The organism is Marinobacter sp. X15-166B, from assembly GCF_001752365.1.
Taxonomy (GTDB): domain Bacteria; phylum Pseudomonadota; class Gammaproteobacteria; order Pseudomonadales; family Oleiphilaceae; genus Marinobacter.
Genome location: NZ_MEIY01000001.1, coordinates 2,038,473 through 2,153,815, shown reverse-complemented (window position 1 = coordinate 2,153,815; position 115,343 = coordinate 2,038,473). Strand labels below are relative to the sequence as shown.

Annotated in this window: 108 protein-coding genes, 1 tRNA gene and 1 other RNA gene (1 of these 110 only partly in view); 24 read left to right on the top strand and 86 right to left on the bottom strand. The window is 59.7% G+C overall.

What is annotated here, in order from left to right; all coding sequences use genetic code 11:
• Positions 1-712, bottom strand: partial view of a 23S rRNA (guanosine(2251)-2'-O)-methyltransferase RlmB gene (rlmB, locus tag BG841_RS10090; protein ID WP_070057539.1) — the 5' portion only. The gene continues 26 nt to the left of window position 1, outside the view; only the first 712 of its 738 coding nucleotides appear in the window; it begins with the start codon at positions 710-712; its stop codon lies beyond the left edge, outside the window.
• Between the two features lie 3 nt (positions 713-715).
• Entirely contained in the window at positions 716-3,259 is a 2,544-nt protein-coding gene (gene rnr, locus BG841_RS10085) for a ribonuclease R (RefSeq protein WP_070057538.1), read from the bottom strand.
• A 263-nt stretch (positions 3,260-3,522) separates the two neighbouring features.
• Between rnr and BG841_RS10080 the strand changes: the two genes are divergently transcribed.
• Positions 3,523-3,609: transfer RNA gene (locus BG841_RS10080), tRNA-Leu, on the top strand.
• A 228-nt stretch (positions 3,610-3,837) separates the two neighbouring features.
• Here the strand turns inward: BG841_RS10080 and BG841_RS10075 are convergent.
• The 19 genes from BG841_RS10075 to BG841_RS16870 all read right to left on the bottom strand — a co-directional run bounded on the left by BG841_RS10075 (position 3,838) and on the right by BG841_RS16870 (position 27,656).
• Entirely contained in the window at positions 3,838-4,149 is a 312-nt protein-coding gene (locus BG841_RS10075; protein WP_070057537.1) for a carboxymuconolactone decarboxylase family protein, read from the bottom strand.
• A gap of 274 nt (positions 4,150-4,423) precedes the next feature.
• Positions 4,424-5,242 (bottom strand): hypothetical protein, encoded by an 819-nt coding sequence (locus BG841_RS10070; protein ID WP_070057536.1) that lies wholly within the window; start codon positions 5,240-5,242, stop codon positions 4,424-4,426.
• A gap of 65 nt (positions 5,243-5,307) precedes the next feature.
• Complete coding sequence (locus tag BG841_RS10065; protein WP_070057535.1) at positions 5,308-6,705, bottom strand: DUF6519 domain-containing protein; 1,398 nt, start codon at positions 6,703-6,705, stop codon at positions 5,308-5,310.
• Between the two features lie 9 nt (positions 6,706-6,714).
• Positions 6,715-9,012: a hypothetical protein gene (locus BG841_RS10060; RefSeq protein WP_070057534.1), complete on the bottom strand. Its 2,298-nt coding sequence runs from the start codon at positions 9,010-9,012 to the stop codon at positions 6,715-6,717.
• Between the two features lie 7 nt (positions 9,013-9,019).
• Positions 9,020-12,115: a putative baseplate assembly protein gene (locus BG841_RS10055; protein WP_070057533.1), complete on the bottom strand. Its 3,096-nt coding sequence runs from the start codon at positions 12,113-12,115 to the stop codon at positions 9,020-9,022.
• Entirely contained in the window at positions 12,112-14,688 is a 2,577-nt protein-coding gene (locus tag BG841_RS10050; RefSeq protein WP_070057532.1) for a putative baseplate assembly protein, read from the bottom strand. The genes BG841_RS10055 and BG841_RS10050 overlap by 4 nt, the downstream gene beginning before the upstream one ends.
• Complete coding sequence (locus tag BG841_RS10045; protein ID WP_070057531.1) at positions 14,685-15,047, bottom strand: GPW/gp25 family protein; 363 nt, start codon at positions 15,045-15,047, stop codon at positions 14,685-14,687. Before BG841_RS10045 ends, BG841_RS10050 begins: the two co-directional genes overlap by 4 nt.
• Before the next feature lie 7 nt (positions 15,048-15,054).
• Positions 15,055-15,378, bottom strand: a complete 324-nt coding sequence (locus tag BG841_RS10040) for a hypothetical protein (protein ID WP_070057530.1) — start codon at positions 15,376-15,378, stop codon at positions 15,055-15,057.
• A 20-nt stretch (positions 15,379-15,398) separates the two neighbouring features.
• The gene (locus BG841_RS10035; protein WP_070057529.1) at positions 15,399-15,935 is read right to left on the bottom strand and encodes a phage baseplate assembly protein V; all 537 of its coding nucleotides are present in this window, start codon (positions 15,933-15,935) and stop codon (positions 15,399-15,401) included.
• Positions 15,932-17,062 carry a hypothetical protein gene (locus BG841_RS10030; RefSeq protein WP_070057528.1) on the bottom strand — a complete coding sequence of 377 codons (1,131 nt, stop codon included), beginning with the start codon at positions 17,060-17,062 and terminating at the stop codon, positions 15,932-15,934. The genes BG841_RS10035 and BG841_RS10030 overlap by 4 nt, the downstream gene beginning before the upstream one ends.
• The gene (locus BG841_RS10025) at positions 17,049-17,387 is read right to left on the bottom strand and encodes a hypothetical protein (RefSeq protein ID WP_198929180.1); all 339 of its coding nucleotides are present in this window, start codon (positions 17,385-17,387) and stop codon (positions 17,049-17,051) included. Before BG841_RS10025 ends, BG841_RS10030 begins: the two co-directional genes overlap by 14 nt.
• Positions 17,384-18,031: a hypothetical protein gene (locus BG841_RS10020; RefSeq protein WP_070057527.1), complete on the bottom strand. Its 648-nt coding sequence runs from the start codon at positions 18,029-18,031 to the stop codon at positions 17,384-17,386. The genes BG841_RS10025 and BG841_RS10020 overlap by 4 nt, the downstream gene beginning before the upstream one ends.
• Before the next feature lie 110 nt (positions 18,032-18,141).
• Positions 18,142-19,704 carry a DUF4157 domain-containing protein gene (locus BG841_RS10015; protein ID WP_198929179.1) on the bottom strand — a complete coding sequence of 521 codons (1,563 nt, stop codon included), beginning with the start codon at positions 19,702-19,704 and terminating at the stop codon, positions 18,142-18,144.
• A 39-nt stretch (positions 19,705-19,743) separates the two neighbouring features.
• Positions 19,744-21,609, bottom strand: a complete 1,866-nt coding sequence (locus BG841_RS16515) for an eCIS core domain-containing protein (protein WP_141737080.1) — start codon at positions 21,607-21,609, stop codon at positions 19,744-19,746.
• A 78-nt stretch (positions 21,610-21,687) separates the two neighbouring features.
• Entirely contained in the window at positions 21,688-23,544 is a 1,857-nt protein-coding gene (locus tag BG841_RS17060; protein ID WP_198929178.1) for an OmpA family protein, read from the bottom strand.
• A gap of 140 nt (positions 23,545-23,684) precedes the next feature.
• Complete coding sequence (locus BG841_RS10000) at positions 23,685-23,942, bottom strand: hypothetical protein (protein WP_070057523.1); 258 nt, start codon at positions 23,940-23,942, stop codon at positions 23,685-23,687.
• Positions 23,939-26,014: an ATP-binding protein gene (locus BG841_RS09995; RefSeq protein ID WP_070057522.1), complete on the bottom strand. Its 2,076-nt coding sequence runs from the start codon at positions 26,012-26,014 to the stop codon at positions 23,939-23,941. Before BG841_RS09995 ends, BG841_RS10000 begins: the two co-directional genes overlap by 4 nt.
• Positions 26,011-27,240: a DUF4255 domain-containing protein gene (locus BG841_RS09990; protein ID WP_070057521.1), complete on the bottom strand. Its 1,230-nt coding sequence runs from the start codon at positions 27,238-27,240 to the stop codon at positions 26,011-26,013. The genes BG841_RS09995 and BG841_RS09990 overlap by 4 nt, the downstream gene beginning before the upstream one ends.
• Positions 27,237-27,656 carry a hypothetical protein gene (locus BG841_RS16870; RefSeq protein WP_141737079.1) on the bottom strand — a complete coding sequence of 140 codons (420 nt, stop codon included), beginning with the start codon at positions 27,654-27,656 and terminating at the stop codon, positions 27,237-27,239. The genes BG841_RS09990 and BG841_RS16870 overlap by 4 nt, the downstream gene beginning before the upstream one ends.
• A gap of 3 nt (positions 27,657-27,659) precedes the next feature.
• Between BG841_RS16870 and BG841_RS17055 the strand changes: the two genes are divergently transcribed.
• The gene (locus BG841_RS17055; RefSeq protein WP_158007605.1) at positions 27,660-27,815 is read left to right on the top strand and encodes a hypothetical protein; all 156 of its coding nucleotides are present in this window, start codon (positions 27,660-27,662) and stop codon (positions 27,813-27,815) included.
• A gap of 548 nt (positions 27,816-28,363) precedes the next feature.
• On the opposite strand, the gene BG841_RS09980 is transcribed toward BG841_RS17055, so the two are convergent.
• Genes BG841_RS09980 through BG841_RS09965 form a run of 4 tightly spaced genes read right to left on the bottom strand, consistent with a single transcriptional unit; the run spans position 28,364 to position 31,520 of the window.
• Positions 28,364-29,104, bottom strand: coding sequence for a hypothetical protein (locus BG841_RS09980; protein ID WP_070057519.1), 741 nt, complete (start codon positions 29,102-29,104; stop codon positions 28,364-28,366).
• A 6-nt stretch (positions 29,105-29,110) separates the two neighbouring features.
• Positions 29,111-29,638 (bottom strand): phage tail protein, encoded by a 528-nt coding sequence (locus tag BG841_RS09975; RefSeq protein WP_070057518.1) that lies wholly within the window; start codon positions 29,636-29,638, stop codon positions 29,111-29,113.
• A gap of 11 nt (positions 29,639-29,649) precedes the next feature.
• Complete coding sequence (locus BG841_RS09970; protein ID WP_070057517.1) at positions 29,650-31,221, bottom strand: phage tail sheath family protein; 1,572 nt, start codon at positions 31,219-31,221, stop codon at positions 29,650-29,652.
• 32 nt (positions 31,222-31,253) lie between these two features.
• Positions 31,254-31,520 (bottom strand): hypothetical protein, encoded by a 267-nt coding sequence (locus BG841_RS09965; RefSeq protein ID WP_070057516.1) that lies wholly within the window; start codon positions 31,518-31,520, stop codon positions 31,254-31,256.
• A gap of 62 nt (positions 31,521-31,582) precedes the next feature.
• Between BG841_RS09965 and BG841_RS09960 the strand changes: the two genes are divergently transcribed.
• Together BG841_RS09960 and BG841_RS09955 are read left to right on the top strand one after the other, a co-directional pair.
• Positions 31,583-31,786, top strand: coding sequence for a hypothetical protein (locus tag BG841_RS09960; protein WP_070057515.1), 204 nt, complete (start codon positions 31,583-31,585; stop codon positions 31,784-31,786).
• Between the two features lie 149 nt (positions 31,787-31,935).
• Positions 31,936-32,244 (top strand): hypothetical protein, encoded by a 309-nt coding sequence (locus tag BG841_RS09955; protein WP_070057514.1) that lies wholly within the window; start codon positions 31,936-31,938, stop codon positions 32,242-32,244.
• A gap of 20 nt (positions 32,245-32,264) precedes the next feature.
• Here the strand turns inward: BG841_RS09955 and BG841_RS09950 are convergent, their stop codons facing one another.
• The 5 genes from BG841_RS09950 to mpl all read right to left on the bottom strand — a co-directional run bounded on the left by BG841_RS09950 (position 32,265) and on the right by mpl (position 38,674).
• Positions 32,265-33,830: a M6 family metalloprotease domain-containing protein gene (locus BG841_RS09950; protein WP_070057513.1), complete on the bottom strand. Its 1,566-nt coding sequence runs from the start codon at positions 33,828-33,830 to the stop codon at positions 32,265-32,267.
• A 468-nt stretch (positions 33,831-34,298) separates the two neighbouring features.
• Positions 34,299-34,517 carry a hypothetical protein gene (locus BG841_RS09940; RefSeq protein WP_070057511.1) on the bottom strand — a complete coding sequence of 73 codons (219 nt, stop codon included), beginning with the start codon at positions 34,515-34,517 and terminating at the stop codon, positions 34,299-34,301.
• Positions 34,518-34,876: 359 nt separating this feature from the next.
• Positions 34,877-36,250, bottom strand: coding sequence for a sigma 54-interacting transcriptional regulator (locus tag BG841_RS09935; protein WP_198929177.1), 1,374 nt, complete (start codon positions 36,248-36,250; stop codon positions 34,877-34,879).
• A gap of 371 nt (positions 36,251-36,621) precedes the next feature.
• Positions 36,622-37,272 carry a flavin prenyltransferase UbiX gene (locus BG841_RS09930; protein ID WP_070057510.1) on the bottom strand — a complete coding sequence of 217 codons (651 nt, stop codon included), beginning with the start codon at positions 37,270-37,272 and terminating at the stop codon, positions 36,622-36,624.
• A 25-nt stretch (positions 37,273-37,297) separates the two neighbouring features.
• The gene (gene mpl / locus BG841_RS09925; RefSeq protein ID WP_070057509.1) at positions 37,298-38,674 is read right to left on the bottom strand and encodes a UDP-N-acetylmuramate:L-alanyl-gamma-D-glutamyl-meso-diaminopimelate ligase; all 1,377 of its coding nucleotides are present in this window, start codon (positions 38,672-38,674) and stop codon (positions 37,298-37,300) included.
• Positions 38,675-38,837: 163 nt separating this feature from the next.
• Between mpl and BG841_RS09920 the strand changes: the two genes are divergently transcribed.
• A complete protein-coding gene (locus tag BG841_RS09920; RefSeq protein ID WP_070057508.1) occupies positions 38,838-40,100 on the top strand; it encodes a 6-phosphofructokinase in 1,263 nt (420 codons plus the stop codon).
• Between the two features lie 79 nt (positions 40,101-40,179).
• Here BG841_RS09920 and BG841_RS09915 read toward each other — a convergent pair whose 3' ends face one another.
• Positions 40,180-40,434, bottom strand: a complete 255-nt coding sequence (locus tag BG841_RS09915; RefSeq protein ID WP_070057507.1) for a GrxA family glutaredoxin — start codon at positions 40,432-40,434, stop codon at positions 40,180-40,182.
• A gap of 247 nt (positions 40,435-40,681) precedes the next feature.
• Here BG841_RS09915 and BG841_RS09910 point away from each other — a divergent pair, with 247 nt between their 5' ends.
• Positions 40,682-41,128 carry a YqaA family protein gene (locus BG841_RS09910; protein WP_070058777.1) on the top strand — a complete coding sequence of 149 codons (447 nt, stop codon included), beginning with the start codon at positions 40,682-40,684 and terminating at the stop codon, positions 41,126-41,128.
• On the opposite strand, the gene BG841_RS09905 is transcribed toward BG841_RS09910, so the two are convergent.
• From BG841_RS09905 to BG841_RS09855, 11 genes are all read right to left on the bottom strand, one after another.
• Entirely contained in the window at positions 41,102-42,529 is a 1,428-nt protein-coding gene (locus BG841_RS09905; RefSeq protein ID WP_070057506.1) for an ABC1 kinase family protein, read from the bottom strand. The genes BG841_RS09910 and BG841_RS09905 overlap by 27 nt on opposite strands.
• A 98-nt stretch (positions 42,530-42,627) precedes the next feature.
• The gene (lipB, locus tag BG841_RS09900) at positions 42,628-43,269 is read right to left on the bottom strand and encodes a lipoyl(octanoyl) transferase LipB (RefSeq protein ID WP_070057505.1); all 642 of its coding nucleotides are present in this window, start codon (positions 43,267-43,269) and stop codon (positions 42,628-42,630) included.
• 4 nt (positions 43,270-43,273) lie between these two features.
• The gene (locus BG841_RS09895; RefSeq protein ID WP_070057504.1) at positions 43,274-43,543 is read right to left on the bottom strand and encodes a YbeD family protein; all 270 of its coding nucleotides are present in this window, start codon (positions 43,541-43,543) and stop codon (positions 43,274-43,276) included.
• A 31-nt stretch (positions 43,544-43,574) separates the two neighbouring features.
• Positions 43,575-44,741, bottom strand: a complete 1,167-nt coding sequence (locus tag BG841_RS09890; RefSeq protein ID WP_070057503.1) for a D-alanyl-D-alanine carboxypeptidase family protein — start codon at positions 44,739-44,741, stop codon at positions 43,575-43,577.
• A gap of 80 nt (positions 44,742-44,821) precedes the next feature.
• Positions 44,822-45,712, bottom strand: a complete 891-nt coding sequence (locus BG841_RS09885) for a septal ring lytic transglycosylase RlpA family protein (RefSeq protein WP_228141637.1) — start codon at positions 45,710-45,712, stop codon at positions 44,822-44,824.
• A gap of 157 nt (positions 45,713-45,869) precedes the next feature.
• Entirely contained in the window at positions 45,870-46,985 is a 1,116-nt protein-coding gene (rodA, locus tag BG841_RS09880; RefSeq protein ID WP_070057502.1) for a rod shape-determining protein RodA, read from the bottom strand.
• Positions 46,982-48,883, bottom strand: a complete 1,902-nt coding sequence (gene mrdA / locus BG841_RS09875; RefSeq protein ID WP_070057501.1) for a penicillin-binding protein 2 — start codon at positions 48,881-48,883, stop codon at positions 46,982-46,984. Before mrdA ends, rodA begins: the two co-directional genes overlap by 4 nt.
• Before the next feature lie 10 nt (positions 48,884-48,893).
• Positions 48,894-49,364 carry a 23S rRNA (pseudouridine(1915)-N(3))-methyltransferase RlmH gene (rlmH, locus tag BG841_RS09870; protein ID WP_070057500.1) on the bottom strand — a complete coding sequence of 157 codons (471 nt, stop codon included), beginning with the start codon at positions 49,362-49,364 and terminating at the stop codon, positions 48,894-48,896.
• 2 nt (positions 49,365-49,366) lie between these two features.
• Positions 49,367-49,720 (bottom strand): ribosome silencing factor, encoded by a 354-nt coding sequence (gene rsfS, locus BG841_RS09865; RefSeq protein ID WP_070057499.1) that lies wholly within the window; start codon positions 49,718-49,720, stop codon positions 49,367-49,369.
• Positions 49,721-49,790: 70 nt separating this feature from the next.
• Positions 49,791-50,450, bottom strand: a complete 660-nt coding sequence (nadD, locus tag BG841_RS09860) for a nicotinate-nucleotide adenylyltransferase (protein ID WP_070057498.1) — start codon at positions 50,448-50,450, stop codon at positions 49,791-49,793.
• A gap of 6 nt (positions 50,451-50,456) precedes the next feature.
• Positions 50,457-51,713 (bottom strand): glutamate-5-semialdehyde dehydrogenase, encoded by a 1,257-nt coding sequence (locus tag BG841_RS09855; RefSeq protein WP_070057497.1) that lies wholly within the window; start codon positions 51,711-51,713, stop codon positions 50,457-50,459.
• A 157-nt stretch (positions 51,714-51,870) separates the two neighbouring features.
• Here BG841_RS09855 and BG841_RS09850 point away from each other — a divergent pair, with 157 nt between their 5' ends.
• Positions 51,871-52,884: a GGDEF domain-containing protein gene (locus BG841_RS09850; protein ID WP_070057496.1), complete on the top strand. Its 1,014-nt coding sequence runs from the start codon at positions 51,871-51,873 to the stop codon at positions 52,882-52,884.
• The gene (locus tag BG841_RS09845) at positions 52,881-53,879 is read left to right on the top strand and encodes a GGDEF domain-containing protein (RefSeq protein ID WP_070057495.1); all 999 of its coding nucleotides are present in this window, start codon (positions 52,881-52,883) and stop codon (positions 53,877-53,879) included. Before BG841_RS09850 ends, BG841_RS09845 begins: the two co-directional genes overlap by 4 nt.
• A gap of 11 nt (positions 53,880-53,890) precedes the next feature.
• On the opposite strand, the gene BG841_RS17610 is transcribed toward BG841_RS09845, so the two are convergent.
• Positions 53,891-54,148, bottom strand: coding sequence for a hypothetical protein (locus BG841_RS17610; RefSeq protein WP_322853370.1), 258 nt, complete (start codon positions 54,146-54,148; stop codon positions 53,891-53,893).
• A gap of 31 nt (positions 54,149-54,179) precedes the next feature.
• Between BG841_RS17610 and BG841_RS09840 the strand changes: the two genes are divergently transcribed.
• Positions 54,180-55,325, top strand: coding sequence for a bifunctional DedA family/phosphatase PAP2 family protein (locus BG841_RS09840; protein WP_322853369.1), 1,146 nt, complete (start codon positions 54,180-54,182; stop codon positions 55,323-55,325).
• A gap of 30 nt (positions 55,326-55,355) precedes the next feature.
• Here BG841_RS09840 and BG841_RS09835 read toward each other — a convergent pair whose 3' ends face one another.
• Together BG841_RS09835 and BG841_RS09830 are read right to left on the bottom strand one after the other, a co-directional pair.
• Positions 55,356-55,928: an LON peptidase substrate-binding domain-containing protein gene (locus BG841_RS09835; RefSeq protein ID WP_070057494.1), complete on the bottom strand. Its 573-nt coding sequence runs from the start codon at positions 55,926-55,928 to the stop codon at positions 55,356-55,358.
• A gap of 63 nt (positions 55,929-55,991) precedes the next feature.
• Positions 55,992-57,248 carry an HDOD domain-containing protein gene (locus BG841_RS09830; RefSeq protein WP_070057493.1) on the bottom strand — a complete coding sequence of 419 codons (1,257 nt, stop codon included), beginning with the start codon at positions 57,246-57,248 and terminating at the stop codon, positions 55,992-55,994.
• 193 nt (positions 57,249-57,441) lie between these two features.
• Here BG841_RS09830 and ilvD point away from each other — a divergent pair, with 193 nt between their 5' ends.
• On the top strand, positions 57,442-59,277 hold the full coding sequence (ilvD, locus tag BG841_RS09825; protein ID WP_070057492.1) for a dihydroxy-acid dehydratase: 1,836 nt from the start codon (positions 57,442-57,444) through the stop codon (positions 59,275-59,277).
• A gap of 80 nt (positions 59,278-59,357) precedes the next feature.
• Here ilvD and BG841_RS09820 read toward each other — a convergent pair whose 3' ends face one another.
• Positions 59,358-60,446, bottom strand: a complete 1,089-nt coding sequence (locus BG841_RS09820; RefSeq protein ID WP_070057491.1) for an AI-2E family transporter — start codon at positions 60,444-60,446, stop codon at positions 59,358-59,360.
• Between the two features lie 151 nt (positions 60,447-60,597).
• Here BG841_RS09820 and BG841_RS09815 point away from each other — a divergent pair, with 151 nt between their 5' ends.
• The 3 genes from BG841_RS09815 to BG841_RS09805 all read left to right on the top strand — a co-directional run bounded on the left by BG841_RS09815 (position 60,598) and on the right by BG841_RS09805 (position 63,618).
• Positions 60,598-60,954: a hypothetical protein gene (locus BG841_RS09815; protein WP_070057490.1), complete on the top strand. Its 357-nt coding sequence runs from the start codon at positions 60,598-60,600 to the stop codon at positions 60,952-60,954.
• Positions 60,955-61,092: 138 nt separating this feature from the next.
• Positions 61,093-62,025, top strand: coding sequence for a haloalkane dehalogenase (locus BG841_RS09810; RefSeq protein WP_070057489.1), 933 nt, complete (start codon positions 61,093-61,095; stop codon positions 62,023-62,025).
• Between the two features lie 99 nt (positions 62,026-62,124).
• Positions 62,125-63,618: a DEAD/DEAH box helicase gene (locus BG841_RS09805; RefSeq protein WP_070057488.1), complete on the top strand. Its 1,494-nt coding sequence runs from the start codon at positions 62,125-62,127 to the stop codon at positions 63,616-63,618.
• On the opposite strand, the gene BG841_RS09800 is transcribed toward BG841_RS09805, so the two are convergent.
• Positions 63,597-64,088, bottom strand: a complete 492-nt coding sequence (locus BG841_RS09800) for a dihydrofolate reductase (RefSeq protein ID WP_070057487.1) — start codon at positions 64,086-64,088, stop codon at positions 63,597-63,599. The genes BG841_RS09805 and BG841_RS09800 overlap by 22 nt on opposite strands.
• Positions 64,089-64,217: 129 nt before the next feature.
• Here BG841_RS09800 and BG841_RS09795 point away from each other — a divergent pair, with 129 nt between their 5' ends.
• Entirely contained in the window at positions 64,218-65,069 is an 852-nt protein-coding gene (locus BG841_RS09795) for a thymidylate synthase (RefSeq protein WP_070057486.1), read from the top strand.
• Between the two features lie 33 nt (positions 65,070-65,102).
• On the opposite strand, the gene lgt is transcribed toward BG841_RS09795, so the two are convergent.
• Positions 65,103-65,891: a prolipoprotein diacylglyceryl transferase gene (gene lgt / locus BG841_RS09790; protein ID WP_070057485.1), complete on the bottom strand. Its 789-nt coding sequence runs from the start codon at positions 65,889-65,891 to the stop codon at positions 65,103-65,105.
• Positions 65,892-65,906: 15 nt separating this feature from the next.
• Positions 65,907-66,701: a sulfite exporter TauE/SafE family protein gene (locus tag BG841_RS09785; protein WP_070057484.1), complete on the bottom strand. Its 795-nt coding sequence runs from the start codon at positions 66,699-66,701 to the stop codon at positions 65,907-65,909.
• Positions 66,702-66,787: 86 nt separating this feature from the next.
• Here BG841_RS09785 and BG841_RS09780 point away from each other — a divergent pair, with 86 nt between their 5' ends.
• The 4 genes from BG841_RS09780 (at position 66,788) to dxs (ending at position 70,741) form a co-directional block, all read left to right on the top strand.
• Positions 66,788-67,567 carry an NRDE family protein gene (locus BG841_RS09780; protein WP_070057483.1) on the top strand — a complete coding sequence of 260 codons (780 nt, stop codon included), beginning with the start codon at positions 66,788-66,790 and terminating at the stop codon, positions 67,565-67,567.
• Between the two features lie 38 nt (positions 67,568-67,605).
• On the top strand, positions 67,606-67,866 hold the full coding sequence (locus BG841_RS09775; RefSeq protein WP_070057482.1) for an exodeoxyribonuclease VII small subunit: 261 nt from the start codon (positions 67,606-67,608) through the stop codon (positions 67,864-67,866).
• On the top strand, positions 67,859-68,755 hold the full coding sequence (locus BG841_RS09770) for a polyprenyl synthetase family protein (RefSeq protein ID WP_070057481.1): 897 nt from the start codon (positions 67,859-67,861) through the stop codon (positions 68,753-68,755). The genes BG841_RS09775 and BG841_RS09770 overlap by 8 nt, the downstream gene beginning before the upstream one ends.
• A gap of 63 nt (positions 68,756-68,818) precedes the next feature.
• The gene (gene dxs / locus BG841_RS09765) at positions 68,819-70,741 is read left to right on the top strand and encodes a 1-deoxy-D-xylulose-5-phosphate synthase (RefSeq protein ID WP_070057480.1); all 1,923 of its coding nucleotides are present in this window, start codon (positions 68,819-68,821) and stop codon (positions 70,739-70,741) included.
• A 57-nt stretch (positions 70,742-70,798) separates the two neighbouring features.
• Here the strand turns inward: dxs and ribA are convergent, their stop codons facing one another.
• The 6 genes from ribA to BG841_RS09735 all read right to left on the bottom strand — a co-directional run bounded on the left by ribA (position 70,799) and on the right by BG841_RS09735 (position 78,270).
• Positions 70,799-71,410 carry a GTP cyclohydrolase II gene (ribA, locus tag BG841_RS09760; protein WP_070057479.1) on the bottom strand — a complete coding sequence of 204 codons (612 nt, stop codon included), beginning with the start codon at positions 71,408-71,410 and terminating at the stop codon, positions 70,799-70,801.
• A gap of 269 nt (positions 71,411-71,679) precedes the next feature.
• Positions 71,680-72,162, bottom strand: coding sequence for a cyclic pyranopterin monophosphate synthase MoaC (gene moaC / locus BG841_RS09755; protein ID WP_070057478.1), 483 nt, complete (start codon positions 72,160-72,162; stop codon positions 71,680-71,682).
• Positions 72,163-72,222: 60 nt separating this feature from the next.
• Entirely contained in the window at positions 72,223-73,161 is a 939-nt protein-coding gene (locus BG841_RS09750; protein ID WP_141737077.1) for a Nudix family hydrolase, read from the bottom strand.
• Position 73,162: 1 nt separating this feature from the next.
• On the bottom strand, positions 73,163-74,380 hold the full coding sequence (gene argJ / locus BG841_RS09745) for a bifunctional glutamate N-acetyltransferase/amino-acid acetyltransferase ArgJ (protein WP_070057476.1): 1,218 nt from the start codon (positions 74,378-74,380) through the stop codon (positions 73,163-73,165).
• A gap of 98 nt (positions 74,381-74,478) precedes the next feature.
• The gene (gene secA / locus BG841_RS09740; protein ID WP_070057475.1) at positions 74,479-77,208 is read right to left on the bottom strand and encodes a preprotein translocase subunit SecA; all 2,730 of its coding nucleotides are present in this window, start codon (positions 77,206-77,208) and stop codon (positions 74,479-74,481) included.
• 123 nt (positions 77,209-77,331) lie between these two features.
• Positions 77,332-78,270, bottom strand: a complete 939-nt coding sequence (locus tag BG841_RS09735; RefSeq protein WP_228141636.1) for a M23 family metallopeptidase — start codon at positions 78,268-78,270, stop codon at positions 77,332-77,334.
• A gap of 280 nt (positions 78,271-78,550) precedes the next feature.
• Between BG841_RS09735 and BG841_RS09730 the strand changes: the two genes are divergently transcribed.
• Positions 78,551-78,997 carry a DciA family protein gene (locus tag BG841_RS09730; RefSeq protein ID WP_070057473.1) on the top strand — a complete coding sequence of 149 codons (447 nt, stop codon included), beginning with the start codon at positions 78,551-78,553 and terminating at the stop codon, positions 78,995-78,997.
• Positions 78,998-79,008: 11 nt separating this feature from the next.
• Here BG841_RS09730 and lpxC read toward each other — a convergent pair whose 3' ends face one another.
• The 18 genes from lpxC to rsmI all read right to left on the bottom strand — a co-directional run bounded on the left by lpxC (position 79,009) and on the right by rsmI (position 98,692).
• A complete protein-coding gene (gene lpxC / locus BG841_RS09725) occupies positions 79,009-79,926 on the bottom strand; it encodes a UDP-3-O-acyl-N-acetylglucosamine deacetylase (RefSeq protein ID WP_070057472.1) in 918 nt (305 codons plus the stop codon).
• A gap of 202 nt (positions 79,927-80,128) precedes the next feature.
• A complete protein-coding gene (gene ftsZ / locus BG841_RS09720; RefSeq protein WP_070057471.1) occupies positions 80,129-81,286 on the bottom strand; it encodes a cell division protein FtsZ in 1,158 nt (385 codons plus the stop codon).
• Positions 81,287-81,405: 119 nt separating this feature from the next.
• The gene (ftsA, locus tag BG841_RS09715) at positions 81,406-82,641 is read right to left on the bottom strand and encodes a cell division protein FtsA (RefSeq protein ID WP_070058775.1); all 1,236 of its coding nucleotides are present in this window, start codon (positions 82,639-82,641) and stop codon (positions 81,406-81,408) included.
• A gap of 35 nt (positions 82,642-82,676) precedes the next feature.
• Complete coding sequence (locus BG841_RS09710) at positions 82,677-83,516, bottom strand: cell division protein FtsQ/DivIB (RefSeq protein ID WP_070057470.1); 840 nt, start codon at positions 83,514-83,516, stop codon at positions 82,677-82,679.
• Entirely contained in the window at positions 83,509-84,474 is a 966-nt protein-coding gene (locus BG841_RS09705) for a D-alanine--D-alanine ligase (protein WP_070057469.1), read from the bottom strand. The genes BG841_RS09710 and BG841_RS09705 overlap by 8 nt, the downstream gene beginning before the upstream one ends.
• Positions 84,467-85,912, bottom strand: a complete 1,446-nt coding sequence (murC, locus tag BG841_RS09700; protein WP_070057468.1) for a UDP-N-acetylmuramate--L-alanine ligase — start codon at positions 85,910-85,912, stop codon at positions 84,467-84,469. The genes BG841_RS09705 and murC overlap by 8 nt, the downstream gene beginning before the upstream one ends.
• Complete coding sequence (gene murG / locus BG841_RS09695; protein WP_074454330.1) at positions 85,905-86,987, bottom strand: undecaprenyldiphospho-muramoylpentapeptide beta-N-acetylglucosaminyltransferase; 1,083 nt, start codon at positions 86,985-86,987, stop codon at positions 85,905-85,907. Before murG ends, murC begins: the two co-directional genes overlap by 8 nt.
• Entirely contained in the window at positions 86,984-88,150 is a 1,167-nt protein-coding gene (gene ftsW / locus BG841_RS09690) for a putative lipid II flippase FtsW (protein WP_070057467.1), read from the bottom strand. The genes murG and ftsW overlap by 4 nt, the downstream gene beginning before the upstream one ends.
• Complete coding sequence (gene murD / locus BG841_RS09685; protein WP_070057466.1) at positions 88,147-89,490, bottom strand: UDP-N-acetylmuramoyl-L-alanine--D-glutamate ligase; 1,344 nt, start codon at positions 89,488-89,490, stop codon at positions 88,147-88,149. The genes ftsW and murD overlap by 4 nt, the downstream gene beginning before the upstream one ends.
• A gap of 15 nt (positions 89,491-89,505) precedes the next feature.
• Positions 89,506-90,591: a phospho-N-acetylmuramoyl-pentapeptide-transferase gene (gene mraY, locus BG841_RS09680; RefSeq protein ID WP_070057465.1), complete on the bottom strand. Its 1,086-nt coding sequence runs from the start codon at positions 90,589-90,591 to the stop codon at positions 89,506-89,508.
• The gene (locus BG841_RS09675) at positions 90,576-91,985 is read right to left on the bottom strand and encodes a UDP-N-acetylmuramoyl-tripeptide--D-alanyl-D-alanine ligase (protein ID WP_070057464.1); all 1,410 of its coding nucleotides are present in this window, start codon (positions 91,983-91,985) and stop codon (positions 90,576-90,578) included. The genes mraY and BG841_RS09675 overlap by 16 nt, the downstream gene beginning before the upstream one ends.
• Positions 91,982-93,478, bottom strand: a complete 1,497-nt coding sequence (locus BG841_RS09670; protein WP_070057463.1) for a UDP-N-acetylmuramoyl-L-alanyl-D-glutamate--2,6-diaminopimelate ligase — start codon at positions 93,476-93,478, stop codon at positions 91,982-91,984. The genes BG841_RS09675 and BG841_RS09670 overlap by 4 nt, the downstream gene beginning before the upstream one ends.
• A 4-nt stretch (positions 93,479-93,482) precedes the next feature.
• Entirely contained in the window at positions 93,483-95,177 is a 1,695-nt protein-coding gene (locus BG841_RS09665; RefSeq protein ID WP_070057462.1) for a peptidoglycan D,D-transpeptidase FtsI family protein, read from the bottom strand.
• A 50-nt stretch (positions 95,178-95,227) separates the two neighbouring features.
• On the bottom strand, positions 95,228-95,629 hold the full coding sequence (gene ftsL / locus BG841_RS09660) for a cell division protein FtsL (RefSeq protein WP_070057461.1): 402 nt from the start codon (positions 95,627-95,629) through the stop codon (positions 95,228-95,230).
• A 2-nt stretch (positions 95,630-95,631) separates the two neighbouring features.
• Positions 95,632-96,609: a 16S rRNA (cytosine(1402)-N(4))-methyltransferase RsmH gene (rsmH, locus tag BG841_RS09655; RefSeq protein WP_070057460.1), complete on the bottom strand. Its 978-nt coding sequence runs from the start codon at positions 96,607-96,609 to the stop codon at positions 95,632-95,634.
• Positions 96,606-97,067 carry a division/cell wall cluster transcriptional repressor MraZ gene (mraZ, locus tag BG841_RS09650; protein ID WP_070057459.1) on the bottom strand — a complete coding sequence of 154 codons (462 nt, stop codon included), beginning with the start codon at positions 97,065-97,067 and terminating at the stop codon, positions 96,606-96,608. The genes rsmH and mraZ overlap by 4 nt, the downstream gene beginning before the upstream one ends.
• Before the next feature lie 358 nt (positions 97,068-97,425).
• Positions 97,426-97,775: RNase P RNA component class A (gene rnpB / locus BG841_RS09645), an RNA gene on the bottom strand.
• A 47-nt stretch (positions 97,776-97,822) separates the two neighbouring features.
• Complete coding sequence (rsmI, locus tag BG841_RS09640; RefSeq protein ID WP_070057458.1) at positions 97,823-98,692, bottom strand: 16S rRNA (cytidine(1402)-2'-O)-methyltransferase; 870 nt, start codon at positions 98,690-98,692, stop codon at positions 97,823-97,825.
• A 171-nt stretch (positions 98,693-98,863) separates the two neighbouring features.
• Between rsmI and BG841_RS09635 the strand changes: the two genes are divergently transcribed.
• From BG841_RS09635 to BG841_RS09625, 3 genes are read left to right on the top strand one after another with little or no spacing between them, the layout of a single operon-like run.
• Entirely contained in the window at positions 98,864-100,693 is a 1,830-nt protein-coding gene (locus tag BG841_RS09635) for a penicillin-binding protein activator (RefSeq protein ID WP_158007604.1), read from the top strand.
• Positions 100,694-100,726: 33 nt separating this feature from the next.
• Entirely contained in the window at positions 100,727-101,089 is a 363-nt protein-coding gene (locus BG841_RS09630; RefSeq protein ID WP_070057457.1) for a YraN family protein, read from the top strand.
• A gap of 2 nt (positions 101,090-101,091) precedes the next feature.
• Complete coding sequence (locus tag BG841_RS09625) at positions 101,092-101,682, top strand: D-sedoheptulose-7-phosphate isomerase (RefSeq protein ID WP_070057456.1); 591 nt, start codon at positions 101,092-101,094, stop codon at positions 101,680-101,682.
• Between the two features lie 68 nt (positions 101,683-101,750).
• Here BG841_RS09625 and BG841_RS09620 read toward each other — a convergent pair whose 3' ends face one another.
• From BG841_RS09620 to BG841_RS09575, 10 genes are all read right to left on the bottom strand, one after another.
• Positions 101,751-102,158, bottom strand: a complete 408-nt coding sequence (locus BG841_RS09620) for a ClpXP protease specificity-enhancing factor (protein ID WP_416202628.1) — start codon at positions 102,156-102,158, stop codon at positions 101,751-101,753.
• Between the two features lie 56 nt (positions 102,159-102,214).
• Positions 102,215-102,844: a glutathione S-transferase N-terminal domain-containing protein gene (locus tag BG841_RS09615; RefSeq protein WP_070057454.1), complete on the bottom strand. Its 630-nt coding sequence runs from the start codon at positions 102,842-102,844 to the stop codon at positions 102,215-102,217.
• 108 nt (positions 102,845-102,952) lie between these two features.
• Complete coding sequence (locus BG841_RS09610; protein WP_070057453.1) at positions 102,953-103,708, bottom strand: cytochrome c1; 756 nt, start codon at positions 103,706-103,708, stop codon at positions 102,953-102,955.
• On the bottom strand, positions 103,708-104,940 hold the full coding sequence (locus tag BG841_RS09605) for a cytochrome b (protein WP_070057452.1): 1,233 nt from the start codon (positions 104,938-104,940) through the stop codon (positions 103,708-103,710). Before BG841_RS09605 ends, BG841_RS09610 begins: the two co-directional genes overlap by 1 nt.
• Positions 104,940-105,536 carry a ubiquinol-cytochrome c reductase iron-sulfur subunit gene (gene petA / locus BG841_RS09600; RefSeq protein ID WP_070057451.1) on the bottom strand — a complete coding sequence of 199 codons (597 nt, stop codon included), beginning with the start codon at positions 105,534-105,536 and terminating at the stop codon, positions 104,940-104,942. Before petA ends, BG841_RS09605 begins: the two co-directional genes overlap by 1 nt.
• A gap of 238 nt (positions 105,537-105,774) precedes the next feature.
• Entirely contained in the window at positions 105,775-106,167 is a 393-nt protein-coding gene (gene rpsI / locus BG841_RS09595; protein ID WP_070057450.1) for a 30S ribosomal protein S9, read from the bottom strand.
• 12 nt (positions 106,168-106,179) lie between these two features.
• Positions 106,180-106,608 carry a 50S ribosomal protein L13 gene (rplM, locus tag BG841_RS09590; RefSeq protein WP_070057449.1) on the bottom strand — a complete coding sequence of 143 codons (429 nt, stop codon included), beginning with the start codon at positions 106,606-106,608 and terminating at the stop codon, positions 106,180-106,182.
• Positions 106,609-106,814: 206 nt separating this feature from the next.
• Positions 106,815-107,582, bottom strand: a complete 768-nt coding sequence (locus BG841_RS09585) for a TatD family hydrolase (protein ID WP_070057448.1) — start codon at positions 107,580-107,582, stop codon at positions 106,815-106,817.
• A 13-nt stretch (positions 107,583-107,595) separates the two neighbouring features.
• A complete protein-coding gene (prfC, locus tag BG841_RS09580) occupies positions 107,596-109,179 on the bottom strand; it encodes a peptide chain release factor 3 (protein WP_070057447.1) in 1,584 nt (527 codons plus the stop codon).
• 95 nt (positions 109,180-109,274) lie between these two features.
• Positions 109,275-110,153: a LysR substrate-binding domain-containing protein gene (locus tag BG841_RS09575; RefSeq protein ID WP_070057446.1), complete on the bottom strand. Its 879-nt coding sequence runs from the start codon at positions 110,151-110,153 to the stop codon at positions 109,275-109,277.
• Between the two features lie 178 nt (positions 110,154-110,331).
• Here BG841_RS09575 and BG841_RS09570 point away from each other — a divergent pair, with 178 nt between their 5' ends.
• Together BG841_RS09570 and fghA are read left to right on the top strand one after the other, a co-directional pair.
• Positions 110,332-111,462 (top strand): S-(hydroxymethyl)glutathione dehydrogenase/class III alcohol dehydrogenase, encoded by a 1,131-nt coding sequence (locus BG841_RS09570; RefSeq protein WP_070057445.1) that lies wholly within the window; start codon positions 110,332-110,334, stop codon positions 111,460-111,462.
• A gap of 24 nt (positions 111,463-111,486) precedes the next feature.
• A complete protein-coding gene (fghA, locus tag BG841_RS09565) occupies positions 111,487-112,335 on the top strand; it encodes an S-formylglutathione hydrolase (RefSeq protein ID WP_070057444.1) in 849 nt (282 codons plus the stop codon).
• Here fghA and rimI read toward each other — a convergent pair.
• From rimI to BG841_RS09550, 3 genes are read right to left on the bottom strand one after another with little or no spacing between them, the layout of a single operon-like run.
• A complete protein-coding gene (gene rimI / locus BG841_RS09560; protein ID WP_070057443.1) occupies positions 112,321-112,788 on the bottom strand; it encodes a ribosomal protein S18-alanine N-acetyltransferase in 468 nt (155 codons plus the stop codon). The two genes, fghA and rimI, sit on opposite strands and share 15 nt — an antisense overlap.
• Complete coding sequence (locus BG841_RS09555; protein ID WP_070057442.1) at positions 112,788-113,627, bottom strand: hypothetical protein; 840 nt, start codon at positions 113,625-113,627, stop codon at positions 112,788-112,790. The genes rimI and BG841_RS09555 overlap by 1 nt, the downstream gene beginning before the upstream one ends.
• Entirely contained in the window at positions 113,620-115,170 is a 1,551-nt protein-coding gene (locus BG841_RS09550) for a 2-isopropylmalate synthase (protein WP_070057441.1), read from the bottom strand. Before BG841_RS09550 ends, BG841_RS09555 begins: the two co-directional genes overlap by 8 nt.
• Positions 115,171-115,343: the final 173 nt, after the last annotated feature.

Here is a 115,343-nt window from a genome sequence, read left to right as displayed (position 1 = left end):
CGTAAAGACACACCCCGGTGGCCACGGACACATTGAGGCTGTCGACATGCCCCTGCATGGGGATATTGATCAACGTATCGCAATGATCCCGGGTTAACCGGCGCATGCCTTTGCCCTCGGCCCCCATCACCAGCCCGACCGGGCCGGTAAAATCGGCCTGATACAGAGTGGCACCGGCCTCCCCGGCAGTGCCGATCAGCCAGACGCCGTGATCCTGCAAGGCACGCATGGTGCGCGCCAGATTGGTCACCCGCACCAGGGGAACGGTTTCTGCCGCGCCACAGGCCACCTTGCGCACGGTCGGCGACAACGAAGCCGACTTGTCTTTTGGCACGATAACCGCCTGAATACCGGTGGCATCGGCGGTACGCAAACACGCCCCCAGATTGTGGGGGTCGGTGACGCCATCCAGAATCAGCAGAAACGGCGGCTGGCCGGATTTCTCCAGCATTGCCATCAAGTCGCCTTCCAGCCACTCCCGGCTTTCGCCAACCTGCGCAACAACGCCCTGATGCACCCCCCCCACACGCCGGTCGAGCTCGCGGCGATGCACCTCCTGCCAGGGCACACCCAAACTGTCGAGCTCATCGGTTATCGTTTTCACCCGCCGGTCCTGCCGACCGGTCTGTATCCACACTTGCTGCAAACGCGCCGGTTCTTGCTTGAGAACCGCTTCTACCGCATGCCAACCAAAAATAAACTCGTCACTCACGGGTTACTTTCCTGATTTGCGTGATTTGGCCGGCGCCTTGCGTTTGCCGCCCTTGTCGGCGGCGGCTTTGGCGGCGTCTTTAACCAGCTTCTCCTTCGCGGACTTGGGCGCCTTCGCCTTGCCTGCCGCCTTGCTCTTCACCGGCCGTTTGATTTTGGCCTTGCCCTTTCCTTTCGGACCGGAACTTTTTTTGGAATCCTCACCACGGCGCTTGCGGTTTACACTCAGGGCATCGCGGTCGGCTTTGCGGCGTCGCGGCGTACTCAACAGCTCCAGGTCGATTTTCCGGTCTTCCAGCCCCACACGCGCCACCTGCACCCGCACCTCATCCCCCAAACGGAAGCTGATAGCAGTCCGCTCACCAATCAGCCGGTGCTTGGCGGCGTCGTGCTGGAAGTAATCCCCGCTCAGGGTGGACACATGCACCAGGCCTTCAATGTAGATATCGCTCAGCTCGACAAAGAAACCAAACGGTACCACCGCCGAAATCACCCCGTCGAATTCTTGCCCGACGTGGTCGCTGAGGTACTCACACTTGAGCCAGGCCATCACATCACGGGTGGCATCATCGGCGCGACGCTCGGTCATCGACACATGCTCGCCCATTTGCTCCATGCGCGCATAGTCATAAGGGTACCTGGCCAGCTCCGGGTCCTTGTGTTTCGGCTGCACCACGCCGGCCCCGCGGCCGCCGCCCTGAAAGGCGGACCTGACGGACTTGACCGCGCGATTGACCACCGAACCACTGTCACCGTGAATGATCGACTTGATCGCCCGATGCACAATCAGATCCGGATAACGCCGGATGGGGGAAGTAAAGTGGGCGTAACTGGGGAAGCCCAGACCGAAGTGGCCCCCCTCCTCCGGGCTGTAGACCGCCTGACTCAGCGAACGCAACATCACGGTCTGGATCACCTGGGCGTCCGGACGATCCCCGATCTGCTGCAACAGCGCCTGATAATCCGCCGAACTGGGCTTGTCACCGCCCCCCAACTGCAACCCCAGTTCTCCGAGGAACAACCGTACCGACCCCAGCCGCTCTTCCGACGGTCCGTCGTGCACCCGGTACAGGGCGGGCACCTTGTATTTCTTGAGGAACCGGGCGGCCGCCACGTTGGCGCACAGCATGCATTCCTCGATAATCTTGTGGGCGTCGTTGCGGTGCACCGGCACAATTTCTTCGATCTTGCGGGCCACGTCGAAAATGATACGGGTCTCCGTCGTTTCGAAATCGATGGCGCCACGCTCCATGCGCGCCCCGCGCAAAGCCTTGTACAGGTCGTACAGGTCATGGAGGTGGGGCAACACGTGGGCGTACTGTTCACTGTACCGGTAGCCCGGCTCGGTATCCGGGTGCTCCAGCATGGCACTGACCTTGTTGTAGGTCAGCCGGGCATGGCTGTGGATCACCGCCTGATAGAAGGTGTACCCGGTCAGTTTGCCTGCGGCGCTGACCGACATATCCGCGACCATGCACAGACGGTCCACTTCCGGGTTCAGCGAGCACAGACCGTTAGACAGCTTTTCCGGCAGCATGGGCACCACGTGGTCGGGAAAATACACCGAGTTGCCACGGGCGTAGGCCTCTTCATCCAGAGGTGTGCCCGCCCGGACGTAGTGGGACACGTCGGCAATGGCCACGACGAGCCGGAACCCGCCACGGGGCTTGCGCTCACAATAGACCGCATCGTCGAAATCCCGGGCATCTTCGCCATCGATAGTAACCAGCGGCATGCTGCGCAAATCCACCCGGTCCTGCAAATCGGCGTCGCTGACCGAATCGGGAATCGCCGCGGTTTGCTCGCCCACCGCCTGGGACCAGCTATGGGGTATATCGTAGGAGCGGATCGCCACATCGATTTCCATGCCCGGCGCCATATGCTCCCCCAACACCTCGGCAATGCGCCCGGTGGGTTTCGAGCGTCTGGTCGGTTGCCGCACCACATCGGCCACCACATACTGGCCATGCAGCCCACCGCCACACAACTCCTCCGGGATCATCACCTCGTGGTTGATGCGGGCGTTCTCGGGCACCACATAGGAAATACCGCTTTCACGAAACAGCCGACCGACAATCTGCTGGGTATTGTGCTCCAGCACCTCGACAATCACGCCCTCGCGACGGCCACGATCATCCACACTGTCGACCCGTGCCGCCACCCGGTCGCCGTGAAACACCTGCCTCATCTGCCGGGCGCTGAGGAACAGATCGCTGCCCTCGCCCTCCACTGCCAGAAACCCGAAACCGTCCCGGTGCCCAATGACCCGTCCGGTCACCAGATCCGCTTCTTCCAGCGGCAGATACCCCCCGCGACGGTTACAGATCAGCTGACCGTCGCGGCACATCGCGATCAACCGCCGCCGCAATGCCTCGATACCGGCCTCGTCGGTCAGTCCCAGCTCACCGCATAACGTTTCATGAGTGGCCGGCGAGCCGCGTTGGCGCAGGTGCTCAATAATGAATTCGCGACTCTGGATGGGGTTGTCGTAGTTACTGGCCTCACGCTTGGCGTAAGGATCTTGGGATACTTTTTTTCTGGAAGTCATTAGGAACCTTGTCCTGACACCACCCTTATCAAGCGTGGGTGGCCTATGTATATGTAACCCGGAGTATAACGCCCGAAACCATCCCTGCCTAACCGACAGCGGCAGAATTTTGAAACTAGTTTAAAAAAGTATTTGACAGCCCCAGAGTGAGCCAGTAAAGTACGCGCCATCAACCAAGCAGACACATACTTGGTTTAGCAGATTAGTCCAGATATCAACGAAGTAAAGCTTCCGGATATCCACTGGACAGCTGCGAATCACCTGCCGAGGTGGTGAAATTGGTAGACACGCTAGCTTCAGGTGCTAGTGGGGGCAACCCCGTGGAGGTTCAAGTCCTCTCCTCGGCACCATTACTTCCCTCAAGTAATGGTCGAATCAATACCTTACAAGCTTCGCTAATGGTCTTAACAGCCCGGTGTTTGGGTTAGAAACGCCCGACTTTATTCCGCCTGGCCCGCTGATTCCTGCCCTCGGTTTCAAGCAAACTCTGCGCGTTTCTCCCGCATGGCCCAACAGCTCCTGCTCGTTAAGGGCACCTCCCTGTCAGCGATAGTCGCTCATGCCTGCTGGATAACCGTTTACTTGTCCTCGCCGTCGAGGGCATCCAATGCCAGGTGCGAATGCGCTACAGCACCGCCGGCGCGCATTTCCGCCGCCACCCAGATGGCTTCCATGATCTCAGCCTCCGTGGCACCCGCCCGTTTCGCCAAGGGCGCATGACCCTGAATGCAATACGGGCACTGGGTAACGTGCGCCACCGCCACTGCGATCAACTGCTTGGTTTTGACATCCAGCGCGCCCTCTGCGAACACTGCTTTGCTGAACTGTTTCCAGCTGGCGTCAATATCCGGGGCCAGTTCCTTTCGCCGTTGTCCAGCACTTTGAGCCATGACGATCTCCTGTTGTCATTACCCTGTTTCGTTGATGCTTGCTCTACCTATAGTCCATAAACGCAGCCCCGTGAACTGGTCAGGCATTCGCGCGTGGACCTATGACACCTCCAAGCGGATTAACTGCAAAGGATACTGTGTCCGGCGGGATCGTCACCACGGTCGTCGGCGTTTTCCGCGTAACGGCGCTCCGTTAAGTGAGGGTGTGCAACCCCCCTGCGCACACCACGACAAGGTTTTATTACCCTGCCAGAGCCGCCCGCTCACGGGATCCTTACGGCCCGGCGGGGCTTGCATCGGTACCCTCCAGCCGCCTGACCACCTCAAGAATCATACTGGCGGTCAGCTGGGAGCGCTCTATGGTACCGATGAAGACGCCTTCGCTGTTAATACAAGGCAGACTGTCCACCTTGAGCTTGTCCATCTGCTCCAGCACTTCCCACTTGCTCCTGGACCAGGCCACGGCCTGATCCGCGCCAACAAAGCCGGGCAGATTAACCAGTGACTGCTGCGCTTGGGTGTCGGCCTCATTCAGCCAACTGGCAAATTGCTCATAGGCACGAGACCCTTGGCTTCGAAAATACACATTCAAATCCAGCACGTTATAGATACCAAACAGTGTACTGTCGCTGTTTTTGATGATCAGATATTGGAGGTAGGAACTGGCGTATAGCGCGTCAAAGTATTGTTCAATAGCGGGACCGTAATAACCGCCATGCCCCAAACGGAAGGCTAGCGCTTCCGTTTTGTTTTCGATCAGCCGGGGGATGTCGCCGACACCGCGCTTGGACGCCACCTCAAGCATATTGACAACGTCTTCCACCCCCGGAGAGCTTTTGCTGGCAATCTGGCTTTCGATGGTCTTCTCGGCGGCATCCGCAAACAGCTCGGAGAGGTCGGCCCTGATGCCAAAGGCATCGAACACCGTCAGCTTGCCGCTCACCAGCAGCACTAACAACAGGGGCAAAACAATCAGGACCAGATCAATAACTTTGAGTTCGTATTTTTCCCCATATCGAGTTCGAAGAAAGACCGCAAACACCAACAGGCCCAGCCCTGCCAGCAGTAACAAAATGACGTGCATCCTGTCCATTCTCTCGTCTCCTTGACTACCGAGGCGCTACCCCGGTCGAGCATTTCGCGAGACCTTTCAACCGACTAAACCTTCCACATCTTGATAAATTTACGCCGGAGATCTTCGACGTCGTCAACATCGCCATTGGAGACCTTGATTCGCGCGAGGGGCGCGTAGTGATGATCGACCCCTTGGGGTGGCAAGGCTTTTGGGTCGTCCACCGGCCCGGGCCACTCCACATCCCCGGTCGCCGTGCGCGCCGGGATCAGCCAGTAATCACCGGTCCGATACACGTATGCGGGCTCGTTGTTCTCCGCTGCACCCGCGGGAAACTGTATTTCCACGCCGTCCTCAAGGGCAATCCAAGCGGTGTCCTCCGCGCCTGCCTTAACGGGTACGCCGTCTGCGTCACCCTCGGTCTGGTCCCAGCGGCGCAGATACGGATGTTTGCCCGGATCCGTGGCCACCGGTGATTGCGGCGCGCCCGTCAGGATCACCTGGGAGTTCGCGGTGTCAACTTCCTTGATTTGCAACAACGGCGCTGCCTGGTTTTGCAGAATGTAATCGTCGTCGACCAGTTCCACCCAGTCGTTCGGTTGCAACCCAAAGCGGCAGTCACGGCCCAGATGTTCGAGGGTCATCACCTCGCCACCGCTGAATTCGGTTATCGGGAAAATAACCGCGCCGTTCTCACGGGACCACTTGAAGCTGGGGCCGTTTGCGTCTTCACTGCTGTGGTGTATTTCGACCCGGTAGAGTTGATTCTCGGCACCGCGATAACTCGCTTCCGGAGCGGTCAGACACGGGTCGTTGTTGTCCTCCGGACTCGTCCTGGCCCGAGCCTTTAGCCGTCCCGTGCCGGGTTTGATGTCGTCGGCCAATAGCATCAGAAAGTCGTCGTAGGGCGTTTGTTTTTCTATTTCCACTTCCGCCCTGACTTTAACCTGCCATACCACCTGTGCCCGGGCGGCGGTGTCTGGCCCGCCCAGGGCCTTTTCGCGCATGTAATCGTCTTCGACGTAACTCAGGTGACGTTCCCAGACATCGAGGTAGACCAGATGGCCACCATCGGGCAGTCCTGTTTCTTTCTCTTCGGCGGTGAGCGGATTATCCGGTTGCTCGCTGTAAAGCAGGCCGTCACCGGATGCATCCTCCTGGCGATCATTCTGGCAAAGAACGCCGCCGACATAATAATGGCCCTGATGAATGCGAAACGACTTTCCATCCGCGGATATTTTGAAGCCCTCCCCGGTGGCACCGTCGTTTTGTCGAGGCGCCCCGTGGGGCCCGACCAGATCGGCGGTCAGGGTCCGTAAATAATGGGTGATGATGGACACCTGCTCGTTCCAGTCCGAGTCCATTTGCACCCGCCCCTGCTGCATCAATACCCGGCTGAACTGCCGGGAGGGATCGAAGGTATCCCGGGTAAAATCCCCCCTGAACTGGCCACGTGCACCTTTGGTGAAGTCGTCGTCGTGCATGTCATCCTCCTAGCTCGATACGATGATGCCAACGTCCATTCGAGCGGGTAAGTATTCGTCCAGGCGAACGGTTAAATTAGCCATTCGTTGCGGTTGATACAGGTTGTGAAACACCCCCATTTCGGACTCATCATCGGCGCCGGCTTTGATCTCCTGTGCACAGCACCCGGATAACTGGCAGTAGGCGGGGGTGCCATAGCGCACGCTGTTGAACTGCGGGCGAACACGCAAGCGTTCTATGAGCTGTTTCGCCTGCAGAGTTGCGGTATCGAGACCGGGGTCCTTTTCTTGTACGGTCTGTTCGACGAGGTCCGGTTGGCAGCGATAGCGGCGTGGGGTGCGGGAACCCGGTGTTACATAGCTAAAGCGCAAACACCCTTGCTGCCGCCGGGCAACGGTGACGCGACCCTCAAATATGCAGTTTTCACCCAGTTCCATGGCGTGGACCTGAAGCTGCCCGAACACGGTGCTGCGCACAATGTTCAGGCAGGCGTGGGCGACGGCGCAACCGGGCTCACCGATGGCTTCCCGCTGCGGATCGCTGGCATCCACAATGCTGTCGCTGATGCAGATCCGGATGGGGTCAAGACGGCCCCCCGGCACCTGCCCCTGGCATCGGGCCAGGGCCCGTTCATCGTCCGTCGCTGCCTGGTCGTCCAGCTCATCCGGCGTTTGCTCCGCGTCCTCCTCTGGCTCGGGAATCAGCGGGTTGATCTGAATGGACCCCAAAATGCTGTGCTCGATCCTGACGCAGACAGCAGGGCTGAAAATTTCCAGACTGGGTTCGGTGCCATGCACTGGCTCGCAGTCTTCGTCCAGCGTCCAGCCGGGAACCAGGGTGGTGTGGCGCAGCGTCAGCTCGCTCAAATCACCGGCTGCCTGCACCCCACGACCGGAAATCAGCAGGCCGTCCAGGGTGAAGTAACTGCCCGCCTCACCGGTGACCGCGAGTGCATCGGGCTGGTCAACTTGCCAGTCCAGCAAGCGGATCAGCGGCCGCTGACGGTTGGCGGCGCGCAATTGCAGGCTGGTGTGACCGGTTTTGAATTCGATACAGATGGGCTCAACGTAAACGCCGCTGTCGGTGATTTCGATGACGGCGTGCTCGGGACGCTGCTCGTCCCAGGCTTGCAGTGCGGCGTTAATAGTCGGGTAGGTTGCCCCTTTACCCACCGTATAAATCCCGGCTGCTCCGGGCTGTATCAGGGGGCGTTCGTACTCGCCACCGCCCAGATCCATGCTGAACCCGTAGTGATAACTGACCCACACGCCGTGCTTGGGGAAGTGGCGCACCGGGAAGGCAATGCGCCCCAGCCTGGGATCCACCGCCACCTTGCCGCGGCGCGGTGCGTAGCGCCAATCCGTCAGGTCTGCGGCGACTATTTGCTCCCCCGGTACCGGTTGCCTGATGATGTCGTTGCCGCGCTTTTTGCCGGTCCAGATCTGCAGGCTGTTGCCGGCGCCGTAGAGCCGGGGAAGGCTTCCCGCCGAAGCATCACCGGTTACGTCTGCCTGCAACCAACGGCGCCTGATGGGCACCGGTAAATTTATCTCTTCGGCTATATGAGTTGGGTCGGATTCCGCTTGCGCTCGGGTATAGAGGGGACTGTCATTGCCCAGCGCACTGAAGGTAAAGCAATGCTGGCCGCTGGATTCGTGCCGATACGCCGGCGTCCCGGTCACGCCATAGACTTTCAGTCGCCACACAAATACCGCCACACTCGCAATATTGTGCCGTCCGTGGGTATGCCGGGAGTTGATGCGACGCACATCGACGTTGTGGGCAAAGCTATCAAACGGGCTGCCCAGACCATCCAGCGCGGCGCCCTTACGGATATCCACGGTGCGCCCGCGCTCGAGCTGCAGGTGATTGAGGGCTTGCGTCCAGCCCAGCAGCGCATAAAACTCAACCGCCCGTGCCGGCCAACCGGCACTGTCCTGGCTTAACAGCTCCAGCAAGGCGAGTGCGCCCTTGCGCCGCCGGTAGCGAAGGGTATTGGCGACTTCGCGGCGCGGAATCAGAACATTGTTACGTTGCTGCCCCTGTGCGGTTTGAAGACTGGCAGGCTCCCCGGCTTCGTGCACGGGCTCGTAGCCCACCAGGTCACCGAGGTAGGGCACCACCCAATCTTCACAGGTTTCGATAAACCAGTTTTCATAGAGTTGCGCGATATCGTCTTCCACCAGATTGGCCTGTTCCGCGATCACCTTTAGCAGCGCCTTCAGCGGCTCGCCCTGCTCGGCATCGCGCATCCGATAGACCACCGGTAACAACTCATACAAACGATCTGCTCTGGTGTTGGTCATGACGACCTCACTCGATACGGTTGAGAATTAACGTTTCCGGGGCATCCGGCGCCAGGAAGGCCAGCTGGGCCGGCCGGATCATGCCCCCCGTCCGGGCCGCCAGATTCACTCTGACAACCTGTTGGGGGCGGTTGTGTTCCGCGCTCTCGCCGACCACCTGTTGCACGGTTTCAGCAATCTCGCGCGGGGTGAGCAAGCGACGCTCGAACCCCTGGCTGGCATCCCCTGGGGGCCGGTTCGCCTTCTCGGGAATGCCACCCAAGACGTCGACATCCACATAGGCCACACCGGGGACTGCCTGCATCACACTGATCACTTCACTGAGCAGCACCGCCTGGCCCAATGCCCGGCGCTCGAAACTGAAAGCGTCCAGCAAGGCCGTACGCACTGCGCTGACCACGGGCTCCCATTGATAGTCTGGCAGCAGACGAATTCGGGCACTGACAATCAGCAGCAACAATTCGCGGACCGCCAGCTCAATCGCCTGGTGCGGGTCGCCAAAGTCCTGCAGGGCCCGGCGCAGGTTCTGGAACAGATCCGAGTGCTCATCAATGGGAAGGTCGTCGGCACCGGCAATGGTCACGTGCACCAGCTGGCGGCGGCCGTCGCTGAGTTCGACGGCCCTCGCCTTGCCGACGCCGGCGAAAGTGCGGGAAAAATCCTGGTAGTCGCGCACCGAGACCAGCCGGTCCAGTGCCTGTATCGCCAGCGGTGCATTGCGGCGCGCCTGGTCGCGCCCTTCCCGGTTGGCGCCCCCGCTGGCCCGCAGCGGGTTGGTCACCGCTTTCACTCCCAGGGGTTTGGATTGCAACAGGGAAATCTGTTCCGCTTGTACATTACCCGGCCTGCCAATGCCCGAGCGGTAGTGCGCCTCGACGTTTTCGACCCCGCTGGGCAAGCGTGCACCTTTTTCGCCATTGCCGAACACCAGGGTGACTTTGTCGTCATCATCGGTCCGGGCGATGAAGGTGCGATCGGCAGGCTGGCGATCCGCCAGGGTGTCCACCTGGTGCCAGCGGAGTCCGTTAACGAATACTTCCAGGGTGCTGTCCACACCGGAGGGATTGGCGGCCGACACAAACGTCAGTGGTTTTTGCTTGAGCTCAAACGATTGCAGCGCCTTGCTGCCATCGCCGCTACCAAGCGTTTCCTGGCGGGTTTCGCCGTGAGTCGCTTTGGCCACATTACCGTGCAGGACAACGGTAGCGCGCCTGAAGCAATAAGCGAGGGGTTCCGCCAATTTGATGAAGGTATGGATTGTTTCACCGGATCGAGGCTCATCGCTGCCTGTGTCGGTGTCGATATGGGTGACCCCCTGAGTCACCGAGCCCAACATCGCCAGTTCGCTAAAACGAACCCCGCTCGTACCGGCCAGTTCGCGCTCACCGGACACAATGACCCAACGGCCGGAGTCCAGCCCTTCGTAAAAGCCATCCAGTTCGATCAGATCGTCCGTGCCACCGCATACCGGTGCGTCGATGGGTTCTTCGGCAAGCTCCAGCTGTTCACTGTGGCCGTGGAATGTGGCGGTGCGCAAGAGGGTGTTGGCCGCGTCGGCATCCCGCCAGGGCGCATCCAATTGCATGATGGTGGTTTTGATTCTTGCAGCCTCACCGACGGATACGCCCTGATTGGACGTCACCGTGACCGCAGGGCAGGTAGAAAAAAAGCTCAAATTTCCCGGTAACATTCCGCCTAGCGTTGCCGACGCCACGCGGGCAATCCTGACAACACGAACCTCGGTCCCCAGGTCAACAGCTGCCCAGGTGTCTTGTTTGAGTTCTTTATATTCAGTGTCCAACGCCAGCAATGTGGCTGGGTCAGCGTTGTCATCCAGTTCGATTGCCAGCGCACTGGGGTTCATAAACGCCGCGCCGAGCGTACCCAAAATGGACGATGACACACCACCTGCGTCCAGCCCTGCGGGTAAACAACAGGAGAGGTCCGGAGTATCCAGATTGTCAGGGCAGTGCGGCAGTGCCAGATGGTGGCCAAACAGGGGCGTTTTGATACGTAACGCATACACCTTCAGGTTGCTGCGTGCGGTCGCGGTGGCATTACCGAACGCAGCGGCCAGGGTCGACCTCAGCGCGGGTGTGATCGCCGCAGCCACCCCATACCCCGCATTGGCGCCTTTGCCAAATTGTTCACCGAGATCACGTTGCAGTTGTAAGCCGTTGCGCCGTTGGGTTGAAGGACGCTGTGTCAGGTCCTTGATTAACCGGGCATCATCCAGTGTTGCCGTGAGTGCCGACGACTCCAGCCGTTCGCCGGCAACGCCGCCCAGCGTTAAAGTCACCAGAGTGCGATCGGCCTCTGCATCCGGGTACACCGCAATGACCCGGCTGAATTCGGGGGCACCCTTGCCGTCACCAAAATCGATCAGCAACGGGTCGTTGGGTTTAAGATTGGTGGTGATGCCTTTTAAATAGAGCCTTGGCCCCTGGACGGTCGTTACCGTATCGCCCTCTTCGGCCTGGGGGTCGCCATCGCTTTGCGGTGCATTGAGAATGCTTGTACGGGTCTGCGGCTGGCTCAGCCGGGGCTGCAGATTATTCCAGGCCGCCCGTGCGCTTATAGCTTCGCTGGTCTCGAACAGTTGCGGCAATTCATCCGGCCCGGGAATACTCTGCGCCTTGCTGCCCCGTGGAATGGTGACTTCTGCTGCGGTATTTTCATCGATCGTGTAAGCCAGAAAGGCACTCGCGGATACACCCGGGCGCAAGGTGTAACCCACCAGATTGGCCAGTTCCAGTACCGACCGCCTTTCGGTGGCGGTGCGCAAGTAGCCCTCATTGGCGATGCGCTCCTGGTAAAAGGTGAGCACATCGGCAACGGTGGCCCACGCGTCCAGCAGCGCCAGCGATGCATCCCTCGCATCGCGGCTGGTCAGCCCGGCCAAGGCCGGGGAATCCGTGCCGGATAACCGTGCCGTCATGGTTTCCATAAAACTGGCGTGACGGCCAATACGATACGCCAGCGCGGTCAATCCCGGACGATTGTAGGTGGACAGCGGTGTGACAATTTCAATGCCTTCGCAGCACCCACAGGCCTCCGGGTCGGTGCGTTCGGGATGACAACAATCACGGCATCTTGTTTTCATCTTCCACCTCGCATATCCAGCGTGAGCAGCCCGTTTTCCGGAAAGCCGGGATCGTTATCCAGACGGGCGATCTCAACAGCTTCGAGGGCCAAGACGCCCTGCTCAATCTCATGATTGGCTGGCTCATGCAGCCGTTGCAGCCTGCGGATCTGGACACTCTCCACCCCCTCAACCCCTTGGGCCACCGCCACCAGTTTGCTTAAGTAAACGCCCTCGCCAAAGCTGAGATTATCGGGATGAAAAAAGCCCGGGCGACCATCGACCAGGGTGCGATTACTGAGCAGGTCCAGCAAGGTGGCTTTGACGTGACCGCGCAGATAGTTCGGCAACACGCATATCAGCATCTCAATATCCAGCGGCACCCGGCGGGCGGACTTGACCACCAGGTCATGGCCCATACGGCGGTAACGATGTAAACGTTTGCTTATCGCTGCAAGCAATTCAGCATCGGCTTGTTCCTGGCCATACGGATCGACCGCCACCAGCACTTCGTACCAGCTGCCGTTCCAGCGCAGTTTTGCTGCGGCGCGTTGCACCTGAGCGCTGAATTCACGCTCTACGAGAGCGACATAGTCGTCGGCGGTAATGGCCCGCTGCAGGTCTGTTCGAAACGCCCTCGGCGCAAACAGCTTCACCTCGGAGATGGGCTCGGGGGCGGTGCCGCCCTGTGCGGGCATCGGGTTGCGCAGGGTCAGGGTGACACCACTCAGCTGGCCATTGCGCAACACCAGATGACGGATGGTGCCCGCACCCACATTGCCCGCCAGGCCATTGCCCACGCGATAGTGACTGTGAAAGCTCAGACCCGCATCGGGCTGCTCGCCGCAGGTGTCATCGCCAAATCGCAGGTGCGCACGGCCGTGGTCATCCAGCTCGGTGACAAAGTGCTGGTCATCGGGGCCGCTGCCCAGCAGGTCAGATTGCGCTGTCCAGAAGGAAGGCTCGGCCTCAGCGCGGACAGAGGTGAGCGCAACCTGGGGTAACGCCTGGCGCACCTCCTGCTGCAAGATTTTCGAAGCCGGTGTATCTGGCGCCAACGGCTGGCTGAAGGTCAACGGTGCTGCGTCCAGCCGGGGGCGAAAGAGTCCGGGAATGAGCGTCTGGTCCGCCAGCACACCTTCAGATGTGCAGCATTCGAGCGCGTCCTTTACCGGCACCGTACCCAGGTCTTGCTCACGGCTATGGCCGTGGTCCACCAGAATAACATTGCCGCAGGCGATGCTGACCTCATCAATGACGGTGCACTCCGGCGGAGGGCCAAGCACCGAAAGACACAGCGGAAATGGCAAGGCATCGTCCCCGGCCCATTCAATGTGAACCACCGGCGTATTGTCATTAAGGGGGTCAACACCGGCCTCAACGGAGGTTAATCGTACCGCATGACGATGGCTGGGATTGGCATCGCCCGGATGCCCCGTTTCCGGGCCGATCACTTCTTCAAACAGCAGCACATCGCCCGTTTGCAGATGGAGCTGAGGTGTCGTGCTTTCAGCCGCTTCAACATCCGTGTCTGACGTCTTGTCCGGGTTGTTGTCCCACTCACAGTCAGGCGGTTGCGGCGGTGCTTGCGAAACCAGTTCGCCTTTCAGGGTGGCACGGGTGCTGCCTTTGGGCAGGCAACATTCCCTATCGCCCCAGCTATAGAAGGTTATCCGGCTGTTGTCCGGATAAAGTTGGATGGGTTGCTGTCCCATGGGCTCGAAGACTTCGTAGCTGCCGGCGTCCATCTGAGCCAGATCGGACTCAGGCAATACGCGGTCTGCAGCGGCGGCCCCCTCGTTGATGCCGGTGATGAAGTAAATCTGTTGTGGGTCGAGAGTCAATTTGCTGTCGGTGGCGACACACAGCCAAGCTCTGGCATTGCAGCCCTCATGCAGATGGTAGTCCACCAGGCGGGCGTGCCGGCGTACCGAAATGCGTTGGCGGGCCGTCGCCAGATAGGCTTCCGTGGCCACCGCGTCCTGATAATAACTGAGGTGATCGCCCACATAGGCCAGCACCTCGACCAGGGCGATGCCGATGTCGGGGACATGGCGTTCTTGCCAGTCCGGCATCACCAGTGCCAGGCGGTCCAGCATCAGCTGGCGAAAACTGCCGTAGTCCTTGGCCAGATAATTGATTTCCGGCTCCACCACGGGCTCCGGCGGGCAAACAAGCGGTTGCTTGCAGTCGAGATCACTGGGGCAATCGGTTTTGAAACTGAATTCAACGCGGTCATACCGTGGGTCAAAGGCGGAATGCGGCTGCCATTGCCCCTGCGCATCGCGCTCTGCTATTCGCAAGGTGTAGGTCGAGAAATCGCCCGTCTGATCAACGGTCACCTGCATAAAGTCATCGAGTTCAGCACTGTCAAAATGGTGCACTTTTACTTGCTCAACACCAATATCGCGAATGCGGCGTCCGCCCTCTATGAGCACCTGGGCCGGCTCAAGCTCAACGGGTGCCTTGCCCAGAAAATAAACCGTCAGGCGGCGTTGATCCGCCTCCACTTCGAGGTAGTCCAGTCCATTTAACTGCTGGTGCTGACGAACGCCTTCCCGACGTTGCTCGTTTTGACACAGGATGCGTTTCATTGCCCTGCCCCCTGAGTAAAGGTCGCGGTGCGCACTTCCCGGGTGCGCCGCACCAGATACCGGAGTTCCAGCCGCAGTACCGCGTCTGCGCTGGTCACCTCCAAGGCTTGCACTTCAACCAGATCACCCAGCCACTGCTGCAGGCCGGCCTGAACCGTAAATTGCAGCGTCGAAGCCAGCTCGGGACTGTTGGGCGCAAACATCAGTTGCAACAAACCGCTGCCAAAATCGGGGCGGTTAACCCGCTCGCCCGCATTGGTGAACAGAAACTGTTCGATCATGTCGCGGATATGATCGTTATCGTCGGTGGTCGCCGTGCGGCCACGGCGGTCGAAATGGAAGGGGAAGTCAATATTCATAAGCCCCTCACAACGCGCTCACGCGGGTTTGGCTGGCAGCGATCAGCAGCGGCGTACCGGTCGGAGCACAGATCGCCTGGCTGCTCTGCACCAGCAGCGGTTGACCATTGGACACTACCCGGGTGGTGCCGCTCAGCCATTGGGCGCTGATGCACGGCCCGTTGGCCGCCGTGGGTGGCGGCAAGGTGCACCCGGCCACCACATAAGGCACCGTCATCAATACCGTCGGCTGGCCGCTCACCGTCACCCGTGGATTGGGCGTGGTCGGTGTCGCCTGCCCCCCGTGGGCACACAACACCTGCGCCCCTGCGTGCAGTAAAAATCCGGGCATAGTGCCTCCCTGACCCTCGGTCAGATAATGACTAATGCGCCATTGTTGATGGTGACCGTCGGCCCGGTCATCACCAGGCTGGCGCCCTTGCCATTCTGGATATAAATGCCGGTGTCATTAACGATCAGCGTTGCCCCCGTGGCGCTCTTCAACATCAGCCCGCCGGTCGGGCCCGGCAAGTCACTGATCACCAGACTGTTCTGCCCTGCCGTCTGGAACACGATGTTGGGTGACACCGGCAGCCCCGCGTGCGCCAGCGGTGGTATATCGGACGACCCGCCCCAGCGACAACCGACCCATATGGGGTAATCGGGATCACCATGCTCAAACTCCACCCACACCCCGGCACCGATGGGCGGCACCATATAAACCCCCATGGCCGGACCGGTGGGCCCCGCCAGCGGTGTGCAGGGCTCGGCCCAGGTTGACGGCACCAGCCCCAGTACATCGGGTATGCTCAGCATCAGGCGGCCGCGCAGCTCGGGATCGATGTTGTTCAACACCGTGGCGCGGTATTTGCCCCAAAATCCCTGTGTTGCATTGGCATCATCGGTCATGGCATCACCACTGGTGTGTTGGAGATCAACCCGTCCCGGGACAGACTGAAATTCTGTTTGTACTCACCCTTTTTGATTTTGTGGGTGACACTGTCGACGTAATAGAGGCCGTCGTAGCTGATGCCCGCACCGCGCACGCCCACCAGGGTCCGGGCACGCAACAACTGCCCGTAGTGCACGACATCCAGGGAGCCACTGCCGCTGATCGCCGTGGAGCTGTTCATCAGGCTGCTGAGAATGTCCCGGGCCGCTTCCTCCGGTTGTAATTGCGCGCCTTTGTTGTGCAGCTCTATCTTTGCCGGTGGCGTTGGCCGCACCCCTAAAGGCGGCTTGGAGATGCTGACATTGGGTACCGGCACAGGGATGGGTATTTTTTTGGTGACCGGATCCAGCACGGTGAAGATTGAAATCTTTTTCGCCAGGCCATCCAGTGAGAAACTCAGCGACTCCACATTGGTGTGGGCGTCCATGTTCACACTCAGGGCCTGTTGTGGCACCGGCACGCTGATGTCCGGGCCGAAATAAGCCGTGTTCTGACCGGGCAAGGGCCCCGGCTCCAGGTAAAATACATAACCGTTCCTGCTGGCCAGACTTTTCAGGAACGCCAGATCGGTGATGCTGGCCTGACTCTCAATCTTGTTGGCCGGGTTTTGAGTAATCAAGGCGATGGGCGGAACGATGTTCGGCACAATCCCAAGGGCAGCATAAGGTGCCAACACCAGCGCCACTTTGGCGCCATCGGACATCCCCGGATAAGGCACCACCTTGTCAACAATATCCATGGCCACAGTCAAATCTTCCCCGGTCACCGTGAGTGTCGATTGACCCGGCTCGTTACTGGGTTGCAACTCCTGTCGGGTGACCAGGCCGTCCATAATCACACTGGGGATGCCGTTAAGCGTCACCATAATGATCACCCGGGTGACGATCGGGTCCAGATAACCCGCTGGCAATAACGCCAGCTGTAACGCCGATTTTTTACCCACGGCAAAGGTCAGCTGAAAGCCGCTGCGCTCCCGGGCGCTGGTCACCTGCACACTTTGCAGCGCCTCGATAACCGGCAGCGGTGCCGGTACCGGCACCGCGGGCCCGATCATCAGGGTGAGAATGGCGTTACTCAACCGCATTGGGCACCTCCGGAATGCCGTCGGGCAAGGTGATGCGCAAGCGCCGGCCAATGACGGCGGTTAACTCCACCGGGTTCATGGCGTTGTTGGCGTCACACACCCGCCAGAACTGCAGCGGGTCACCCAGATACAACGCGGTGATGTTGTCGAGTCGATCGCCTTCCACCACCGGGTGCTCCTGCAACAGCGTGAACCGGTCCGACGCGGGAACAAAGCGGCGTTTTAGATAGACCCGCTCTGTGCCGGAGGCGGTTTCATAGCGCGCCGTCTCGAGATTGTGATAACGACTGGTGGGCGGAAACAACAAGCTCAGTGACGTGTTCATAGTTGTAACCCCGACACAATATTCTCGGCGCTGTTCACCACATTCAGGGTGGCCATCACTTCCTTGGCCAGCTGATGGGCGAGGAACAGACTGTGCCCCGGATGCAGCACGCTGAAATCCTGATAACTCAGCACCGTCAACGACAATTCGACTTTGGCCAGAATCGGGTTTAACAGTGGATCGTAGGCTTCTTCGGTGATGCTGAAACTGCTGATCCGCACCGGCAGAACCCGGTTCGCGCCCCAGGCGAAGAGTACGAAGGGGCCTTCTACGGGCAAGATTTCGATGCTGCCAATGAGCGACAGCACGGTGTTGGCAATTACCGCGGCCGACTTGGGGTACAGCATCATTTCCAGGGCGGACAGGCTGGGGTAAATGCCCATCCCGGTGGCCAGGGGGTTGGCCTCTGCCAGTTGATCGGCGGCGTCTATTTCGACGCTGAGGGTGATGGTTTCCTTAGGCGGTCCGGTCAGGCGCGTGGCCTCGCCCGGGTCGCCGTCACCACCCGCGGCGCGTGCTTCCAGACGGCGGGTCATGGTGCCGGGGTTGTATTGAAACACCACCACGCTGGCCAGTGGATTGACGATATCCACCCCTACCAGAGCGCCTTTGATCAGGCGCGGGGATCCTGGAAAAGTTGTCATGGTGTTCCCCCCTGGCGGTCAGGCCGTTGTTACAGGTTTCCCACTCCAGCAGTTCTGTACCTGCTACTCTCCTTCTATCAATCGAGCCTCACTTCATCGGCGTTGTGGATTTACCGATAATTCCCGTGGTCAAAAAAATCCTGTAAATTTTGATTGCGCCGTATTTGAGCGCTGTTAAGAAGCCATTCCCGGTAGGCCTCTGCAAAGAATTCAACCAGGTTCGCAACGCAATTTTGCAGCGGGCACGTACCGATAGCGTTGATGAACCCCGCGTCCCTTAGCTGTCGGTTATCGTCAATTAATCTCTGGAATCGGACGAGGGCATCGGGATCAATGCAGCTCACCGCGTGCCCGACTTCATGCAATATCACGCCAACATTTCCATTACCCAACACACCCTGAGTAATGTCCATTCGGGAGTTGGCTGCTGCCGGATCGCAAAAATGCTCTGCCCCCGTGACCGTGTCATGGTCGCCCCCTGCAATGGTCAAAAGCTTACGCACCCCCATACCAGACAAAGCATCGTGATCCCTTGCAGGTACGTGTTCCAAAGCATTTCTGAGTACGGCGAGCTCATCAACGGTCCATTCCTCATTGAATATTTCGCTGATAATAGGCCCCAAATTGAAATCAGTTTGCAGGTTTTGTGCGAGCGTCTCGGCTGTATCGGCTGGAGTCTCTGCTGGACCGGATGACGGCGTCGCTGCATCCGACTCTTCGAGGGCGTCCTTTTCATCAATGCTCGTGGGTTGTGCCCCGGCAACGCTGACAAACCGGGCCAGTTGTGCCAGAAACCCGTCCTCCAACTCCGCTTTCAGATCCGGACTTTGTGAGGCAAGCAGGACAACGCGGCGCGCTCGCCTGACTCTAAGTCGACGTAGCGCCAGTATCTTTCCTTCGTCGAGACGCGTGATCCAGCGCATCACCGCCCCACTCCGTTTGAGCCTCAGGGCCCAGCGTTTGAGAATGCCCTCAAAGCGGGAGGCCTTGGCCAACGCCTCACCGCGTTCATCATCGGGAGCCTCTGCGACTCTCTGAATCGTCTCTCGCGACAATCCGACGGACGCTGAGCCCTGCTGTACAGTATGCACCAGCTCATGTGCCAACAACCTTCTCCCGGCAGTTGAACCGGGGTTGTATGATCCGGATTGAAAAACAACATCCTGCCCAACTGTGTAGGCTGTCGCATTCACGGCGTTTGCTGACTCTCCTGCTCTCCAATCGTCGTGAATCCTTACCTGACTGAAATCATGACCAAAGCGCGGCTCCATGTATGCTCTTGTCGCCGAGTCCAGGGCGCGCCCCGAAGAAGCCAGCACTTCTTGCACAATCGCTGGCACGTCAGTTGCTGAGCCCTCGCTTTGGGCGCTGCGCCGTTGCATGACAGGCCTGGCTTGAAGATAGGTATTCCTTTCGCAAGCAACCGGTTGCTGCATACTGACTACCTCATCTGCAACACGATCAGCTTCTGATTCATAGTTGTCATTGGCTGCACCGATGTGCAGTTTGGTCTGCAGCGGTTGCCTGGGCTTTTCATGATTCACACAGGCCGCGCACTCGCCACCGCCCGAGGTATGCTCGCCGCAGGCACACTTGCGTTGCAGTATGCGACCTGCCATCGGAGGCGCTTCGTGCATCCTGCTGCGCATATGGGCAATGCCTTTCTGCGTCATCTCCTGGTCCTCTATTCCAACCAATAGACGTCGACTCCTTTACGGATTGGCGGCATCAGCTTCGGCTTTCCGCACCCTCTCAGTTATGGACCCACAACCAGCCATGATCGTCGCAGCGGTGTGAGGAAGAGTGGCTCCACTGAGGTGGTGCCCTGCTTCATGGGAAAGGGATAGGTTACATGTACTATCTTCAAGTAACGTGTCGCCCGCGGCTGTTCCTCCACCAACCGCATCGACTCCCGCCGAAGCGACCAATTCGAACTCCCACACGAGGAAAACATTCCAGTCTCCGCCCGTACCAAATGCAACTACCTGCTTCCACTCCGGTGCGGCAGTGTTGGCCCCAACAATCTGTGCACCGAGGTTACCGGGTATTTTCGGGGAGTCGATCGTTCCGGTCGTGAACTGAACGTTAGCCTGTCGTTGCCAGACCCTGTTCAATTCCGCTGTCATGGCAGGTACTGATCCCACCGCCCGTGTAGTTGCGTGACTTGGGCTTGCTGGGATGAGCAAGAAAGCCGGACGAGCTGTATCGCTCATAAAATGGTAGTCAACCGTAATGGATCTTTGGTCTTTTACTTCGATTCGTAATGTATCTAGCACCGTAGCGCCTTGCCTGGCTTCAACGGTTGTGTTTCCGTCCGCAACACCCGTCGTTTCTATGCCAGTAGCCGTTGGGCTAACGGTGGCAATTGCTGAGTTTTTTGATACGAATGTGGCTATTGCACCCGCAGGGGTTGTCGTTACATCCGCGATTCTGCGTTCACCCACGGGCACCACCTGAAAATTGGGTGTAACGGAATCGTCGTAGCCGGCAAATCGTTGTGCGGGGGACTCCGAAAAAACGGCGCCAGTCGCTGGTACTGGAGGCGGAGGTGCAGCGAGGAGCGTTACCTTCGTCACTCTATTTGGGCCCAAGCCTGTTGAAAACTGGTCGGTTTCTCCATTAGCGAAAATATCAATAAAAGCAGCATCAATCCCTTGCAACGCTGGATTAGATGGATGTATTAACTCATGAGCAACCGCAAGAGCTCGTTTGCAAGAAAGCGGCCAGTTAGTGCTGGGGGAGCCATCACAACTGGCAAATCCATCTACTCGCACAGCATCAGTACCGCCAGCAAGGTGCCAGTTTTGAACTAAATTCTGTAGAGCAGCTACATCACTTCCACTTAAAGAATCATCTCCAACAGTAAACAGGACATCAAGGGTGGGGCCAAGAGGGGTCGAAGTCGCTATATCACACCCTATCGCAGGAGCTGTGGCAGGATCATTCTCGCAAACATGCGCCCTTTGTATCGCATTTGAATGGCCGTTCCTTTGTTGAACTACGTGCGTTAGTTCGTGTGCAATTAACCGCCGTCCCTCATACGTGCCCGGTGAAAACCTGCCTTTACCAAACACGACATTGTGACCTGCGGTGTAGGCATAGGCACTCACATCGCGGGCAGACTGTTCAGCAGCCGAATCGGAATGGACGCGCACTTGAGAAAAGTCATAGCCGAAACGTTGCCCCATGTCCTGGCGTAACGAGGGTTCCAAAGGCCTGCCGGGACTGGCAAGAACGCGATCAACGCTGGTGGGTGCTCCAGCACCTGGCTGCCCTGTCGGTTGTTCCGTAAGCCTCTGAATACGCGGTGGTGCAGCGCTAACGACAGAACGCCCTGTCATCGCCATTACTTGGTCCGCAACCCGGTCCGCCTCCTGCTCGTAGCGATCATTGGCGGCGCCAATTTTCAGCTTGGTCTGCAACGGTTGCCGGTGCTTTCCCTTGTCTGCACAGGCTGCGCACTGGCCGCCGCCTGGCGTATGCTGGCCACAGGCACACTTGCGTTGCAACACAGACCCTGTGACTGAAGATATGTCGTGCAATCGATTACCTGTGGCTGTAATGACATTGAATTTCATTGTCAGGTCCCAGTTTTCAACAAGTTGGCGCCGACCTTATTTCTCTGCATCAAAGATTTGCTCCTGTTATTGCTTGCCCTATCTTGGATAAAGTAAGACCTGCACCCGGCGATTGCGGTTTTCCTGCGGGCCGGGTGTATAACGCGCCCAGGTCGAGCCCAGCCCAAACGCAGCAATATTCTGTTTTTTAACATCTTTGTCGAGATAGTATTCATTGACGCCTTTGTCGATAAGGTAACGTTTGACCTTGTCGGCGCGTTGCTGTGAGATAGCAAAGGGGTCAGTTTCACCAGCGTCGGCAAAACCACCTACTTCAACAGACCACTTCGATAACCATTTTTTCTCTTTGAACCGCTTCGCAATTTCATCGAGTTGCGCCTTGTGGGCTGCGGTCAGTTCAGCTTTATTGGTTGTGAATCCTTCAAGGATCGCTGCGTAATGCTCTGCGCCTGGTCCGCCGAATGATGACTTTTTGCCTGGCTCTGGCGTGGCGTAAAAACGCTCAACGGCGACATTAAAGTCGGCCGATGGTGTGTCGGTACAATCTTTCTTTTCGCCCCCTTTCACCGTGCCCTTACTCTTGCCTCCAATGACGGTCCATTTCAACGCACCCAGTATTTGTGCGGTTTCTAATACCACCGCCACCGTTTCGAAGCTCTTTGTCTGACCGGGAGACACCGATGGCTGATCGTATAAATAGGCCGTTGGATCGGCGGCGCTGCTGGGGGCATTTTTATACTTGCCAGGCGCCGATTCAGGAATCCATTTCTTATCTTTACCTGAAAAGTCGGCACCGTAGAACGGATCGAAGGGTCTGTTTTGGCCAATATCGAGTAAGGCGGTGCTATCATCAGTCGATGCAGTCCGCTTCGAAAGCACTGTTTGCAGAAAGGTGATGGTTTTGTTTTGATCGGCCTTTTTGGGGGTGAACATAATCTGGACCCGCGCCGAGGCCTCACCCTTGAAGCCATCGGGGTATTTCATTGGAATCAACCACCAATCCATCGTGCCCTCTTTTAATGTTTTTGGGCCTTGATGGGTCCGGGATACAAGACGCTCACGTCTTATTTCAGCCCGGGGACGTTCCTGCTCGAGACAATCAAGCATCGGTTCCAGTTGATCTGATGAAAGTGATTCACTCAGGGTTTTGAGCAGCTTTTCGGCTTCATGGATACCGGCAAGTGACAGGCTTGCAGGATCTTTTTGGCACTGAGTTACACGAATGGCAACGATGACTTTATCGCTGGCTAAGGTACCCGGAGCAAGATAGCCAAGCAGGCCATGAAAATATCCTCGCTGAAACACCCCCGACAATACTCGGAGCAGGTAAGGTAACGAGTGTTGATTAAGTATATTGAAGGCTTTGTCGACGTTGCTGACCCCGGCAATATCACTTGTCTCCTCCATCGCCTTGATCACTGAATCAACGACACCGGCTACATCAGTGTCCTCGCCATCATTTTCTTTACGTTGAATAAGCTGAGGTACCGCTGATTCGCTCTGCATATCCGTGTCCCAATGTAACGGCGCCGATCTCCTATAACTTGCCCCCCATGTTGTCTGTTCAGATGGCGTCATCTGTAACGCCTTGGCTCCCATCACATCCGCTTCTCGTTCCAAGCTGTTATCATCATTAATCGACACACCTCTCGCCTGCAGCGTCGGTTTCACACGCCCCTGCTTCTGTTGCACGGTATGCCAACCTTCATGCGGAAGGTGATTCTCATAACCAGATCTCACGTAGATGTCCTGCCCCTGGGTATAAGCCAACGCATTGAATTGCGCCGGTTTGGAAGAGTTGACATGAACGCGAACTCCAGAGAGATCTCTTCCCGACAACGCCTCTAGTCCCGCCTTGAGCAAATCAGGCATACCGGTTCGATTCTTCGATGACGGCGCGTCGGGTGGAAATCGAGTTGGAGCAGAATTGGCCATTAATTTTCCGTTGGAACACGAACCACACTTCTCACTCGCCGTAATATGATTTCCACAGGCACACCTGCGCTGTAAAATTCCGCCAGCCCGTGAATCACTGGCTGGCGCTGCAATTTTTTCTGGGGCCCAACGTTCCAAATTCATCTCCCAATACCTCGATAAACAGCATCGCCAATTTGCCGGCCCAGGCTGGCCACCCCCTCGCTGTGTTGCATTGCAATTGACCCACCGCTAACGGCGGCGCGACTCTCTCCCGACAGCATCCCGGGGCCAACGCCCTGAGCGACTATTTGCTGCCGCAACGCCGCTACCACGGCCGCCGTCAATGCGTCGCTCTGCTGTGGCTGAATGCCGACGTCGTCCACGATCAGGCGCTCGATGTGTAAATTGATGTTCACAGCACCACCCCCGTCGGTCCCTGCCAGCGAAAATCCGACTCTTTGGCGGGCCGTTCCAGTTTTTGGTATTCGGTGCGCGCAGCATTCAGAATCAGCGGCATGGTGATCTGGCCGCCGTGCTGTGCCGCCAGAAATGCGGCGTTCAGGGCCACGTTGTGAATATTGCCGCCGGTCAGGCTCAGTTTGGCCAGACGCTGAAAATCGAGGTGGTCACTGACCGGCGTTTGCGGTGGAAACACCTTCTGCCAGATTTCGGCCCGTTGTTCGATACCCGGAAACGGGAAATCCACGATAAAACGCAGCCGTCGCACAAAGGCTTTATCGAGGGCGTTTTTCATGTTGGTGGCCAGAATCGCCAGGCCCCGGTAGCCTTCCATCCGCTGTAACAAATAATTGATTTCGATATTGGCGTAACGGTCGTGGCTGTCCTTCACTTCGCTGCGTTTGCCAAACAGAGCGTCGGCTTCGTCAAACAGCAGAATCGCACCGCTGTCTTCGGCGCCATCAAATAACTTGCGCAGGTTCTTTTCGGTCTCGCCGATGTACTTGCTGACCACGGACGACAAATCGATCCGGTACAGATCCAGTGCCAGCGCATTGGCGATCACCTCCGCGGCCATGGTTTTACCGGTGCCGCTGTCGCCGGCAAACAAGGCGTTGATGCCCAGTCCCCGGTTCATCTGCTCGCGAAAACCCCAGTCTTCGTAGACCCGGTTACGCTGGGCCACCTGGTCGGTAATTTGCTGCAGCAGGGCCTTTTGTTCTGCTGGTAACACCAGGTGGTCCCAGTCGGCTTTGGCATCGATCCGTTGTGCGAGTTGCTCCATGCCAGCGCGCGCCGCCAGGCGACACGCCTGCCATAATTCACCCGTGGCGGCGCTATCGCCGGCGTCGGTTTGGTTCGTTGCCGCCGTGGCAAGACGTTGGATCTCAGCTTGTGTGAAGGAAAACTGCTCCGCGAGACGCCGTGACTGGTGCTGCTGGCCCTGCAGCGCCTGATGCCAGAGCTGTTGCTGTTCTTGCGGCGTGGGTTTGTTGATTTCAAAGGCTATCCCGTGGCGAGCGGTGGGTGTGCCGGCTTCTTCCACATCAACAAAAATGAGACCGCTGCTGCGTTCCAGAAAGCGCTTGAGCAACGCTGGTTCGGCTCCGGATCCGACAACATACAAAGCCAGCGGCATCAACCGGGATTCCCGCTCCCACAGGCGCACAAAGGTTTCAAAATCTCCGGTTTGGCCGGGGATGTTTTTCTGGTCGATGGCAAACAGATTGAGCGCCAGCGACGCCGTTACCCGGGCAGCGATCATCTGCTTGCTCGCGGTGTCATGCCCCAACAGTTCGATCACCGGGGGGCGGGGCTGGCCGTTGCTGGCCTTTAAGCCGCCGACGATTTGATCGACCACCTGCCGCTGGGAGGGCGGCAATTCATCCGGGTCTGACTGCAGCACAATCGAGTCGAGTAACGGTGCCAGCCGGTCGTCCAGGTAGTTGAGCCCCTTGAGGTAATTCACGATGCGTTCGTCGGTGCCCAGCGTGGCGCTGGTCAAGGGTTGGCTGCCGGGCTGGTTGATTTCCAGCACGCGCCAGTAGCGCAACGGGGCATTCGGTGCCAGGGCATGCCAGTCGGGGTCGTCGAATAATGTAAAGGCCAGGGCAAACGTGGGGAAGTGTTTAGTGCCGTCATTTTGAGCTTTGGCACACAGATCGGCTATGCCGGTGTCCAGCTCCATGGCGGCGCACAGCGCCAACACTTCCCGGTCGAATGTGGACAAACCCAGCGCGTTGGCTAACAACGTCAACGCCGGCGGAGGCTCTGCGGCTTCGAGCTTGTGCATGGCCTCGTACGCCTGTGCCACCTGCTCGTCGTCGCTGTCCGCAGAGGGGCCGGGCAGCCGTATGGTATCGCCGCCTTTATTGCGTCTGAACCAGCCGGCGGCCCCTTTTGGCGACGCGTCGGATGGCGCGACGGCTGTCGACTCCGGTACCAGCCGCAACAATTTGAGGCGCAACCAGGCCACCGTTGCCGCCAGGTAACGCTCATTGAGCTCGAGCCAATCGGTCTGGGCACTCATGTGATGGTCACCTGCTGATTGGTTGCAAATTGCGGCGTCGCTGCGGAGAAATCGACCGGAATACTGTCCACTCCGTCCACCCTGAGGCGCACCACATAGGGCGTGGCCCGTGCAACCGCGTTACGGACCGTAAAGGTGAGCGTGCTGGTGGCGGTCGGATCTGCGGGCGTCACCACAGCGTCGGGCGCGACAATTTGATCGCTGAATAACAACGCCACCGGTTGATCGGTTTTTATCTGCGGCAGGCACTCGATACTCAGCACCACATCGCCGGCGGGCGCCGTGGTTGGGGTAAGGGTCTCGATTTGTGGCGACAATGGCATGGACAGCGGATTGCTTAACCAGGCCGGCGTGTCCGGGAATTGCTTTACCAGGTTGAGAGTGTAAAACCCCGCCGGCCAGTTGAAGCCCAGTTGTGCATCGTCGGCCAGTGCGGGCAGTTGTACGTCCATTTCTGTTTCATTGAACCCGGCTTGCGGCTGAATCTCGATCGGATCGGCTAACCGAGGGTGCAGCAGGCGCACGCGGGTATGCTCGGTGCTTAGCTGCTCGCCGAGCAAGGTAATGATGTCACCCAGTTCCGCGCCTGGCTTTTGGTTTGCGTAGCGCACCCCACTGAGCAATGCAGATGGCTCAGGCACGACATCCACGCCCTGATCCTGCTCGCCTCTGGTCAATACCGGCAACGGCGCCCGGCCAGCCCGGGTGCTTTCGATCAACACCACCGATACTTCATAACCAGTGGACAGCCGGTATTCGGCGGACTGAAAACTGGCCCAGAGTTTGGACATGTCGTCCAGCGTCAGGACATCCGGGGTGATGCGGATGCGCTCAATTTGCTGATGCAGATTGGAGTCCGGGATGATGCCGACAATGTCCGTCGGGCCGAGCAACGGATGATCGTGCAGCAGGCTCATCGCCTGCCCCATGAGTTGCTGCCCGGAAATATCGTCGTCGTTGGCGCCGTAGGCGGTAATCAAATACCTCAGCACCAACGGCATTGGCGGGTAAGCGTGTTCACCGTGACGGGTCTCGCCGGGCATGGGCGCATTGCTGAACGCGGTGTTGTAATAAGTGCTGTACAAAAAGATATTGAGTTGCTCACCGTTGCCGCCGTTACGGGCGGTACTGGGAGGCTGCGTGGTCACCGCAGCCCCGGGCACCACATTGGCCAGCAGGTGCTGCAGGGTCGCAGTCACCGTGGCCATCGCCGCCGGTGTACTCATGCTGGCCCCCTGCGGTCACGCTGTTGGAGATAGGCCTCCAGAGTCATCACCCCACTCGGCCGGTGGCGGGCTTGCGCCGGTTTGTCCGCTTTGTCCTGAATCGCGCGGACTTCGACCCGGCCAATGGTGACGTTGACCACGGGTTCGGACTGCGCCCGCTGGTTGCGCTCCCGCCAGCGGTTACCAAGCTCGCTCTGAATGGCAGCCAACCAGTCCGGTATCTGTAACGCGCCCGTTGCCTCCCGTTGCTGAGTGGTCTCGGCGGTCGCCGGTGTGGGCGGTGGCATCGGGCGGTGGCCCAAGGTTCCAGGGTCGGACGCATCTGCGGTATCGGGGATTACCCGGTTGTCAGCAGGTGTGAGCGTTGTTGGCGGCTCGCCGGCAGGCACCGGCTGATCCATTGAAGCGGGCAGCACAGCTTGCGCCGATTGGCTGAAGTCGCCAGTTTCAGGGCGGTCTGGAACCGCGCCTGGAATGGTGATGGCTGGCCGGGGCTCAAGCGGACTTTGGTGGCCGGCGGTGTGCGTTTGCCGGCGATTGAACGCTTGCAGAAGGGTTGCAATGCGCTGGCTTAATTCATCGCTAGCCTGCGCTTGAGGTTGGCGGTGTGGTGGCGGGGCGGGCTCCTGGTTCATAGCCCTGCGCGCCCCAGTGGACGGGGCACCCTGCGGAAAGCTCTGAGGGGCAACGACGCCGGGCGTTATTGCCTCACTCGCTGCGTGGTCGCCATCCGCCTTTGTTGGACCTGCTTGTTGTGGTACCGGCTGTTGTTTCGCTGGTTTGTGAGCGGGTTGCGGCTCAACTGGTTGTTGAGCCACGACAGGTGGCGCCGCCCCCCTGTGCCCCTGGATGCCCTCGTTCCATTCACGAGCTGCTCCCCGGTCGCCGCCAATGGTCGCAGACCGGGCCACTGTTGGTGAATCCGTTTCCGGCTGCGCTGCTGCAGCGCGAAGAAGCTGGTCATCGCGCCCCTCGTGAGTCTGAACAAACGTCTCAAGATCGTTTTCGAAGCGCGCTTGCGGTCGCGGTTGCACCATGTAGCTTTCCGGCAGACCGGGAGTGCCCGCCCGCTGGCTTGCCGATCCCAGCTGCTGCCGTCGCAGTACATTGTGCAGAAAAGTCATCATCGCGCCACCATCCCCAGATACAGTTGCCGGCGCACCGGACTGAGGTTGAGAATGTCCCGTTCACTCCACCCATAGGCCGCCGCCAACCGGCAGACCATGTGCAGCATCCGCTCTGCCCAGCCGTTGACTTCCGCCCAAAGAAAACTGGCAATATCAAACAGCGCACACCAATGGTGCGCACACTCCGGACAGGTCAGATCAGTACGAATGTCCGCCTGTGGATCTAACGCCTCCATCCGCTCGGCCAGCGCCTGAACAACCCCTTCGGGTAATGGTGCATTGGCGCAATTTACGCCGTCCTGTTCGATCTCAATCACGCAACGCAACAGCAGCTGTTGGACGGCGTCTTCGGCGCCCCCGGCGTTGGCGGCAGCGGCGACATCAAGGCTGTTGGGCAAGCGAAACCGCAGCTGGTAGCCCTCCGTTTGCAACTCAAACCCGCCGGCTTTGCAGTCGGCCCGGTCTGTGTCAACAAGCAAATCGGCAATGCAGCTCTGCCATTCGAGACGTTCGTTGCATTGCGGGCAGACTGCGGTATTGGACAGCTGCTGCCCGAACAGGCGTGCCCGCAGCTGCAGCAACCGCGAATCCCGCTCCCCGATGCTCAAGGTTGCCAACGTGTCGGGCGAGCAATCCGGACAAGCCACCGCCAGCAACATCAGTGCCCGTTGCAGCAAGGGCTGATTCAGGCCCTGCTCCCATACGTTGAGTAACTGCTCTGCCCCCGGGGTTATCATCGCGGCTCACCCTTCTGGCTCGGTGAACTCAGGCTCGGTGGGTTCAGGCACTTCGTAATCCCTTTCCCAACCCTCGTTTTCCAGTTTCAATGTTTGGATAGCGACCGCGTTAGCACTGGCATCCAGCTCTGGAAGTGCCTGATATTCTGACACCCAACAGCGAAACACCTTATAGGCAATGACCAGCTGGCCGGCCTCGTTGTACATTTCGATGATGAGGTCTTTACGGAAATCCTTGAGCGACACTTCGGCTCCCAACCCGGAGCCAAAATTCCACACCTTGTTGGCCCACTTCTCAAATTCTGGGTCATGGGTCACCCCCCGCTCCAGGGTGATTGCCTCGTATTTCGACTGCCCGGGGGACTTGCGCACGGTGCTGGGGTCACCGCCTTCCCGGTGTTCCACCATTTCGGTGGTGCGTTTGAGTGCGCCGACCTTGCTGACACCGGCGACAAACCGGCCGTCCCATTTCACGCGAAACTTGAAGTTTTTGTAGGGATCAAATCGTTGTGGATTGACACTGAACTGGGCCATGGTCTTCTCCTTTAAACCTCAAGTTCGCCAGCAATCTGCTGGAGCTTGATAATCACGAATTCGGCCGGCTTTAACGGCGCGAAACCCACCACGATGTTGACGATGCCCCGGTCAATATCGTTCTGCGGGGTGGTTTCTTTATCGCATTTAACGAAATAGGCCTGCCGCGGTGTGGTGCCCTGAAAGGCGCCCTGGCGAAACAGGTTATGCATGAACGCACCCACGTTCAGACGGATCTGCGCCCAGAGGGGCTCGTCATTGGGCTCGAACACCACCCATTGGGTGCCCCGGTACAGGCTTTCCTCGATAAACAGCGCCAGACGACGCACCGGAATGTACTTGTACTCGTCGGCCAGAATGTCGGCGCCGCGCAAGGTGCGTGCGCCCCAGACAATTCGGCCAATCACCGGAAAGGCCCGCAAGCAGTTGATCCCCAGAGGATTGAGTTGACCGTTTTCGGCGTTATTCAGTTTCACCGACAGCTCGGGCACACCCCGCAAGGTGGCCTCAAGACCCGCTGGCGCTTTCCATACCCCACGCTGGGTGTCGGTGCGCGCCATCACCCCGGCCACGGCACCGCAGGGTACAAACTCTTCCACCTGATTGCCCCGCAACGGATTGGGTTGTCTGAGGCGCGGAAAAAACAGCGCGGCATTTTTACTTTTGGTGGCGACGGCGTCGAGGCCGGCAATGGCATCACTGGGCTCGCTCCAGCCACTGGGTGAGTCCACCAATAGCAGAGCGCGCTCGTCGACACAGAGCGTTATGGCCGCATCCACCAGGCCTGCGGGGTAGTCCCCACTGCCGCCTTCGGGTGGCAGGCACAGCAGGTTGAATAAATCCACCTGCTTCAGCACATAAAGGCCCTGTTTGGCCGTGCTCAAGCCGGCACCGGTGTAATCGTCGATCTGCAACGCGGCACCGTCCGATGCCTCGGTGGTTACCACATAGTTGGTGGCGGGTTCGTTGTCGCCAAAAGGGTCTTCACCGGGTTGCGGATCGGCGCTGGCCGCAGGCCGGTTTTCCGCAAGTGCGCCATTCGTGCGCATTAAATCCGATTGCTGGGCTAACACATTGTCGATGCGCCGCGGACCGTCAGCCACGGATACGTTGAGGTAGCGCTCGGTATTGCCTGTCTTGGTATCACGGATGGTGAGATTGAACAGGTCAGTCTCCGCAAGCCCCTGCGCGGCCGCCACTTCAGCCGATACATCAAAATCAATCCGCACTCGCAAGGTGTTGCCCCAGGCGCCTTCATAGGCGGCCTGCAGCTGCAACGTGTCTGCGACGAGCAAGGCGTTCGCCGCAGCATCGTCGGCCCGGTACAGGCGACCGATAATTGCCTGGCTACCTCCGTTGAGGAAATAGTCCCTGACCGCAAAACTCATGGCGCTGTTGAGATCCAGACCGCCAAACACGCGCTCGTAGTCGGGAAAACTGTTAATGGTCGTGGCTACATTGACCGGCCCACGTTTTGCCCGGCCGATGAATGCGGTAATGGACGTAGCAACTCCGGTGATGGTGCGCACACCGCTGGGAATTTCTTCGACATAGACGCCGGGGTATGTGGGGGATACAGGCATGATATTTACTCCTGTTAATCGGAAAGATCCGCCTATTGCTCGTTTTTGCGCGACGGCTTAACGCGAAAGTACAGATGGTCACCGCTGCGGCTGGCTTTGCGCTCGACGAGCGATTCCGCCACCAGATAATCCAGCGCCTGGCGCACCAGGAACGCCGACTCTTCAAGTCGCTGCCGTGGCAACCACCATTTGGTAATACCTTCGGCTGTATCAACTCCGTCGGGATGAGCACCAAGATAGCGCTTGATTTCATTAGCGACGCGCAACACTTCAGTATCATCACGCCTGTAATTCGACATAAGGTTTACCTTTAGTTGTCAGAGCCGAACGCGTAGCTGATAGCCCGGACAACACAAGATTCATGCCAGCCAACAGGCTGCTGATTATTAAAGGTAATTTTCTTTTCATGACGAAAAACCGGGTAAGAAACAACCCACATCCCGAGGCCAATGCAGGTGTTTTTATTTTTATCAGCAGTGTTTTTACGGCAGTACGCGGGATTGCGCTGTGGTGGGTGTGGGGGTGGGTTGCGTTTTTAACGCTTGCGCCATTCTTTACCCAGTGAGCATTTGTTCAGCGTCGTCGGTATCGTCATCTTGCGGGTGTGGCAATATACTAAACTGGCGTTGGCTGACTCCGGGAAGCGCCGTCATAAATCTCTGCGCAGACGCAGCCAATGCATAACGCCAATGTAATGCGACAAGAGGGGCGGACATGTCACCACGACACCCGGGGGTCTCCGCGGCCCCCAATCGTTGCGAAATAAAGCTGAGAGTTGTATCCGTCACCTGTAGCGAGCGATTTCCTGACAAGCAGGAACTGGTCTTTGAGTTACTGGCAGCCCGGCCCATTGAAGGTCCGGATTTCGCCACTCAACGGATTGGCCAAAGTGTCAATGGTTTTACCTTTGACACCTCCGTCACCCTCACTGCCGGCGTTCTCGCCAATGCAGAGGCCGAATATTTAGGCGGAGCACGCCAGGGCAGCTTTCAGCTCTCCAATCTGAAGGCCTCTACTCCCTGAAGCTCCCGCTCCAGCGGCTGCTAGAGCAGATACAAGCGGTACACCTTGTCGTCGTCGACATACACATTGACGTGACGGTTATTTGCCTGTGCAACGCACAGTGCCTGAAACATATTAGTGACACCGTCGGCACTGCCGGTGTCGATCTTGCGCCAACCCACATCCTGAATGTGGGCCCAGGCGTTCTGTCCATGATAAGTGGTGTAAGTCTGCAGCACCGCTTTATTGGTGTGCCACTCTGTCGCAGTTACTCCACCGACATTGATGTCGGCGGTGATCAAATCACCGGTGCGCTGGATGCTGGTCACCGCAACTTTTGAGTCTGAGCCGTCGTAGGCGTTGCTGTCAGGTATGGTGCCCTTCGCGAAGGCATGATTCGTTGCCGTCGGGAACGGATCTCCGGCGTCACCGGAGTTGGCGTTACTGTTGAGGTGAGCTTGCCCATCCGCTTGTTCGATGTCCACCAGGTAGTGCGTCTCGTCGGTGTTGTTAACCTGATTGTCGTCAATGTGTTCGATGATACAACCTGCCCCGGGCAATTGACTGTCGAATCTGGTCTGCTGCCGATTGGAGACGAGGAAATACTCTTTGCTGTCGTTAGCGCCGATGGGCAACTTGTACACATCCGGGTGAGTCGCATAGGGTTGGATAGTAACGTTTTGCTGACTGTTAAAGATGGTCGTCGGATTGATCCAGCCAGCTTTGAGTTTGCACCAGGCAGTGGGGTGCGCGGGAGTATTGCCTCCGTCATTCCAGCTGCCCCCCGCCATCAGATCCCAACGTCCGGTGCCGCGGGAGCTGTAATCCGTGTCGTAAAGATCCGGCCACTTCATTAACAGATGCCCCAGTTCGTGAGCCATTACGCCGACCCGACCATCCTCCGGTGCCATAAAGTAGGTTTGTACCTGCACCCCGTCTACGGCTTTGGGCGCAATGCCCCATTTGTGGGACCAGATGTCACCGGTGTTGCCGGTTACTTCCCCTCCCGAGCCTGCAGCGATGATGACCAGGGCATCGACGACGCCATCGCCGTCGTTATCGTATTGGGCAAAGTTGACATGTGGAGCAGCCAGGTCCACTGCATCTTCAACAAGTTTCTGGGCGTTACGCGGGTATGCGCCGAAGCCGTAGTCGTTGTTGGTATAGTACGCTTTGGTTTGCGGAACTCGGTACCACCCGTTGGTGGGCCCACCCGTGCCGCTGACTTCACCGTCGACATCAAGCTGGCTGTATGACGCCTCGCGGTAAAAATCCCGCATACTGCCGGTGGCGTAGCTGCCAACCGAAAAGAGCATGTTGTGATAATGCCCCTGGGTTTCATTAGCCGCCTTGTCCGAAAAATCCACGAGCAATACCAGAGCCCGGCGTGTCCCGATTACTGGCGCAAACTCAACGGTGGGCGAAACCAATGTGTGGGCCCGGGTCCCGGGAGCGCGAGTGAGAATGCGCGTGGCACTGCGTAAGTCGAGCACGTCCACCGTTGGCTCATCGGGAAGCGAGTGCCCGGCGAGTAGCATGTTCTTGGAGCGAATAATCTTCTCTTCCAATTCGGGAGAAGGGGGAACAATACAGCGATGGTTACACATAGCAGGCTCCTGTCTGTAGTCTGTCCGCTCACCCAATCACCTTGTCTTGTCGGTAAATCGACATGAGCGTCACTTCACTGCCTTGCCGCCTTTGGCGCGAGGTTTCTTAGTGGCGGCGGTGTCTTCGGCATAGGGCATCTGCGGCGCATCCGCTGCTTCAGGCCCCGGTGGCTCACCACTGATATTGTCCGGCGATGCACCGAACGTAGCGTCCTGAAAAAACTCCCCCGGGCCGGGGCAGCCTGCATGGCGGGTTTACCGGCGCCTCCCCTGGCGGCCTCGGCGGGACCCGGCGGCACCCCGGGGTCGATTGCATCTTGTCCTTCCACACGCCCGGCCCGGGCCATGCCCTCTTCGGGCGGCGGACCAAGAGCACGAAGGTCTTCCGCCACTGTTGCGGTTTTCACAACATCGCCGGCGAGATTAATATTAATGGTGATATCGGGATACATGGCGGGTTCTCCTGCCTCAATTCATATAGGCGCGCTCAATCAGATTGTTAACGACATAAACGTTCACCGTGCGGTTATTCGCCTGGGCCGTACTCAATAAACAAAAGGTATTGGTAACGCCGTCGGCCGCACTGGTGCGTATCTTGCGCCAGCCCACACCTTGAACGTGGGCCCAGGCATTTTGCGAGTGGTACGTGGTATAAACTTGCAGAACCAACTTTCCGTTACTCCACATGTCCGTTGCTCCTTATGGCGTGGTAAGCAGATGCTGCGGCCCGGCGTTACAGCTCTGTAGCGCTGACCGGGAGTGGCATCCGTGTGCTCACCGTGATGACCCGCTTGTCACTTACCGACAGGCAAAATGTACGCCAACCAACAACCCGCTGATTCAAAGAGGGTTCATTTTATTGGTGTGAAAATCCGGGTTAAAACCATCCCGGTTCTGTGCCCCAAACCGGGATTCCCCTGCTGTTGATCAACGCAATCGTATGCCAGTGCGAGGGGTTCAGGGGGTGGGTGGTGTAATCGATGAGCGGGGTGATTTTGACCCAGCACTCAGGATCGGGCGATGCTCGGGCGGGGTTGGACCAAAAATCATATCGTTTTCAAGCCATGTTTCTTAATCAATTTACCCAACGCTCGCCGCTCCTTACCGGCCATCTTCGCCGCTTTGGAAATGTTCCCACCGGTTCTTGAAAGGATGTGGGTTAAGTAGTTTTTTTCGAACGCATCGACGACCGTGCTTTTCGCGTCGTTAAAGCTGGCATTCCAGTTTACCCCTGTAATATCAACACAATAATTACCCGCATCCAGTTGCACAGGCGCACGGGGATGGAGTGTGGGACCCTCAGACTCCAGGAAGGCCAGCAACAGCACATTTTCAAGCTCGCGCACATTGCCTGGCCACGGGTAGAGACGCATCCAGGAATAGCTGACGGCAGACAAACTTCGCTCGACACCGCCATATTCAGCCCTGAATCGCCGTATCAAATGCGCTGTCAGTGAAGGCAGGTCCTCGATCCGCTCTCGCAGGGCGGGCAGCTTGATTTGCGCCACGTTCAGGCGGAAAAACAGATCGGCCCGGAACTGTCCGGCCGCGACCTGCTGGTTTAAATCTGCATTGCTTGCCGCGATAATCCGCACGTTGGCATTTTTGGTGCCTTGCGCTCCCAACGGGCGGTACTCATGGTCCTGCAAAAAACGTAACAGCACGACCTGGGATTTTAATGACAGTGCATCAATCTCATCCAGAAACAGGGTGCCGCCCTGCGCCTGCCCCACCAGGCCCAACTGGCTTTTCCTGGCGTCGGTATAGGCGCCTTGCTCATGTCCGAATACTTCATTCTCGAAAATTTCTTGCGGCAGCGCACCGCAGTTCACTGGAATGAAGGGGTGTTCAGCTCGAGCCCCCATATAATGGATCGCGCGGGCAGCTAATTCTTTCCCTGTTCCGGTCTCACCCAGCAGTAACACAGGGGCAGCGTGTCCGGCAGCCTGTTGTATAAGTAACAGGCTGTGCAGAAATACCTGAGAGGTACCAATCAGATTCATACTGATAAATTCTGCGCTGCGATCTTCACTCAGGCATGCAACGGAATCCGGCGCTGCGTAGTACCCCAGCATCCTGCTGAAACGATAACCCAGCTCCTCTGCGGTGCACGGCCAGGTAATAACGTCCTGACAGCGATCAATTATCCAGCGCTGTCTGAATGCATGGTTGTCTCCCAGGATACACAGCTTTGGCGTGTTTTCGAGCCGGTCGAGGCATTCGCAAAGCTTCTGGTTCCTGACCCCGTCGCCGGTGATGAAAACGGCCAGTGCGCCCGGCGGGACCGTCGATCCGGATTGCAACCAGTCATCCGCCGCAACAATTATTGTCTTATATTCAAGCGAACCGAGAATCGCCTTTACTCCATCGAAGCTTTCCGGATCGGCGAGCGGGAGGATCGTAATCAGGTCGTTTATCACATCTCTGCTCCCTTAGAGGCTTATAATAAACGGCTTCTTTTTTATTATAGGGCAAAAAAATAAAACAAAGCGTCAATACAAACAAATACAATCAGGTACAAGTCAATCATTCAATATGAACCCACCCTTATCACCATCAATTAACCACAGCAAAGCTACATGTATTTATTAAACACATATAATGCCTTGCTCATATATCTCGCCGCATATCGGATATTGAAAAGGGATATTGTCAACGGCTGACCTCGCCAGCGTTCGTGGTGAAACCGCCTACCATGGATTGATTGACGAGGTGCTGTAAAGCTGCCCCGACGGCGACAAGCGATACAGGTTCCGATGCTGCTGGCACGAACTATCTGCAGGCGCCGGTGTCAGCCCTGCTCAATTTTGCTGCGTACCCGTGCCTCGCCCCAGCGGGGCATCAGCTTCTGATCCAGCCCCAGATGGTCCAAAAGGCGCGCCACGATGAAATCGATCAGGTCCGTTATCGACTCCGGCTGGTGGTAGAAACCCGGGCTGGCCGGGATGATGGTGGCGCCCATCCGGGTTAGCCTGAGCATATTTTCCAGATGCACTTCCGAATACGGCGCCTCCCTGGGCACCAGAATCAGTGGGCGACGCTCCTTCAGCGCCACGTCACCGGCGCGCTCGATCAGGTTATCGCTGGCCCCTGTGGCCAGTGCCGACAGAGTGCCGGTGCTGCAGGGGCAGATGATCAGGGGGGCTTGCTCCCCGGAGCCCGACGCAGGAGGCGCAAACCAGTCGTCCCGCCCGAACACCAGTAACTGACCCGGTTGCGCCTGACAATAGGCCGATAACACCTGCTGCATTGCCTGGGTAGATCCGGGCAGTTTCAGATCGGTTTCCGTGGCAATCACCACCTGCGCGGCACGGCTGATCATCACGTGCACCCGACAGCCGGCCGCCACCAGACACTGCATCAGACGCAACCCGTAAGGCGCGCCGGACGCGCCGGTGATTGCAAGATTGATGGTGCGGGAAAAGCGTTTGTCCGTTGGCATGATGCATGGGTTCCGTGTGCAGGGATCAGTGATTGCGGGCGTTGAGCGCCGCCACCAGTTTTTGATGAATACCGCCAAACCCGCCATTACTCATGATCACTACATGGCAGGGTCGGTCGCTCTTGGCCAGCACCCGATCGACCAGCTGATCGATACTGGTTCCCACCTGATGTCGGTCGGACGGGTCCGCTGCTACTGCCGCATCGAGCCAGTCCATGCCGGTCAGGTTGGCCCAGATTACCGCATCGGCGGCTGCCGCGCTGGCCAGCAACTGATGCTGGTGCACACCCTGCTGCATGGTGTTGGAGCGCGGCTCGATCAGCGCCACTATGGTGTCGCCGCCCACGCTGTGGCGCAATCCTTCCAGAGTGGTGTTTATGGCGGTGGGGTGGTGGGCAAAATCATCGTAGACCCGCACGCCCCCGGTGTCCGCCAACAATTCCATGCGCCGTTTGACCCCGGAAAACCGGCACAGAGCCGCAATCGCGTGATCCGGAGTGACCCCCACATGGCGCGCTGCGGCAATCGCCGCCAGGGCATTACGGACATTGTGGATGCCGGTTTGCGTCCAGCGCACGACCGCTATGGGCTGCTCGCGGCGCACCACCATGAATGCGCTGCCGTCGTCCGCCAGCAGTTCCGCACGCCAGTCCGTGGTGCCGGTTTCCCCACCGACCGCGGTGGTCTGCACCCCACTCCAGCACCCCATGGCCAGGGTGCGATCAAGATGCTCATCGACCGCTGGCCGGACAATCAGGCCGTTGGACGGTACGGTGCGCACCAGATGGTGAAACTGTTGCTCAATCGCTTCGACGTTATCGAATATATCGGCGTGATCGAACTCCAGATTGTTGAGGATCACGGTGCCCGGCCGGTAATGGACAAACTTGGAGCGCTTGTCGAAAAAGGCGCTGTCGTACTCATCGGCCTCGATGACAAAAAAATCGCTGCTGCCAAGGCGCGCCGACACCGGGAAATCCTGGGGCACGCCGCCCACCAGATACCCCGGATCAAAGCCGGCCTGCTCCAGGATCCACAGCAACATGGCAGTGGTGGTGGTTTTGCCGTGGGTGCCGGCAACGGCCAGGACCCAGCGTTTGGACAGGACCTCCCGGGCCAGCCACTCAGGTCCGGAGAGATAATCAAGACGCTGGTTAAGCACCGCTTCCACTTCCGGGTTGCCGCGGGAAATGGCGTTGCCAATGAGCACCAGATCCGGGCGCCGCGCCAGATTGTCGGCGCTGTAACCGTGCATCAGGTTGATGCCCTGGGCTTCCAGCTGGGTACTCATGGGTGGGTAGACGCCCTGATCCGACCCGGTCACCTCATACCCCAGCTGTCGGGCGATCACCGCCAGACTGCCCATAAATGTCCCACAAATGCCCACAATGTGAATATGCATAACCGTGCCAGTTCCGATGAATGAATCGTGCCAAGCCTCCCGTATACGCCGGGACCCGTCAAGGGGCATTTTCCCTGTCTTTTGCTCGCCACTCATGAAAAAAAGCTGGTTTTGACGTATCATGCGCGGAACCCACTCACACAGTAGGAGACCGCAACCCAAGATGGCCATCAAAAACGCGTTGTACGCACAATCTGGCGGTGTTACCGCCGTTATCAATGCCAGTGCAGCCGGTGTCATTCAGACTGCACGCAAGCACTCCGACAAAATCGGAACCGTGTACGCGGCACGTAACGGCATCATCGGTGCGTTACGCGAAGAACTGTACGACACCAGCCTCGAATCCGATGAAACCATCGCAGAGTTGCTGCACACGCCTGCGGGCGCTTTCGGCTCCTGCCGCTACAAGCTCAAGAACCTGGACGAAAACAAACGCGAATACGAGCGCCTGATCGAGGTGTTTCGCGCCCACAACATCGGCTATTTCTTCTACAACGGCGGGGGGGACTCCCAGGATACCGCCTACAAAATCTCTCAGCTGGGCGACCGGATGGGCTACCCGATCACCTGCATCGGGGTTCCCAAAACCGTGGATAACGACTTGCCGTTCAGTGACTGCAGCCCGGGCTTTGGATCCGTGGCCAAGTACATCGCCACTTCAACCCAGGAAGCGAGTCTGGACATTCAGTCCATGTGCGAGTCGTCCACCAAGGTATTCATTCTGGAAGTGATGGGCCGCCACGCTGGCTGGATCGCTGCCTCCGGCGGACTGGCGGGCCAGGGCGAAGGGGAACCGCCCCACATCATTCTGTTCCCGGAGATTCCGTTCAACCGTGACAGTTTCCTGGAACGGGTTGATCAGTGCGTGAAAGACTATGGCTATTGCGTGGTTGTGGCGTCTGAAGGTGCGCAGTACGAAGACGGCCGTTTCGTTGCCGATGCCGGTGCCAAAGACGCCTTTGGTCACACCCAGCTGGGCGGCGTGGCGCCGGCCCTGGCCAACATGGTGCGTCAGGCACTGGGTCACAAGTACCACTGGGCGGTGGCGGATTATCTGCAGCGCGCCGCGCGTCACATTGCTTCGGGCACCGATGTCGAGCAAGCCTACACCGTTGGCAAGGCCGCGGTTGAAATGGCGCTGGCGGGTAAACAGGCGGTCATGCCGATCATCGTGCGCGAGCAGGACAAGCCCTACCGCTGGAGTATTGGCGAAGCGCCTCTGAGCGAAGTGGCCAACCAGGAAAAGAAAATGCCGATCCACTACATCACGGACGATGGCTACGGCATTACTCAGGATTGCCGCGATTACCTGCTGCCACTGATCGCCGGGGAAGATTTTCCTCCGTTCGACAATGGCCTGCCACGGGTTGCCAAGCTCAATAAAGTACTGGTACCGAAGAAACTGAAGACTGAGTTCGAGATCTGATCACCCAGTCTCATCCGGCATTAAAAAGGCGCTCATTTGAGCGCCTTTTTTGTCGATGACAACCTTGCGGCGGCATCCATCAGTTAGCAGCAGCGTTTTCCATCTCGGTGACGAAACTGGAAAACTGGTCAAACCCGCCGATGTGCTTCTGCCCGATGAAAATCTGAGGGACGGTTTCAACCGGCTTGCCGACGGTCTTTTCCAGATCTGCCTGACTGATCCCTTCTTCGATAATATCGACGTAACGGAACTTGAATCCCTTGATTTCGCACAGCTCGCGCGCTCTGGTGCAAAACCCACAACCGGCACGACCAAAAATGGTAACGCGTTCCATAAATTCCTCCCAAATTGTTACCGTTAATAGACGTCTGTTAGCTGACCATGGTGCCAGATCGGCAGGCGTGTGAACACTGAAGACTGTGCATCACCCCCATAGCCAGAATTGATAGCCAGCAGCGCGCATCGTGCGCTTCGCTGGCTTAATGCGTGCAAGCACGGCATCATCCTGTCGACACCCCACTCCCCCTAACCGGCAGGCGGGACTGGTTTTCCATAGTTTCTGCCCCCAAATGAGCTTAACCGTGTCTTATGCAAGTCTCTTTGTCAGTGCCTTTCTGGCGGCAACCATTCTGCCCGCCTATTCCGAAGTCTTGCTGGGCACACTGGTCACCCAAAACTATGCGCTCGGCTGGCTGTGGTTCTGGGCCACTTTGGGCAACACCCTGGGTTCGGTGGTCAATGGTGTAATTGGCCGGCAGGTGGACCGTTTTAAAGAAAAGCGCTGGTTCCCGGTCAGCGAGCGTCAGCTCGAACGGGCGCGGGCGCGCTTTATCCGTCACGGCCAATGGTCGTTACTGTTTGCCTGGCTGCCCATCATCGGCGACCCCCTGACCCTGATTGCGGGCATCATGCGGGTGCCCTGGCTGAATTTTGTGGTGCTCGTGGCGGTGGGCAAAAGCATTCGCTATGCGCTGGTCATCGGCGTGGTGCTGGGGGCCACCTCAGGCCCGTTTACCTTCCCCGGCTGACGGATCGGCCGGAAAAAGATGCTGACGCAGCAGCGCCTCGCCATTGAACTCGGCCCCCAGCACGGCAATAAAGGTGTACACCCCGATCAACTTGCGGTTGAGAAACACAAACTCCTTGGGCGGTATCTTGAAATAACGGCTGATGGCCTCCCGGGCCGCCTCCCGGGCCACCCGCGAGGGCAGATCGCTCTGCTTCCATCGGTACAGGCCCTGCGCGTTGACCGCCTCGGGCGGCCAGTCGCGATCGTCAGCCGCCAGGGGCTCCAACACCGAGGTGCACACGCGGGCAAAGGTGTACAGCACCTCTTCGGGCCAGTCCCGGCTCATAAAGCGCAGCTGCACCCCCCCCTCAATAACACCGTCCAGATCCCGCTCATAGGCGGCCCGGATCATCGCAATCACCGGTTTAAGAAAAGACTCGGGATACCGCTGCACCGCTCCGAAATCCAGCAGCACGATCTGGTCGTGACCGGTATCTGAGCCGTCGTCGCCGGCAATGCGGATACGGTAATTGCCAAAGTTGGGGTCGGTCTGGATTTCGCCCCAGACAAACAGTTCCCTAAAAAACAACCCCAGCGCAGCCTTGCCCAGGGCGTTGCGGCGGGCCTGCGGCAAAGCTTTCACCGCCGACGCACCCAGCGAATGCCCCGCCTCGAAGGTGGAGGCAATGACATGGGCAGTGGAATATTCCGGCAGCACCCGCGGCACCACAAAACGCGGATCGTCCTGCAACAGCAGGCGAAATCGCTCGGTGGTTTTGGCTTCCAGCCGGTAATCTACCTCCCGGTGCATCATTTCCCGGACTTCTTCCAGCCAGTCGTTGAACTCCGGGCCCAAAGACACCAGGCGCGCCACTTTCAACAACTGGGCGACGGCATTAAGGTCGCTGTCGACCGCTTCGTCCACACCGGGATACTGAACCTTCAACACCAGTTCCAGGCCGTCGCTTTTGCGTCGCGCCCGGTGCACCTGGCCCAGTGAGGCTGCACCGATTGGCTCGGGATCGACTTCCAGTTCCGCCAGGGGGCCGGCACCCAGTTCTGCCGCCAGTACCTTGCGAATGGCTTGCCACTCCAGCGAGGTGGTCTGGTCTTCCAGCGTATGCAAGGCTGCAGTGACTTCTTCTGGCAGGAAGTGCTCGCCATACAACGCCATGACCTGGCCGATTTTGACCACGCTGCCCTTCAGTTTGCCCAATTCCTCAACCAGGAATTCCGCCTGGCTGGACAGCATCGCCCGATGGCGCGTGTCCCGGGTATCTTTGCCCCCCAGCCAGTTGGTGGCCATATGGGTGGCCATCCGGGTGCCCGCAAACAGTCCGGCACGGGTAAGGGTCAAGCGCCGTTCGAAACTTCCGGTTTTAATACGAGCCACCGAATGTTTTCGGCGTTTGGATGCCATAAGCCCTGCCCAACTCCAGAAACAAAGAGAATTGTGGTTAACAATAGCCTATGCGGGGGTGGCGTTAAAGGCAGGCGGTGACGCAGGCGGCGATTCCGTCAACCCCAGCCCGACACCCGGCGCACCTGTGCATAGCCAAGTGTCCGGGTTAAGGCTGCGGCCAATAACGCGGTCACCTGCTCGAGCGTCACTCCGCCGATAAAGTCGGCGATCTGGCACATTTGCAGGCCGGCGTAGCCACAGGGGTTGATGCGACTGAAGGGGGCCATGTCCATGTCCACGTTCAGTGCCAGTCCGTGAAAGGAACACCCGCGCCGGACCCGCAGCCCCAGCGACGCGATTTTTGCGTCGCCCACATAAACGCCCGGTGCGTCACGACGGGCGGCGGCCGTAATCCCCAGCTCCGCCAGACAGCTGATGATGCTGAGTTCAATCTGCTCCACCAGGGAACGGACGCCCAGTTTCGAGCGGCTGAGGTCCAGCAGGACGTAGACCACCAGCTGCCCCGGACCGTGATAGGTAACCTGGCCACCGCGATCCACCTCGACCACCGGTATGTCGCCGGGCGCGAGGATATGCTCGGCCTTGCCCGCCTGCCCCTGGGTATACACCCGGGGGTGCTGCAGACACCAGAGTTCGTCCACCGTGGTGGCATCCCGCTGCGCGGTGAACGACTGCATCGCCTCCCAGACTTCGCGGTAGGGTTGCATCCCCAGTGTGCGCACGATCAGGTCAGTCATCGGCTTACAGCACCATATGAATCCGGCCGCTGGCCTTGAGTTCTTCAAACAACGCCTTCAGCTGGGGCTCCCCCGTCGCCACGATGGTGAGCCGCACTGAGGTAAACCGGCCGTTACGACTGTCGTGTACCGATACGTCGGCGTCGGTCAGTTCCGGGGCATGACGACCGACGACTTTCACCACAAATTCTTTAAAATCCGGGGCCGCGTTGCCAATCACCTTGATGGTGTAGGAACAGGGAAATTCAATTTTCGGGGCTTTGGGTTCAGCCATAATCAACCACCTTTTTCAATACGGCCGGAAATCAAGAAAGCAGATTGACAAAGAACAACTTGACCGAATCCCAGAGACGCTTGAAGAAGCCGCCCTCGGGGATGCTTTCCAGTGCAAGAACGGGCTGACTGAGCACCGTTTCACCATTCAGCACCACGCGTACGCGACCCAGTTCGTCACCCGCTGCCACCGGTGCTTTGATGACGGTGTCAACGTCCACGATGGTCTCCAGCGCGCCTTTTGAACCCCGTGGAATGGTGACGTGCACGGCCTCGTTTACGCCCAGAGCAAGCTGATCCGCCTCACCGCCCCAGACTCTGCTGTCGAGCAACTGCTGGCCCGCAGAAAACAGCCGCTCGGATTCATAGTAGCGGAACCCGTAGTTCAGCATTTTCTGGATCTCCTGCGCCCGCGCCGACGGGCTGGAGGTACCCATCACCACGCCAATGAAGCGGGTGTTGTCCCGCTTGGCCGACGCCGCCAGGCAGTAACCGGCCTCCTCGGTGTGTCCGGTTTTGAGGCCGTCCACACTCGGATCACGCCACAACAGGGTGTTGCGGTTGGGCTGCCGGATATTGTTGTAGGTAAAGTGCTTCTCGGCGTATATGGGGTAATTTTCAGGGTAGTCGTTGATGATTGCCTGCGCCAGAAGGGCCAGATCGTAAGCAGTTGAGTAGTGCTCCGGTGCTGGCAATCCGGTGGCATTCAAAAAATGGGTATTCTTCATTCCCAGCAACTGCGCTTGCTGGTTCATGATGTCGGTGAAGGCTTCCTCGCTGCCGGCAATGAATTCGGCCAGGGCCACCGAGGCGTCATTGCCCGACTGGATAATCACCCCCCGGAGCAGGTCGGCCACCGACACCTGGGTGCCCTCGCGCACGAAGGTACGGGAGCCTTTGGTCTGCCAGGCCTTCACACTGATCGGCACCATATCGGTCATGGCAATGCGGCCTTCGTGCAGCTCCCGCTCGACGATATAGGCGGTCATCATCTTGGTCAGACTGGCCGGCGGCAGGCGCTCATGGCTGTTGTTTTCCATCAGCACGCTGCCGCTCAGCGGGTCGATGAGAATGTACGAGCTGGCGCCGATCTGGGGCGGCGCCGGAATCAACGGTGCGGACGCAGCGCTGCTCACCGCAGGCACCACGGCCACAAGGAGGACAACAAACAGGGAACGGATTACAGAAGTGATAGCCATGGATCCACTTTTTTCAGTTTGAGTTTACAGTGCGAAACCCGGGGGCGGTCTGCCTCCGCAGGAAACGACCCTTCGGGATTTCAGTGCGTGTCAGTCAGCAGGATGGATCCCGCCACCCCGCCCTTTTCCAGCTGCTGTTGCGCCCGCGCCGCTTCCACGGTGTTCGCAAACGGCCCCACCTGCACCCGGTGGAACCGCCCCGCATCGGTATCAACAGTTTTCACCCGTACCTTGGACGACACCAGCGTCCGGGTTTGCGCGGACAGGGTGTGCGCGGCGGCGGCGGCGGTGAACGAGCCCACCTGAACAAACACCGAATGATTGGTGCCCCCAGCCGCGGGGGCATCACCAGCCGGTCCAACCGGACCAACCGGCTCACCCGCCACCGTCATGCGGCCATCCGGCGTTACCGTAATGGCCGCAACTTCGACGGTTGCGGTACCTTTATTGTGATAGCCCAGTTTTTTCGCGGCCGCGTAGGACAGATCGATGAGCCGGTCCCCGTGGAAGGGGCCCCGGTCATTGACCCGGACAACCACGGACCGGCCATTTTCCAGATTGGTTACCCGGGCGTAACTGGGTATGGGCAGGTTTTTGTGGGCGGCGGTCATGGTATACATGTCAAAGATTTCGCCATTCGACGTTTTATGGCCATGAAATTTCTCGCCATACCAGCTGGCGGTGCCCCGTTGCAGGTAGCCGTCTGCACTCGCCATCACCGTGTACTGCTTGCCCCACACCGTATAGGGTGATTTGTTGCCTGCGGTGCGGTAGGGCTCATACCGTGGCACCGCATCCTCCAGCCGGGACACATCGACCGAGCCCGACGGAGCGCGATCCTGACTGATGGTGTAGCGGGAGGAGTGATCGGGCCCTGCCGGGGGCCGCTCCGGCCCCGTGGCGCACCCGGCCAGCACCAGCAGCAGGGTCAGCAGCAGCGTGGGCCGGTATGGGAATGTGATTGTGTTCACGGGGTCAGTTACCTGTACAAAATTCAACAAAGCGTCATCGTCTGGAAATTTTTCGATTGGCCGGTGGCACCACTGCACTGCCTGACGGCGGCTCAGGTTAGCATGCCGGTGCACCGCCGAACATTACCCAACCTCCATGCTCCCGGAGGGCCGGCGCTCAGGCCACGATCATCCGTCGGTGAGCGTGAATGGACATCAATATACCGAAGGATGCCATCAGGGTCACACTGGAGGTGCCACCGTAACTGATCAGCGGTAACGGCACCCCCACGATGGGCAGCAGCCCGCTGACCATCCCGATGTTCACGACGATGTAGATGAAAAACGTCATGGTCAGCGCACCGGCCAGCAAACGCCCGAACGAGTCCTGGGCGTACACCGCAATATACAGGCAGCGCAACAGAATCAGCGCGTACAGGCCGAGCAGCATCAACATACCCACGAAACCAAACTCTTCAGCCAGTACCGCAACGATAAAGTCGGTGTGGCTCTCCGGCAGGAACTCCAGATGGGACTGGGTACCCTGCAACCAGCCTTTGCCGCTCCAGCCGCCGGAACCGATGGCGGTTTTTGACTGGATGATATTCCAGCCGGCCCCGAGGGGATCGCTTTGCGGATCCAGCAGGGTCATCACCCGCTGTTTCTGATAATCCCGCATTACAAAAAACCACATGGCTGGAGCGGATACCGACACCAGAGCCACAAACGCGGCCATCAGCTTCCAGCTGAGCCCGGCAAAGTACACCACAAACAGCCCCGCCGTGCCCACCAGCAGGGCGGTGCCCAGATCTGGCTGCTGGACAATCAGCACCATGGGCACCAGCACGATTGCCAGAGACACCACCACATGGGAAAACCGGGGCGGCAAGAAACGGCGGGACAGAAACCAGGCGGCCATCATCGGTACCAGCAGCTTCATGATTTCGGACGGCTGGAACCGGGGCAAACCGGGTAGCGCAAGCCACCGCTGGGCGCCTTTGGCCCCCACTCCCACCACCAGTACGGCTATCAGCCCCACCAGCCCGGCGATATACAGCCAGGGCGACCAGCGCCGATAGACCGCAGGGTCCAGCTGAGCAAACACCGCCATCACCAATAAGGCGACACCCATGCGCACTGCCTGTGCTTTGACCACCTGCAGGTCCCGGTCGGCGCCACTGTAAAGCACAAACAGTCCCGCGCCGACCAGCAGCAGAAGCAGAACCAGCAACAGGGGATCAATATGGAGCCGCGACCAGAGACCGGCAGGACGGCTGAAGGATTGGCCACTCATCCGGAGGACTCCCCGGCGCTGCCCGCCGCCGCGAGTTCCGCCCCGGTTTCCTCATCGGCAAAGCCTTCCAGCCAGGCGTCAAACAGGGCACGGACCACGGGCGCCGCGGCGGAACTGCCGCCGCCGCCATTTTCGATGATGACCGACACCACAATCTGAGGGTCCACGACCGGCGCAAACCCTACAAACAGCGCATGATCCCGCAGGCGCTCTTCTATCTCTTCGGCGTTATACTCTTCATCCTGACCCAGGCTGAACACCTGGGCGGTGCCCGACTTGCCGGCCATGGTGTACGAAGCCCCTACAGAGGCCCGCCGGGCCGAGCCGCGCCGGCCATGCATGACCTCGATCATCGATTTGGTGACAAAATTCCAGTCGTCCGGGTTTTTCAGGATCACATTGTCCCGGGTGGCTTTGGGCAATACCTCGTCCAGCGGGGTGTCCCCCACCACATCCTTCAGCAGCCGGGGTTGCCGCCACACCCCGTCGTTGGCAATGACTGCGGTGGCGGTGGCCAGTTGCAGCGGGGTGGCCAGCATAAAGCCCTGACCGATGCCCATGTTCACCGTGTCCCCCGGATACCAGGGCTGACTGTGGGCGCCCCGCTTCCAGTCCGGGGACGGCAGCAGGCCCGAGCGGGCACCGCGCACATCCAGCGCGTCGTTGCGGCCAAAACCAAACTGATCCAGATACTCGTGTATGACATCCACGCCCATGCGCACCGCCACGTCGTAAAAATAAGTGTCACAGGATTCTGCGACCGCTTTGATCAGATCCACCCAACCATGGCCACCGCGTTTCCAGTCGCGGTACCGGTGCCCCCCTTTGGTCAGCTGAAAATAACCCGGGTCCCAGATGGTCTCGTGGCGACCGATCACACCGCTGTCGAGCGCCGCTATCGCCATCATCGGCTTGACGGTAGAGGCCGGCGGGTACTGCCCGCCCAGCGCCCGATTGAACAGGGGCTTGTCGTGGGAATCGCGCAATTCGCGGTAAGCCTGCACACCGATGCCGGTGACGAACAAGTTGGCGTCGAATCCCGGTACACTGGCCAGCGCCAGCAAGCCGCCGGTGTTCGGATCAATGGCCACAATGGCTCCGCGGCGACCATCCAGCAGCTCATGGGCCAGTTGCTGCAAACGAATATCCAAATGCAGCTGGAGATCTTCCCCCGGCACCGGGTTTTGCCGCTCCAACACCCGCAGGGTGCGCCCGCGGGCGTTGGTTTCAACGTGTTGGTAACCAACCTTGCCGTGCAGGACCTCCTCGTAGAAGGCCTCTATGCCGGTTTTACCTATGTAGTTGCTGCCGGCGTAATTCACCGGGTCGATGCGCTGCAGTTCCTGGCGGTTAATGCGACCCACGTACCCCAGGGCGTGGGCGGTGAGTTCACCGTGGGGGTAATAACGCACCAGTTCGGCCGCCACTTCAACACCGGGCAATTCGTGACGATGCACCGCCAACCGGGCAATCTCGCCCTCGGTGAGGTCGTAGCGCAAGGGCAATTCCTGATAAGGACGCCGGGGTTCTCGCAAGCGTCGCCGGAAACGGTCGAGGTCTTCTTCGGAAATACTCAGCAGTTGTTGCAGTTTTTCCAGGGTTGCGTCCATGCCGGCCACACGCTCGGGCACCAGGGTGACACTGAACACCGGGCGGTTTTCCGCCAGCAGTACGCCGTTGCGGTCGTAGATCAGCCCCCGGGTCGGCGGGACAGACTGTACCTGCACCCGGTTTTTGTCGGACAAGGTCCGGTAGGTGTCATGCTCGGTGACCTGCAACTGATACATGCGCCCAATCAACACCCCCAGAAGCAATACCGCAACGCCAAGCATCACCAGGGTGCGACGCTGAAACATGCGACGCTCGGCTGCGGTATCTTTAATCTCGCCCCAGGGCATCCAGGATTACCTACGCACGGTGATATGGGTGGTTACGGGTCACTGTCCAGGCGCGATACAGCTGTTCGACCAGCAGTATGCGAACCAGCGGGTGGGGTAAGGTCAGCGGCGACAGAGACCACTGCTGATCGGCACGGGCCCGGCACTCCGGGGCCAGTCCATCCGGACCGCCCACCAGGAAACTGACGTCGCGGCCATCCTGCTGCCAACGTTCGAGCTGGTCCGCCAGCTGCTCAGTGGACCAGGAGCGCCCGCCGACCTCCAGCGCCACCACCCGGTCCCGCGGGCCGGCCGCAGTCAGGATCGCCTCGGCTTCACGCTGCCGGAGCCGGTTTATGTCGGGGTTCTTACCCCGGTGGGCCAGCGGAATTTCAACCAGATCTACCGGCAGTTCGGGCGGCATCCGGCGCACGTAATCCTGGTACCCCCGGGTGACCCAATCGGGCATTTTCTGCCCGACACAGATCAGCCGCAACCGCACGTTTATTCGCCGCCTGCGGCTTCGTCCACGTCCGGCCCGTCACGCCAGAAACGCTCCAGGTCGTAGAATTCGCGGGTGGCCGGCATCATCACGTGTACGATCACGTCACCCAGGTCGACCAGAATCCAGTCGCTGACGGCGGCCCCTTCCACGTTACCCATGGGCACGCCCCGCTCTTTTGCTTCCGCGATCACCGTATCCGCCAATGAGCGGACGTGCCGGTTAGAGGTACCCGATGCCAGAACCATAAAGTCCGCGACACTTGTGCGCTCGCGCACATCGATAATACTGATGTCTTTTGCTTTGACATCTTCCAGTGAATTCACCACCAGATCTTTCAGTTGTTCTGCCTGCATAATCACCCTGTTGCGCGTTTGGCAAGGCATTTTGCCAGTCCGCTATGTCATATTGTGCGCGATTGTAACACTAATTTGTGTTGCGGGGGCATGCCGGATGAACACCGTAAAGCCCCCGTTCACGGATCTCTGCCAATACCGCATCCGGCAGCAGGTACCTCGGCGAACGTCCCTGCTGCAAGTGCTCGCGGATGGCGGTGGCGGAGATATCCAGCAACGGCAGCTCCAGCCAGATAAAACCGCCCGCGGGCGCCGCCCAGAGAGCATCCAGCGTCCTGGCCGGACTGGTTTCCAGCAGCCTTGCCGGCACGCTCTGCGGCTCCAGCTCACCACCGGGTCTGGGTATCACCACCACGTGGGCCAATCCGGCAATGGCCTGCCAGTCGCGCCAGCTCTCAAACCCGGCAAAGGCGTCACTGCCCAACACCATTACCAGGGGTTCCTGTGCCCCCAGTTCCCGTCGTAACTGGCGCAGCGTATCTGCGGTGTAGGAGGCACCACCCCGGGAGAGCTCACGGTCGTCCACCACCAGCCCGGGCTCATCCGCCACCGCCCGGTGCAATAACGCCAGCCGGTCCGCACTGGTGGCCCCGGGGGCGCCCCGGTGGGGCGGGATATGACTGGGCACCAGCGATACGGCCGGCACCCCCAGGCGCTCCCGCAACTCTATCGCCAGCCGCAGATGGCCGTGATGGATCGGGTCGAAGGTACCGCCGTAAACTACCCGCATGGACGATCAGCCACGGATGTGGCCGTCACCGAACACCACATACTTTTGCGACGTCAGCCCTTCCAGACCGACGGGCCCCCGGGCATGTATTTTATCGGTGGAGATGCCGATTTCCGCCCCCAGGCCGTATTCGAACCCATCCGCAAACCGGGTCGAGGCGTTGACCATCACCGAGCTCGAATCCACCTCCGTCAGAAAGCGCCGGGCCCGGGTGTAGTTTTCGGTGATGATGCTGTCCGTATGCTGGGAACTGTAACGGGTAATATGCTCGATCGCCCCGTCCAGGCCGGCCACCACCCGCACCGACAGGATGGGTGCCAGGTACTCGGTCTGCCAGTCTGCCTCGGTTGCCGGCACCAGCTCGGGCAGCAGACCGCGACTTTGCGCACACCCCCTGAGCTCCACCCCTTTGGCTAGCAGCGCATCGGCCAGCAACGGCAGGATATCGCCGGCAATTTCCTCATCCACCAGCAGGGTCTCCATGGTGTTGCAGGTTCCGTAACGATGAGTTTTGGCGTTGACTACAACACGCAGTGCTTTGTCCGGATCGGCGTGACTGTCTACATAGACGTGGCAGATACCGTCCAGATGCTTGATCACCGGCACCGTGGCGTCGCGACTGATGCGCTCGATCAGGCTCTTGCCACCCCGGGGCACAATGACATCGACCGATTGGGGCATGGTGATCAACTCACCCACCGCAGCACGGTCAGTGGTTTTAATGACTTGTACGGCATGCTCAGGCAAGCCGGCATCGGCCAGTCCGGCGGCAATGCACCGTGCAATGGCCTGGTTGGAATGGATCGATTCCGAGCCACCGCGCAGTATTGTGGCGTTACCCGACTTCAGGCACAGGCTGGCTGCTTCAACCGTCACATTGGGACGGGATTCGTAGATGATCCCCACAACCCCCAGGGGCACCCGCATCCGACCTACCTGAATGCCGGATGGCCGGTAGGTCATGTCGGTGATTTCGCCAATAGGATCCGGCAGCCCCGCCACCTGGCGCAGGCCTTCAATCATGGTATCCACCACCGCCGGTGTCAGTGTCAGCCGGTCCAGCATGGCCGCATCGATGCCGTCCAAGCGGGCCTGCGCCAGGTCTTTGCTGTTCGCCTCCGCCAGAGCGGCCCGTGCTCCATCCAGCCGGTCCGCCATGCACAGCAACGCCTGATTGCGCACTGCGGTGGTGGATCGTGCCACCGCAGTGGCCGCTTGCCGCGCCTGGGCACCGACTTCGACCATATAACCTGCAATATCCATTGTTACACCCTTATTCGTGTATTCGACGCCAAATTCGGCTTACTTTACCTTCCCGGATTCAAGTACGCACCCCAAGCGTTTATTATACCGCTGCAGATGGGTTGGGGTATGCTGCGGTATGCTGATTTTGATGGACGCCTTGCAAAGGACGGAAACTATGCCGCAAAAGGCCGAACAATTCCTGCCAAGCCGGCTGGCCCGGTTCAGCAGTGTGGCACTGACAGCGCTGGCCCTGTACATGACCCTGTTGGCGGCCTGGCTGCCGGCCACCCTCGCCGTCGCCGGGGCGCTGCTGATCTGGAGCAGCAACACCCTTGCACCAGCCGGGCAGAGCGTCCTGCGCACTTTCCTGAACCGGCTGTTGCTGCTCGCGGTGATTCTGGCTGCCGTGCTGGGGCTGTGGCTGGGGCCACTCAGCCTCAGCCACTGGCTGTATGCCTTGCCACTGATTGCTTTCGGGTTACTGCCCCGGGGGTGGGCCACGCTGACTACTGTGCTGATCATGGCTGCGGCCATTGCCGCCAATCAAGCACTCACGGGCGATCCGACACGCCACCAGCTCATCAGTTCGCTGTTACTCACCGTCGCCTTGTCCGGTGTCCTGATTTTTCTTCGGGAGTACAAAGCCCGGCAACTGGCCCCCTTGCGACGCACCGACGAGCTGACCCGGGCGGCCAGCCGGGAATACCTGTCGGCCGACCTGCACAAAGAGATTCAACGCAGCGAACGGGAAGGCATCGACATGGCCGTGGTGATGCTTGGCCTTGATGCCCACCTGAGCGACACCGCTGCGGATGCGGATATCCGTTCGATACTGCCGCGCATCGGTCGTTTTCTCCATTCCCGGTTGCGGGATTTCGACACCTACTACCGGCTCGCCGACCTGCAGTTCCTGATCATCCTGCCCGGTGTCGCCACCGCGGAGGCCCGCCACACGGCGGACTCACTGCGACAGGGATTGAAATCGCTGCTGCAATCCCACCATCTCGCGCTGACCGTCAGCGCTGGCGTGGCCGGCCTCAATGTAGGGGACGATGCCGACAGCCTGCATCGAGCCGCCGCCAATGCCTTGCGGCAGGCCCAGCAACAGGGGGGCGACCGGGTGCAATCCTACAGCTCCTGGGCTCTTGGCGCAGCGCCCGCCCCACACTCCGGGGGAACCACACCATGACTGAAACCCGCTTGCGTACCCTGACCCACCTGAGCGGCTACGGGCTGGCGACCCTGTTCATCGCCACCCTGGCGGTGCAAAACCTGCTGTATGGTCTGTATCGCCACTTTTTTCTGGCCTCTGCGCTGGCGGCACTGACGCTGGCCGGTGTGGGGTACACGCTGCTCTCCCGGCGCCAGCAATTGAATGCGCGCGGCCACCTGTTTATTCTCGCCGGACTCAATGCACTTGCCATCACCGCCCTGTTTGCCCTGCAATCCACCATGATCAGCCATTGGTTATTGCCGCTGCTGGTGCTCAACATGCTGGTGCTGCCCTTGCGCCAGGGCGCAGCGCTCTCGGCCCTGACGATTCTGATGCTGGCCCTCCACCTGTGGGGGGCCAGTTCCGCTGCTGATACTTTGCTGGTCAGTGTGGCGGCCTGCATCCTGTTGACGGTGTGCGGTTTGTATGTGTGGCACTACGACCACATGGCGCAATCGGCGCAGGATCTGGCCATTACCGACCCTGTGACCGGCGCGCATAACGCCCGCTTCCTCGACGAAACCCTGCAAAAGGAGGTCAGCCGGGCGACGGCCACCGGGCACCCCCTGTCGACCATCGCACTGTCGCTCGACCATCTGGATGACTCCCAGCCCCTGTACCTGCAAGGTGCCAGCGCGCGACTGTACCGCGAGATAACGCAACACCTGTTCGGGGTCATCCGTGCCGGAGACACGCTCTACACTCTGGGAGATGGCCGGTTCTTTCTGGTGTTGCCGTTCACCCCGGAGGAAGGCGTGCGGGTGATTGCCGAGCGCATACGCCGCTCCATTGCCGAAGCCAGCTGGCCTTCGGTGGGTCACATTTCCGCCAGTCTGGGGTGTGCGACTCTCGGCGCCAGCGAAACTGACCCGGACACCCTGCGCCAGCGCACCGAACACGCGCTGACCACCGCCTGCAACCGTGGCTGCGATTCGGTTGCCTTCACCAGCGCAGCATCCATCCGGGCATGAGTTCCGCTTGGCTAGAGGCCCTGCTTGACTGGCTCGCCGGCGCGCCCGGCTGGGTCGCACTGGCCCTGTTTACGGTGTCGCTGATCGAATCGCTGGCGCTCGCCGGCATCCTCGTCCCCGGCGTGGCCCTGCTGTTTGCCATTGCGGCCCTGGCGGGCAGATCCGGCATGCCCCTGAGTGAGGCCTTGCTGTGGGCAACCCTTGGCGCCATTGCCGGTGACGGCCTCAGTTTTTGGCTGGGTCGCTGTTTTCAGGGACGGCTGCCGCAAACCTGGCCCCTGAGCCGATATCCGGCGCTTCTTGAAAAAAGGCGAGTGGTTTTTCCACAAGTATGGCGGCACCAGCGTGGTTATCGGACGCTTTGTCGGTCCGGTACGCCCGGTGATCCCGTTAATTGCCGGCGCCTTGCTGATGCCGTGGAAAAAATTCCTGAGCTATAACGTCGTCTCGGCAATCGCCTGGGCTCCGCTCTACATTATTCCCGGGTTTCTGGTGGGCAGCGCCCTCGGCAGCGACGTGACGTTGCCCGCCCACTTCTACCCGGCTCTGGCGATCAGCCTTGCGGTACTCGCGCTGCTGTACCTGGTGGCGTTCAGATTGCAGCTGGGTCTGGGGAACGACAGCCGGCTGTATACCCGCTTATCGCGCTGGGCGGACCGGCACCCCCGCAGCCGGCATTTCTGGCATTCCTTTACCAGTGCGCGGCCCGCTGGCCCGGCGGAGTTTCCTCTGCCCTCGTTTGCTCTGGCCCTGGTCTGCGGCACCCTGTTCCTGGGCTGGTCGCTGATCGCGACCAGCACCGGCTGGCTCACCACGCTGAACGAACACAGCTTGGCCCTGTTCTCCGGGTTGCGCAGCGCGGCGACCGACCCGGCCATGCGCACCATAACCTTGCTGGGCGACCCGCCGGTACTCATTGGCGGCGCGTTAATGGCCACCCTGGTGCTGCTGTTCAGGGGCTATTACGCCGCGGCAATTCACGCGCTGGCCGCAGCCTTTGCTACGGCGGCGCTGGTCTGGCTACTCAAGGCCGGATTTGCAATACCCCGGCCGGAGACCGTGTTCGGGCCGCCGGACAGTGGCGCCTACCCCAGTGGTCATGCCGCCGGAATTACGGTATTGCTGAGCCTGGCGGCGAGCTTCTGGGCGCGGGAGAAGTGTCGCCGCCAGCGGTGGCGGATTTATCTCGTGTTTACGCTGCCCATGGTACTGGTGTGCCTGAGCCGGGTGTATCTGGGCGTCCACTGGTTCACGGATGTCGTTGGTGGCGTCTTGCTGGGGTTGTGTATTTGCGGCGTTGTACGGGCCAGTTACAGCCGCTACGATCAGATTCCCTTGCGGGCTGAGGTGTTCACTCTGGTGGGGCTGGTCAGCTGGGTGCTGTTTACCGCTGGCTACATCTATTGGTCATGGACCTCGGCGCTCACCGCTTACAGCCCGCTGTAGCCGGGGGGAAACGCCCGCGGCCCCGGCCAGTCACTCCATGTCGTCAAGCAGCGCCTGCAAGCGCTCCAGCCGTTCCAGCGGATCCTGCAATTCAAGCAGCCGCTGTTTTTCATGCTTGTCCAGCGGCAGCAGTTCGGTCAGCCGCCAGCCCACATCCCGGGCATCGTCGTAGTCGACCACCATGTCCAGATCGTTGACCACCGGATGACGGCACAGGGCCCTCAGTATCCCGGTCAGCTCAGCGTAAGCCGCCGGAATGCCGACACTCTCTTCCTGCATCAGACACTCCACGTCGCCCACGTTCAAGCCGTCCGCCTGCTGCCAGCACTTAACGACGGCGACTTTCGACTCGCCCTGTACGGTAATACCCAGCAGACCACTGTCCAGTCGATGAAAGTCGGCGACCCGAACATAGGTGCCGATGTCATAAAACAACGCCGTGTTGCTGGTTTCACGCCCTTCCCGCAACAGTACCACCACGAACCCCCGGTCTTCCTTGAGACAGCGGGTCAGCATGTCAATATAGCGTGGTTCAAAAAGCTGAAGGGGAATTTTCCCCCCGGGCAAGATCACCGAATTCAATGGAAACAGCGGTACGTTCATAAATACAAACCGTCATCCCTGGAATGCTTCTGATACCCTGTAACCAATCCGCCGGGTGTTGCTTCAGCCTATGGACAGGAGTTCCTGAATTTCTTTGACCCGTGCTCTGGCCCGGGTAAGCATTTTGAGGCTGCGCGAGGCATTGAGTTCAAGCTCACCCAGCCGTCGATAGGCGGGAACATCCGCAAACGCCGGCAAGTCACGATTGAGGTTCGCGCCAATCAGCACGTGCAACTGCGCCACAATCACCACATCCACCAGCTGTGGCGAGGGCGCCCGGTCTTCATAGCCCCAGTTTTCCGCATGGCGAAGCGCGGTAATGAAGCGCTCGGCAAATCCCCAGTGCTCCAGCACTACCACACCTATGTCAGCCCGCAGGTCCGCCACTGCCTGTTGCAGGCTTGCGTCATCCCTGAACAGTTTCATGTGTTGCTCGGCATGGACCAGTACGGGGACGGCACCGATGTCATGGAGCAAGCCCGCCAGCAAGGCCTCTTCCGGATCAACACCGGTCACCTGATCCGCCAGCACCCAGGATACCGCGGCGACCTCCCGCGAGTGCTGCCACAGCCGCTGCATCGCCTGCTGCAATTGTGGCTGTCGGCTGCGAAACACCTCGCGCATGGAGTACACCGTCACCAGCTGACGGGTGGCGCGCGTGCCCAGCCGCATGACCGCCTCCCGCACATTGGTCACGTCAGCTCCCCCCCGGTACAGCGGGCTGTTGCCGGCGCGCACCAGTTTTGCGGCGATGGCCGGATCGGCGGTCACGGCGCGGGCAAGCTGGGCCACCGTCGCCTCCTCCTGATCGGCCATGCGCCTGATCTTCCAGGCTACCTCCGGCACGCTGGGAAGCTCCAGCCGGTTGGCACGAAGCTGGGTGTAGAAATTCATCAACACCTGACTCGCCCCGTCTCCGTTGCCGTCGAACTCCACCGGCTCGTGTTCCTGACTGTGGCTGACGGGGGCCGCTCGCAGCATCTGGCTGAGCGCATCCTGACTGATCACCAGAAACTCACACGCTTCGATGGCCGTCACGTCGTACATGCGGGGCTGCAGTCTTGCCAATACGTTCCGGGCCTTGTCACTGCGGGCGTCGATCTGCAGCGTTCGTCCGTCTGCCGATTCCAGTTCAACCGCGCCGGCCAGCAGAAAAAAATCCAGCCCGTCCCGGGTTCCCCGCTCCATGATTTTATGACCCGGCGCATGGACGCGCTTTTCGGCCCGGCTGGCCACCAGAATCAGCTGGTCATCCGTCAACCGGTTGAGGGGCTGATACTGCTTCAGACGGCTGAGCGTCAGGGGTTCCTGTCCAGCCATAACGTGAGTCCCTTCCTGTATAAATCCACGCGCACTGCGTCACTGATACACTGAGTCGCGGTTAACACTGTTACCTCAGTGTAACTGTGACCGCCACAAACAACCAAGCGTTGTGCCACCTACTATACCAATCAACGAATCTGTTATGCTTTGGGTTTTGACTCACCGCTGACCAAGAAGAGACCATAACTCCATGCCTCAGTACCGTTCGAAGACTTCAACCGCTGGCCGCAATATGGCGGGTGCCCGCGCACTCTGGCGTGCGACCGGGATGAAAGATGACGATTTTGGCAAGCCGATCATTGCCGTTGTTAACTCGTTTACCCAGTTTGTCCCTGGCCACGTGCACCTCAAAGACCTGGGCCAGCTGGTGTGCCGCGAGATTGAAGCCGCCGGCGGGGTCGCCAAGGAATTCAATACCATTGCAGTGGACGATGGCATTGCCATGGGCCACGACGGCATGCTCTATTCGCTGCCGTCTCGGGAAATCATCGCCGACTCGGTGGAGTACATGGCCAACGCCCATTGCGCGGATGCCCTGGTGTGTATTTCCAACTGTGACAAGATCACCCCGGGCATGCTGATGGCTTCGTTGCGCCTGAACATTCCCACCATCTTTGTGTCCGGCGGACCGATGGAAGCAGGCAAAACCAAGCTCAGCGAGCACAAACTCGACCTGGTCGACGCCATGGTGATTGCCGCCGACTCGGATGCCTCGGACGAAAAGGTCGCCGAATACGAGCGCAGCGCCTGCCCGACCTGCGGCTCCTGCTCCGGTATGTTCACCGCAAACTCCATGAACTGCCTGACCGAAGCCATCGGTCTGGCCCTGCCGGGCAATGGTTCGTTATTGGCCACCCACGCCGACCGTGAGCAGCTGTTCCTGAAGGCCGGCCGGCAGATCGTCGAGATCACCAAGCGTTATTACGAACAGGACGATGCCAGTGTCCTGCCCCTCAGCATTGCCACCCTGGAAGCCTTCAAGAATGCGATGGTGATGGACATTGCCATGGGCGGATCCACCAACACCATTCTGCATCTGCTGGCGGCCGCGCAGGAAGGCGGGGTGCCGTTCACGCTGGAACACATCGACCAGCTGTCCCGCAAGGTGCCACAGTTGTGCAAGATTGCCCCCAACTCCCCGGATTACCACATGGAAGATCTGCACCGTGCCGGCGGCATCATGGCGCTGATGGGCGAATTGGAACGGGGTGGTCTGATCGACACCAGCCTGCCTACGGTGTACAGCAACACCATGGCGGAGGCTCTGGACACCTGGGACATCATGCGCAACCCCACCCCCGAGGTGATCGAATTCTATAAAGCCGGCCCCGCCGGCATACCCACCCAGACCGCTTTCAGCCAAAGCACCCGCTGGCCGACCCTGGACGGTGACCGCGCCAACGGCTGCATCCGCTCGGTCGACCACGCCTACTCCAGTGAAGGCGGTCTGGCGGTGCTGTTTGGCAATATTGCGGTGGATGGCTGTGTCGTCAAAACCGCCGGCGTGGATGAGAGTATTTTTGTGTTCGAGGGTCCGGCGCGGATCTTCGAAAGCCAGGACACGGCGGTTACCGGCATTCTCAATGACGAGGTGCAACCCGGTGAAGTGGTGATCATCCGTTACGAAGGCCCCAAAGGCGGCCCCGGCATGCAGGAAATGCTGTACCCGACCAGCTATCTGAAATCCAAGGGTCTCGGTGAATCCTGCGCACTGCTGACCGACGGTCGTTTCTCCGGGGGCACCTCCGGTCTGTCCATCGGCCACGCCTCACCGGAAGCGGCCGCCGGTGGCGCGATCGGGCTGATTGAAGACGGCGACCTGATTCATATCGACATCCCCAACCGGTCGATCAACGTGCAGATTGACCAGCACGAGCTCGACCGGCGTCGCGCAGCCCGCGAAGAACTGGGCTGGAAGCCGGAGCAACCGCGCCCTCGCAAGGTCTCAGCGGCGCTGAAGGCTTACGCCCTGCTGGCCACCAGCGCCGACAAAGGCGCCGTGCGGGACGTAAGCAAGCTCGACTGACAGTCTCTCTGTAAACACGGGTCCCCGGCCGGCGGATGAGCGCCGCCAGGGGGCCCCTTCCTCACCCCCTTACCCGCGCGTTATTCTTCCTCGAGGTCTTGCTCGAGTGATTGCACCGGCACCTCGTCGTAGCTGCCGAATTCCCGAATGAAGATCCCCCAGAAGGCCATAAACAGGGCCGCCACCAAGGGCCCCATCACAAAGCCGTTGATACCGAACATAACAATACCGCCGAGGGTCGAGAGCAGCACGATGTAATCCGGCAATTTGGTGTCCCGGCCCACAAATATCGGCCGGAGGATGTTGTCCGCCAGGCCGATCACAATGACCCCGAACAAAGTCAGGATCGTGGCCGACAGCATCTCTCCGATGGCCGCCAGATAAATGGCCACCGGTACCCACACAATCGCCGCCCCAACGGCAGGCAGCAGCGACACGATGGCCATCACCACCCCCCACAGTAAGGCGCCGGACAAACCCAGCGCCCAGAATATAAAGCTGCCCAGCGCGCCCTGGATGATGGCAATCAGCAGGTTCCCCTTCACGGTGGCCCGGGTGACCTCGGCAAACTTGGCGAACAGCAGGCGCTCCCGCTCATCACCCAGGGGCAAGGCATGAATCATCAGGTCCACCAGCTTGGTGCCGTCCCGCAACAAAAAAAACGCCAGATACACCATCAGCGCCAGATTGAGAAAGAACTGGAAGGTGTTCTGCCCGAGTCCGAGGGCCCGCTTGGCCAGAAACTGGCTGGCGCCCACCACGGCAGTCACCGCTCGCTCGCGCAACTCATTGAAGTTGATATCAAACTGAGCCAGAAAACCCTGAATTGCCGGGAAGGACTGATTGACCCTGTCGATATACTCCCCGGGTTTGATCACCCCGTCCTGTATCTGCTGGTACAGCCACACCCCCTCGGCCACCAGCGACGAGACCAGCGCGATCACTGGCAGTACGACGATGACCACGCACAACAACAGGGTGATGAACGCGATGGTATTGGGGCGATTGCCCAGCTTGCTCAGCAACCACACCTGGATAGGGTAAAAAATTACCGCGATGGCGATCGCCCAGAAAATGGGTCCGATGAACGGCCGCATCAGAAACACAAAGGCCACCGACACCAACACCAGCATGGCGAGAAACGTGCGCTGCTCCAGTTTTTCGTACATGTAAACCACTTCCTGAATTGTGTTTGAGCCACCGGGGGCTCGATGAAACCCGAATCAATGGCCGGTAGCCTAACATGCCGGCGTGGTAAATCAGGTGCCATTACCGGTATAGTGATCGATTCTTGTCCAATTTTAAAAACGGGCTGAACTCTTGGATACGGCAACCTTCGACACCGAAACCGCTCTGGAAGCGGCGCTCGCTCTCAGTGAGGTCCTGTCTGCGCGCACCCACCGCAAGCAGTTCATGGGACAGGAGGTCATCATTCCCGGCCAGCTGGGGGAGGCCCTGCAGTTGCCGCTGATCATTCAACGCCTGCGCGGCAAGCAGGCGCGTCAGCGGGAAGCCGGATTGGCGGCTTTCCTGTGTCTGTGGCCCACGCTGTCAGCACGCACTCAGGAGCGGGTTCTCGAACAGATCGGCTGGTACGACCCGCAGGTTCTGAGCTGGGATGACAAACGCTCCAACCGACGCCCCGCGACCGACGTGTTCGATGACCCCCTCGAGTAACAACCGTCGCTGACTGATTCAAAGCCTCAACGCACTGTTACGCAAACCCCACACAGCGCCCGCCGTTCTGCATTATGCTGGCGTTTCACCAGCTGAAGATCGCCACCCCGCCCCAACTGTCAGGACGTGCAACCCGTAATGCGTATTCTGCGAACTGATGAGACCCGCTTTACCGGCCTCCCAGATTACCCGTTTTCGCCTCATTATCTGGATGTTCAGCCCAACCTGAGAATGCATTATGTCGACGAAGGCCCGGCGGATGCCCACCCGGTGATCATGCTGCACGGTGAGCCTTCCTGGTCGTACCTGTATCGTCATGTGATCCCCCTGGTAGCCGGGGCGGGTTCCCGGGTGCTGGCCCCCGACCTGATCGGCTTCGGCAAGTCGGACAAACCCGCAGCCCTCAGCGACTACAGCTACGAGCGCCACCTGCTGTGGCTAACCAGGTGGCTGGATGCGCTGGAGCTCAAAGACATCACTCTGGTGTGCCAGAACTGGGGCTCGCTGCTGGGCCTCCGGCTGATTGCCGAACAGCCCCGGCGGTTCGCGCGGGTCATCGTTGGCAACGGGCTGCTGCCGACGGGAAAACCCAGATCATTGACCGGCTATTCCTGGTGGCGGGCCTTCGCGGCCCACAGTCCATGGTTTCCCGTCAGCCGCATTGTTCAGCTCGGCACTTCCCGCCTGCTCAGCCCTCAGGAGCGCGCGGCCTACGAGGCCCCGTTTCCGACCCTGGCCCACAAGGCCGGTGCGCGGGCTTTCCCCCGGCTGGCGCTTCCTTCCGCCAGAGCCCCCGAGCATGAGATCAACAAAGCAACCTGGCTTGCGCTGGAGCGGTGGCACAAGCCTTTCATCACCTGTTTCAGCAACCGCGACCCCATCACCCGCGGCGCTGACCGCACCATGCAGCAACGAATTCCCGGCGCCCATGGCCAGCCGCACATTACCCTGGAGGGCGGTCACTTTTTACAGGAGGACTCACCGCAGGATTTTGCCCGCATTATTAATGACGCCTGCAAGGTTGATTTGCCTGCAGATCTCGCCGCTCACCGGCAACTACCTACGGATTGATCGCGGCCACACGTACAAAACCGCCATAAAAACGTCTATAATAATTGCCATCACGCATCGCCCAAGCGGTGCCCTACCCTCCGATTTCCGAGTACATTGATGTCAACACAATCTTTTGCTGAGCTTGGCCTCGACGCGTCTGTTCTGGCTGCGGTTTCCGCGGTCGGTTACGAGACCCCCTCTCCTATCCAGGCCCAGGCCATTCCCATTTTGCTGAAAGGTGAAAACCTTTTGGGCGTTGCGCAAACCGGTACGGGCAAAACCGCGGCGTTTGCACTGCCCCTGCTGAGCCGCATTGACGCCAGCTCCAACGACACCCAGATTCTGGTGCTGACCCCCACCCGGGAGCTGGCTATCCAGGTTGCGGAAGCGTTCAATACTTACGCCAACCATTTCAAGAATTTCAACGTCCTGCCTATTTACGGCGGCCAGGACTTTTACCCCCAGCTCAAGGCCCTGAAGCGGGGCGCCCAGGTTATTGTGGGCACGCCGGGGCGTACGCTGGACCACCTGCGCCGCGGCACGCTGAAACTGAACAACCTCAAGGCCATGATTCTCGACGAAGCCGACGAGATGCTGCGCATGGGCTTTATCGATGACGTCGAAACCATAATCGCGGAAACGCCCGCGGACTGTCAGCGGGCCCTCTTCTCGGCCACCATGCCCGCGCCAATCCGCAAAGTGGCGCAAAAATACCTGAGCAACGCCCAGGAAGTGAAGATTGAAAGCGCGACCCGCACTGTCGAGCGGATCGAGCAGTTTGTGCTGCCGGTGTACGCTGAGCGCAAACTCGATGCGCTGACCCGCATCCTCGAGGTCGAACCCTTTGACGCGGCCATCATTTTCGTCCGCACCAAGGCGGAAACGGTTGCTCTGGCGGAGAAAATGGCCGCCCGCGGTCACGCCGTGTCCCCGCTGAACGGTGACATCAATCAGCGTCAGCGTGAACAGACCGTGGAAGATCTGAAACGTGGCAAAAAAGACATCATCATCGCCACCGACGTGGCCGCCCGCGGTCTGGACGTTCCCCGGATCACTCACGTCATCAACTACGACGTGCCTTACGACACCGAAGCGTATATTCACCGCGTCGGCCGCACCGGGCGTGCCGGCCGGACCGGCAAGGCGATTCTGCTGGTCACCCCCCGTGAGCGCAGCTGGCTGAAAACCCTCGAGCGGGCGACCAACTCGCCGATGAAGGATTATCAGCTGCCGTCCCCGGTTGCCCTGCAAAAAATGCGGGAAGAACAGTTTGAGTCACAATTGCTGGGCTTTACGGAAGACCGCAGACTGGGCAAAGCCATCGCGCTGCTGGACGACATTGCCCAGCGTAACGAAATGGATATGGCGATGGTCGCCGGCGCCCTGGCGGCGTGGATGGAAACCGCCCAGCCCGGGGCCCTGCCACTCGAACAGCCGGCAGCCCTGCCGGTGCCGGTTCCCGGGGCCCGCCGGTCCCGTGACCGCCACCACCGCCCGGGTGGCGAGCGCCGCGGTCATCGGCCCGGTTTCAAGAAAGGCGGTGCCTCCCGGGGCAAGCCACCGGCCCGGGGCGGCAAGCGGCCCCCCCGTCAGTCCGACGCCAAGCGCTGATAGACCACGAAACTGTAGTCGTACGGATTGTTATCGGACGCGGAGAAATCCTCCCGTCCGATTTCCTCCCACTCGTCCCAGTTAACCACCGGAAAGCAGGCATCCCCCTCAACCTCAGCGTGCACCTGGGTGATGTACATCCGGTCCACCTGCGGCAACGCCTCGGCGTAGACCTGGCCGCCGCCGATAATCATCACTTCGTTACTGCCCTCCAGCTCGGCGTGGGCCTTCGCCTTGGCCACAGCCGCCGCCAGCGAAGGTGATACCACCGCCCCGGCCGGGACCGGCCAGTCCGCATTGCGAGTGACCACCAGATTCATGCGCCCCGGCAAGGGACGGCCGATCGAGTCCCAGGTCTTGCGGCCCATGATCACGGGCTTGCCCATGGTGACCTGCTTGAAGTAGCGCAGATCTCCCGGCAAATACCAGGGCAAGGCGTTGTTGCGCCCGATCACGCGGTTGCGGGCCATCGCCACAATCAATGCTGTTATCACAGTCTGTCCTCACTACGGGTTAGTTCCGGGTGCACATGGTAACGTGCGCCCGATGGTTATAAAATGCCCCTGGTCATTCCGAACCCCCAACCAACCGGATAACACATGAAGCAATACCTGGATCTTTGCCGCCGCATCATCAAAGACGGCGTATGGGTCGAAAACGACAGAACCGGCAAGCGCTGCCTGACGGTGATTGACGCCTCTCTGGATTACGATGCCGAAAACAACCAGTTTCCGTTAATCACCACCCGGAAGAGCTTTTACCGGAGTGCGATCGCCGAATTGCTGGGCTACCTGCGCGGCTACGACAGCGCCGCCCAGTTCCGTGCCATTGGCTGCAACACCTGGAATGCCAACGCCAATAAGACCCGGGCCTGGCTGGAGAACCCAAACCGCAAAGGTGAAGATGATATGGGGCGGGTGTATGGGGTCCAGGGCCGCCGCTGGGCCAAACCTGACGGCGGACAGGTCGACCAGCTCAGAAAAATTGTGGATAACCTGTCCCGGGGCATTGACGACCGGGGCGAAATCCTGACGTTTTACAACCCCGGTGAACTTCATCTGGGCTGCCTGCGTCCGTGCATGCATACCCACACCTTCTCACTGCTGGGCGACGACCTGTATTTGACCTCCTATCAGCGCAGCTGCGATGTGCCGCTGGGGCTGAACTTCAACCAGGTGCAGGTGTTTACCCTGCTGGCGCTGATGGCGCAGATCACCGGCAAAAACGCCAAAACCTGCTTTCACCGACTGGTCAACTGCCACATTTACGAAGATCAGCTGCCGCTGCTCCGGGATGTGCAATTGCAGCGGGAGCCTTATCCGTCTCCACAACTGCACATCAACCCCGACATCAAAACCCTGGAAGACATCGAAACCTGGGTGACCGTCGATGACTTCAGCGTCAGCGGCTATCAGCATCACGACCCGATCCGGTATCCGTTTTCGGAGTAACGACGGGCAGCGCAGCCGGGGCTCCCTGGCCGGCTAGGCCGGCTGCCGGCGATAGGCCAGGGCCAGCAACAGCAATCCCGCCAGGATCATCGGCAGCGACAACAGCTGCCCCATGGTCAACCAGTCGAAGGCCAGATAACCCAGTTGGGCATCCGGCTGGCGCACGAACTCCACCAGAAAGCGAAACAGGCCATAACAACCCAGAAACACTCCGGACACCGCCATTTTCGGTCGGGGCCGGGAGGAGAACCACCACAACACCGTAAACAGCAGCACGCCTTCCAGCGCAAACTGATACAACTGGGAGGGGTGCCGGGCCAGCGCGTCTGGCGCCTGTGGAAACACCATCCCCCAGGGCAGGTCAGTAGCCCTGCCCCAGAGTTCGCCGTTAATAAAGTTACCGATCCGGCCAGCTCCCAGGCCCACCGGTACCAGCGGCGCGACAAAATCGGCCAGCTCGAAAAAACTGCGCCCCGCTTTCCGTCCAAACCACCACATGGCGAACATCACCCCCAGGAGCCCGCCATGGAACGACATGCCGCCCTCCCAGATGCGCAACAACCACAGGGGGTCGGCCACAAAACTGTCGAAATTATAAAACACCACGTAGCCAAAACGGCCCCCCAGAATTACCCCCAGGGCAATATAAAACAGCAGATCACCCACCTGTTCTTCATTCAGCGGACTCCAGGGCTTGCGGGCCCGCACCCGACCCAACCACCAGCCCACCGCAAACCCCACCAGGTAAGTCAGGCCGTACCAGTGAATTTTGAGCGGCCCGACAGAAACTGCAACCGGATCAAACTGGGGGTGTTTAAGCATCATCAGCCTCTTGTTTCAAAACAGAAATCGTATGCCGACCACAATCAGCAACCCGGCAAAAATACGCTTCAGCAATACCGCATCCAGCCGGTGTGCCAGGCGGGCACCGAAGCGCGCGCAGACCATGCTGGTCAGCACAATGCCGAGCAAGGCGGGCAGGTAAATAAACCCGAGGCTGTACTCGGGAATACCGGGATGGCGCCAGCCCGTGGCAATGTTAGCGGCCGCGCCGGCCAAGGCTATGGGTAAGCCGCAGGCGGCCGAGGTGCCCACCGCCTGCTGCATCCGTACATTGCACCAGCTCAAAAACGGCACCGTCAGCGTGCCGCCGCCTATGCCGAATAACGCCGAGGCCCAGCCAATACCCGCGCCGGCGCCCATCAATCCTGGCGCACCTGGTACCTCACGGCCCGGCTTCGGACTGCCCCCAAACAACATCCGCAGGGCTACCACAATAACAAACACACCGATAATCAGTTTCAGCATGTCACCGCTTAACAACGAGGCGGTCCACGCACCCAGCACGGCACCGACAACAATTCCGGTGGCCATCAGCCGAAAAATGCCCCAATGCACCCCGCCACGCCGGTGATGGGAAACAATCGAACTCAACGACGTGAATACAATCGTAGCCAGCGAAGTTCCGATGGCCAGATGGGCCGCCACGCCGGCACTCACCCCCTGCAAACCAAAGGTGAAGATCAGTACAGGCACTATGATCAGGCCGCCACCGATGCCAAACAGGCCACTCAAAACACCCGCCACGGCCCCGAGGGCGAGGTACATTGCAAACAAAAATGTTAACGTCATGATAGTCCTGCACCACAGCAACACAGAGGCCAGTATGATACACACAACACCCCGTGAATTCGCCCCATCAACCGGACCCTGACCACATGTGCCTGATTGCTTTTTCCCTCGGACAGCATCCGGATTACCCCGTCGTGGTGGCGGCTAACCGGGACGAATTTTACCCCCGTCCCACCACCGCCATGAGCTGGTGGCCAGAGTCAGATCTGCTCGCCGGCAAGGATCTGCAATCCGGCGGTACCTGGCTTGCGGTTAACCGGCAAGGCGACATTGCCGCGGTGACCAATGTGCGCGAAGGCAGCCCGGAGCCCGGGCAGGTGACCCGCGGTGAACTCCCGATCCGCGCGCTCACGATGCCCGGTGCCGAGCTGGAAACCCATCTTTTGCAGCACCAGGACCAATACGCGGGATTCAATCTGCTGACCATCTCGGGCCAGCATGGCTGGTATTTCAGCAACCGGGACGCCCATCCCGGGCGCAGGGTATACCGAGGCTCCTATGGCTTGAGCAATCATTTGCTGCAAAGCCCATGGCCCAAACTGATCCGCTTACGCCAGAGGATCAGCCAGACTCTGGCGGCCGCCCGCTGCGGGCGTACCAGTTTGCTGCACGAGCGATTGATCTCCAACCTGCAAGACACCACCCCTGCGCCCGACCACCTGCTCCCGGATACCGGCGTGGCCCTCGAGACCGAGCGTTTTCTGTCATCGCCATTCATCAGCGGGACCGACTACGGCACCCGCGCTACCACCATCATCTCCCTCAGCCGGGAGGGCGAGATCATGGTCACCGAGCAGACCTGGCATGCCGAAGGAAGACCCGGAGGTACACAACAATTCTGCTGGCACCGGGATCCTCTGATATAATCCGCCAAAATCCGTGGACCCACCGGAGAACCACAAGCATGGCCGAGCAGACCAGCACCACTTCCATTGCCGATTTCGAAAAATCCCTGAACGAGCTTGAAACCCTGGTGCGGGAGCTTGAACAGGGCGAGCTGTCCCTCGAACAATCTCTTGGCGCGTTCGAGCAAGGCGTGCGTCTCACCCGTGATTGTCAGCAGGCCCTGAAGCTGGCCGAGCAACGGGTGGAGCAACTGGTGGAACGCAGCGATGGTACCCTGGAAACCCGACCGTTCAGCCCCGATGAGCCAACCGATGCCTGATCACTGCACCGCTGCCGATTTTATCGAGTCCAGCGCCCGTCGCATCGATGCCGCACTGAAACAGCGTCTGCCAACGACCGGCACCGCCTCGGCCCGTCTGGAAAGCGCCATGCAGTACAGCGTACTCGGTGGGGGCAAACGCATCCGTCCGATTCTCTGCCTGGCGTCGGCCCTGGCGGTGGGCCAGCCGGAAAGCCGCGCCATGGTGCCGGCCTGCGCCGTTGAACTGATCCATGCCTACTCACTGGTGCATGACGACTTGCCCGCCATGGACGACGATCATTTACGCCGGGGCCGCGCGACCACCCACATCGCTTACGACGAAGCTTCAGCCATCCTCGCCGGCGACGCGCTGCAGTCACTGGCGTTCGGCTGGCTGGCGGAAGCCCCCGAACTGAGTGACCGCACCCGTTTGCAGATGGTCACGGAACTGGCCCGGGCCAGCGGTTTTGCCGGCATGGTGGGCGGACAGGCCATCGATCTCGAATCGGTTGGCAAAAGCCTGACGCTGAGCGCTTTGGAGACCATGCACCGGTATAAAACCGGGGCCCTGATAGAAGCCAGTGTGCGTCTGGGTGCGCTCACCGCCGACCCGGCCGACCCGGCGGCACTGGAACGCCTGTCCGCGTACGCCCGGGCGCTGGGACTGGCATTTCAGGTACAGGACGATTTGCTGGATATTGAAGGGGACACCAAGGTGATTGGCAAACCTCAGGGTTCGGACATCGCCAAACACAAGCCCACCTACCCGGCCCTGCTCGGGGTAGCGGGCGCCAAAGATTACTTGACCGTATTGCTGGATCAGGCACTGTCCAGTTTGCAGGATTTCGGGCCGGAAGCGGAGGCGCTGCGCACCATGGCAAACTTTGTGGTGGCCCGCACTCATTAAAGTCAGCGCCAACCGTGAATAACCGATATTAACGCTCACGTATAACCTAAAAGACCCAAGCGGATGCAGGACACATATACCTTTAAAGAGATCCCGGCAGACCGGCCCAACACGCCACTGCTCGACCGGATTGACACCCCTCACCAGCTGCGCCTGCTCGACAGTGACCAGCTGCCACAACTGAGCCGTGAGCTGCGGGCTTTCTTGCTGTGGTCGGTGGGCCAGACCGGCGGGCATTTTGGGGCCGGACTGGGCGTGCTTGAACTGACCGTGGCCCTGCATTACACCTTCAATACGCCGGATGACCGGTTGGTGTGGGACGTGGGCCATCAGGCCTACCCCCATAAAATTCTCACCGGCCGGCGCGAACAGATGCACAGCATTCGCCGCAAGGGTGGCCTCGCCGGATTCCCCAAACGCGACGAAAGTGAATACGACACCTTTGGTGTCGGCCACTCCAGCACGTCGATCAGCGCGGCCCTGGGCATGGCCATTGCTGCGCGTATGCAAAACAGCCAGCGACGCAGTATCGCTGTCATTGGTGATGGAGCCATGACCGCCGGCATGGCGTTTGAGGCGTTAAACCACGCCGGTGATCTCGACGCCAACATGCTGGTGATTCTGAACGATAACGACATGTCGATCTCCCACAACGTGGGCGGTCTGTCGAACTATTTTGCCAAACTGCTGACCAGCCCGACCTACAACCAGATGCGCGACAGCGGCAAACGGGTATTGCAGAGTGCGCCAAACCTGATGGCCCTGGCGCGCAAAACCGAAGAACATTTCAAGGGTATGATTTCTCCCAGCACCCTGTTCGAAGAGCTGGGGTTCAATTACATCGGTCCCATCGACGGCCACGATCTGTCCGTATTGGTGGAAACTCTGGAGAATATCCGTGAGCTGGAGGGACCGCAGTTTTTGCACGTGGTCACCACCAAAGGCAAAGGGTTTGCTCCTGCCGAAGCCGACCCCATTGGCTATCACGCCATCAACAAGATCGAACCTCTGCCTGCAGATCAGGCGGTCCCAGTCCAACCCAGCACCCCACAACCGAAGTACGCCAATGTATTTGGCCAGTGGCTGCACGATGCGGCGGTACAGGATGAGCGGGTTGTGGGCATCACCCCGGCGATGTGTGAAGGTTCCGACTTGCTGGCTTTCGCCGAACGTTTTCCAGAGCGTTATTACGACGTGGCGATCGCCGAACAGCACGCCGTTACGCTGGCCGCCGGCCTGGCGTGCGATGGCGCCAAACCGGTGGTCGCGATCTATTCCACGTTTTTGCAGCGGGCCTACGATCAGCTGATCCACGACGTGGCCATTCAGAATCTGGACGTACTGTTTGCCATCGACCGGGCCGGGCTGGTGGGCGAAGACGGCCCGACTCACGCCGGCGCGTTTGACATCAGCTACTTGCGCTGTATCCCCAACATACTGCTGATGACCCCCGCCGATGAAAACGAAACCCGGCAGCTGCTGCATACGGGGCTGCAATACGCCGGCCCGGCGGCCGTGCGCTACCCGCGCGGTACCGGCCCCGGAAGCAGCATCGACGAGGATCTGAGCACCCTGCCTATTGGTAAAGGACGGCGTATGCGAGAGGGCACGCGGGTCGCGATTCTCAATTTCGGCACCCTGCTGCCCCGTGCGCTAGCCGCCGCCGAGGCGCTCGACGCCACGGTTGTGGACATGCGTTTTGTGAAGCCCATGGATGAGGCGCTGATCACCGAACTGGCCGCCCGGCACGAACTGCTGGTCACTCTTGAAGAAAACGCCATTGCCGGGGGCGCCGGCAGCGCGGTGGCCGAGTTTTTGAACCAGCAGGGACTGAGCCGCCCCATTCTGCATCTGGGGTTGCCCGACCGGTTCATTGACCACGGCCCGCACCATGAGCTGCTGGCCGACTGCGGTCTGGATGCGTCTGGCATCGAGCGCGCCATCGCAGCGCGCCTGGCACGCCTGGAGTCCCGGCCGGCGACCTGACGGAAGGTAATGCGGAATTGGGCCGCCCGGAAGGATGGGGCAAGCAAAACCCGGCACTCAGACCGGGTCGTCATCCTGATGGGTTTGCAGCCAGTGGCCCAATTTGCTCTGTTTGGTATCCAGATAACCTTCATTGTGCGGGTTACGGCCAACATGCAGGGACACCCGCTCCACCACTTCCACCCCGTAGGAACCCAGGGCAGCCACTTTGCGGGGGTTGTTGGTCATCAGTCGCACCCGGGTAATCCCCAGGTGAGCCAGCATCTCCCGACACATGCTGTAGTCGCGCAGGTCGGCGGCAAAGCCCAGACGCTCATTGGCTTCAACCGTGTCGGCCCCCTGATCCTGCAGATTGTACGCGCGGATCTTGTTGAGCAACCCTATGCCACGCCCCTCCTGTCGCAGGTACAGCAGTACACCCCGGCCTTCCCGGGCAATGCTGCGCAAGGCCTCTTCAAGCTGATAGCCACAGTCGCAACGCATGCTGTAGAGCGCATCGCCGGTGAGGCATTCCGAATGGGTGCGTGCCAGCATAGGTTCGTCACTATCCAGGGCGCCCAGGGTCAGGGCAACGTGCTCCTTGCCGGTCTCAAGCTCTTCAAAACCGTGCATGTCGAAGACGCCAAAGGGGGTTGGCAAACGGCAGGTCTCAACATAGCGAACAGCCACAGTGTTTCCTCGTGGTTAAATTCAATAAGCGGCGCATTTTAGCAGATGGCGGCCGCCCAGCACACAATTAACTAATCGACTTGGGGTCTCGTCCGGCCGGCTCATGAACCTACCGGACCGGTGATAATCCGAACAGCCAGTCACGGCCGTGAGGGCTTGCTAATTCCAAACCGACGCAGCGCTGCCCGGATTCTCACAGACTCCCCAAGCGCTTGTTGCCGAGAACTGCGGACCGATGCGGCGTGTCTTTGCAGCAGCAGATCCAGGCGCTAGTCCGACGGGGCACTCCAGTGCCCGCTGCGGCCGCCTTTTTTCTCCAGCAGACGCACCTGACCGATGACCATGCCCCGATCCACCGCCTTGCACATGTCGTACAGGGTCAGGGCGGCGATACTGGCTGCGGTCAGAGCTTCCATTTCCACTCCGGTCTGCGCAGCCAGTTTACAGCGGGCTTCAATGCGAATGGCGCAGGGCTCCTGCTGGGGGGTCAGCTCCAGCTTGACCGAGGTCAGATTCAATGCGTGACACAGGGGAATCAAATCGTGGGTGCGCTTGGCGGCCATAATCCCGGCAATGCGGGCAACCGCCAGCACGTCGCCCTTGGGGTGTTCACCATCGATAATCATGGCCAGGGTGGCGGGGGCCATGGTGATCAAGGCTTCTGCGCGGGCTTCCCGCTCGGTGGTTGCCTTGGCGGTGACATCCACCATTCTGGCCGCGCCCTGGTCGTCCAGGTGGGTTAGTTTACTCACATCAGCTCCTGTAACTTCAGCGATTGAATCAATGGGAGGTACAGCATAGCAGATAGCCGCTCACCACCAGAAACGTATCCCGGCCACGCCCTGCGCGCCCTGCCGCTGCGCCTGCTCCAACTGCTGCTCGTCCAGCCCGCCGAGGGCATAAACCGGCCGTGAACACCCCCCGACCAGCTCGTGGAAGGCCTGCCACCCAAGGGGCTCGGCATCAGGATGGGTTGCGGTCGGCCGAACCGGTGACAGGGTGATAAAATCCGCATCAATGGCAACGGCATGGGCCACTTCTGCGGCGTTGTGGCAGGAGACCGCAAACCATTGTGTGGCCGGCACCGGTCGGGCGCCAAGCGCTTGCGCCTGCCGGAAGGGCAGATGCAGCCCGGCATCGCTAAGGTGACGGGCCAGATCGGGCCGGCCGTGCAGCATCAGCTGGCTGCCCTGCCGGGCGCACAACGCCAGCGCCATCTCGGCCAGTTCGGCGTAGGTTTCGGTGGAAAGCTCAGGGGCCCGCAACAACACCAGTTCTGGCCGATGGGTCTGCATCTGGCGCTCCAGGCGCTGCACTCCTGCACGGAACGAGACAATAGAGCCGGTAATGGCGTAGGTGGCGGGCAGCCGCAGTGCCCGGAGAATGGGCCGGTTGGCCGCCGGGAAGTCCTCGTCCCGCAGCTGGCTCACCGGCATCCAGCCGATGGGCTGACCTTCCCGCCCTTCCGGTTCGCCGGCCACCTCAGCCGTGCTCCAGACGTCGAGCAGTACCCGCTTGTCACCGTAATCGTGCCGCACCTGAATCAGCGGTTGCAACGTGTGGCGGTCCAGCTGCAGCCCGGTTTCTTCCCGGATTTCACGCACCAGGGCAGCCAGTACCGACTCGCCCGGCTCGACCTTGCCACCGGGAAACTCCAGCAGCCCGCCCTGGTGGACACGGTCCGGCCGGCGGGCAATCAGCACGGTGTCAGCACGGCGAATCACCGCTACCGCGACATGAATCTCCGCCATATCAACTGCGGTACTCGGCATTGATGGTGACATAATCGTGGGAGAAATCGCAGGTCCACACCCGCTCAAACACCTCGCCACGCTGCAGATCGATATGGATCGTGATCTCTTCCTGATCCATGACGGCCTGACCACGCTCCTCACTGTAGTCTGCGGCCCGCCCCCCGTCACGCACCAGGCACACATCGCCCAGCCAGATTTCCAGCGCGTCCACATCCAGATTGGCCACTCCGGCCCGCCCGACGGCTGCCAGTATCCGGCCCCAGTTGGGGTCCGATGCGAACAGCGCCGTCTTGACCAGCGGGGAATGGGCCACGGTGTACGCCACATCCAGAGCCTCTTGCTGACTGCGGGCATGACTGACTTCAATGGTGACGAACTTGGTGGCCCCTTCACCGTCGCGCACTATGGCGTGGGCCAGCTCCAGATACACCTCCAGCAGCGCCGCGCGCAACTGGGGCAATTCGGTGCTCGCCAGGGTGATTTCAGGGCCGCCACACGCTCCTGTGGCCACCAGCATGCAGGCATCGTTGGTAGAGGTATCGCTGTCCACGGTGATGCGATTGAACGAGCGGTCCCCCAGCTCCGTGGCCAGCATCTGCAGTAACTCAGGCTGGATGCAGGCGTCGGTGGCAATAAAGCCCAGCATGGTGGCCATATTGGGACGAATCATTCCCGCGCCCTTGCTGATCCCGGAGATGGTCACGGTGGTGCCCCCCAGAGTCACTTGCCGGGACGCTCCCTTGGGGCGGGTATCGGTGGTCATGATACCCGCCGCCGCCTTCGCCCAGTTGCTGGGGGACAGGTCCGCCAACGCCCGGGGGATCGCGGCCACGATTTTCGACACCGGCAGGGGCTCGCCAATCACCCCGGTTGAAAACGGCAACACCGCCCGACTGCTGACCCCGGCCGCCGCCGCCAGGGCGTCGCAACAGGCATGGGCATCGGCCATCCCCTGGGCACCGGTGCCCGCATTGGCGTTGCCTGTATTGATCAACAGGTAGCGAGGTGCCTGCCGGCTCAGGTGGTCACGAGCCACGTGCACGGGTGCGGCGCAAAACTGGTTACGGGTGAACAGGCCGGCGACCCGACTGCCCTCGGCCAACGCCAGCACTACCACATCGTTGGTTTGCGGGTCTTTGATGCCTGCACTGGCCACCCCAAGCTGGACACCCGCTACTGGAAAAAACTCAGGCAACGTACCTGGCCCTACCGCCATCACACCACTCCTCACTGTACCCCTGACACATCAGGCTAAAACATAAAACCCGCAGCCTGACACTGTCAGGGTGCGGGTCGCTTATTCACCGGCTGCGGTCAGCTGACCCGGCCGTGGCACTGCTTGTATTTTCTGCCGGACCCGCACGGACAGGGCTCATTCCGCCCGATTTTTCGCTCCTGACGGACAAAGGTATCAGCCGCGCCTGCGGGGGTGCCCTCCTGGCCGCCCTGTTGTGCCGCCGGGGAGCCGTCGTGACGTAACCGGGCGGCGGCAAGCTCCCGCTCCAGCGCCTCTTTACGACGGCGCTCGACCTCTTCCATCTCTTCCTGGCTTTGCACTTTGACGTGGCACAACACCCGGATCACGTCGCTCTTCATGCTCTCAAGCATGCTCTCGAACAGGTTGAAGGCTTCGCGTTTGTATTCCTGCTTGGGGTTTTTCTGGGCATAACCCCGCAAATGGATGCCACGACGCAGATGATCCATGTTGGACAGGTGCTCTTTCCACAAGGTGTCCAACACCTGCAGGAACACCTGTTTTTCAAACTTGCGCATCGGTTCGGCGCCAACGACTGCTTCCTTGCTGGTATAGGCCTCCACCACCGCATCGAGGATCTTCTGATGCAGCGCTTCTTCATACAGATTGCTGTCTTCATCGAGCCACTGCTGCACCGGCAACTCGACCGCCAGGTCCGTTTGCAACTGCGCTTCCAGACCGGGGATATCCCACTGTTCCGGCATGCTCTGTGGCGGGATGAACTCCTGCACCAGACCTGCCACCACGTCTTCGCGGATGGTGGTGACCATGTCGGAAATGTCGTCCGACGCCATCACGCTGTTGCGCTGGTCGTAGATTACGGTGCGCTGGTCGTTAGCGACGTCGTCGTATTCCAGCAAAGTCTTGCGCATGTCGAAGTTGCGGCCTTCCACCTTGCGCTGGGATTTTTCGATGGCATTGGTGACCATGCGATGTTCGATGGCCTCGCCCTTCTTCATACCCATCGCCTGCATCAGGCTTTTGACCCGGTCCGGCGCAAAGATGCGCATCAGATTGTCTTCCAACGACAGGAAGAACCGGGACGAGCCTGGGTCACCCTGTCGTCCGGCACGGCCGCGTAACTGGTTATCAATCCGGCGTGACTCGTGCCGTTCGGTTCCGATAATGTGCAAGCCGCCGGCGGCCAACACCTGGGTATGGGCCTCGGTCCACTCCGCTTTCAGCTGTTCAAGCCGGGCCTCGGTGGGGTTCTCCAAAGCGGCCGCTTCGTATTCCCAGTTACCGCCAAGCACGATATCCGTACCCCGGCCGGCCATGTTGGTGGCGATGGTCACGGCACCGGGCCGCCCGGCCTGGGCAATGATCTGGGCCTCGCTCTCGTGCTGCTTGGCGTTGAGGATCTTGTGCTCAATCCCGGCTTTTTTCAGCAGGGCCGACAGCAACTCCGAGGCTTCAATGGACGCGGTACCCACCAGAATCGGCCGCCCCTCGGCCGTCACGTCTTTGATCTCATCTATGATCGCATGGAATTTCTCTTCCTGAGTCAGATAGATCAGGTCGTTATAGTCGATCCGCTGAATCTCTTTGTTGGGCGGGATGGCCACCACATCCAGAGCGTAGATCTGGCGAAATTCGAAGGCTTCCGTGTCGGCCGTACCGGTCATCCCGGCGAGCTTGTCATACAAGCGGAAATAGTTCTGGAAGGTGGTGGACGCCAGAGTCTGGCTTTCGGCCTGAATGTTGACCCCTTCTTTGGCCTCAACCGCCTGGTGCAAACCTTCACTCCAGCGACGCCCGGGCATGGTGCGGCCGGTATGCTCATCGACAATAACAACCTGGTCGCCCTGCACAATGTAGTCGACGTCTTTCTGGAACAGGTAATGGGCACGCAACGCCGAATGGATGTGGTGCAGCAGGCTCAGGTTGGTGGCGGAATACAGGCTCTCGCCTTCCCGCAGCAGGCCACGTGCCAGCAGCAGTTCCTCAACCTTTTCGTGCCCTGCTTCCGTCAGATCCACCTGACGGGTTTTCTCATCGATGGTGAAATCGCCGGTCGTTTCGCCGCCCTCCGGGTCTTCTTCGCCGCGCTCCAGATTCGGGATCAGTTCGTTGATATCCCGGTACATCTTGGAACTGTCTTCGGCCGCGCCCGAGATAATCAGCGGGGTACGGGCCTCATCAATCAGAATCGAATCAACTTCATCAACAATGGCGTAGTGCAGGCCCCGCTGAACCTTGTCCGCGGTGCTGAATGCCATGTTGTCCCGCAGGTAATCGAAGCCGAACTCGTTATTGGTGCCATAGGTGATGTCTGCCTGATAGGCGGCCCGCTTTTCCTCGATGGACTGGCCCGCGACAATAACGCCCACCTCCATGCCCAGATAGCGATACAGTTTGCCCATCCACTCGGCATCCCGTTTGGCCAGATAATCATTGACCGTAACGACATGAACCCCTTTACCCGACAGGGCGTTCAAATAAACCGCAGCGGTCGCCACCAGGGTCTTACCTTCCCCGGTTTTCATCTCGGCAATGCGGCCTTCGTGCAGGGTGATGCCGCCAATGAGCTGCACATCGTAATGACGCATGTTCATGCACCGGCGACTGGCTTCACGCACGGTTGCAAACACCTCGGGCAGCAACGCATCGAGCGTTTCCTTGTCTGCAAGACGACGACGAAACTCGGCGGTTTTGCCTTGCAGCTCGGCTTCAGTCAAACCACCAAATTGCTCTTCAAGTGCATTGATGCGCTCTACGTCCTTGCGCATTCTCTTGATTTCTCGAGCGTTCTTACTACCGAACATCTTGGTTGCAAGCTTTGTGAACATAGACCACTGCTTCTTTAGATTAAACGGAGGAAGCCGGCATTCTACCCTTATTTCACAAAAGTAAATAAGACAGGTAGCACGATACCGGCCAAAGTCTGTTAAATCGCTATACAAACCAGCCTGTTAGCGGCTGGCCCGGCGAATGTAATGCTCTGGATTTTCGGTTCTGCCATTACGCAAAACCTCGAAATGGACGTGGGGACCGGTGGAGCGGCCGGTGCTGCCCATCAAGGCAATGACCTGCCCCTTTTGTACTATGTCACCCACTTTGGCTTTCAGTGACTTGCAATGGGCATATCGGGTGACCAGCCCATTGCCATGATCCACCTCGATCAGGTTACCATAGCCGCCCCGATCTTCAGCAACGGTCACCACCCCCGCCGCCACGGCAATAATATCGCTGCCTTCCTTACCCGCCAGGTCGACACCGCCGTGCCAGGTACGCCGGCCCGTGAACGGATCAGTGCGGTACCCGTAGGGAGAGGACAGCCACCCCCAGGTGACCGGGCGGCCAGCAACAAAACGCTGGTCCTCCAGACGCTTACGCGACAGCAAGGAGTCCAGCAAGCGCAGTTGCTGTTCCCGACCGGCGATGCGTGACTCGAGCTCGGCGATCACCGCACTCAACTCGGGTGTGGCCAGGGACTCTCCGGGCATGCCCTCGTCCGGCCCACCCACGGCCGCGGGCTGCTCAAAGTCAAACTCTTCACTGGTCACCACCCCCGACTCGACAAAACGTTGCCCGAGGGCATCAAGGCGCAGCAGCCGACCCTGCATCTCACCCAGTCTCAGGGTCAGCGCGTCGACCTGCTGACTGGTGGTGAGCCGCACGGCATCCAACTCCCGCTGTTGCTCCGCCAGGTGTTGCTGCCACTGGGCTACCACAAAGGCGGGCACCATGTCGTCATTTGCGGGCGCGGTGGCGGTTGCCAGCACATAGCCCAGGCCGATCGCACTGGCGAGCAAGGTCACAACCAGGGCCACAATGGTCAAGCCAAGGACCGGACCCACCGCCACTACCCGGGACTGCCCGTGTCGTTTGCCTACAAATATTATGTTCATATCGTCATCTGAATACATTGCGGAGCCGCCACACATTCCAGTTGGGCTGCGTCTCCTGCGATCAGGCGGGGCTGCCGTACATCCGTATTCAGGCAATAACACCCTCGCCGGGGGAATCGAGTGCATTCCATCGCAGTGACCCGGGTCCGGTCAGGAGCCAGAAATGCACGGCATGGACACACTCCGGATAACAAGGTAAAAGAGTGTAATACAGGCGTTCTGACTTAACCGTGCCGAAGTGTAACCAATCGTATCCACTGCCGTCGAGCCCAAACCCGGTATGAAAAAGAAAACCAACCTGATCTTAACACCGGATACCCGCCGTCAGACTCCGGTTCTGAATGAACTGCTGACCAAAGCGCAGCAGCACCAACAAGCGGAAAAACAGGTGCTTGCTGCCATTCCGGACGCCTTGTCCCAGGGGGTGCGCTTCGTCAGCTGTGTCGATGGCGAGTTGTGCCTCAGCGTGGAGTCGGCCATTGTGGCCAGTCAACTCCGGTTCCGCCAGCATCAAATCATGGAGTCCCTGCGGGAGAATGCCCGGTTTCGCTACGTGTGGAAGTGCCGGATCAAAGTCAGTCCGCGCCGTCACACAACTTCGGTTCATCGGGAACCGGTGCCGTTGAGCGAAAAAAATGCCCGACTCCTCAGAGAGGAAGCCGGGCACACGAAGGATAAAAACTTACGCGAGATTCTCGAAAAGCTCGCGGGACACGCTCGCAGCTAACGCTTCCTGCGTTAACCCTGAACGGCCAGGACCGGTTTTACGTAAGAAATCGGCGCTTTTGCCTCGTCACTGAAGGTCACCACTTCCCAGGCATCTTCTTCGGCAATGAGCTTGCGCAACAGCTTATTGTTCAGCCCGTGGCCGGATTTGACGCCGTGGAATTCCCCAATCAGGCTGTTACCCAAAAGGTACAGGTCACCGATCGCATCCAGCACCTTGTGCTTGACGAACTCGTCTTCGTAACGAAGACCGTCCTCGTTGAGAATCTTATAATCGTCAACAACAATGGCGTTATCAACGCTGCCACCCAGCGCCAGGTTCATGGCCCGTAGCTGTTCAATATCACGCATGAAACCGAACGTACGCGCGCGACTCACTTCTTTTACAAACGAGGTGCTTGAAAAATCCACGGTTGCTGTTTGTGCCCGTCCTTTAAACACCGGGTGATCAAAGTCGATGCTGAAGCTGACTTTGAAGCCTTCGAAAGGCAAAAACGTGGCCTTTTTATCACCTTCTTCAACGGTTACTTCGCGCTTGATCCGAATGAAGCGTTTAGCCGTATCCTGCTCGGCTATGCCCGCCGACTGCAACAGGAACACAAACGGCCCCGCACTGCCATCCATAATCGGCACTTCGGCAGCGCTTAGCTCAACGAAGCAGTTATCGATGCCCAGACCGGCCATGGCAGACAACAGGTGCTCGACTGTTGCTACACGAACATCGTTTTTAACCAGTGTCGTCGACAGCATGGTTTCACCCACGTTTTCCGCACACGCCTTGATCTCCACTACCGGATCCAGGTCGGTACGCCGGAAAACGATACCTGAATCTACCGGCGCCGGTTTCAGGGTCAGATACACCTTTTCACCCGAGTGCAAACCTACGCCCGTAGCGCGGATGGTGTTTTTAAGCGTCCGTTGTCTGATCATCGCTACATATTTCCGTCACAAGGAATCGATATCTTTAGGCAAAATAATGCCCGCAGAGTACCAAAAAACGAAACTGAATACTATTCAGCCAGCCCGATATTACAGGGCGCTGATTCAGCTCATGATTTACGGTAATCCATATGGCGCCAGGTTGTGCCGGAGCAACGACCAGACCCTCACACAGAGTGTTACCGCCAGACTATCAGTCTGCCTGACGACGGAGGAATGCGGGAATATCGAGATACTCCACCCCCTGCTCCATCGCCTCTTTGCTCTGATCCAGCGCAACGTTACCCTCGGACACCGCGCGACGACGCAATACCGCGGGACGATCCAGTTGCCGGTAATCGGTGGTGCCATCCAGAGTGCGGGTGTTATCCACCACTTTGGTGGGCTTGTCCCGGTCGCCACCCAATCCGGTAGCCACCACGGTCACTTTGATTTCATCCACCATGTCGGGGTCAATCACCGTACCCACAACCACCGTTGCCGAGTCAGACGCAAACTCGCGGATGATGTCGCCCACCTCGGAGAATTCGCCCAGATTCAGGTCCATACCGGCGGTAATGTTGACCAGAATGCCTTTTGCCCCCTGCAGGTTCACGTCTTCCAGCAATGGACTGCGGACGGCTGCCTCGGCGGCTTCCTGGGCGCGGTTTTCACCGGTGGCCACGGCGGTGCCCATCATCGCCATGCCCATTTCCGACATCACCGTTTTCACGTCTGCAAAGTCCACGTTGATCATACCGTTGCGAGTGATCAGATCGGCAATGCCCTGAACCGCTCCCAGCAGGACGTCATTCGCGGCGGCGAAGGCATCCAGCAGACTGGTTTTCTTGCCCAGAACCGACAACAGCTTCTCGTTGGGAATGGTAATCAGCGAGTCCACGCATTCTTCCAGTTCCTTCAGTCCGGCCTCAGCCAGACTCATGCGCTTGGCACCTTCGAACATGAACGGTTTGGTGACCACCGCTACGGTGAGTATACCCAGCTCGCGGGCCACTTCGGCCACCACCGGAGCCGCACCGGTACCCGTTCCGCCACCCATCCCGGCGGTAATAAAGACCATGTCGGCGCCACTGATGGCTTCGGCAATACGGTCCCGATCTTCAAGGGCAGACTGGCGCCCGATTTCGGGGTTCGCGCCGGCCCCCAGACCTTTGGTGATGTTGCCACCCAACTGGATGACCTGACGGGCGTCCATATCAGCGAGGGCCTGCGCATCCGTGTTGGCGCAGAAAAACTCCACCCCCTCGACATCACTGTTAAACATGTGGCGTACGGCATTGCCACCGCCGCCGCCCACGCCGACGACCTTGATCACCGCGTTTTGCTGGATGCTATCCACTAATTCAAACATGTCCTTACTCCTTCGTGCTGTTGTCAGCCCATTGCCGGCTGATTATTTACTGAGGCCTTACGTTCGAGATACCTTCGTTTTCCGTCTTCTTCCGGACGGTTCAATGCGCAGGTTCGCGGTCAGAAATTGCCCGTGAACCAGCTCTTCATGCGCTCAACCAGGGACGGTGCATCCTCCGCTTTGAGCACCGGCTCCCGACCAAGATCCATTTGTCGGAAACCATGAATCAACAACCCGACGCCGGTGGCGTAAATCGGGTTGTTTACAACTTCCGTCATCCCGGAGACAGCCTGCGGACAGGCAAGCCGCACCGGCATGTGGAAAATTTCTTCCGCCAGTTCAACCACGCCTTCCATGGTGGATGAACCGCCGGTAATGACGACCCCGGCGGGAATCATTTCCTCAAAGCCGGACCGTCGCAATTCAGATTGCACCAGGGTAAACAACTCTTCGTAGCGCGGTTCCACCACCTCGGCGAGTGCCTGCCGCGACAAATCACGGGGGGCCCGGTCGCCGACGCTCGGTACCTTGATGGTTTCATCCGCCCCCGCCAGCTGGGTCAGGGCGCAGGCGTATTTGATTTTGATCTCTTCCGCATTCTGGGTAGGCGTGCGTAACGCCATGGCGATGTCGTTGGTGACCTGGTCACCGGCAATCGGGATAACCGAGGTATGGCGTATGGCTCCGCCGGTAAACACGGCGATGTCCGTGGTCCCGCCACCGAGATCCACCACACAGACGCCCAACTCTTTTTCGTCTTCGGTCAGTACCGCATGACTGGACGCCAGTTGTTCCAGAATGATGTCGTCGACATCCAGGCCGCAACGACGAATGCACTTGTCGATGTTCTGGGCCGCATTGACCGCACAGGTGACCAGATGCACCTTGGCTTCCAGACGCACACCGGACATGCCCATGGGCTCTTTGATCCCCTCCTGGTTATCAATCACAAATTCCTGCGGCAGAATGTGCAGGACTTTCTGATCCGCCGGGATCGCCACCGCCTGGGCTGCATCGATGACCCGGTCGATATCCGCCTGGGTCACCTCCCGATCGCGGATGGCAACAATGCCGTGGGAGTTGAGGCTTTTGATATGGCTGCCGGCGATCCCCGCGTACACCGAATGAATCCGGCAGCCGGCCATCAACTCGGCCTCTTCGATGGCCCGCTGGATCGCCTGCACCGTGGTCTCAATATTCACCACGACGCCCCGTTTCAGACCGCGGGATGGATGGGAACCCACGCCGACCACTTCGATGGTGCCGTCCAGGGTGCGCTTGCCAACGATCGCAACCACTTTGGAGGTTCCGATATCCAGGCCGACTATCATGTTTTCCGTATCAACCGATGACATGTATTTCACCAAACCGTGATTCTGTGAAGGTGATGCTATGATTTGTTTGCAGAGACCCCATTCAGTGGCCTCCACTGCACCGCGACACCATTGGTGTATCGCGCATCCACCCGTTTGACTTCATCCGCACGAGTGGCCAGCTGGCCCTCATAAACGGTTATAAAGCGTTCGAAACGCTGCTCAACCTGATCGCGCCCCAGCGCCACTTCGATGCCATTGGCCAGATGCAGGGTCCAGGCGCCCCGTTGTTCCAGCGTCAGACCCGCGAACACCAGGCCGTGGGCTGCGAGTACGTCGACCATGCTTCTCGCCATTTCGATCACGTCCCGCACCCGGTCATCCGGTCCCGACAGATGCGGCAGGGCACCTGCAGCGTCGCGACTCTCCGGTGCAAACAAGACCCCCGACCGGCTGACCAGTTTGTCGTCGTTCCAGTAGGCCAATGGTTTTTTCTCACGTATTTCCACCTGCAACCGGTCCGGCCACACCCGCTGCACGGCGGCGGTTTCGACCCAGGGGCGCTGCTCCAGATCGCGTTTGATTTCCGCCAGGTCGGTGGCAAAGAAACTCTTACCGACCCAAGTGTTGACCCGCTGCTCGAGCTCGGTGCGGTTTTCCCCGACCAGGGTGCCTTTGACGTCCACCGACATAATTTGCCGGTCCAGCGCGGTCAGCACCTGACTCGCCCCCCAGGGCACCAGTGCCGCGAGCAGCACAATGACCCCGCCCAGCCCCACCTGCGTCCACGGGATCGCGGCCCACAGGGCTCTGAAGGTGCCGAAGCGCTCTTGCTCCGCGGTGAAGGAGGTGGCTCCCCGCCGCTTGGGCGGATCTTCAGGCATGACCCGACTGCGCAACAGGACGCGTTCAATCACCGGCAACCTCCAGAGTGTCCGCAAGGATTCTCACCACCAGTTCTTCGAAACTGATACCCGCGGCCTTGGCCGCCATGGGGACCAGGCTGTGGTCGGTCATACCCGGAGCGGTATTCACTTCGAGCAGCCAGAACTGACCCTGCGCATCTTGCATGATGTCGACCCGGCCCCAGGTACGGCATCCGATCACCCGGAAGGCGTCCACCGACAACTGTTTCAGTGCCTGTTCCAGCTCTGGCGCAAGCCCGCTGGGAATCTGATAGCGGGTATCCTCAGCCAGATACTTGGCGTCGTAATCATAAAACTCGTTGTCGGTGCTGAGCCCGATAACCGGCAACGCCTGGCCTTGCAACACGGCGACCGTAAACTCCGGACCTTCCACCCATTCTTCCACCAACACCAGCGGGTCGTGCTGACTGGCATTGCGGTAGGCCGTCACCAGCTGGTCACGATTGGTGACTTTAAAAATACCGATACTGGACCCTTCCCGGGACGGCTTGACACTGAGCGGCAGGGTTAATTCGGCCAGAATGGCATCCGCCTCCTCTGCCGACGCCATGGCGCGGAACCGGGGGGTGGGCAAACCGCATCCCTGGAACACGTACTTGGTGCGCAATTTGTCCATAGCCAGCGCGGACGCCATCACTTCGCTCCCGGTATAGGGAATGCCCGCCTGCTCCAGAATGGCCTGCAGGGTGCCGTCCTCACCGCCACGTCCGTGCAAGGCGATGAAGACCCTGTCGAACTGCGGATTGGTCACGGTTTGCAGCAAACACCCCTGGACGTCCAGACCTATCGCGTCCACACCAGCTGCCAGCAGCCCATTGAGTACGGACCGTCCGCTGTTGAGGGACACTTCACGCTCGGCGGAGTCGCCGCCCATGAATACAGCGACCCGGCCAAGAGCTTTGCGGGTAGCGGCATCCACCTGGTAGTTTTGCAGAGGTGCTTTATTCACCGGGTATCACTCCTGCGGCCGCCAGCCGCGTCGCGACAGCACCGATATCACCGGCACCCTGGGTGATCAGCAAATCGCCGTCCCTCAGCGTTGCCTCGAGCAATCGTTCAATTTCACTGTGTTCCTCCACAAACACCGGCTCAACCGCACCCCGCAAGCGGATGCTGCGGCACAGCGCGCGACCATCGGCACCGGGGATGACGGCTTCTCCCGCGGAATACACATCCAGTAACAACAGCCCATCGACCTCGGACAGCACGCGCACAAAGTCTTCATACAGATCCCGGGTACGGCTGTAGCGATGGGGCTGGTAAAGCATCACCAGGCGCCGGTCCGGAAAGGCGCCACGGGCGGCTTTGATCACCGCATCCACTTCGGTGGGGTGATGGCCATAATCGTCCACCAGGGTGACCAGTCCGTTTTTGGTCTGGTAGTCGCCATAGACCTGAAAGCGGCGCCCCACCCCGGCAAAATCGGCCAATCCGGCAAGAATGGCCTGATCGTTCACCCCTTCATCGGTGGCCACCGCAATTGCCGCCAGGGCGTTCTCAACGTTGTGACGGCCGGGCATCTTGAGTTCCACCTCCAGATCTCGGCGGCCACCGGGACGTCTGGCGGTAAACCGCGTGGTCAGGCCACGGGACTCAATGTTTTCGGCCCGGTAATCCGCATCCGGGTTATCAATGCCGTAGGTAATGATGGCGCGGGATATACGCGGCAGAATGTCCCGCACGTAGGGGTCGTCCACACACATCACCGCCACGCCATAAAACGGCAGGTTGTGGAGAAAGTCGATAAACGTCTGCTTCAGACGGCCTACGTCACCACCATATGTGTCCATATGATCGGCTTCGATGTTGGTCACTACCGACACATTGGGCATCAAATGGAGAAACGAGGCGTCACTTTCATCCGCTTCGGCCACCAGATAACGGGAACCACCCAGCTTGGCGTTGCTGCCCGCGCTGTTCAACTTGCCACCAATCACAAAGGTCGGATCGAGTCCGGCCTCGCCCAGGATGGAGGCAATCAGACTGGTGGTGGTGGTTTTTCCGTGGGTACCGGCCACCGCAATGCCGTGACGGTAGCGCATGATCTCCGCCAGCATTTCGGCCCGGGGTACCACCGGTACCCGGCGCGCCCGGGCCGACACCAGTTCAGGATTGTCGTCGGCTACCGCTGACGACACCACGACCACATCTGCGGTGGCGCTGTTACTGGCCTGATGACCGATTTGCACGGTCACTCCCAGGGCTTTCAGCCGGTCGGTGACTGCGCTAACCCGCATATCCGAGCCAGAGACGTCGTATCCCTGGTTTTTCATGACTTCGGCAATGCCGCTCATGCCGGCTCCGCCAATACCGATAAAATGAATGTTACGGATGCGCCGCATTTCGGGTGCCTGGTAAGCCAGGGTCGAATTCGTCGGTTCAGGCATTTGCGGCCTCCAGGCAATAGTTCACTACTCTCTCCGTCGCGTCGGGACGTGCCAGCGCTCGAGCCGACTCCGCCATGGTTATCACCCGGGAACGACTGCTCCCGAGGTCCGTCAGTGTGTCTGCCAGCCGTTGCGCGGTCAGCCCGGCTTGCGGCATCAGAATGGCTGCCTGGGCAGCGGTCATTGGCTGACTGTTGTGGGTCTGGTGATCGTCCACCGCATGGGGAAAAGGCACCAGAATGGCGCCGATACCGGCGGCGCATAGTTCCGCCACCGTCAGCGCACCGGAGCGGCACAATACCAGATCCGCCCAGCCGTAGGCCTCCGCCATATCGTTGATAAAGGGCTCTATGGACGCACTCACGCCCGCTTCGGCATAGGCCTGCCGGGTCAGTTCCAGTTGGCGCTCACCGCACTGGTGCCGCACCTGCGGACGCTGCTCTTCCGGCAGCAGTGCCAGCGCTTGCGGCACCTGCTCATTGATGGCCTGGGCCCCCAGACTGCCGCCCAGTACCAACAGCCTCAAAGGGCCGCTCCGATCGGCCAGGCGCGCCTCCGGAGGCGGCAAGAGCGCCACGTCCTGGCGCACCGGATTACCGGTACACCGGGTGACCACGCCCTTGCCAAAGCTGCCCGCGAACGCTTCCATCACTGTGGTGGCAAAGCGCGCCAGAATCCGGTTGGTCAGCCCGGCAATCGCATTTTGTTCGTGCACCACCAAGGGGGTGCGGGTCAGCCAGGCGGCCAGCCCACCCGGTCCGGTTACAAAGCCTCCCATGCCGATGACACAGTCCGGCTGGACGGCACGCACCACCCGCAGTGCCTGCAGCAGCGCCCGCGTTAATTTGAACGGGGCCGCCAGCAACGCCAGCTTGCCTTTACCGCGCAAGCCGGACACCGCAATCAATGACAGCGGAATGTCGGTCTCACCGATCAGGCGCTGCTCCATCCGGCCCTCGGAACCGAGCCAGTGGACTTCGTGTCCTCTGGCCTGCAGTACCCGCGCCGTGGCCAGCGCCGGGAACACGTGCCCGCCGGTGCCACCCGCCATGATCAGAAAGCGTCGCTTACTCACCGCGCCCCCCCATAAGACTTGCGTTGCGGGGCCGGAGCCACCTTGGCCGGTGTCTGTTCCAGCTTGTCCAGCCGCTCCATCTCAACCCGCGCCAGAATTCCGAGGCTGACGCAGGTCACCATCAGACTGGAGCCGCCGTAACTGATCAGCGGCAACGTCAGCCCCTTGGTGGGCAGCAACCCGGTGTTGACGCCAATGTTGATGCAGGATTGCAGCCCGATCAGCAGGGTAATGCCATAGGCAAAACAGGCGGCAAATGGCATGTCCGCCTGCTCTGCATTACGGGCAATCACCAATCCGGCTATCACCAGAACCGCCAGCAGCACCAGCACCAGCAACGACCCCAGCAAGCCGAACTCTTCCGCCACGATGGCGAAAATAAAATCTGTGTGGGCCTCGGGCAGATAAAACAGTTTCTGGACCGAGTTACCCAGCCCCACGCCGGTCCAGTCACCCCGGCCGAAAGCGATCAGCGACTGGGTCAGCTGATAGCCACTGTTGAACTGGTCTTTCCACGGGTCGAGGTAGCTCACTACCCGCTTCAGCCGGTAGGGCTGGGTCACCACCAGCACCGCCCCCATGGACAGACAGAAACCGATCAGCAGGAACAGCCGGCTCATGCGCACCCCGCTGAGGAAGATCATCCCCAGAGCGGCGGCCATCAGCACCACCGTAGCGCCGAAATCGGGCTCGATCACCAGTAAAAAGGACGCCACACACAACACGCCAATGGGCCTGAAAAAACCGGACCAGCTGTTCATTAGCTCGTCCCGCCGGCGCACCACGTAACCGGCCAGATAAGCAATCAAACACAGTTTGGCGATTTCGGACACCTGCACGTTAAACAGTCCGAACGGAATCCACCGGGTCGAGCCGTTCACCGTATGTCCAAGGGGCGTCAATACAAGCACCAGAACTGCCAGACCGATACCCAACAGCAGCCAGCCACTGCGCTCCCACCAGGCCAATGGCACATTGGCAGCGCCAATGGCGAATGCACAACCCAGTCCGGCAAACAGCAACTGGCGGATCATGTAGTGATAGCCGTTACCCAGAGTTTCCGCGGCCATATCCATGGAGGCCGACGAAATCATGATGATCCCCAGCACCAGCAGCGCAACCGCACTGACCAGCAACCATGGCAAGGGGCGCAGATCGCTCATGACAAGCCCTCCACCAAAGTGCGGAACTGGTCGCCGCGCTCGCGATAGTCCTTGAACATGTCCAGACTGGCGCAGGCCGGGGACAGCAGTACACGGTCACCCGCCCGGGCCAGCCCCCGTGCTGCCAGCACGGCCTCCTGGAGGGAGCCGGCGCGGCTGACGGCGACCGTCTCAGGCAGCACAGAGGCCAACTGTGCGGCGTCCTCGCCGAACAGCACCACCGCGCGGCAGTGGGCACTGACAGGCTGGCGCAGCGGCTGGAAATCGGCCCCTTTCCCGGCTCCGCCCGCAATCAGCACCAGCTTGCCATCGGGGGGCGCCAGACTCTCAATGGCAGCAACGGTGGCCCCCACGTTGGTGCCCTTGGAGTCGTTGATATAGACCACCCCGGCCAGCTCCCGCACCCACTCGCAGCGGTGTGGTAATCCGCGGAAGTTCCGGGCCACGCTCACCATCACGTCCATGGGCAAACCGGCCGCTTGACCCAGCGCCAGCGCGGCCATGACGTTACTGATGTTATGGCGGCCCAGCATCTGCAGGCGATCGGCCAGCAGCAGGTTGTCGAATCCGAAGGTAATCCAGGTGCCCTGTTCATCCTCGCGGGTGCTGAAGGTGTCAGGGTTGACCCGGTTGAAGCCGAAACAGCGCAGTACCGGTTTATAGGGCGCCATGGGCGTGCTGAGTGCATCGTCCAGATTGACCACGGCTTGCCGGCAGCCGCGGAACACCCGCTGCTTCGCCTGGTAATAGGCCATCTTGTCGGGGTAACGGTCCATGTGGTCGTCACTGACGTTGAGCACCGTCGCCACCTGGGCTCCCAGGTCGTCCGTGGTCTCCAACTGGAAACTCGACAGTTCCAGAATATACAGCTCGACCGTGTCATCGAGCAGATCCAGAGCCGGGGTACCAATGTTGCCCCCCACGGCAACCTGCCACCCAGCGGCAATTGCCATCTCTCCCAGCAGCGTGGTCACCGTGGTTTTGCCATTGGAACCGGTGATGGCCACCACCGGGGCGTTGGCCTCGCGGCTGAACAGGTCGATATCGCCCACAATACGGGCACCGGCCGCCGCTGCCTGTTGAATGGCCGGTTCGGCCACACTGACCCCCGGACTGACCACCAATTCGCTGAAACCGGCAAACAGGTCACCGTCGAAGGGGCCCAGATGCACCACCACTTCCGGCCAGCCCGCCTTGAGCTCCGCCAACCCCGGCGGCTGCAGGCGGCTGTCGGCCACCACCACCGCGCGACCCTGGGCACGAAGAAAGCGCACGCAGGAAAGCCCGGTGATACCGAGCCCTACAACCAGTGTGCGACGATCCGACCCTATGATGCTCATAACACTCTGCTTCGCCTAGCGTATCTTCAGGGACGCCAGTCCAATCAGGACCAGCACCACGGTGACCACCCAAAACCGCACAATAACGCGGGGCTCCGGCCAGCCTTTCAGTTCAAAATGATGATGCAAGGGCGCCATGCGAAAAATCCGCCGGCCGGTCAGACGGAACGAGGCCACCTGCAAAATCACCGAGACGGTTTCCATGACAAACACACCGCCCATAATGAACAGCACAATTTCCTGACGCACAATCACGGCCACCACGCCGAGCGCAGCCCCCAGCGCCAGTGCCCCCACATCGCCCATAAACACCTGTGCCGGATAGGTGTTAAACCATAAAAAGCCCAGCCCGGCGCCCACGATCGCGCCACAAAATACGATCAGCTCCCCGGCGCCGGGCAGATGAGGTATGAGCAGGTAATTGGCAAATTGAACATGGCCCGAAACGTAGGCAAAGATTCCCAGCGCCCCCGCGACCATCACCGTAGGCATGATTGCCAGACCGTCCAGACCGTCGGTGAGGTTGACGGCGTTGCTGCTGCCGACAATGACGAAATAGGTCAGCAGGATGAACAGCAGCGGCCCCAGGGTCAGCGAGACGTTCTTGAAAAACGGCACATAAAGCGAGGTTTCCTGCGGCAGTACCGCGGTCACATAAAGCGCAACGGCCGCGGCCGCGCCAATCACCGACTGCCAGAAATACTTCCAGCGGCCCGGCAAACCACGGGGGTTGCGCTCGACCACCTTGCGATAGTCATCGACCCAACCAATCGCCCCGAACAGCAAGGTCACCAGAATGGTGACCCACACATAGCGGTTACCCAGATCCGCCCACAGCAGGGTACTGACCCCTATGGCCACCAGAATCAGTGCACCACCCATGGTGGGCGTACCGGCCTTGCTCAGATGGGTTTGCGGGCCGTCATCGCGCACCGCCTGCCCAATTTGATACTGGCTCAGTTTGCGGATCATGTAGGGACCCACCAGCAGCGAAATCAGCAGCGCGGTCAGCACCCCCAGAATTCCGCGCAGGGTCAGGTACTGAAACATGGTCAGTGCCGAAAAATGTTGTGACAAAACCTCTGTCAGCCAGAGCAGCATGTAGACTTCACCTTCTGTAAGAGACCATCCGCCACGACATCCATGGCGGAACTTCTGGATCCTTTCAGCAACAGGGTTGCCGGAAGCGTTGATGGGTTCGCGAGCACTTGCTCAGCGAGGTATTCGATCGCTGCTGCATGGGTGTCACAGTGTTCCGTCTGCTCGCCAAACCCTGAAGCGTAACCCTCTCCACCGGGGCCGACCACAATCAGGCGCTCGATTCCCAGGGCGCGGGCCTTTGCCCCCACTTCTTCATGCAGGCGCATGGACTCTGCGCCCAGTTCTGCCATGGCCCCCAGCACCGCGATGCGCTGTCCGTCAGCGGCCGCCAGCACACCCAGTGCGGCTTTCAGCGACGCCGGGTTGGCGTTGTAACTGTCATCGATCAGGGTCACCCCGGTCGTCAACATTCTGGTGTGCAGGCGACCCTTGACCGGTGTCACCGCAGCCAGACCCGCCGCAATGCTCGCCCGATCCACCCCCAGCTGGCGCGCAGCCGCAGTGGCCAGCAACGCGTTGACGATGTTATGACTCCCCTGCAGAGCAAGGCTCACCGACACGGTCCAACCTTCCGGTCCGAGCACCCGGAATGCCTGGGTTTCGCCGCTGCCCGGCAGCAATTCGTGGCTGTAATCCGCCTGCGAATCGGCCGCACCACTGACGCTGATCACGGTGCGTTCGCCGGCGCGCTGGCGCCACTGCGCATAGGCGGGGTCATCGGCACTCAAAATGACCGCGCCCCCGACACCGACGCCGTCGATGATCTCGCCCTTGGCGGTCACAATGTTCTGGTAACCGCCAAACCCTTCGAGATGCGCTTCCGAAGCGTTGGTGATGATGGCGACGTCCGGCCGGGTAATGGCCACGGTGTGCGCAATTTCCCCCAGCCCGCTGGCGCCCAGCTCGATCACCGCAAAACGGTGGTGGGGGCTGAGCCGCAACAGCGTAAGGGGGGCGCCAATGTGATTGTTCAGGTTGCCCTGGGTAGCCAGAGTCTCACCGGCCTGAGCCAGAATCGCGGCCAGCATCTCCTTGACCGTGGTTTTGCCACTGCTGCCGGTGATGGCCGCAACACGCAGCGTGGCGGCGTTACGATTGGCACCCGCCAGGATCGCCAGGGCGTGCACCGTATCCGGCACCACCAACTGAGGCAAGGCGACGTCACGCTGGAACTGGTCCACCACCGCCGCGACCGCGCCTGCGTCTTTGGCCGCCTGCAGGAACCGGTGGCCATCAAAATTCTCGCCCCGCAAAGCCACAAACAGGGCGCCCGGGCAACCGTTGCGGGTGTCGGTGAACACGTCACTGAATTCGGTCTGCCGGTCACCCGTCAGCCCTGCAGGATCTGCGCCCAGCCAGCCAGCCGCTTGCGCCAGAGTGAAGTTGCTCATCATGCGACACCGTCCCGGAGCCTGAGGGCCCGACGTACATGTGCCGCATCACTGAAGGGCAGTTTCTCGCCCGCGACTTCCTGCCAGCTCTCGTGCCCCTTGCCGGCGACAAGCACCACATCCCCGGCCTGAGCCAGGCTGACTGCGCGCCGAATGGCCTCCGCCCGGTCGTGTATCACCAACGCGGCTTGCGGGTTGGCAAATCCGGCCATAATATCCGCCACGATCGCGGCGGGGGATTCGGTCCGGGGGTTGTCATCGGTGACAATCACCAGATCAGCCCCGCGTTCGGCCTGCTCCGCCATTTCCGGACGTTTGCCGGCGTCCCGGTCGCCGCCGCAGCCAAACACACAAATCAGCCGCTGGCCGGTGTGGGCTCGCAAGGCAGCTAACGCATTGGCCAGTGCATCGGGGGTGTGGGCGTAATCCACCACCACCTGCACGCCATTGGCACCCAGATAGGACTCCAACCGACCGGGCGGGGATGTCAGTTTCGCCACGGCGGGGATCAGTTGCGCCACGGGCACGCCCAGACTGAGCACCACTCCCATGGCGGCGAGCAGGTTACTGGCATTGAAACTGCCAAGCAGCGGCGCAGAAATATCGAACGCCCCCCAAATCCCATCGACCGATGCCTCAAATCCGGTGGCCGAGGGCTGATAGCGGGTCAGCCACAGTTCAACCTGGGCCTCGTGCAGGCTGTATCGCACGCGATCACACTTGCCCTCCAGTTGCTGATACAGCTGACGACCAAACGGATCATCAAAATTCACTACGGCAAAATGCAGCTCTTCGCGGGCGAACAACCGCGCTTTGGCGGCCCCGTATGCTTCCATCGAGCCGTGATAATCCAGATGGTCCCGGGTGAGGTTGGTGAAGACCGCCCCGGTGATCATCACCCGGTCAATCCGGCCCTGGTCCAGAGCATGGGACGACACCTCCATCGCCACCGCACGACCTTGCTGGTCGTGGATTCTGGCGATGGCACGATTGACGGCCACCACGTCGGGGGTGGTGTGCGAACCCGGTTCGACGGCACCCAACAAACCGTTGCCGAGGGTACCAATGACGCCGCACAGGCTGCCGGTGTGGGTCAGCAATTGCGCCACATACTGGGCCACCGAGGTTTTACCGTTGGTCCCGGTGATCCCGATAACCCGCACACATTGCGAGGGATACTCGAAGAAACGATCGGCGATCTTGCCCAGCAAGCCTCGCAGCCTGGGCACCGGCACCCGCAGTGCACCGCGATGCTCGTAGCACTCGGTGCGAAGTTCGCCGTCCGCCAGAGCATCCTCCAACACAACAATCGCACCCCGATCGATGGCTTCGTCGATGTAATGGTCCGCCGGTGTCCGGCTACCCGCGAGCGCCACAAAGGCGTCGCCGGGCCTGACCTGTCGACTGTCGGTGGCCAGCCCGTGAATGGTGACATCAAACACCGACGGCACCTCGGCGATGTTCTGCAGCAACTTGCTGAGAGAAGTGATACACATAGTATTATCCTTGTCCCCCAGTGCTATTGACCGTGCCGCTCAGTTCCAGTTTCGGTTTGACGTCCAGCAAACGCAGCGCATCCCCCATCACCCGGGAAAACACCGGCGCCGCAACCTCACCGCCGTAATACTCGCCGGCCTGAGGCGCATCCACCGCCACCACGGTGACGATTTTCGGGTTATCAATCGGCGCCATGCCGGCAAACACCGCCTTGTACTGACTGTCTTCGTAGCCATGTTTGCCGACCAGGTGAACCGTGCCGGTTTTTCCCCCGGCCGAATAGAGTGCCGGCTGAGCGCGGCGGCCGGTGCCGTTTGCCACGGCTTCACGCAGCATGTCGCGCACCTCCCGGGTGACGGTTTCGGACAAGATGCGCGCGCCTGCCGGTGGGGTCTCAACCCGCAGCAAGCTGAGCGGGTAACGGATGCCGCCATTGGCGAGCACCATGTACGCCTGAGCCAGCTGCAACGCGTTCAGACTCAGACCATAACCGTACGACAGGGTGGCCTCTTCCACCGGTCGCCAGCGCGGCGGGGCCGGTAACACACCCACGGCCTCGCCGGGGAAACCAATGCCGGTCGACTGCCCGAGGCCCAGCTGAAAGTACAGATCGCGAATAACATCGCCGCCGATGTCGTTGGCGATTTTGCTGATGCCGACATTACTGGAGCGGGCAATGATGGTGGTCAGATCAACCTTGCCGAAATTGCCGGTATCACGAATGGTGAAACGGCCAAACCGGCGGTAGCCGGGAGAGGTATCGATGGTGCTCGACAAATGGTATTTACCGGTCGACAGTGCGGCGGCCATGGCCACCGGTTTCATGGGCGAGCCCGGTTCGAACAGATCGGTGACTGCCTTGTTGCGCATGCGGTCCGCACTGAGCTGGCTCCGGTCATTGGGGTTGTAGGACATCTGGTTCACCATGGCGAGGATTTCGCCGGTGTGGACGTCCAGCATCACCAGGGTGCCACCCCGGGCCTGATGCGCCGCCACTACCGCCTTCAGTTCCCGGTAGGCGAGGTACTGCAAGCGCAGGTCAAGGCTCAACGCCAGATCCCGCCCCGGACTGGCGTCCCGGATCAGCGACAAATCCTTGATGTTGCGACCGCGGTTATCCCTGAGCACGCGCTTGCTGCCGACGGTGCCACTGAGCCAGTCGTCATAGGACAGCTCAACGCCTTCCTGACCGCGTTCATCGATTCCGGTGAACCCTACCACGTGGGCGGTTACTTCGCCGGCGGGGTAAAAACGCTGATATTCACGACGGCTGTAAAAGCCCGGTATTTCCAGCGCCATGACCTCTCGGGCAAGGCCGGGGGCCAGTTTGCGCTGAAGGTATATAAACTGGCGGTCGGCGTATTGCCTCAGCCGTTCCCGCAAGCGGGCCTCGCTCACCCCCAGCAATCGGGAGGCCGCCGTCAGTCGCGGATCTTGCGGGTCGACTTCGCTCGGATTGGCCCACAAGGTCTGCACCGGCGTGCTGACAGCAAGCGGTTCGCCGTAGCGATCGGTAATCAGCCCCCGGTGCGCATCCAGGGTTTCCACGCGGATGGTGCGCACATCGCCCTGCTTGCGTAAAAACGCCTGATCAACCACGTGCAAGTCCACCAACCGCCACCCGAGAATGCCGACCACCGTCAAAAACACGACAAACACGGTACAAAAACGCCAGGCTTTGAGACCCGTCGTCAGCATCACCTTCCATGTTCGCTTGCGTTCCTGCCTGGGCAACGGACTCACCTTGATTATTGGGCTCGATGGTATTTGTTGGGTACCAGAACAATGTCCTGTTTGCCGGGCACGGTCATGCCCAGCTGTTGCGCGGCCTGCTGTTCGATGCGTCCGTGCGCACCCAGTGAGCTTTGCTCAAGCAGCAACTGGCTCCACTCCCGGTGATAGCCGTCGCGCTGTTGCTGCAGCTGCGACAGCGCATTGAACAGTTGCCGGTTCTGATGGGAGCTCACCACCACGCCGATGGCCGAAACGATCAACACGGTCACCAGGCCCAGAAACACCAGCACGTTACCCTGCCCGAGCCCACGGAAAATACGTTGTGACAACCGCAGGGCGGTGGACAACCCCTCACGGACCTTGTGTTTGTTCAGCACCGCCGTCTTGACGGGGCGCTCCAAAGTCACTGCGCCCATCGTTACCCCCTCCCTTGCCCGGATCCTGCGCGTCGCTCGAGCACACGCATGACCGCACTCCGGGCGCGCACGTTGTCGCGAATTTCGTGGGCACTGGCTTTCATAGCCTTACCGACCAGCCGAAAGGGCGATTCCGTTTGTTCGGCGGTTACCGGGATGCTTCTGTGCACCTGTGGCCCCCGGGCCAGATCCCGCATAAAGCGTTTGACGATGCGGTCTTCCAGCGAATGAAAGCTGATCACCACCAAGCGGCCACCGGGTAACAGCCGGTCGACCGCGGTTTCCAAGCCGGTCTCCAGATCCTCCAGCTCCCGATTGATAAAGATGCGGATGGCCTGGAAGGTGCGTGTCGCCGGGTGTTTGTGCTTGTCTTTTTTCGGTACCGCAGCACTGACCAGCTCCGCCAGCTCACGGGTCGTGGTCAGGGGCAGGTCCTGTCGGCGCGTGACGATCGAGCGGGCAATACGCCGTGAAAAGCGCTCTTCGCCGTACCGCCAAAGCACATCCGCGATGTCTTTCTCTTCCGCATACGCCAGCCATTCCGCCGCACTGGGCGATTGCTGGGGATTCATGCGCATATCCAGCGGTCCGTCGCGCATAAAACTGAACCCGCGGGCGGCATCATCCAGTTGGGGCGACGATACCCCCAGATCGAGCAATACCCCATTTACCGCATTCCAATGCTGTGCCCCCATGGCCTGATCCAGCTGGGCAAACGAACCGTGGTGAATTGCAAAGCGCGGGTCGGCGGCCGCCAGCTGCTCACCGAAGCCGATCGCCTGAGGGTCTTTGTCGATCCCCAGCAGCCGGCCCGAATCCGTTAACCGCGCCAGGATCAGACGGCTGTGCCCACCCCGTCCGAAGGTGCCGTCCACGTAGCAGCCGGCCGAATCATTGACCAGATAATCCACCGCCGAATCCAGCAGTACCGACCGGTGCAGCGCTTGCCCGGCCGGGTGGTCGTTGCGGGAACCGGTCATAATGAAAGCGCCTGCATTTCCGGGGGTATGTCGTCGCCATCACCACTGCCGTCGAGCCAGTCGTTCCAGCGTTCTTCGCTCCACAGCTCGAGCTTTTTACCCTGGCCGATCAGCATGAGTTTTTTCTCCAGGTGCGCATGGCGGCGCAGCGTCGGTGGTATCAGAATCCGTCCGGCCGCATCGAAATCTGCGGCCACTGCGTGCCCCAGCATCAGGCGCTGAAGCCGTCGGACGGCGCGGCTCATATTGGGGAGCCCGTCGATCTGGGCCCTGACTTCAGCCCACTGGGCCTCGGGATACAGTAAAATGCAGCGCTCACTTTCGTCATCGGCGGCATTCGCGGTTAAAACGACACGGCTACCGCCGGCATGCGAAAACTCTTCGCGCACCTTGGCGGGGATCGCCAAGCGACCCTTCGCATCCATATTGATGGCGTGACTGCCGAGAAAATTGCCCATGTATTACGCCGGCTCGATGGTGACCTTCCTACTGTCAGGGGCTATTTGCGCGCGTTCGTGCTGCGAAATACCACAAATAACCACGTTCTCCCACTTTTGCACACTATAGAAACACAACAGTCACAATGCAAGCACGCCAAACCTATGCGCTTCGGGAAACTTTCCTTTAATGACAATAGGTTACGAGCAATCCTGCATCGGAAACCCTAGATTACATATAAGATAATCTTCTAAATCAATTAGATGCAGGAGAAACTGAAGGCAAACAATGAAGTGTAAGAATATTTGGGCATATGACGCAGAAAGCGAACGCGACCCACTTCACACACGGGTCGCGCCCTCACCAAAGCTACTGGAAAATCTGAGCCCGCCGATAAGCCGGGTTTTGTCGTGGACAGTCATTCATCTAGGGCCTGCGTCGCCACAGACCTCAAGCAACCTACCCGGGTCCAGCGCGGGCCGCGCCATAGGACCCCTATTTGGTCTTGCTCCAGGTGGGGTTTACCATCGCCGTGAACTGTTACCAGTCACGCGGTGCGCTCTTACCGCACCCTTTCACCCTTACCGTCGCCCGAAGGCGCTTAGGCGGTATGCTTTCTGTTGCACTTTCCGTCGGCTCACGCCGCCCAGGCGTTACCTGGCACCTTGCCCTGTGGAGCCCGGACTTTCCTCCCCCAGTAAACTGGCGGCGACTGTCTGGCGAGCTCAGGCCAGACGATACTTGGGCGGCCCGGCCGACGCAAGTAAAAACTGCGCTAGCTGCCCTTGAGCTGCAGCGCCCTCTGGTACAACTCATTGCGTGACATGCCGGTCAGTTCAGCGGTAATTTTGGCTGCTTTTTTGACCGGCAACTCTGCCAGCAGCAACCGCAACAGCCGTTCGACATCCAGCTCTGGCATGGCCCCGTCATCGGAAGCCGCGCCATGGACCATCACCACATACTCCCCCTTGTCGCCGTGAGCGTCGTCCTGCAACTGCTGGCACACCTCGGTGGCCGAACCGGAGTAAAAAGTTTCAAAGGTTTTTGTCAGCTCCCGGGCCAGCACGACCCGGCGCTCCCCACCCAGGATCTCGGCGATATCTGCCATCGCATCACGGATGCGCCGGGGCGACTCATAGAACACCAGGGTCGCCTGCTGACGAACCACTGCTTCCAGCGCCGTCCGGCGCGCACCGCGCTTCGCCGGCAAAAACCCCTCAAACACAAAACGGTCCGTGGGCAATCCCGCGGCGCTCAACGCCACCACCAACGCGCAAGGCCCCGGCACAGGCACAACCTTGAGCCCGCGCGCCCGCGCTTCCCTCACCAGCACGTACCCCGGATCCGAAATCAGCGGGGTACCGGCATCCGATATCAACGCCACCTGCTCACCGCGGGCCACCCGATCCAGCAGGCCCGCCGCCCGGTCCCGTTCATTATGATCGTGCACGGCCACCATGGTTTTGCTTAACCCCAAATGGTGCAGCAGGCGACCGCTGTGCCGGGTATCTTCTGCGGCAATCACATCCGCCGCGGCAAGCACCTCGACCGCCCGGGAGGAGATATCCCCAAGATTACCAATGGGTGTTGCTACTATGTACAAAATACCCTGCGTGTCGGCAAAGCGGTCTGTCTCGGCGCTCACATATATTCCTTGATTGGTGGACGGGATGAACCCTTGGTCATGTGAAATGGTCACGGAGCTGGTAAACTTGCGGGCTCAGAGCATTATTGTAAGGACTCTGAAAAATTACCGCCGTTTGACCGGTGCCACTAGCGTAACGCCCCCAAGCTGTGCGAGCCAGACATGATCTCAATGTTGCAAAGAAAAAGCCTTTTTATCTGCCTGCTGACAAGCCTGCTCATGGCCGGAGGCTGCGCCCAGACGAGCCTGCAGTCCCAGGACGCAGCGACCGCAGCGGCTGCCATTCAGCTGGCTGCGGCAAGAGCGTCCAGCGACCGGCTTGGGGCTCAGACCTACCTGCTGCGCACCGCCGCCGATTACCAGCAGCAAGGGGATCATGAATCGGCCCGCCAAATATTAACCAGCGCCCCGCTCAGACAACCCTTGACCGAGCTCACCGACCAGTACCTGTTACTGGCCATGACCAGCGCCGGCGAGCTGAACGACCCGGCATGGGCTTCCCGCATTGCGCAAGCGGTCGATCTGGATCAGCCTCAAAACTATAGCGACGATCTCCGCGCCCGGGCGGTACAGTTGCAGGCAAACATCTACCGTCTCGCGCGGCGTTTTCTGGACGAAGCTCAGGTGCTGATGCAGCTGCCGCCTGAGTCGGGCGAGTCCGCCCCCCGCACCCTGGCAACCCACGACACTATCTGGCAGGCGCTCAAACAGGTCCCCGATAGCCGCCTGGACGCGGCAAGTCGTCGCGCAATTGGCTACACCACCCAGGGCTGGTTTGAACTCGCCGCCCTGCTGCGCCAGCCCGGCCAGACCCTCGAAGCCCAGAGTCAGGCGATACGCCAGTGGCAGAGCAACTGGCCGGACCACCCGGCAACCGCCATACTCCCCAGCGAACTGCAACTGATCACCACCCTGGTGCAGGAACGCCCGGAACGCATTGCGTTGGCAGTGCCCCTGAGCGGCCCTCTGGCCAGTGCGGGTGCGGCTATTCGTGACGGCTTCATGGCGGCTTTCTACGACGACCTGAACCAGACCGAACTCGCCCTGGAGATCAGCGTCCATGACACCCACGGGCAGCCCGCTGAGGCACTGTACACGGCGCTGGTTGCCGCAGGACCGGACCTGATTGTCGGACCGCTCGACAAAGACGCCGTCGCCGCCATCAACCGCCTCGAGACGCTCCCCGTCCCGGTGCTGGCCCTGAATTACCTGAACCCGCCGGCCACGCCCAGGGCGGCGCTGTACCAGTTCGGTCTGGCTGCGGAAGACGAGGCCCGCCAGATCGCCCGCCGCCTCCGTGAAGACAATAGCCCCCAGGTACTGGCCCTGATCCCCAAAGGCGAATGGGGCGACCGGTTTGAAGCCGCCCTGATCGAAGGCCTGGCAACCCACGACGGAACGGCGCTGAAGATTGAACGTTTCTTCGGCACCGACAACCTGCGTCAGGTGACCGCCGACCTGTTTGGCATCAATCAATCCCGCGCCCGTGCCGTCGACGTCGAACGCACCATCGGCACCAACGTGGAGTTTGAGCCCCGCCGCCGGCAAGACGCGGACGCCATTGTCATGGTGGCGCCCCCCGCAATCGGCCGCCAGTTCAAGCCGTTGTTTGCTTATTATTTCGGGGGCGATCTGCCGGTGTACTCCCCGTCAATCGTTTACGAAGGTCACCCGGATCCGTCCCGGGACCGGGATCTGAACGCGGTCATGTTCACCGACACCCCCTGGATGCTGGCCGAGGAAAATCCATTCCGGGACACCGCTACCAAAGCTTTTCAATCGATTCAGGGGCAACTGGGCCGACTGTTTGCACTCGGGGCAGATGCCTATCAGCTCAGCGCCCGGCTGCCCTTATTGCAGCACATACCCGATTCCAGCGTGGCCGGCCAGACGGGCCTGCTGACCATGTCGGCCGATGGCAGTATTCAGCGCACCCAGTTGTGGGCCCAGTTCCGCAACGGGTCGCCGGCGCCATTACCGACAACGTCTGCCGAGGAGTAACCCCCGGCACAAACACTTCAAGTCACGGACGACATGAACACAACAAAGCAAACCGGAGATTGGGCCGAGACTTACGCGGCCCGTTACCTTGAACAACACGGGGTGCGCATTATTGCCCGCAATGTATTCAGCCGCGGCGGCGAGATTGACCTGATCGGCAGACAGGGCGACACCCTGGTGTTTTTTGAGGTGCGGTTTCGCCGCGCCGGCAGCCTGGTCAGTGCGGCGGAGTCCATTACGCCGCAAAAGCAGCGCCGCCTGATCCGGGCGGCGTCCTATTACCTCCATCGCCACGGACTTTGGGATAATAGCGCCCGCTTCGATGTGATTGCCATCGATCCGGACGGGACCGGGACACACAACATCCAATGGATTAAAAATGCTATTCAGGCCTGAACATGAACGATTCGATCAGCGAAATTAACCAGCGCTTTGCCAGCCATATGGAGCACACTGCCCAGGCCGCCAGCCAGATCAGTGGCGACATTGCCAACGCAGCCAACGCCCTCGTAGCCACGCTGCTCGCTGACGGCAAAATCATTACCTGCGGAAACGGCAACGCCAATACCCTTGCCCAGTATTTCTGCACCCTGCTGCTCAACCGGTTTGAGCAGGACCGCCCGGCCCTGCCCGCCATCAATTTGGGGGCCGACGGCACCACTTTCTCGGCCATTTGCCGGGACAACCGCTTCAACGATACATTTTCCCGCCAGGTCCGCGCCATCGGCAAATCCAACGACCTGCTGATCGTTTTTGTGGACGACGGCCACAAAGCCAACCTGTTGCAGGCCGTGCAGGCCGCCCACGACCGTGACATGCGCGTTATCACCATCAGCGCCAGAGAGAAAACCGACGTAACCTCGCTGCTGCAACCGGAAGACCACGAGATTGCCCTGCACAACCTGGAAGCCAACGCTGCCGCGCCAGTGATGATGCTGATCATCAACACCCTGTGTGCACTGATTGACGGCCAACTGTTCGGCACTTGAACGGGCGCTGCCGGCAGAAACAAAAAAACCCTGCATGGCAGGGTTTTTTTCGTGGAACCAACTTCAAGTCACTTAACGACTTTGAGCGTTGGACGCCCGGAGGTCCGCTCTTCGGTCTTCGGGGCCGGACTCTCACCCGGATCCGTGCCATCTGGGTCGGGGGTTCCCGGCTCACTGCCAAACACCATGCCTTGTCCGTTCTCCTTGGCATAGATGGCAATCACCGCCCGCAAAGGAATAATCACCTGCATGGGCACACCGCCAAACCGGGCACTGAACTCCAATACCGAATTGCCGATCACCAACCCCTTCACGGCACCGGGCGTAATATTTAACACGATCTGCCCGTTGGCGACATGCTCCATGGGCACCTGAACCCCCTGAATGCCCGCATCAACGACAATATAAGGCGTGCATTCGTTATCCAGGATCCATTCATTAAACGCCCTGACCAGATAAGGGCGACTGGACATCATACTGACTGCATCTTCAGACACTCGCGCTCCTCCGGTATCGGCTGATGACTGGCTGCTTAACTGCGAATATCTTCTTCAAGGTCAGACAGGCTGGCCTTGGTACTTTCGCGGGCAAACATACGCTCCATATACTTATGGACTGGCTTGGCCTGCTTTTCGGGCAGCTCGACCCCCAACGCCGGCAAGCGCCACAGGATCGGTATGATGCAGCAATCGACGATGGTGAATTCTTCCGACATGAAATACGGCATTTCGTCAAACAACGGAGCCGCCGCGGTGAGACTTTCGCGCAGCTCTTTACGCGCAGCATCTGCGGCCTTGCCAGTGGGCTGAGCAACGATCTGATCCACCAGCCCGCACCAGTCACGCTGAATACGATGGATCATCAGGCGACTGTTGGCTCTGGCCACCGGATAGACCGGCAACAGAGGTGGATGCGGAAAACGCTCATCCAGATATTCCATCATGATATTGGGCTCATACAACACCAGATCCCGATCCACCAAGGTCGGCACCGCATTGTATGGGTTCATATCAGACAGTTCCTCAGGAGGATTGTCCGGCTCAACATCCACGATATCTACTGTAACGCCTTTCTCAGCCAAAACGATTCTAACCCGGTGGCTATACTGACTGGCCGGATCCGAGAAAAACGTCATTGATGACCGCTTGGTCACAACGCCCATAGAGATACCTCACGAGTAGTGAAACTGGATAATTCAATAACGCAAAATTCCAGCAAGCTGCCCTGAGCAACCTGCTGGAATACAAGTGGGCAGATTATACCCGAATTCTTAGTGTACGTCCTTCCAGTACTCGCGATTGAGCAGGTAAGCGAACACAAAGAAGATCGCAATAAAGATCAACACAAAGATCCCCAGGCGCTCCCGCTCGACTTTGACCGGATCTCCCATATAAGACAGGAAATTGGTCAGGTCGTACATGGCACCGTCAAACTCCGCCGCCGACATGCTGCCCTCAAGCGCGTAGTCCTGACATACATGACCGTTGCGGACCAGACCACTCAACGGATCGACGCTTGCCTTTTGACCCACGGTCGGCTTGCTGGCACACAGTCCCTGCAGATCAACCAGCACATGAGGCATGCCCACGTTGTCGAAGACCACGTTGTTGACCCCCAACGGACGGCTGTCATCTTTATAGAAGCCCCGCAGATAGGAGTAAACCCAGCTCTCCCCGCGCAGCCGGGTGACCAGCGTCAGATCCGGTGGCGGCGTACCAAACCAGTCGGCCGCCATGGCAGGGTCCATGGCGATTTTCATCAACTCACCGATTTTTGCGCCGGTAAAGATCAGATTCTCCTCATACAGATCCACTGGGATCTCCAGATCGTCAGCAACCCGCTTGTAACGCGCATACTCGGTCGAGTGGCACCCCATGCAATAGTTGGTAAACATGGCGGCACCACGTTGCAGGGAAGCCTTGTTGGTGTGGTCAGGACTCATTGAATCCAGAACCACGCCCGCTCCCGCCGCCAGCCCGAGGGTAGGCAGAACTAACATGAAAAGACCAACAATCAGTTTTCTCATTATCCGGTCACCCTCTCTGGAACTGGCTTGGTTTTCTCCATGCGTGTATAGAACGGCATCAGGAGGAAGTAGAGGAAGTAGAGTACGGTCAGAATCTGGGCAACGGCCGTACGGCCCGGAGTTGACGGAACAACTCCCAGATAGCCAAGAATCACAAAACTGACCACCAGAATCACCAGCGCAACCTTACTCATCCAGCCCTTGTAGCGAATGGAGCGGACCGGACTGCGATCCAGCCAGGGCAGCACGAACAGGATGGCGATCGCCGCACCCATGACCACCACACCCCAGAATTTCGCTGACAGACCGAACAGATCGACCGTTACCGCCCGCAGCATGGCGTAGAAGGGCGTGAAGTACCAGACAGGCGCGATGTGCTCCGGCGTTTTCAGACTGTTGGCCGGTTCAAAGTTCGGCTTTTCAATGAACAGCCCGCCGAATTCGGGGAAGTAGAACACCACAATACAGAACACAAACAGGAACACTGCCACACCGACCAGGTCGTGCACCGTGTAGTACGGGTGGAACGGAATGCCGTCTTTGGGTACGCCGTTTTCATCCTTGTGTTTTTTGATGTCCACACCGTCGGGGTTGTTGGAGCCGACTTCATGCAGCGCCAGCAGGTGCAGTACCACCAGACCCAGCAGCACAATGGGCAGGGCCACCACGTGCAGTGCAAAGAAACGGTTCAGGGTAATGCCGGATACCAGATAATCCCCGCGGATCCACAGGGACAGGTCATCGCCGATGACCGGAATCGCGCCGAACAGGTTCACGATCACCTGAGCACCCCAGTAGGACATCTGCCCCCAGGGCAACAGGTAACCCATAAAGGCTTCCGCCATCAACACCAGGTAGATCAGCATGCCGAACAGCCAGATCAACTCTCTGGGTTTCTGGTAAGAGCCGTACATGATGCCGCGGAACATGTGCAGGTAGACGACGATAAAGAACGCGGAGGCACCGGTGGAGTGCAGATAACGCAGCAACCAGCCCCACTCCACATCGCGCATGATGTATTCGATGGAAGCAAACGCGCCTTCCGCCGACGGGTTATAGCTCATCGTCAGCCAGATACCGGTCACCAGCTGGTTTACCAGCACCAGCATCGCCAGCGACCCGAAGAAGTACCACATATTGAAGTTCTTCGGCGCGTAGTATTTGCTCATGTGCTTTTCGTAGGCTTCTACGATTGGCAAACGCTCATCAATCCACTGAATCAGTTTTTGCATCACACTGTCTCCGGATCTAGACCGATGGTAACCGTCGCGTCGTTTTCATAACGATAAGGCGGGACCTCGAGATTCGACGGCGCCGGCTGACTGTCGTAAACACGACCGGCCAGATCGTACTTGGAGCCATGACACGGACAGAACAAACCACCCAGCCAGTCGCCCCCGAGATCCGCGGCGGCCACTTCCGGACGGTAAGAAGGCACACAACCCAAATGGGTACAGAGACCAACCAGAACCACCAACTCAGGTTTCAGGGAACGGAATTCGCCAGTAATATAGCCCGGCTGTTGCGAAGCCTCAGCAGACTCCGGATCCTTCACCCGGTCGTTCTGTTTCTTGATGTTCGCCAGCATCTCTTCAGTGCGCCGAATCAGCCATACCGGCTTGCCTCGCCACTCAACTGTTATCTGCTGACCCGGTTCCAGTTTGCTGACATTGACGGTGACCGGTGCTCCTGCTGCTTCCGCTTTGGCACTGGGATTCCAGGATGCCACGAAAGGGACAGCTGCACCGACGACGCCGACACCACCAACCACCGACGTTGCACCGATCAGAAACCGGCGCCGGCCTTGGCTCACGTCGCCATTACTCATTATGGTTTTCTCCCATCTGGCGATGGCGCAACCTGTCGGGACGACAGCCACGCATCGAAAAGGACATCACGATCCAAAATTATAAGCGCACAAATGGTAATGAAATTACCACCAGCTTACAAGTCGGAAAGGCAGTAGCTACAAGCGTTTCCACCCCCTCCCCGGGCCCCGAACGGGCTCCCGGAAAACAAAAAACCCGGCCTGCAGCCGGGTTTTTTGAGAGTCTTTCCAGGCGGTATTAACGCTTGGAGAACTGAGGACGCTTACGCGCCTTGCGCAGACCCACTTTCTTACGCTCTACGCGACGGGCGTCACGGGTAACAAAACCCGCCTCGCGCAGTGTTGGGCGCAGGGTTTCGTCGTATTCCATCAACGCACGGGTCAGACCGTGACGAATCGCGCCCGCCTGACCACTGATACCACCACCTTTTACGGTGATGTTGATGTCGAAGCGATCGACAGAATCAGCAGCGACCAGCGGCTGACGCACGATCATCTGCAGAGTCTCGCGACTGAAAAACTGATCCAGCGCACGACCGTTGATAGAAATGTTACCGCTTCCCGGCTTGATGAACACTCGCGCCGTGGATGTTTTGCGGCGACCGGTACCATAATTTTGTGCTACAGACATATCCGCCTTCCGTTAAATATCGAGTTCTTTGGGCTGCTGGGCTGCGTGAGTATGCTCAGCTCCGGCAAAGATCTTCAGCTTCTTGAGCATGGCACGGCCCAGAGGACCTTTCGGCATCATACCTTTTACAGCATGCTGAATAACCTGCTCAGGTGCCTTGTCGACCAACTTATCGAAACTGATGGATCGGAACCCACCCGGGAAGCCGGTATGGCTGTAATACATCTTGTCAGATGTTTTGTTGCCGGTAACCCGCACTTGGCTTGCATTGATAACAACGATGTAATCGCCAGTGTCTACATGAGGGGTGTACTCAGGCTTATGCTTGCCCCGCAGACGACGGGCGATTTCTGTTGACAGACGACCCAGCGTCTTGCCGGCTGCGTCTACAACGTACCAGTCACGTGTTACGGTTTCTGGTTTCGCACTCAGAGTCTTCATTGATTCCGCCTTGAACGCTATAAAAGAAACGTTAAAAACCACGACCGCTGCTCATCGCATCCGGTGAGGTTCTTGAACCTGTAAATGTTTTGTCGGCAGCGCCATCAAACGGGGCATTGACGTCACAGCCTTGAAAAGCCAGGGCGCGAAGTGTATCAAAGCCCCGACAAATGGCAACCCCGGATCGCCTATTTTAGTACAAAAAACTACCAGCGGTACAGCCGCCGGACATTGGCCCGCAACTGTCGTTCGATCTCGGCGGCCGGCTCCGGCCGCAACGCAGCCAGGGCCGTGAATATGCGCGGGATGTTCAGGGGGGTGTTCGCCCCGGGGGCGCAGCCGGCCGGCGGCATATCGGGGGCATCTGTTTCCAGCACCAATGACGCCAACGGCACCCGGGCAAGCGCGGCGGCGGTTTTTCTGGCCCGCGGATAAGTGATTACCCCGCCCACCCCGAGCAGACACCCCAGATCGATCAGCTGGGCGGCCTGTTGATAGCTGCCCGCAAACCCATGAACCAACACCGGCACGGATACGGACTTGCGCCGCAACAATGCGCACACCTCATCGTGAGTACGCACCGAGTGAATCACCAGCGGCAGATTCGCCGCCATGGCCAGATCGACCTGCACTTCAAACCATGGCTGCTGCTGCGCCAGATTGCCGCGCACCCGATCCAGCCCACACTCGCCGATGGCGACCAGCCCCGGGGGAGCGGCGGTGACCAGCTCCTCCAGTTCTGCCAGAGCCCGCTCGTCATGCTCTGCAATATACCAGGGGTGAATCCCCAGGCAGTAATCTACACCGGCAAAGGAATCGGCCACTGTCCGCACCCGCGCCCAATCGGCCTGCCGCACGCCCGGGATCACCAACCGGGAGATCCCCGCCGCCTGCGCTTGCCGCCACACCTCAGCGCGCCGGCCGTCAAACTGCGGAAAGTCGAAATGGCAGTGGGCGTCCACCCAGCGACCCATGATTACCTCCTGTTCAGTGCTCCCGGGTGGTGTGGAACTCGACCTCCGGGTAACGCTCCTGGGCCAGCTGCAGGTTCACCATGGTCGGGGCGATGTAGGTGAGATGGTCGCTGCCATCCAGGGCCAGAAACTCGCCCGCCTTGGTTTCGAACTCTTCCAGTTTGCGCGGATCCCGGGCCTCGACCCAGCGTGCCGTGGCCACATTGATGTGCTCATACACCGCCTCAACCTTGTATTCGGATTTCAGCCGGGAGACCACCACATCAAACTGCAAGACACCGACGGCGCCGACGATCAGATCGTTGTTCTTGCGCGGACGGAACACCTGCACGGCCCCCTCCTCAGACAACTGCAGCAACCCTTTTTGCAGCTGCTTGGCCTTGAGCGGATCCTTGAGGCGGATGCGACGGAACAACTCGGGCGCGAAATTGGGAATCCCGGTAAATTTCATCTCGTCACCATCCGTGAAGGTGTCCCCCAGACGGATGGTGCCGTGGTTGTGTAACCCGATAATGTCGCCGGCAAAGGCTTCTTCAGCATGCTCCCGGTCGCCAGCCATGAAGGTCAGCGCATCGGAGAAGCGCACGTCCTTGCCGATGCGCACGTGACGCGCCCTCATACCCTGACTGTATTTGCCGGACACGATGCGCATAAAGGCCACCCGATCCCGGTGCAGCGGATCCATATTGGCCTGAATCTTGAACACAAATCCTGAGAAGGTGTCGTCCGCCGGTGCCACCGTGCGCAGATCCGATTCCCGCGGCTGGGGCGCGGGGGCCCATTTAACGAGGCCGTCCAGCATGTGATCCACGCCGAAGTTGCCCAGCGCAGTACCGAAAAACACCGGGGTCAGCTCCCCCGCAAGAAACGCCTCATGGTCAAACTCATGGGACGCCCCCTTGACCAGCTCAACCTCGTCGCGCAGGTCAGCGGCGTAACTGCCGAGGACAGTATCCAATTCCGGGTTGTCCAGCCCCTTAATGGTGCGCCGCTCCTGAATGGTGTGCCCCTGGCCGGTGTGATACAGAATCACCTCATCGTCCAGCAGATGGTAAACCCCCTTGAACCCCTTGCCCATGCCGATCGGCCAGGTCACCGGGGAGCAGGCGATCTTGAGCACGTCTTCCACCTCATCCATCAGCTCGATCGGGTCGCGGGTATCCCGGTCCAGCTTGTTCATGAACGTCAGGATCGGTGTATCCCGCAGACGGGCCACCTCCATCAGCTTGATGGTACGTTCCTCAACCCCTTTACCGCTGTCAATCACCATCAGGCAAGAATCCACTGCGGTCAGGGTACGGTAAGTGTCTTCCGAGAAATCTTCGTGGCCCGGGGTATCCAGCAGATTCACCAGTTTGTCCGCGTAGGGAAACTGCATCACCGAAGTGGTGACCGAAATCCCCCGCTCTTTCTCCATCTCCATCCAGTCGGATTTGGCGTGCTGTCCGGACTTTTTACCCTTGACGGTACCCGCTTTTTGCAACGCATGACCGAACAGCAAGACCTTTTCGGTGATGGTGGTTTTACCGGCGTCGGGGTGAGAAATAATCGCAAAGGTCCGACGCTTGGCAACTTCATTCTGAAGGGACTTAGGCATTAAACTGGGTCTTCCGGTTATGCAGAGTGTGAATGGCGCATTGAATGGGTGGTATTTTCGCTGATATCACCTGCCCATACAATGGAGGGCGATACTTACTCGCTTCCACTCAGCGATGCCGCCAAAAACTCCACCAGCATGCGCACCTTGGTCGACAGGTGGCGATTATGGGGATAAACCGCCCAAATCACCTCCTTGCGCTCCCGATAATTTTCCAGCACCGGTATCAAGCGCCCCGTCTCGATCAGAGCCTGCACATAGTAGTCCGGCAGCTGCACCAACCCCATGCCTTTCTTGGCTGCATCCACCAGCGCCCAACCGCTGTTGCACTGAGTGCGTCCCTGCACACGGATCAGTGAGGCCTTGCCATCCTCCTGAAAGCGCCAGTAATCCGAGCCACCCCGCAGGCAGTTATGCTGCTCCAGTTCCGACAGGGAATAAGGGGTGCCGTAGGTTTCCAGATAGGTCGCCGAGGCACACACATACCGGGTGCGCACCCCCAACTTGCGGGCGACCAGCGTGGAATCTTCCAGCTGGCCAATACGGATCGCCAGATCCAGCCCCTCAGAGAGCAGGTCCAGGCGCTGATTGGTGAGCACCAGATCCACGTCCAACTCGGCATAGCGGATCGCAAAATCATTGATCAGCGGAGCAATTACGCCTTCGCCGTAGCTGATCGGCGCCGTCAGTCGCAACCGGCCTTTGGGCTTGTCCTGCAGGTTGGTTACCACCCGCTCGGCCTCTTCCAGCCCGTCCAGCAGTTGCCGGCAGTGCTGGTAATACAGCTGCCCGGTCTCAGTCACGCTGACGGTTCGGGTGGTGCGGTGCAGCAGGCGGCTGGCCAGGCGCTCCTCCAGTGCCCCGACCTGGCGACTCACCTGCGCGGTTGACATTTCCAGCCGCTGGCCTGCCGCGGTAAAACTTCCCGCCTCCACCACGGCAACAAATTCACGTATTCCGTCCCAGCGAACCATATAACCTCTTCTACACTTGCCCTAATGGATCGGCCCTTTCCCGCGCCGCCACCCATTATTACCCCACAGTAAAGGTAATTTGCATTTTAAGGGGATTATCACCACCAAGGTATAGAATATACTGATCTCCGTTACTGAATCGGTTTATTTTCACCGACCACCCGAAGAGGACTTCACTATGACTGCAAAAACAATCAAATCCAAAGCCGCTGTTGCCTGGAGTGCCGGGGCGCCCCTGAGCATTGAAGAAGTTGACGTGATGCCGCCGCAGAAAGGCGAAGTTCGCATCCGCATCCTGGCCACGGGTGTGTGCCACACCGACCTGTTTACCCTGTCCGGTGAAGATCCGGAAGGTGTGTTTCCTGCGATTCTCGGTCACGAAGGCGGCGGCATCGTTGAGTCCGTCGGTGAAGGTGTCACCAGCGTGGAGGTGGGCGATCACGTCATTCCGCTGTACACCCCCGAGTGTGGCGAGTGCAAGTCCTGCCTGTCCGGCAAAACCAACCTGTGTACCAAAATCCGTGCAACTCAGGGCAAAGGCCTGATGCCTGACGGCACCAGCCGTTTCTCCATCAACGGTGAGCCCATCTATCACTACATGGGTTGCTCGACGTTCTCGGAGTACACCGTGCTGCCGGAAATCTCCCTGGCCAAGGTCGACAAAAAAGCCCCTCTGGAAGAGGTGTGTCTGCTGGGCTGCGGTGTAACCACCGGTATGGGCGCCGTTGCGAACACTGCCAATGTTCAGGAAGGCGATACCGTCGCCGTGTTTGGCCTCGGCGGCATTGGCCTCGCAACCATCATTGGCGCCAGAATGGCCAAAGCCAGTCGCATCATCGGCATCGACATCAATGAGAGCAAGTTCGAGCTGGCCAAAGAACTGGGCGCCACCGAGTGCATCAACCCGAAAGACTACGACAAGCCCATTCAGGATGTAATCATCGAACTCACCGATGGTGGCGTCGACTTTTCCTTTGAGTGCATCGGCAACGTCGATGTGATGCGCTCCGCGCTGGAATGCTGCCACAGAGGCTGGGGCGAGTCGGTCATCATCGGCGTTGCCGGTGCGGGCCAGGAAATCTCCACGCGCCCATTCCAGCTGGTTACCGGCCGGGTGTGGAGAGGTTCTGCGTTTGGTGGTGTGAAAGGCCGTACCGAACTGCCCGAGTACGTTAACCGTTACCTCAACGGCGAGTTCAAACTGGATGACTTCATTACCCACACCATGGGGCTTGAGCAGATCAACGAAGCCTTTGATCTGATGAAAGAAGGCAAAAGTATCCGCACCGTCATCCATTACGACAAATAAGCTAATCTTGTCAGGAGTGTATTTATGAGCGTTGAAAACGTTAGTAGCAACAAGGTGTTTGGTGGGTGGCACAAGCAGTACACCCACCAGTCCAGCACCCTGGGCTGCACAATGCGTTTCGCCGTTTACCTGCCCCCGCAGGCTGCTGCGGGGGCCGAAGTGCCGGCGCTGTACTGGCTGTCGGGACTGACCTGCACCGATGAGAACTTCACCCAGAAAGCCGGTGCGTTTCGTGCCGCCGCCGAACTGGGCATGGCGCTGATTGTTCCCGACACCAGCCCTCGTGGCGAGTGTGTGGCCGACGATGACGCATACGATCTGGGTCAGGGCGCGGGCTTCTATGTGAATGCCACCGAAGCTCCCTGGAACCGCCATTACCAGATGTACGATTACGTGGTCAACGAGCTCCCGGAGTTGATCGAAGCCACCTTCCCGGTCAGTTCGGTACGGAGCATCTCGGGCCACTCCATGGGTGGCCACGGTGCATTGGTGATTGCCATGCGCAACCCGGACCGTTACCGGTCAGTGTCGGCGTTCAGCCCGATCACCAACCCGGTCAATTGCCCTTGGGGTCAAAAGGCGTTCACCGCCTACCTGGGGAAAGATACATCGAAGTGGAGCGAGTACGACAGTTCACTGTTGATGAAAAAAGCCACCGAACATGTGCCGGCAAGAGTGGATCAGGGCGAGGCCGACAACTTCCTCAATGAACAGTTAAAACCGGAAGTACTGGAGGCCGCGGCCAAGGAAAGCGGCTACCCGCTGGAATTGCACCGCCACGATGGTTACGATCACAGCTACTTCTTTATCAGCAGCTTTATCGAAGACCATCTGCACTTCCACGCTCCTTATATGGGGCTAAAGCAGAAATAAGGACAAGACCACCGCGTCTTCACGTCCTTGCGCAGAGGGGTAATACCCTCTGCGCACTCCTATTCGTTCAAACCCCGCACTCCGGTAGAGTCGCAGCGCTTTTTTGTTACTCCGGCGCACCTCCAGCAGCAAACGCTCCATACCGTCATTTTTAGCCCGCTTGATCAGATACGCCAACAACTGTCGCCCCAACCCCTGCCCCTGACACTCCGGGGACACACAGATGTTCACCAGATGGGCTTCATCAAACTGATTGGTCACTACGCAAAAGGCACGCAGCCCCCGGTGATCGGCGATCCCCGCAAAGCGGTACCCCGATCGCAAACAATCACGAAAGATCCCCTCGGACCAGGGGTGGGAATGCGCCTGTCGCTCAACCGTCAGCATGGCGGGTAAATCTTGTTCCGTTAACGGCTGAATTGACCAGGATTGGTCGGCGTTGGGCGGGGCCATCACTGACCCTGCTGCCAGGATTTCAGCTGCAGCCAAAGCTCCCGTTTGTAACTACCCTGCCCGGCAAGCGCTGCCACACTGTGGGGGCTGTCAACCGCAAGTGGTCCAACCAACTCGTCAAACCAGGCCTGGCGTTGCGCCTGGGGCCTATCCGGCCAGAGCCCCAGTGCGATGACCGGACGCCCCCCGAAGCCTTCGACGATGTCACCCAACAAGGTCTTCAGGCCGGCATTGTCGGTGCCCGGCACCTGCGCATTGTTAAACACCGGCCACTGCAGCACCAGAGTTGACTCGACCGCGTCACCCAACGCTTTAAGGATATTCTGAGCCAGCTCATCTTGCAGGGCGGCACTCGCATCAGCCGAGCGTTCACTGATCAGTACATGACGGGCCGCGACCCACAGCCCCCAATGAGCTTCCAGCCGGGTACCGGCAGGCGCAGGCCCCTGCGCTGCCGGCTGATCTCCGGCCAGCTCTTCGGACGCAGACGACGTATGGACTTCGGTCGTTGCTGGTGCCCCCTCATCGTCCGGCCTCCGGGACGGTGGTTGCGGACGGTTGGCGGGGGCTGGGGACTCGCCCGCGGTTTCACTCATCAAGCCCTGAAGGCGGGCGCGCGCGGTTTCCGTGGACACAGGCTGGCCAACTGGCCGTCGCGCCGGCGGGACCGGCGCCGACGTTTCCTCCTGCGGGGGCTCGAGCGGATCCGGCTCCGAAAAATCCAGCTCCGCGCTGGCTGCCGCCCCTGGCAACGGCGCGCGAGCGTACCACAGCCGGATACCCGCCGCCTCCAGATAATACTGGCGCTCCGCCTCGAGAATGCCCGCTTTCTCAGACATCGGCGGCCTGTGGGTGCTGCTTGCTACCCTCTGACGTGATCAGATTCAACGCCTGCACATAGGCTTTCGCCGAGGCAATCACAATATCGGTATCGGCTCCCAGGCCATTCACAATACGACCGCCGCGCTCCAGACGCACTGTGACCTCCCCTTGCGAGTCGGTACCCCCGGTGATGTTGTTTACCGAGTACAATTGCAGAGTACAGCCTGAATCCGTCAGGGACTCGATCGCCCTGAAGGTTGCGTCAACCGGACCGCTGCCTTCGGCCTCGGCGGTGCGTTCTTTGCCATCAACCATCAAGGTCAGTTCAGCCACCGGCACCACACCGGTTTCGGAACACACCCGCATGCACACCAGGGAAAAGCGGGCGTCGGCGTCCTTTCTCTTGGTATCGGTGGCTATGGCCTGTAAATCCTCATCAAATATTTCGTGCTTCAGATCTGCCAGGGCCTTGAAACGGGTAAAGGCCGCATTCAGCTCGGTTTCGGTCTCAAACTGGATCCCCAACTCCTGCAGGCGCGAGCGAAACGCGTTCCGTCCGGAGTGTTTGCCCAACACCAGACTGTTGGTGTGCCAACCCACGTCTTCCGCACGCATGATTTCATAGGTTTCCCGGTGTTTGATGACGCCGTCCTGATGGATGCCCGACTCATGGGCAAATGCGTTGGCACCCACGATGGCCTTGTTGGGCTGCACCGGAAATCCGGTGATGGTGGACACCAGCCGGGACGCGGGAACGATATGCCGGGTATCAATGCGGGTCTCGACGTGGAACAGGTCTTGCCGGGTACGCACCGCCATGACCAGCTCTTCCAGAGAAGCGTTACCGGCGCGCTCTCCCAGCCCGTTGATGGTGCACTCAACCTGACGGGCACCCTGGCCAACCGCGGCCAGCGAGTTAGCAACTGCCAACCCCAGATCGTTATGGCAATGTACCGAAAAGATGGCCTTGTCGGCATTGGGCACCCGCTGAATGATCTGCCCAACCGTTTCACCGAACTGTTCGGGAATCGCGTAACCCACGGTATCGGGGATATTAATGGTGGTGGCGCCAGCGTGGATCGCCGCTTCGATAATCCGGCAAAGAAAATCGAGCTCGGAGCGGCCGGCGTCTTCGCAGGAAAACTCCACATCATCAACGTGGTTCCGGGCCCGCTTGATGGCCCGCACCGCTTGCTCGACCACCTCGTCCGGCGTCATTTGCAACTTGTGCTGCATGTGGATGGGCGAAGTGGCAATAAAAGTATGGATACGTCCGCGCTGCGCGGGCCGGATAGCCTCTGCGGCCCGGTCAATATCCTTGTCGATCACCCGGGCAAGGCTGCAAACGGTGGAGTCCTTGATGGTTTCGGCAATCAGCTTTACCGCCTCGAAATCGCCCTGGCTGGCGATGGCAAACCCGGCCTCGATCACATCGACCCTGAGTTTTTCCAGAATTTTGGCGATGCGCAGCTTCTCTGTCTTGTTCATGGTCGCGCCGGGACTTTGCTCGCCGTCCCTCAGGGTGGTATCGAATATAACCAGATGCTCTTTGGCGGACATATCATTCTCCATCGCATGGTAGGGCCCCGTCCGACGACAGGAGCGGCAATTACCGGAAGTATATCACCGAAAAACAATGTTACCCGTTGCGCTGCTGTTTACCCGACCGTGGAAGTCCTGAAAATCAGACCCGGAGGCAAATTTTGGTCAAAAAAAAATGCCCCGGCAGCTAG

Coding starts and splice junctions, on each gene's coding strand:
- rnr (WP_070057538.1), bottom strand. CDS start 3,259: ATGACTTCCAGAAAAAAAGTATCCCAAGATCCTTACGCCAAGCGTGAG.
- BG841_RS10075 (WP_070057537.1), bottom strand. CDS start 4,149: ATGGCTCAAAGTGCTGGACAACGGCGAAAGGAACTGGCCCCGGATATT.
- BG841_RS10070 (WP_070057536.1), bottom strand. CDS start 5,242: ATGGACAGGATGCACGTCATTTTGTTACTGCTGGCAGGGCTGGGCCTG.
- BG841_RS10065 (WP_070057535.1), bottom strand. CDS start 6,705: ATGCACGACGACGACTTCACCAAAGGTGCACGTGGCCAGTTCAGGGGG.
- BG841_RS10060 (WP_070057534.1), bottom strand. CDS start 9,012: ATGACCAACACCAGAGCAGATCGTTTGTATGAGTTGTTACCGGTGGTC.
- BG841_RS10055 (WP_070057533.1), bottom strand. CDS start 12,115: ATGAAAACAAGATGCCGTGATTGTTGTCATCCCGAACGCACCGACCCG.
- BG841_RS10050 (WP_070057532.1), bottom strand. CDS start 14,688: ATGAAACGCATCCTGTGTCAAAACGAGCAACGTCGGGAAGGCGTTCGT.
- BG841_RS10045 (WP_070057531.1), bottom strand. CDS start 15,047: ATGAATATTGACTTCCCCTTCCATTTCGACCGCCGTGGCCGCACGGCG.
- BG841_RS10040 (WP_070057530.1), bottom strand. CDS start 15,378: ATGCCCGGATTTTTACTGCACGCAGGGGCGCAGGTGTTGTGTGCCCAC.
- BG841_RS10035 (WP_070057529.1), bottom strand. CDS start 15,935: ATGACCGATGATGCCAATGCAACACAGGGATTTTGGGGCAAATACCGC.
- BG841_RS10030 (WP_070057528.1), bottom strand. CDS start 17,062: ATGCGGTTGAGTAACGCCATTCTCACCCTGATGATCGGGCCCGCGGTG.
- BG841_RS10025 (WP_198929180.1), bottom strand. CDS start 17,387: ATGAACACGTCACTGAGCTTGTTGTTTCCGCCCACCAGTCGTTATCAC.
- BG841_RS10020 (WP_070057527.1), bottom strand. CDS start 18,031: ATGACAACTTTTCCAGGATCCCCGCGCCTGATCAAAGGCGCTCTGGTA.
- BG841_RS10015 (WP_198929179.1), bottom strand. CDS start 19,704: ATGACGCAGAAAGGCATTGCCCATATGCGCAGCAGGATGCACGAAGCG.
- BG841_RS16515 (WP_141737080.1), bottom strand. CDS start 21,609: ATGAAATTCAATGTCATTACAGCCACAGGTAATCGATTGCACGACATA.
- BG841_RS17060 (WP_198929178.1), bottom strand. CDS start 23,544: ATGGCCAATTCTGCTCCAACTCGATTTCCACCCGACGCGCCGTCATCG.
- BG841_RS09995 (WP_070057522.1), bottom strand. CDS start 26,014: ATGAGTGCCCAGACCGATTGGCTCGAGCTCAATGAGCGTTACCTGGCG.
- BG841_RS09990 (WP_070057521.1), bottom strand. CDS start 27,240: ATGAGTACACCGGCGGCGATGGCCACGGTGACTGCGACCCTGCAGCAC.
- BG841_RS09980 (WP_070057519.1), bottom strand. CDS start 29,104: ATGATAACCCCGGGGGCAGAGCAGTTACTCAACGTATGGGAGCAGGGC.
- BG841_RS09975 (WP_070057518.1), bottom strand. CDS start 29,638: ATGGCCCAGTTCAGTGTCAATCCACAACGATTTGATCCCTACAAAAAC.
- BG841_RS09970 (WP_070057517.1), bottom strand. CDS start 31,221: ATGCCTGTATCCCCCACATACCCCGGCGTCTATGTCGAAGAAATTCCC.
- BG841_RS09965 (WP_070057516.1), bottom strand. CDS start 31,520: ATGTCGAATTACAGGCGTGATGATACTGAAGTGTTGCGCGTCGCTAAT.
- BG841_RS09960 (WP_070057515.1), top strand. CDS start 31,583: ATGCCAGCCAACAGGCTGCTGATTATTAAAGGTAATTTTCTTTTCATG.
- BG841_RS09955 (WP_070057514.1), top strand. CDS start 31,936: ATGTCACCACGACACCCGGGGGTCTCCGCGGCCCCCAATCGTTGCGAA.
- BG841_RS09950 (WP_070057513.1), bottom strand. CDS start 33,830: ATGTGTAACCATCGCTGTATTGTTCCCCCTTCTCCCGAATTGGAAGAG.
- BG841_RS09940 (WP_070057511.1), bottom strand. CDS start 34,517: ATGTGGAGTAACGGAAAGTTGGTTCTGCAAGTTTATACCACGTACCAC.
- BG841_RS09930 (WP_070057510.1), bottom strand. CDS start 37,272: ATGCCAACGGACAAACGCTTTTCCCGCACCATCAATCTTGCAATCACC.
- mpl (WP_070057509.1), bottom strand. CDS start 38,674: ATGCATATTCACATTGTGGGCATTTGTGGGACATTTATGGGCAGTCTG.
- BG841_RS09920 (WP_070057508.1), top strand. CDS start 38,838: ATGGCCATCAAAAACGCGTTGTACGCACAATCTGGCGGTGTTACCGCC.
- BG841_RS09915 (WP_070057507.1), bottom strand. CDS start 40,434: ATGGAACGCGTTACCATTTTTGGTCGTGCCGGTTGTGGGTTTTGCACC.
- BG841_RS09905 (WP_070057506.1), bottom strand. CDS start 42,529: ATGGCATCCAAACGCCGAAAACATTCGGTGGCTCGTATTAAAACCGGA.
- lipB (WP_070057505.1), bottom strand. CDS start 43,269: ATGACTGACCTGATCGTGCGCACACTGGGGATGCAACCCTACCGCGAA.
- BG841_RS09895 (WP_070057504.1), bottom strand. CDS start 43,543: ATGGCTGAACCCAAAGCCCCGAAAATTGAATTTCCCTGTTCCTACACC.
- BG841_RS09890 (WP_070057503.1), bottom strand. CDS start 44,741: ATGGCTATCACTTCTGTAATCCGTTCCCTGTTTGTTGTCCTCCTTGTG.
- rodA (WP_070057502.1), bottom strand. CDS start 46,985: ATGAGTGGCCAATCCTTCAGCCGTCCTGCCGGTCTCTGGTCGCGGCTC.
- mrdA (WP_070057501.1), bottom strand. CDS start 48,883: ATGCCCTGGGGCGAGATTAAAGATACCGCAGCCGAGCGTCGCATGTTT.
- rsfS (WP_070057499.1), bottom strand. CDS start 49,720: ATGCAGGCAGAACAACTGAAAGATCTGGTGGTGAATTCACTGGAAGAT.
- nadD (WP_070057498.1), bottom strand. CDS start 50,450: ATGCGGGTAGTTTACGGCGGTACCTTCGACCCGATCCATCACGGCCAT.
- BG841_RS09855 (WP_070057497.1), bottom strand. CDS start 51,713: ATGGATATTGCAGGTTATATGGTCGAAGTCGGTGCCCAGGCGCGGCAA.
- BG841_RS09850 (WP_070057496.1), top strand. CDS start 51,871: ATGCCGCAAAAGGCCGAACAATTCCTGCCAAGCCGGCTGGCCCGGTTC.
- BG841_RS09845 (WP_070057495.1), top strand. CDS start 52,881: ATGACTGAAACCCGCTTGCGTACCCTGACCCACCTGAGCGGCTACGGG.
- BG841_RS09835 (WP_070057494.1), bottom strand. CDS start 55,928: ATGAACGTACCGCTGTTTCCATTGAATTCGGTGATCTTGCCCGGGGGG.
- BG841_RS09830 (WP_070057493.1), bottom strand. CDS start 57,248: ATGGCTGGACAGGAACCCCTGACGCTCAGCCGTCTGAAGCAGTATCAG.
- ilvD (WP_070057492.1), top strand. CDS start 57,442: ATGCCTCAGTACCGTTCGAAGACTTCAACCGCTGGCCGCAATATGGCG.
- BG841_RS09820 (WP_070057491.1), bottom strand. CDS start 60,446: ATGTACGAAAAACTGGAGCAGCGCACGTTTCTCGCCATGCTGGTGTTG.
- BG841_RS09810 (WP_070057489.1), top strand. CDS start 61,093: ATGCGTATTCTGCGAACTGATGAGACCCGCTTTACCGGCCTCCCAGAT.
- BG841_RS09805 (WP_070057488.1), top strand. CDS start 62,125: ATGTCAACACAATCTTTTGCTGAGCTTGGCCTCGACGCGTCTGTTCTG.
- BG841_RS09800 (WP_070057487.1), bottom strand. CDS start 64,088: ATGGCCCGCAACCGCGTGATCGGGCGCAACAACGCCTTGCCCTGGTAT.
- BG841_RS09795 (WP_070057486.1), top strand. CDS start 64,218: ATGAAGCAATACCTGGATCTTTGCCGCCGCATCATCAAAGACGGCGTA.
- lgt (WP_070057485.1), bottom strand. CDS start 65,891: ATGCTTAAACACCCCCAGTTTGATCCGGTTGCAGTTTCTGTCGGGCCG.
- BG841_RS09785 (WP_070057484.1), bottom strand. CDS start 66,701: ATGACGTTAACATTTTTGTTTGCAATGTACCTCGCCCTCGGGGCCGTG.
- BG841_RS09780 (WP_070057483.1), top strand. CDS start 66,788: ATGTGCCTGATTGCTTTTTCCCTCGGACAGCATCCGGATTACCCCGTC.
- BG841_RS09775 (WP_070057482.1), top strand. CDS start 67,606: ATGGCCGAGCAGACCAGCACCACTTCCATTGCCGATTTCGAAAAATCC.
- BG841_RS09770 (WP_070057481.1), top strand. CDS start 67,859: ATGCCTGATCACTGCACCGCTGCCGATTTTATCGAGTCCAGCGCCCGT.
- dxs (WP_070057480.1), top strand. CDS start 68,819: ATGCAGGACACATATACCTTTAAAGAGATCCCGGCAGACCGGCCCAAC.
- BG841_RS09750 (WP_141737077.1), bottom strand. CDS start 73,161: ATGGCGGAGATTCATGTCGCGGTAGCGGTGATTCGCCGTGCTGACACC.
- argJ (WP_070057476.1), bottom strand. CDS start 74,380: ATGGCGGTAGGGCCAGGTACGTTGCCTGAGTTTTTTCCAGTAGCGGGT.
- secA (WP_070057475.1), bottom strand. CDS start 77,208: ATGTTCACAAAGCTTGCAACCAAGATGTTCGGTAGTAAGAACGCTCGA.
- BG841_RS09735 (WP_228141636.1), bottom strand. CDS start 78,270: ATGAACATAATATTTGTAGGCAAACGACACGGGCAGTCCCGGGTAGTG.
- BG841_RS09730 (WP_070057473.1), top strand. CDS start 78,551: ATGAAAAAGAAAACCAACCTGATCTTAACACCGGATACCCGCCGTCAG.
- lpxC (WP_070057472.1), bottom strand. CDS start 79,926: ATGATCAGACAACGGACGCTTAAAAACACCATCCGCGCTACGGGCGTA.
- ftsZ (WP_070057471.1), bottom strand. CDS start 81,286: ATGTTTGAATTAGTGGATAGCATCCAGCAAAACGCGGTGATCAAGGTC.
- ftsA (WP_070058775.1), bottom strand. CDS start 82,641: ATGTCATCGGTTGATACGGAAAACATGATAGTCGGCCTGGATATCGGA.
- murC (WP_070057468.1), bottom strand. CDS start 85,912: ATGCCTGAACCGACGAATTCGACCCTGGCTTACCAGGCACCCGAAATG.
- ftsW (WP_070057467.1), bottom strand. CDS start 88,150: ATGAGCGATCTGCGCCCCTTGCCATGGTTGCTGGTCAGTGCGGTTGCG.
- murD (WP_070057466.1), bottom strand. CDS start 89,490: ATGAGCATCATAGGGTCGGATCGTCGCACACTGGTTGTAGGGCTCGGT.
- mraY (WP_070057465.1), bottom strand. CDS start 90,591: ATGCTGCTCTGGCTGACAGAGGTTTTGTCACAACATTTTTCGGCACTG.
- BG841_RS09675 (WP_070057464.1), bottom strand. CDS start 91,985: ATGATGAGCAACTTCACTCTGGCGCAAGCGGCTGGCTGGCTGGGCGCA.
- BG841_RS09670 (WP_070057463.1), bottom strand. CDS start 93,478: ATGTGTATCACTTCTCTCAGCAAGTTGCTGCAGAACATCGCCGAGGTG.
- BG841_RS09665 (WP_070057462.1), bottom strand. CDS start 95,177: ATGCTGACGACGGGTCTCAAAGCCTGGCGTTTTTGTACCGTGTTTGTC.
- ftsL (WP_070057461.1), bottom strand. CDS start 95,629: ATGGGCGCAGTGACTTTGGAGCGCCCCGTCAAGACGGCGGTGCTGAAC.
- rsmH (WP_070057460.1), bottom strand. CDS start 96,609: ATGACCGGTTCCCGCAACGACCACCCGGCCGGGCAAGCGCTGCACCGG.
- mraZ (WP_070057459.1), bottom strand. CDS start 97,067: ATGGGCAATTTTCTCGGCAGTCACGCCATCAATATGGATGCGAAGGGT.
- BG841_RS09635 (WP_158007604.1), top strand. CDS start 98,864: ATGTTGCAAAGAAAAAGCCTTTTTATCTGCCTGCTGACAAGCCTGCTC.
- BG841_RS09630 (WP_070057457.1), top strand. CDS start 100,727: ATGAACACAACAAAGCAAACCGGAGATTGGGCCGAGACTTACGCGGCC.
- BG841_RS09625 (WP_070057456.1), top strand. CDS start 101,092: ATGAACGATTCGATCAGCGAAATTAACCAGCGCTTTGCCAGCCATATG.
- BG841_RS09620 (WP_416202628.1), bottom strand. CDS start 102,158: ATGATGTCCAGTCGCCCTTATCTGGTCAGGGCGTTTAATGAATGGATC.
- BG841_RS09615 (WP_070057454.1), bottom strand. CDS start 102,844: ATGGGCGTTGTGACCAAGCGGTCATCAATGACGTTTTTCTCGGATCCG.
- BG841_RS09610 (WP_070057453.1), bottom strand. CDS start 103,708: ATGAGAAAACTGATTGTTGGTCTTTTCATGTTAGTTCTGCCTACCCTC.
- BG841_RS09605 (WP_070057452.1), bottom strand. CDS start 104,940: ATGCAAAAACTGATTCAGTGGATTGATGAGCGTTTGCCAATCGTAGAA.
- petA (WP_070057451.1), bottom strand. CDS start 105,536: ATGAGTAATGGCGACGTGAGCCAAGGCCGGCGCCGGTTTCTGATCGGT.
- rpsI (WP_070057450.1), bottom strand. CDS start 106,167: ATGTCTGTAGCACAAAATTATGGTACCGGTCGCCGCAAAACATCCACG.
- rplM (WP_070057449.1), bottom strand. CDS start 106,608: ATGAAGACTCTGAGTGCGAAACCAGAAACCGTAACACGTGACTGGTAC.
- BG841_RS09585 (WP_070057448.1), bottom strand. CDS start 107,582: ATGGGTCGCTGGGTGGACGCCCACTGCCATTTCGACTTTCCGCAGTTT.
- prfC (WP_070057447.1), bottom strand. CDS start 109,179: ATGCCTAAGTCCCTTCAGAATGAAGTTGCCAAGCGTCGGACCTTTGCG.
- BG841_RS09575 (WP_070057446.1), bottom strand. CDS start 110,153: ATGGTTCGCTGGGACGGAATACGTGAATTTGTTGCCGTGGTGGAGGCG.
- BG841_RS09570 (WP_070057445.1), top strand. CDS start 110,332: ATGACTGCAAAAACAATCAAATCCAAAGCCGCTGTTGCCTGGAGTGCC.
- fghA (WP_070057444.1), top strand. CDS start 111,487: ATGAGCGTTGAAAACGTTAGTAGCAACAAGGTGTTTGGTGGGTGGCAC.
- rimI (WP_070057443.1), bottom strand. CDS start 112,788: ATGGCCCCGCCCAACGCCGACCAATCCTGGTCAATTCAGCCGTTAACG.
- BG841_RS09555 (WP_070057442.1), bottom strand. CDS start 113,627: ATGTCTGAGAAAGCGGGCATTCTCGAGGCGGAGCGCCAGTATTATCTG.
- BG841_RS09550 (WP_070057441.1), bottom strand. CDS start 115,170: ATGTCCGCCAAAGAGCATCTGGTTATATTCGATACCACCCTGAGGGAC.